Origin of the sequence: Actinomyces sp. zg328 (genome assembly GCF_009829635.1) — a bacterium.
In the GTDB taxonomy this organism is placed as follows: Bacteria; Actinomycetota; Actinomycetes; order Actinomycetales; family Actinomycetaceae; genus Actinomyces; species Actinomyces marmotae.
Map to the genome: position 1 here is coordinate 1 of NZ_VWPE01000003.1, position 114,412 is coordinate 114,412.

At 72.0% G+C, this 114,412-nt stretch carries 98 protein-coding genes and 7 tRNA genes; 30 read left to right on the top strand and 75 right to left on the bottom strand.

Annotated features, from left to right (window positions below):
- Positions 1-167 precede the first annotated feature (167 nt).
- On the top strand, positions 168-1,181 hold the full coding sequence (locus GVV75_RS02435) for a hypothetical protein (RefSeq protein ID WP_159813330.1): 1,014 nt from the start codon (positions 168-170) through the stop codon (positions 1,179-1,181).
- A 95-nt stretch (positions 1,182-1,276) separates the two neighbouring features.
- On the opposite strand, the gene GVV75_RS02440 is transcribed toward GVV75_RS02435, so the two are convergent.
- From GVV75_RS02440 to GVV75_RS02455, 4 genes are all read right to left on the bottom strand, one after another.
- Positions 1,277-2,356 carry a sensor histidine kinase gene (locus GVV75_RS02440; protein ID WP_159524570.1) on the bottom strand — a complete coding sequence of 360 codons (1,080 nt, stop codon included), beginning with the start codon at positions 2,354-2,356 and terminating at the stop codon, positions 1,277-1,279.
- A gap of 24 nt (positions 2,357-2,380) precedes the next feature.
- Positions 2,381-3,046 carry a response regulator transcription factor gene (locus GVV75_RS02445; RefSeq protein ID WP_159524571.1) on the bottom strand — a complete coding sequence of 222 codons (666 nt, stop codon included), beginning with the start codon at positions 3,044-3,046 and terminating at the stop codon, positions 2,381-2,383.
- Between the two features lie 208 nt (positions 3,047-3,254).
- Positions 3,255-4,466, bottom strand: a complete 1,212-nt coding sequence (locus tag GVV75_RS02450) for an adenylate/guanylate cyclase domain-containing protein (protein ID WP_413227766.1) — start codon at positions 4,464-4,466, stop codon at positions 3,255-3,257.
- A gap of 110 nt (positions 4,467-4,576) precedes the next feature.
- Entirely contained in the window at positions 4,577-5,494 is a 918-nt protein-coding gene (locus tag GVV75_RS02455; protein WP_159813332.1) for a biotin--[acetyl-CoA-carboxylase] ligase, read from the bottom strand.
- A gap of 75 nt (positions 5,495-5,569) precedes the next feature.
- On the opposite strand from GVV75_RS02455, the gene GVV75_RS02460 reads away from it, so the two are divergent.
- Entirely contained in the window at positions 5,570-6,247 is a 678-nt protein-coding gene (locus GVV75_RS02460; protein ID WP_159813334.1) for a Maf family protein, read from the top strand.
- A gap of 29 nt (positions 6,248-6,276) precedes the next feature.
- On the opposite strand, the gene GVV75_RS02465 is transcribed toward GVV75_RS02460, so the two are convergent.
- The 6 genes from GVV75_RS02465 to GVV75_RS02490 form a co-directional block, all read right to left on the bottom strand.
- A complete protein-coding gene (locus GVV75_RS02465) occupies positions 6,277-6,858 on the bottom strand; it encodes a MarR family winged helix-turn-helix transcriptional regulator (RefSeq protein ID WP_236263362.1) in 582 nt (193 codons plus the stop codon).
- Between the two features lie 151 nt (positions 6,859-7,009).
- The gene (locus GVV75_RS02470) at positions 7,010-7,864 is read right to left on the bottom strand and encodes a MaoC/PaaZ C-terminal domain-containing protein (protein WP_159813336.1); all 855 of its coding nucleotides are present in this window, start codon (positions 7,862-7,864) and stop codon (positions 7,010-7,012) included.
- A gap of 27 nt (positions 7,865-7,891) precedes the next feature.
- Positions 7,892-8,062, bottom strand: a complete 171-nt coding sequence (gene rpmG, locus GVV75_RS02475) for a 50S ribosomal protein L33 (protein WP_159524576.1) — start codon at positions 8,060-8,062, stop codon at positions 7,892-7,894.
- A gap of 60 nt (positions 8,063-8,122) precedes the next feature.
- Positions 8,123-8,196: transfer RNA gene (locus tag GVV75_RS02480), tRNA-Met, on the bottom strand.
- 39 nt (positions 8,197-8,235) lie between these two features.
- A tRNA-Thr gene (locus GVV75_RS02485) sits at positions 8,236-8,307 on the bottom strand.
- A gap of 120 nt (positions 8,308-8,427) precedes the next feature.
- A tRNA-Tyr gene (locus GVV75_RS02490) sits at positions 8,428-8,511 on the bottom strand.
- 248 nt (positions 8,512-8,759) lie between these two features.
- On the opposite strand from GVV75_RS02490, the gene GVV75_RS02495 reads away from it, so the two are divergent.
- The gene (locus GVV75_RS02495) at positions 8,760-9,257 is read left to right on the top strand and encodes a YajQ family cyclic di-GMP-binding protein (protein ID WP_159524577.1); all 498 of its coding nucleotides are present in this window, start codon (positions 8,760-8,762) and stop codon (positions 9,255-9,257) included.
- A gap of 471 nt (positions 9,258-9,728) precedes the next feature.
- Here the strand turns inward: GVV75_RS02495 and htpX are convergent, their stop codons facing one another.
- Positions 9,729-10,604 (bottom strand): zinc metalloprotease HtpX, encoded by an 876-nt coding sequence (gene htpX / locus GVV75_RS02500; protein WP_159524578.1) that lies wholly within the window; start codon positions 10,602-10,604, stop codon positions 9,729-9,731.
- 1,427 nt (positions 10,605-12,031) lie between these two features.
- Complete coding sequence (locus GVV75_RS02505; RefSeq protein ID WP_159524579.1) at positions 12,032-13,513, bottom strand: FAD-dependent oxidoreductase; 1,482 nt, start codon at positions 13,511-13,513, stop codon at positions 12,032-12,034.
- Between the two features lie 229 nt (positions 13,514-13,742).
- On the opposite strand from GVV75_RS02505, the gene GVV75_RS02510 reads away from it, so the two are divergent.
- Positions 13,743-15,119 (top strand): hypothetical protein, encoded by a 1,377-nt coding sequence (locus GVV75_RS02510; protein WP_159813338.1) that lies wholly within the window; start codon positions 13,743-13,745, stop codon positions 15,117-15,119.
- A gap of 43 nt (positions 15,120-15,162) precedes the next feature.
- Here GVV75_RS02510 and GVV75_RS02515 read toward each other — a convergent pair whose 3' ends face one another.
- Positions 15,163-15,927: a metal ABC transporter ATP-binding protein gene (locus GVV75_RS02515; RefSeq protein WP_159813340.1), complete on the bottom strand. Its 765-nt coding sequence runs from the start codon at positions 15,925-15,927 to the stop codon at positions 15,163-15,165.
- 50 nt (positions 15,928-15,977) lie between these two features.
- On the opposite strand from GVV75_RS02515, the gene aztB reads away from it, so the two are divergent.
- From aztB to GVV75_RS02535, 4 genes are read left to right on the top strand one after another with little or no spacing between them, the layout of a single operon-like run.
- Entirely contained in the window at positions 15,978-16,844 is an 867-nt protein-coding gene (gene aztB / locus GVV75_RS02520) for a zinc ABC transporter permease AztB (RefSeq protein WP_159625600.1), read from the top strand.
- Positions 16,841-18,115: a hypothetical protein gene (locus GVV75_RS02525; protein WP_159813342.1), complete on the top strand. Its 1,275-nt coding sequence runs from the start codon at positions 16,841-16,843 to the stop codon at positions 18,113-18,115. The genes aztB and GVV75_RS02525 overlap by 4 nt, the downstream gene beginning before the upstream one ends.
- Positions 18,112-19,026 (top strand): metal ABC transporter substrate-binding protein, encoded by a 915-nt coding sequence (locus GVV75_RS02530; RefSeq protein WP_159523626.1) that lies wholly within the window; start codon positions 18,112-18,114, stop codon positions 19,024-19,026. The genes GVV75_RS02525 and GVV75_RS02530 overlap by 4 nt, the downstream gene beginning before the upstream one ends.
- Before the next feature lie 46 nt (positions 19,027-19,072).
- The gene (locus GVV75_RS02535) at positions 19,073-20,458 is read left to right on the top strand and encodes a hypothetical protein (RefSeq protein ID WP_175993999.1); all 1,386 of its coding nucleotides are present in this window, start codon (positions 19,073-19,075) and stop codon (positions 20,456-20,458) included.
- A gap of 102 nt (positions 20,459-20,560) precedes the next feature.
- Here the strand turns inward: GVV75_RS02535 and GVV75_RS02540 are convergent, their stop codons facing one another.
- From GVV75_RS02540 to GVV75_RS02615, 16 genes are read right to left on the bottom strand one after another with little or no spacing between them, the layout of a single operon-like run.
- Entirely contained in the window at positions 20,561-21,622 is a 1,062-nt protein-coding gene (locus tag GVV75_RS02540; protein ID WP_159813502.1) for a polyprenyl synthetase family protein, read from the bottom strand.
- 41 nt (positions 21,623-21,663) lie between these two features.
- A complete protein-coding gene (gene nuoN, locus GVV75_RS02545; protein ID WP_159523628.1) occupies positions 21,664-23,256 on the bottom strand; it encodes an NADH-quinone oxidoreductase subunit NuoN in 1,593 nt (530 codons plus the stop codon).
- Entirely contained in the window at positions 23,253-24,803 is a 1,551-nt protein-coding gene (locus GVV75_RS02550; protein ID WP_159523630.1) for a complex I subunit 4 family protein, read from the bottom strand. Before GVV75_RS02550 ends, nuoN begins: the two co-directional genes overlap by 4 nt.
- A 14-nt stretch (positions 24,804-24,817) precedes the next feature.
- Positions 24,818-26,827, bottom strand: a complete 2,010-nt coding sequence (gene nuoL / locus GVV75_RS02555) for an NADH-quinone oxidoreductase subunit L (RefSeq protein WP_159717050.1) — start codon at positions 26,825-26,827, stop codon at positions 24,818-24,820.
- 19 nt (positions 26,828-26,846) lie between these two features.
- Entirely contained in the window at positions 26,847-27,146 is a 300-nt protein-coding gene (nuoK, locus tag GVV75_RS02560) for an NADH-quinone oxidoreductase subunit NuoK (RefSeq protein ID WP_159523634.1), read from the bottom strand.
- A complete protein-coding gene (locus tag GVV75_RS02565) occupies positions 27,143-28,114 on the bottom strand; it encodes an NADH-quinone oxidoreductase subunit J (RefSeq protein WP_159717052.1) in 972 nt (323 codons plus the stop codon). Before GVV75_RS02565 ends, nuoK begins: the two co-directional genes overlap by 4 nt.
- Positions 28,111-28,797 carry an NADH-quinone oxidoreductase subunit NuoI gene (nuoI, locus tag GVV75_RS02570; RefSeq protein ID WP_159523638.1) on the bottom strand — a complete coding sequence of 229 codons (687 nt, stop codon included), beginning with the start codon at positions 28,795-28,797 and terminating at the stop codon, positions 28,111-28,113. Before nuoI ends, GVV75_RS02565 begins: the two co-directional genes overlap by 4 nt.
- Positions 28,790-30,208, bottom strand: a complete 1,419-nt coding sequence (nuoH, locus tag GVV75_RS02575; RefSeq protein WP_159523640.1) for an NADH-quinone oxidoreductase subunit NuoH — start codon at positions 30,206-30,208, stop codon at positions 28,790-28,792. The genes nuoI and nuoH overlap by 8 nt, the downstream gene beginning before the upstream one ends.
- Positions 30,205-32,958 (bottom strand): NADH-quinone oxidoreductase subunit G, encoded by a 2,754-nt coding sequence (locus GVV75_RS02580; protein WP_159717054.1) that lies wholly within the window; start codon positions 32,956-32,958, stop codon positions 30,205-30,207. Before GVV75_RS02580 ends, nuoH begins: the two co-directional genes overlap by 4 nt.
- A 3-nt stretch (positions 32,959-32,961) precedes the next feature.
- Positions 32,962-34,320, bottom strand: a complete 1,359-nt coding sequence (nuoF, locus tag GVV75_RS02585; RefSeq protein WP_159523644.1) for an NADH-quinone oxidoreductase subunit NuoF — start codon at positions 34,318-34,320, stop codon at positions 32,962-32,964.
- Positions 34,317-35,063 (bottom strand): NADH-quinone oxidoreductase subunit NuoE, encoded by a 747-nt coding sequence (gene nuoE, locus GVV75_RS02590; RefSeq protein WP_235905277.1) that lies wholly within the window; start codon positions 35,061-35,063, stop codon positions 34,317-34,319. The genes nuoF and nuoE overlap by 4 nt, the downstream gene beginning before the upstream one ends.
- Entirely contained in the window at positions 35,063-36,451 is a 1,389-nt protein-coding gene (locus GVV75_RS02595) for an NADH-quinone oxidoreductase subunit D (protein ID WP_159717056.1), read from the bottom strand. Before GVV75_RS02595 ends, nuoE begins: the two co-directional genes overlap by 1 nt.
- Positions 36,451-37,227, bottom strand: coding sequence for an NADH-quinone oxidoreductase subunit C (locus GVV75_RS02600; RefSeq protein ID WP_159717058.1), 777 nt, complete (start codon positions 37,225-37,227; stop codon positions 36,451-36,453). Before GVV75_RS02600 ends, GVV75_RS02595 begins: the two co-directional genes overlap by 1 nt.
- Positions 37,224-37,844 carry an NADH-quinone oxidoreductase subunit B gene (locus GVV75_RS02605; RefSeq protein WP_159523650.1) on the bottom strand — a complete coding sequence of 207 codons (621 nt, stop codon included), beginning with the start codon at positions 37,842-37,844 and terminating at the stop codon, positions 37,224-37,226. Before GVV75_RS02605 ends, GVV75_RS02600 begins: the two co-directional genes overlap by 4 nt.
- Before the next feature lie 30 nt (positions 37,845-37,874).
- The gene (gene ndhC / locus GVV75_RS02610; protein ID WP_159523652.1) at positions 37,875-38,234 is read right to left on the bottom strand and encodes an NADH-quinone oxidoreductase subunit A; all 360 of its coding nucleotides are present in this window, start codon (positions 38,232-38,234) and stop codon (positions 37,875-37,877) included.
- Positions 38,231-39,562 (bottom strand): geranylgeranyl reductase family protein, encoded by a 1,332-nt coding sequence (locus GVV75_RS02615; protein ID WP_268891828.1) that lies wholly within the window; start codon positions 39,560-39,562, stop codon positions 38,231-38,233. The genes ndhC and GVV75_RS02615 overlap by 4 nt, the downstream gene beginning before the upstream one ends.
- 349 nt (positions 39,563-39,911) lie before the next feature.
- On the opposite strand from GVV75_RS02615, the gene GVV75_RS02620 reads away from it, so the two are divergent.
- Both GVV75_RS02620 and GVV75_RS02625 read left to right on the top strand, forming a co-directional pair.
- Positions 39,912-40,610, top strand: a complete 699-nt coding sequence (locus GVV75_RS02620) for a demethylmenaquinone methyltransferase (RefSeq protein WP_159523654.1) — start codon at positions 39,912-39,914, stop codon at positions 40,608-40,610.
- Positions 40,607-42,028, top strand: coding sequence for an isochorismate synthase (locus tag GVV75_RS02625; RefSeq protein ID WP_159813344.1), 1,422 nt, complete (start codon positions 40,607-40,609; stop codon positions 42,026-42,028). Before GVV75_RS02620 ends, GVV75_RS02625 begins: the two co-directional genes overlap by 4 nt.
- Positions 42,029-42,055: 27 nt before the next feature.
- Here the strand turns inward: GVV75_RS02625 and GVV75_RS02630 are convergent, their stop codons facing one another.
- From GVV75_RS02630 to GVV75_RS02640, 3 genes are all read right to left on the bottom strand, one after another.
- Complete coding sequence (locus GVV75_RS02630; protein ID WP_159625623.1) at positions 42,056-43,597, bottom strand: S1C family serine protease; 1,542 nt, start codon at positions 43,595-43,597, stop codon at positions 42,056-42,058.
- A gap of 200 nt (positions 43,598-43,797) precedes the next feature.
- Complete coding sequence (gene menD, locus GVV75_RS02635; protein ID WP_159813346.1) at positions 43,798-45,591, bottom strand: 2-succinyl-5-enolpyruvyl-6-hydroxy-3-cyclohexene-1-carboxylic-acid synthase; 1,794 nt, start codon at positions 45,589-45,591, stop codon at positions 43,798-43,800.
- 37 nt (positions 45,592-45,628) lie between these two features.
- The gene (locus GVV75_RS02640; protein ID WP_159523662.1) at positions 45,629-46,744 is read right to left on the bottom strand and encodes an o-succinylbenzoate synthase; all 1,116 of its coding nucleotides are present in this window, start codon (positions 46,742-46,744) and stop codon (positions 45,629-45,631) included.
- Positions 46,745-46,902: 158 nt separating this feature from the next.
- Between GVV75_RS02640 and GVV75_RS02645 the strand changes: the two genes are divergently transcribed.
- Complete coding sequence (locus tag GVV75_RS02645) at positions 46,903-48,264, top strand: hypothetical protein (protein ID WP_159813348.1); 1,362 nt, start codon at positions 46,903-46,905, stop codon at positions 48,262-48,264.
- A gap of 81 nt (positions 48,265-48,345) precedes the next feature.
- Here GVV75_RS02645 and GVV75_RS02650 read toward each other — a convergent pair whose 3' ends face one another.
- Positions 48,346-49,710 (bottom strand): arginine deiminase, encoded by a 1,365-nt coding sequence (locus tag GVV75_RS02650; RefSeq protein ID WP_442858380.1) that lies wholly within the window; start codon positions 49,708-49,710, stop codon positions 48,346-48,348.
- Positions 49,711-49,798: 88 nt separating this feature from the next.
- On the opposite strand from GVV75_RS02650, the gene GVV75_RS02655 reads away from it, so the two are divergent.
- A complete protein-coding gene (locus GVV75_RS02655; protein ID WP_159813350.1) occupies positions 49,799-50,932 on the top strand; it encodes a 1,4-dihydroxy-2-naphthoyl-CoA synthase in 1,134 nt (377 codons plus the stop codon).
- Positions 50,933-50,969: 37 nt separating this feature from the next.
- Entirely contained in the window at positions 50,970-51,545 is a 576-nt protein-coding gene (locus GVV75_RS02660; protein ID WP_159625629.1) for a YagU family protein, read from the top strand.
- A 76-nt stretch (positions 51,546-51,621) separates the two neighbouring features.
- Here the strand turns inward: GVV75_RS02660 and GVV75_RS02665 are convergent, their stop codons facing one another.
- The 3 genes from GVV75_RS02665 to GVV75_RS02675 all read right to left on the bottom strand — a co-directional run bounded on the left by GVV75_RS02665 (position 51,622) and on the right by GVV75_RS02675 (position 54,822).
- Positions 51,622-52,482, bottom strand: a complete 861-nt coding sequence (locus GVV75_RS02665) for an anti-sigma factor (protein ID WP_159625631.1) — start codon at positions 52,480-52,482, stop codon at positions 51,622-51,624.
- Complete coding sequence (locus GVV75_RS02670) at positions 52,479-53,054, bottom strand: sigma-70 family RNA polymerase sigma factor (RefSeq protein WP_159523672.1); 576 nt, start codon at positions 53,052-53,054, stop codon at positions 52,479-52,481. The genes GVV75_RS02665 and GVV75_RS02670 overlap by 4 nt, the downstream gene beginning before the upstream one ends.
- Positions 53,055-53,127: 73 nt before the next feature.
- Positions 53,128-54,822, bottom strand: a complete 1,695-nt coding sequence (locus GVV75_RS02675; protein ID WP_159523674.1) for a cytochrome c biogenesis protein CcdA — start codon at positions 54,820-54,822, stop codon at positions 53,128-53,130.
- A 202-nt stretch (positions 54,823-55,024) separates the two neighbouring features.
- Between GVV75_RS02675 and GVV75_RS02680 the strand changes: the two genes are divergently transcribed.
- Both GVV75_RS02680 and GVV75_RS02685 read left to right on the top strand, forming a co-directional pair.
- On the top strand, positions 55,025-55,312 hold the full coding sequence (locus GVV75_RS02680) for a hypothetical protein (RefSeq protein ID WP_159813352.1): 288 nt from the start codon (positions 55,025-55,027) through the stop codon (positions 55,310-55,312).
- A gap of 435 nt (positions 55,313-55,747) precedes the next feature.
- Positions 55,748-56,113 carry a hypothetical protein gene (locus GVV75_RS02685; protein ID WP_159813354.1) on the top strand — a complete coding sequence of 122 codons (366 nt, stop codon included), beginning with the start codon at positions 55,748-55,750 and terminating at the stop codon, positions 56,111-56,113.
- An 85-nt stretch (positions 56,114-56,198) separates the two neighbouring features.
- Here GVV75_RS02685 and GVV75_RS02690 read toward each other — a convergent pair whose 3' ends face one another.
- Both GVV75_RS02690 and GVV75_RS02695 read right to left on the bottom strand, forming a co-directional pair.
- Positions 56,199-57,146 carry a 1,4-dihydroxy-2-naphthoate polyprenyltransferase gene (locus GVV75_RS02690; protein ID WP_159813356.1) on the bottom strand — a complete coding sequence of 316 codons (948 nt, stop codon included), beginning with the start codon at positions 57,144-57,146 and terminating at the stop codon, positions 56,199-56,201.
- A gap of 149 nt (positions 57,147-57,295) precedes the next feature.
- Entirely contained in the window at positions 57,296-58,615 is a 1,320-nt protein-coding gene (locus GVV75_RS02695) for an AMP-binding enzyme (RefSeq protein ID WP_159813358.1), read from the bottom strand.
- 82 nt (positions 58,616-58,697) lie between these two features.
- On the opposite strand from GVV75_RS02695, the gene GVV75_RS02700 reads away from it, so the two are divergent.
- Positions 58,698-59,084 (top strand): PLD nuclease N-terminal domain-containing protein, encoded by a 387-nt coding sequence (locus GVV75_RS02700; protein ID WP_159625639.1) that lies wholly within the window; start codon positions 58,698-58,700, stop codon positions 59,082-59,084.
- 124 nt (positions 59,085-59,208) lie between these two features.
- Here the strand turns inward: GVV75_RS02700 and GVV75_RS10435 are convergent, their stop codons facing one another.
- From GVV75_RS10435 to GVV75_RS02775, 15 genes are all read right to left on the bottom strand, one after another.
- Positions 59,209-59,802: a zinc transporter gene (locus GVV75_RS10435; RefSeq protein ID WP_268891830.1), complete on the bottom strand. Its 594-nt coding sequence runs from the start codon at positions 59,800-59,802 to the stop codon at positions 59,209-59,211.
- 254 nt (positions 59,803-60,056) lie between these two features.
- Complete coding sequence (locus GVV75_RS10440; RefSeq protein WP_159523686.1) at positions 60,057-60,707, bottom strand: DUF6318 family protein; 651 nt, start codon at positions 60,705-60,707, stop codon at positions 60,057-60,059.
- A 539-nt stretch (positions 60,708-61,246) separates the two neighbouring features.
- Positions 61,247-63,961 (bottom strand): pyruvate, phosphate dikinase, encoded by a 2,715-nt coding sequence (ppdK, locus tag GVV75_RS02715; RefSeq protein ID WP_159717084.1) that lies wholly within the window; start codon positions 63,959-63,961, stop codon positions 61,247-61,249.
- Positions 63,962-64,097: 136 nt separating this feature from the next.
- Positions 64,098-65,174 carry a putative glycoside hydrolase gene (locus tag GVV75_RS02720; RefSeq protein ID WP_159813360.1) on the bottom strand — a complete coding sequence of 359 codons (1,077 nt, stop codon included), beginning with the start codon at positions 65,172-65,174 and terminating at the stop codon, positions 64,098-64,100.
- On the bottom strand, positions 65,171-66,895 hold the full coding sequence (gene pelF / locus GVV75_RS02725; RefSeq protein WP_159523692.1) for a GT4 family glycosyltransferase PelF: 1,725 nt from the start codon (positions 66,893-66,895) through the stop codon (positions 65,171-65,173). Before pelF ends, GVV75_RS02720 begins: the two co-directional genes overlap by 4 nt.
- A complete protein-coding gene (locus tag GVV75_RS02730; RefSeq protein WP_159813362.1) occupies positions 66,889-68,337 on the bottom strand; it encodes a hypothetical protein in 1,449 nt (482 codons plus the stop codon). The genes pelF and GVV75_RS02730 overlap by 7 nt, the downstream gene beginning before the upstream one ends.
- A 330-nt stretch (positions 68,338-68,667) precedes the next feature.
- Positions 68,668-70,470, bottom strand: a complete 1,803-nt coding sequence (locus GVV75_RS02735; RefSeq protein ID WP_235905290.1) for an MFS transporter — start codon at positions 70,468-70,470, stop codon at positions 68,668-68,670.
- 273 nt (positions 70,471-70,743) lie between these two features.
- Positions 70,744-73,320, bottom strand: coding sequence for an ATP-dependent Clp protease ATP-binding subunit (locus tag GVV75_RS02740; RefSeq protein ID WP_159523696.1), 2,577 nt, complete (start codon positions 73,318-73,320; stop codon positions 70,744-70,746).
- Between the two features lie 170 nt (positions 73,321-73,490).
- On the bottom strand, positions 73,491-74,129 hold the full coding sequence (locus tag GVV75_RS02745; protein WP_236266038.1) for a hypothetical protein: 639 nt from the start codon (positions 74,127-74,129) through the stop codon (positions 73,491-73,493).
- A gap of 81 nt (positions 74,130-74,210) precedes the next feature.
- Positions 74,211-74,885 carry a 4'-phosphopantetheinyl transferase family protein gene (locus tag GVV75_RS02750; RefSeq protein ID WP_159813364.1) on the bottom strand — a complete coding sequence of 225 codons (675 nt, stop codon included), beginning with the start codon at positions 74,883-74,885 and terminating at the stop codon, positions 74,211-74,213.
- Positions 74,886-75,311: a D-aminoacyl-tRNA deacylase gene (gene dtd / locus GVV75_RS02755; RefSeq protein ID WP_159523700.1), complete on the bottom strand. Its 426-nt coding sequence runs from the start codon at positions 75,309-75,311 to the stop codon at positions 74,886-74,888.
- The gene (locus GVV75_RS02760) at positions 75,311-75,742 is read right to left on the bottom strand and encodes a DUF2516 family protein (RefSeq protein ID WP_159523752.1); all 432 of its coding nucleotides are present in this window, start codon (positions 75,740-75,742) and stop codon (positions 75,311-75,313) included. Before GVV75_RS02760 ends, dtd begins: the two co-directional genes overlap by 1 nt.
- An 85-nt stretch (positions 75,743-75,827) precedes the next feature.
- Positions 75,828-77,141, bottom strand: coding sequence for a CAF17-like 4Fe-4S cluster assembly/insertion protein YgfZ (gene ygfZ, locus GVV75_RS02765; protein ID WP_159523702.1), 1,314 nt, complete (start codon positions 77,139-77,141; stop codon positions 75,828-75,830).
- Positions 77,141-77,845 (bottom strand): FABP family protein, encoded by a 705-nt coding sequence (locus GVV75_RS02770; protein WP_159813366.1) that lies wholly within the window; start codon positions 77,843-77,845, stop codon positions 77,141-77,143. The genes ygfZ and GVV75_RS02770 overlap by 1 nt, the downstream gene beginning before the upstream one ends.
- A 111-nt stretch (positions 77,846-77,956) precedes the next feature.
- On the bottom strand, positions 77,957-78,763 hold the full coding sequence (locus tag GVV75_RS02775) for a tellurium resistance protein TerC (RefSeq protein WP_159523706.1): 807 nt from the start codon (positions 78,761-78,763) through the stop codon (positions 77,957-77,959).
- A 240-nt stretch (positions 78,764-79,003) separates the two neighbouring features.
- Between GVV75_RS02775 and GVV75_RS02780 the strand changes: the two genes are divergently transcribed.
- The 3 genes from GVV75_RS02780 to GVV75_RS02790 all read left to right on the top strand — a co-directional run bounded on the left by GVV75_RS02780 (position 79,004) and on the right by GVV75_RS02790 (position 81,765).
- Positions 79,004-79,675 carry a response regulator transcription factor gene (locus GVV75_RS02780; protein ID WP_159523708.1) on the top strand — a complete coding sequence of 224 codons (672 nt, stop codon included), beginning with the start codon at positions 79,004-79,006 and terminating at the stop codon, positions 79,673-79,675.
- Positions 79,676-80,115: 440 nt separating this feature from the next.
- Positions 80,116-80,736, top strand: a complete 621-nt coding sequence (locus GVV75_RS02785; protein WP_159523710.1) for a DUF47 domain-containing protein — start codon at positions 80,116-80,118, stop codon at positions 80,734-80,736.
- A gap of 15 nt (positions 80,737-80,751) precedes the next feature.
- Positions 80,752-81,765, top strand: a complete 1,014-nt coding sequence (locus tag GVV75_RS02790; RefSeq protein ID WP_159523712.1) for an inorganic phosphate transporter — start codon at positions 80,752-80,754, stop codon at positions 81,763-81,765.
- 156 nt (positions 81,766-81,921) lie between these two features.
- On the opposite strand, the gene GVV75_RS02795 is transcribed toward GVV75_RS02790, so the two are convergent.
- Positions 81,922-82,584, bottom strand: coding sequence for a hypothetical protein (locus GVV75_RS02795; protein WP_159523714.1), 663 nt, complete (start codon positions 82,582-82,584; stop codon positions 81,922-81,924).
- Between the two features lie 109 nt (positions 82,585-82,693).
- Between GVV75_RS02795 and GVV75_RS02800 the strand changes: the two genes are divergently transcribed.
- Positions 82,694-82,767: transfer RNA gene (locus tag GVV75_RS02800), tRNA-Lys, on the top strand.
- A gap of 773 nt (positions 82,768-83,540) precedes the next feature.
- On the opposite strand, the gene GVV75_RS02805 is transcribed toward GVV75_RS02800, so the two are convergent.
- From GVV75_RS02805 to GVV75_RS02815, 3 genes are read right to left on the bottom strand one after another with little or no spacing between them, the layout of a single operon-like run.
- A complete protein-coding gene (locus tag GVV75_RS02805) occupies positions 83,541-83,720 on the bottom strand; it encodes a helix-turn-helix domain-containing protein (protein ID WP_201288695.1) in 180 nt (59 codons plus the stop codon).
- A complete protein-coding gene (locus GVV75_RS10085; protein ID WP_201288690.1) occupies positions 83,717-84,043 on the bottom strand; it encodes a gamma-glutamyltransferase in 327 nt (108 codons plus the stop codon). The genes GVV75_RS02805 and GVV75_RS10085 overlap by 4 nt, the downstream gene beginning before the upstream one ends.
- Entirely contained in the window at positions 84,043-84,438 is a 396-nt protein-coding gene (locus tag GVV75_RS02815) for a hypothetical protein (protein WP_159813370.1), read from the bottom strand. The genes GVV75_RS10085 and GVV75_RS02815 overlap by 1 nt, the downstream gene beginning before the upstream one ends.
- Before the next feature lie 244 nt (positions 84,439-84,682).
- Between GVV75_RS02815 and GVV75_RS02820 the strand changes: the two genes are divergently transcribed.
- On the top strand, positions 84,683-85,669 hold the full coding sequence (locus tag GVV75_RS02820) for a CAP domain-containing protein (protein WP_159813372.1): 987 nt from the start codon (positions 84,683-84,685) through the stop codon (positions 85,667-85,669).
- Positions 85,670-85,706: 37 nt separating this feature from the next.
- On the opposite strand, the gene GVV75_RS02825 is transcribed toward GVV75_RS02820, so the two are convergent.
- The 9 genes from GVV75_RS02825 to GVV75_RS02865 all read right to left on the bottom strand — a co-directional run bounded on the left by GVV75_RS02825 (position 85,707) and on the right by GVV75_RS02865 (position 93,663).
- Positions 85,707-87,269, bottom strand: coding sequence for a DEAD/DEAH box helicase (locus GVV75_RS02825; protein WP_159813374.1), 1,563 nt, complete (start codon positions 87,267-87,269; stop codon positions 85,707-85,709).
- Positions 87,270-88,216: 947 nt separating this feature from the next.
- Entirely contained in the window at positions 88,217-89,128 is a 912-nt protein-coding gene (locus tag GVV75_RS02830) for an EamA family transporter (RefSeq protein ID WP_159523722.1), read from the bottom strand.
- A gap of 134 nt (positions 89,129-89,262) precedes the next feature.
- Positions 89,263-90,219, bottom strand: a complete 957-nt coding sequence (locus GVV75_RS02835; protein WP_159813376.1) for an AEC family transporter — start codon at positions 90,217-90,219, stop codon at positions 89,263-89,265.
- Between the two features lie 29 nt (positions 90,220-90,248).
- Positions 90,249-91,217 (bottom strand): endonuclease/exonuclease/phosphatase family protein, encoded by a 969-nt coding sequence (locus GVV75_RS02840; protein ID WP_159717106.1) that lies wholly within the window; start codon positions 91,215-91,217, stop codon positions 90,249-90,251.
- Between the two features lie 11 nt (positions 91,218-91,228).
- A complete protein-coding gene (gene msrB, locus GVV75_RS02845) occupies positions 91,229-91,747 on the bottom strand; it encodes a peptide-methionine (R)-S-oxide reductase MsrB (RefSeq protein WP_236266046.1) in 519 nt (172 codons plus the stop codon).
- 148 nt (positions 91,748-91,895) lie between these two features.
- Positions 91,896-93,167 (bottom strand): mechanosensitive ion channel domain-containing protein, encoded by a 1,272-nt coding sequence (locus GVV75_RS02850; RefSeq protein ID WP_159813378.1) that lies wholly within the window; start codon positions 93,165-93,167, stop codon positions 91,896-91,898.
- A gap of 176 nt (positions 93,168-93,343) precedes the next feature.
- Positions 93,344-93,416, bottom strand: a tRNA-Phe gene (locus tag GVV75_RS02855).
- Between the two features lie 48 nt (positions 93,417-93,464).
- Positions 93,465-93,538 (bottom strand) — tRNA-Asp (locus GVV75_RS02860).
- A 52-nt stretch (positions 93,539-93,590) separates the two neighbouring features.
- Positions 93,591-93,663 (bottom strand) — tRNA-Glu (locus GVV75_RS02865).
- 129 nt (positions 93,664-93,792) lie between these two features.
- Here GVV75_RS02865 and GVV75_RS02870 point away from each other — a divergent pair.
- A complete protein-coding gene (locus GVV75_RS02870; protein WP_159523730.1) occupies positions 93,793-94,182 on the top strand; it encodes a metallopeptidase family protein in 390 nt (129 codons plus the stop codon).
- 70 nt (positions 94,183-94,252) lie between these two features.
- Positions 94,253-95,548 (top strand): glycoside hydrolase family 3 N-terminal domain-containing protein, encoded by a 1,296-nt coding sequence (locus GVV75_RS02875; RefSeq protein WP_159813380.1) that lies wholly within the window; start codon positions 94,253-94,255, stop codon positions 95,546-95,548.
- A 97-nt stretch (positions 95,549-95,645) separates the two neighbouring features.
- On the opposite strand, the gene GVV75_RS02880 is transcribed toward GVV75_RS02875, so the two are convergent.
- Entirely contained in the window at positions 95,646-96,989 is a 1,344-nt protein-coding gene (locus tag GVV75_RS02880) for a hypothetical protein (protein WP_159813382.1), read from the bottom strand.
- A 276-nt stretch (positions 96,990-97,265) separates the two neighbouring features.
- On the opposite strand from GVV75_RS02880, the gene GVV75_RS02885 reads away from it, so the two are divergent.
- The 7 genes from GVV75_RS02885 (at position 97,266) to GVV75_RS02915 (ending at position 103,754) form a co-directional block, all read left to right on the top strand.
- Entirely contained in the window at positions 97,266-99,215 is a 1,950-nt protein-coding gene (locus GVV75_RS02885; protein ID WP_159813384.1) for an ABC transporter transmembrane domain-containing protein, read from the top strand.
- Complete coding sequence (locus tag GVV75_RS02890; protein ID WP_159813386.1) at positions 99,215-100,951, top strand: ABC transporter ATP-binding protein; 1,737 nt, start codon at positions 99,215-99,217, stop codon at positions 100,949-100,951. Before GVV75_RS02885 ends, GVV75_RS02890 begins: the two co-directional genes overlap by 1 nt.
- 163 nt (positions 100,952-101,114) lie before the next feature.
- Entirely contained in the window at positions 101,115-101,606 is a 492-nt protein-coding gene (locus tag GVV75_RS02895) for a phage holin family protein (RefSeq protein ID WP_159813388.1), read from the top strand.
- Positions 101,603-102,208, top strand: coding sequence for a hypothetical protein (locus tag GVV75_RS02900; RefSeq protein ID WP_159813390.1), 606 nt, complete (start codon positions 101,603-101,605; stop codon positions 102,206-102,208). The genes GVV75_RS02895 and GVV75_RS02900 overlap by 4 nt, the downstream gene beginning before the upstream one ends.
- An 11-nt stretch (positions 102,209-102,219) precedes the next feature.
- Positions 102,220-102,561, top strand: coding sequence for a DUF3618 domain-containing protein (locus GVV75_RS02905; RefSeq protein ID WP_159624641.1), 342 nt, complete (start codon positions 102,220-102,222; stop codon positions 102,559-102,561).
- Positions 102,562-102,749: 188 nt separating this feature from the next.
- Positions 102,750-102,986: a DUF3073 domain-containing protein gene (locus GVV75_RS02910; RefSeq protein WP_159522918.1), complete on the top strand. Its 237-nt coding sequence runs from the start codon at positions 102,750-102,752 to the stop codon at positions 102,984-102,986.
- 300 nt (positions 102,987-103,286) lie between these two features.
- Positions 103,287-103,754, top strand: coding sequence for a DUF3806 domain-containing protein (locus tag GVV75_RS02915; RefSeq protein ID WP_159813392.1), 468 nt, complete (start codon positions 103,287-103,289; stop codon positions 103,752-103,754).
- Positions 103,755-103,993: 239 nt separating this feature from the next.
- Here the strand turns inward: GVV75_RS02915 and purM are convergent, their stop codons facing one another.
- The 8 genes from purM to GVV75_RS02955 all read right to left on the bottom strand — a co-directional run bounded on the left by purM (position 103,994) and on the right by GVV75_RS02955 (position 114,187).
- Positions 103,994-105,142 carry a phosphoribosylformylglycinamidine cyclo-ligase gene (gene purM, locus GVV75_RS02920; RefSeq protein ID WP_159522874.1) on the bottom strand — a complete coding sequence of 383 codons (1,149 nt, stop codon included), beginning with the start codon at positions 105,140-105,142 and terminating at the stop codon, positions 103,994-103,996.
- Positions 105,139-107,058 (bottom strand): amidophosphoribosyltransferase, encoded by a 1,920-nt coding sequence (gene purF / locus GVV75_RS02925; RefSeq protein ID WP_442858379.1) that lies wholly within the window; start codon positions 107,056-107,058, stop codon positions 105,139-105,141. The genes purM and purF overlap by 4 nt, the downstream gene beginning before the upstream one ends.
- A gap of 201 nt (positions 107,059-107,259) precedes the next feature.
- Positions 107,260-108,684 (bottom strand): four-carbon acid sugar kinase family protein, encoded by a 1,425-nt coding sequence (locus GVV75_RS02930; RefSeq protein WP_159813395.1) that lies wholly within the window; start codon positions 108,682-108,684, stop codon positions 107,260-107,262.
- Positions 108,685-108,780: 96 nt separating this feature from the next.
- Complete coding sequence (locus GVV75_RS02935) at positions 108,781-109,521, bottom strand: FadR/GntR family transcriptional regulator (RefSeq protein WP_159813397.1); 741 nt, start codon at positions 109,519-109,521, stop codon at positions 108,781-108,783.
- Between the two features lie 135 nt (positions 109,522-109,656).
- Positions 109,657-110,058 carry a sterol carrier family protein gene (locus tag GVV75_RS02940; protein ID WP_159813399.1) on the bottom strand — a complete coding sequence of 134 codons (402 nt, stop codon included), beginning with the start codon at positions 110,056-110,058 and terminating at the stop codon, positions 109,657-109,659.
- Between the two features lie 147 nt (positions 110,059-110,205).
- Positions 110,206-112,326, bottom strand: coding sequence for a PTS fructose transporter subunit IIABC (locus tag GVV75_RS02945; RefSeq protein ID WP_159624631.1), 2,121 nt, complete (start codon positions 112,324-112,326; stop codon positions 110,206-110,208).
- 95 nt (positions 112,327-112,421) lie between these two features.
- On the bottom strand, positions 112,422-113,420 hold the full coding sequence (locus GVV75_RS02950; RefSeq protein WP_159522864.1) for a 1-phosphofructokinase family hexose kinase: 999 nt from the start codon (positions 113,418-113,420) through the stop codon (positions 112,422-112,424).
- The gene (locus GVV75_RS02955; protein WP_159522860.1) at positions 113,417-114,187 is read right to left on the bottom strand and encodes a DeoR/GlpR family DNA-binding transcription regulator; all 771 of its coding nucleotides are present in this window, start codon (positions 114,185-114,187) and stop codon (positions 113,417-113,419) included. Before GVV75_RS02955 ends, GVV75_RS02950 begins: the two co-directional genes overlap by 4 nt.
- Positions 114,188-114,412: the final 225 nt, after the last annotated feature.

Consider the following 114,412-nt stretch of genomic DNA (forward strand, 5'->3'; position numbering starts at 1 on the left):
GGCGGGCCAGGCCGCCCCGGCGGGCCAGGCCGCCCCGGCGGGCCAGGCCGCCCCGAGCCCCGGCCCGGGGCATTGATCGGGGGCGGGCCCGCTCCGGCGATCAGGCCCGCCCCACCGCACCGACCCCGCAGCGCCGCTGCCCGGTCACAACCATCCACGAGGTACTCATGAACCTGCTCCGACCGATCTCCGCGCTCGGCTCCGCGACTCTTCTCGCGGGACTCGCGCTGACCGCGCCGGCGGCTCTCGCCTCGCCGGTCGACGCCGCGCCCGCCGTGGCGCCCGCAGCCCAGGCCGCCGTCGCCCCTGCCGACGGCTCCGCCAACGGGGGTGACACCGCCGGGAGCATCGGCTGGGTGATGTCCCGGGCCGGGTCCTGGTCCTACATCAACCCCGCCGACGGCCAGGCCATCACGGGATGGCTGCACACGGGCGGCTCCTGGTTCTACCTCGATGACGACGGCGCGCTCGTGACCGGATGGGCCGTTGTCGGCGGAGCCTGGTACTACTTCAACGCCGAGGGCCGCATGGCCACCGACTGGAGTTGGATCGACGGCGCCTGGTACTTCCTGGGCGACAAGGGCGCCATGGCGGTGGGCTGGAATCTCATCGGCGGCTCCTGGTACTACCTGGCCGACAACGGCCAGGCCGCGATGGGGTGGCTCCACAAGGGAGGCTCCTGGTACTTCCTGGGGAGCAGCGGGCGCATGGCGGTCGGCTGGGCGAGCCACCTGGGTTCCTGGTACTACTTCAATGGCTCGGGGCAGATGCTCACCGGCTGGATCGTGGACGGCTCCACCTGGTATCACCTCGACCCGTCGTCGGGGCGGATGACCGCCAGCGAGCCGGTGGCGGGCGCTGCCGGTTCCTCGGGCACCTCCGCAGCCGAGGCGAAGACCTACGCGAGCGGCCAGATGAGCGCCTGGGGCTGGGACTCCAATGAGTACTCCTGCCTGGTGAGCCTGTGGGATCGCGAGTCCGGCTGGAACTACCAGGCCCGGAGCGCCTCGGGCGCCTATGGGATCCCGCAGGCCCTGCCCGGGGGCAAGATGGCCTCAGCGGGCTCGGACTGGGCGACCAACCCTGCCACCCAGATCACCTGGGGCCTGGGCTACATCCAGGGCCGCTACGGCAGCCCCTGCGCCGCCTGGTCCCACTTCGAGAGCACCGGCTGGTACTGACCCGCCTCCCCTCGCCGAGACCGGTCGAAAATAGGAGCGAGACCGGTTCGCGAACCGGTCTCGCTCCTATTTTCGACCGGTCTCGCTCATGGGGGTCAGAAGCGGCGGCGGCGGCCGACGTTGACGATCGCCCCTTGCGGGAGGACGGTGTTCGGATCGAGGGAGCGCGGCACGGCGGCCAGGAGCACGGAGAAGACCGGTGGACGGCGCGCGGTGAGCTCGATGCGGCCCCCGTCGGCCTCCACGAGGTCCTTGGCCAGCGCCAGCCCCACGCCGGTGGAGCCGTGCCCGGACACGGAGCGCTCGAAGATGTGCGGCGCGAGCTCGTCGTCGACGCCCTCGCCCTCGTCGGCGATGTCGATGAAGACGCCGTGCCCGCCGTTGGCGCTGCGCACGGACACTGTCGTCGTCCCCGCCCCATAGCGCAGGGAATTCTCGATGACGGTGGCCAGGACCTGGGCGAGCGAGCCGGGGCTGGCGAGCACCGGCTGATCGACGTCGTCGGTCAGGACCAGCTCGCGCCCGGCCTCGGCGAAGGCCGGCCCCCATTCCTCGCGCTGCTGCTCGAAGAGCTCCCCGAGCAGGAGGGCCTCCGTGGTCCCACCACCGCTGCGGCGCGAGACCCTCAGGAGGTCGTCGACGACGCCCGTCAGCCTCTCCACCTGCTCCAGGCAAGCGTGGGCGTCGGCGCGCACCTCCTCGTCGTCGGCGATGAGCTCGATCTCCTCCAAGCGCAGGCTGAGGGAAGTCAATGGCGTGCGCAGCTGATGGGAGGCGTCGGAGGCGAACTGCCGCTCGGCGGCGAGCCTGCCGGCCACGCGCTCGGCGGAGCGCACGAGCTCGGCCTGGACGAGGTCGATCTCCTCGATCCCGGAGACCCGGATGCGGGGGCGCACCTGCCCGCTGCCCAACTGCTCGGCCTCGGCCGCCAGGTATATGAGCGGGGCGGAGATGCGCCGCGAGGCCTTCGAGGCGACCACGGACGCGGCGGCCAGGGCCACGATCGCCAGGGCGGTGCTCACCGTCACCACGGACAGGACTGTGCGCCAGCGCTCATGATCGTTATGCGCGGAGCGCGCGGCGTAGAAGATCGTCGCCGCGCCCAGGGGGACCCCCAGGAGGATGACGGCGACAAGCACCGCCGCCATGGTCATCTGGAGGGTGCGGCGTCGCATCGGATCCCCTGGGCGGAAGCGGCCTCAGGCCAGGCGGTAGCCCGCGCCCTCGGCGAGGAGGATGGCGGGGGCGTCGACGTCGTCGCCGAGCTTGCGGCGCAGCCAGGTGGCGTGCATGCCGAGCGTCGACTCCGAGCCGGTGGGGTCCTCACCCCAGACCTCCCGCAGGATGTCGTCGCTGTCGACGACGGCGCCCGCGCCGCGCACGAGGACTCGCAGGAGCTCGAACTCGCGGACGGTCAGCTGCAACTCCCGACTGCCCACGAAGGCGCGGTGGGCGGCGACGTCCACGCGGATGTCCCCGTGGGAGAGCTGGTCGACGGCGGCCTCGCCGGAGGCGCGGCGGACCTGGGCGCGCACGCGGGCGAGGAGCTCGGCGAGCCGGAAGGGCTTGGTGACGTAGTCGTCCGCGCCGGCGTCAAGGCCGACGACGTGGTCGGTGTCCTCGCTGCGGGCGGTGAGCATGAGGATGGGGATGGTCAGGCCCTGCGCGCGCACGGTCCGCGCGACGTCAAGACCATCCATGTCCGGCAGGCCGAGGTCGAGCACGAGGATGTCGGCCTCGCTGATCTCCTCCAGGGCGCCCTTGCCGGTGCCGTGGGCGCGGACCTCGTAGCCCTCGCGACCGAAGGCGCGGGCGAGGGGCTCGGAGATGGCGGGGTCGTCCTCGACGAGAAGCACTGTTGTCACGATTCAGATACTAGCCGAGTTGCCCAAGGGCGGTAATGGCGCCATCGCCATGGAGAGCGGCGCGGGCGCGCATTGACCCATTTTTCCGCGGCATCGCGGGGAAACACCCGTCTAAGGGCGGCCTGATCACCGGCGCCCCGGCCCAGCCCCGGACGGGGCCGGGGCGGAGCCGACCCAGCCCCGGACGGGGCCGGGCGGAGCCGGGCCCTCAGGCGCGCACGAGCGACCAGGGGGTGACGTTGCCCATGCCCTTGGCGACGACGTCGTGGCACTGGCGCACCCGGTAGCGCAGGGCGACGGGGCTGGCCATGAGGGCGCGGGCGGTGGCCTGGTCCATGCGGATGCCCCCGGGCTCGGCGGTGTCGACGAGGCGGGACGCGAGGTTGACGGGCGGGCCGAAGACGTCGCCGGAGCGGGACACGACGCGGCCCTCGACGAGGCTGGCGCGCACGAGGATCTCGTCGAGGCCCGACTGCAGTTCCTCGACGAGGGAGGTGACGACGTCGGCGGCGATGCTCAGGTCATCGGAGATGTACATGACGGCGTCCCCGATGGTCTTGACGACCCTCGCCCCTCGCGACGTGATGACGTCACGGGCCGTCGTCTCAAAGTCGTCGAGCATGGTGGACAGCTCCATGCGGCTCATCGTCTGGGCGCGCTGGGTGAAGGAGACGATGTCGACGAAGCCCAGGGAGCGCACGAGCGGGTAGTAGTCGGGGCCCACGCGCTCGACACCCCGCCGTGAGATCTCGGCTCCGGTGCGGTCCAGGAGCGAGGCCAGGTGGCGGCGCCACACGTAGGTGAGCTGGTCGGTCAGGGGGGCGGTGATCTCGCTGATGTGGTCCAGGACGACGAGCCGGGCGGAGGTGTCGTCCAGGCCGAGGCGTTGGCCGACGTCTGCCACGAGGGTCTCGAGTTGCCACAGGACGAGTCGGTCCATCGTGTACGACTGGGCCCTGAGCAGTTCGAGGATCGCCGAGGTCGATAGGCCGCCGGGTCCGTCCGGACCGGGGCGGCGGTCCTCCTCGGAGTCAATGAGGTCGGCGATGGCCCGCAGGGCGTCGGCGTCCTGGCGGGTGAAGCGGGCCTCGTCGTCATCCACATCCGCGAAGCCCATGGCCCGCCAGAAACTGCGCGCGAAAAGCGGGGAGACCTCGGCCGCGCCGGCGAGTTGAGGCAGCGTCAGGTCGGGCCCGTCGCCGAGCAGCAGGCGGGAATGGGTGGCGGCCGTCGCGCGGTCGGCGGAAGAGCCGGCCGCGTCATCGGGGGGCCCCGCGCTCCACTCGCCCCCGTCCCCGGGTATGAGGGCGGGCCCCTTCGTCTGATCGGGTGAGGACTCACCACCTGCTCGGGGGCCGGGAACGCGGCCCCCCGGCCGGAGCCCTTCCCCATGCGCCGACGGCGCCTCTGGCTGATTCACCCAGACAGGGTAGCGCAGGTCACAGGATTTCGTCAGGCCGACGTCAGATGTCTTGCCATCCTGAGGCCTTCATGCAACAAAGGCGCGAGATGGCGCGGCCCGCGCTCACATCATGCGCGCCCGGGAGGATCCACGGCTCGAACGCTCGCGTCCCCGGCCATGACGAGCCTCTCCGGGCCACCGTCATCCGGCCGCAGTCGGAGCCCGGGCTCAAGGCCGACGGCCGTCCCGGAGAACTCGCCGTCCGGGGCGCTCACGCGGACACGGGCCCCGAGGGTCGCGCAGGCCTCGCGTAAGTCTTGGCCGAGCGTGCCGGTGGCGGTCAGGGCCCCCTCAGGGTCCCCGCCAGCCGCCTCCCACTCCCCCAGGACCCGGAGCAGGCGCGGGGCGACGGCCCCCAGCACGGCCCCGGGGTCCGACCAGGGCCCGCCCGCGCCCAGGCTCCGCAGCGAGGCGGCCCAGGGCACGGGGAGCGCGCCCGGCGGTTGGCCGGCATTGACTCCGATGCCCAGGATGATGGCGGGCGCCTCCTCACGACGGGCGGGGGTCCCGGCCCCATCCCCAACCCCGGGCGCGGGGATGAACTCAGCGAGGATGCCCGCGATCTTGCGGGCGTGCCCCCAGCCGGGCACCTCGCCGTCAGCGCCGACCGCCCCCTCGCCAGCGGGCTCGACGACGACGTCGTTGGGCCATTTCGTGCGGACGCACCAGGGCAGGCCCTCCAGCGCGGGGACGAGGGCGTCGCGCACGGCCAGGCCCGCCAGCAGTGGGAGCCAGCCGAGGCGAGAAGCGGGCACGAGCGGCCGAAGGACGAAGGAGACGGTCAGGGCGCCACCCGGCGGGGTCACCCAGTCGCGCCCGCCCCTGCCCCGCCCGGCGGTCTGGGCGAGCGCCCGCAGCGCGGACCCGTGGGGCCAGCGGTCAGCGGCGGCGACATCAAGGCGCCCGGCGGGGGCGAGCTCCTGGCGCAGGTCGTCATTGGTCGAGCCTGTGGAGTCGACGGTCACCAGCCGGGTCGTGGCGCTCATAGGGCGAAGGCTACCCGCGGGCGTCGCCGCCCGGGCTCACCGTTCCCACCGCTGGCCCCTGGGTAGTCTGGGGCGGTGATCATTCTCGCCTCGAAGTCCACGGGCCGTCTGGCTACCCTCCGCGCAGCGGGCATCGAGCCCCGGGTGGAGGTCTCCTCGGTCAACGAGGGCTCGGTCCTGGCCGCTCTCGCCCAGCAGCGCGCCGCCGCTGGCGAGGACGCCCCCTCCCCCTCTGAGCAGGTGCTCGCCTTGGCCCGGGCCAAGGCGCTCGACGTCGCCGCCGCGCTGAGCGGCGATCCTGCCGGTGACGCGGGACCGGGGCCGGTGGAGCCCGGTGGGCGGACCGGGGCGCCCATCGTCGTGGGATGCGACTCGATGCTGGAGATCGACGGGGCCGTCGTCGGCAAGCCCCGCACGCCCGAGACAGCCCGCGAGCGCTGGCTGGCGATGCGGGGGCGCACGGGCGTGCTGCGCACCGGGCACGCCCTGGTGCGCCTAGCCGATGGGGCGGGAGCGGAGGGCGTCTCGTCGGCGATCGTCCATTTCGGCGAGCCCAGTGAGGCGGAGATCGACGCCTACATCGCCACCGGGGAGCCCCTGTGGTGCGCCGGGGCCTTCACGATCGACGGGCTGGGCGGCGCCTTCATCGAGGGCATTGAGGGCGACCCGCATGGCGTCGTCGGCATCTCGCTGCCGCTGCTGCGCGGGCTCCTGGCCGAGTTGGGAGTGACCTGGACGGACTTGTGGGGCTGAACCAGTCGGGGGCCGGGAGACGGCCGGCCTCAGTCGGCGGGGTTGAGCCGGGACATGATCTCGGCGAGCGCCTCTAGGTCCCCCCGACCGAGGCGGTCGATGACGTGCCTGCGGACGCCGTCGAGGTGCAGGGGCGCCGCTGAGCGCAGGAAGGCGAGGCCGGAGTCGGTGAGCGCGCAATTGACGCCGCGCTTGTCGGAGGGGCAGGAGCGCCGCTCGACGTACCCCTCCTTCTCCAGGCGGGTGACCGTGTGGGTGAGGCGGGAGCGGGAGTGCCCGATCATCTCGGCCAAGCCCGACATCCGCAGTTCCTTGCCCGCGGCCTCGTCGAGGCGCACGAGGATCTCGTACTCGTGCAGGGACAAGCCGACGCCGGTCTCAAGTTCGTGGTTGAGCGCGCCGGTGACGGCGGTGGCGGTGTGGAGGAAGGCGCGCCAGGCGCGCATCTCAAGGGCATCGAGTCGGGGCGATCCCGCGGCGCCGCAGCCACTGGCCGCCCGTATGGGAGCCCCGTCCGCCGGGCCCTGCCCGCAGGAGGGCGTGGAAGCGGGGGCCCGGCCGCAGGCGGGCCCATCCAGCTCCGCGAGCGCCCCTCCGTCCTTCCTGGGCATGTCTCTCCTCTCCGCGCTGGTCTGAGACGTCGGTCAGCGCCGATGGCGGTGTGCCTCGCGATAATCGATCGACCCCTGATATGTCGTTAAGTATTGAACAATCAGGACGGGATTACCAGCGATGATCACCGGGGCCGCCTGCTCATCGGCGTCAGCCGGGGCCCGCGCTCCGGCGCCGCAGCACTCTCCTGGCCCCCACGGCCGACCAGCCCGAGCCGTCATCGTCCACGATGAGGCCCGCCCCCGCGGGCCCGACGGCGAGCGCGGCCGGGAAGAGCAGGTCGAGCCCCGCGGACCCGGCAGGGGCGGCGGGTCCGACGGGGGCGGCGAGTCCGGCAGGTCCGGCGGGGGGTCCGACGGGGGCGGCGGGGGCGGGCGGAGCCACCCCGAGGCTCAGCGCGGCCAGCAGCAGGCCGTGGGCGATGACGTCGGCCCCGGTCGTCCCCAGGCCCGCCCGCCGAGCGGCGCCCGGGTGGAGGTGGATGGGGTTGTCATCGCCGGTCGCGCCCGCCCAGGCGGCCACGTCCTCTCCGCCGAGGTGGAGCCGGCGGCCAGTGGCGGCGCCCTCACCGGCGGCTCCCTCGGCGCTCCGAGGGGCGCCGGCACGGGCCGGTGAGAGGCGCCGGGCGAGGTCGTGACGGACCTGGAGAAGCGAGGGCCCGGCGAGCGGCGAGAGGCGCGCGGCGTCGTCGACGATCACCTCGGCGGTGACCTCGATGAACTCCCAGCCCCCTCGGATGGTCCTCCTCATGCGAGGCGGGGGTGGCTGGGCCGCGCCTCCGGGTGCCGGGGTGATGCGGCAGCGCCGGTGGATGAGGCCCTCCCAGGGCTCGATCATCTCGCGGGCCAGAGTCAGGGCGGCCAGCGCTGGGGCGATGGCTCCGGCGCCTTGTTGGGAGGCCGCCTCGGCGTCATCGACACCGGAGCGGGTCAGGATCCGCTCGATCACGTCCTGGGCATAGCGAAGCCCCACCAGCTCGGGGCCAGTGGGACTCGGCGCGCTCATGCCCGGATCGTATCCGGGACGCGGGGCTCAGCGGGTCTCGCGGTGATCCGTGTGCTTGCCGCAGCGCGCGCAGAACTTGGAGATCGCGAGGCGATCGGGGGTGTTCCGGCGGTTCTTCTTGGTGATGTAGTTGCGCTCCTTGCACTCCGAGCAAGCCAGAGTGATCTTGGGACGCACGTCAGCGGTCTTGGAGGCCACGTGTCTCTCCTCTGATTGATCCTCGAGCAGCCCGGGGCGGCGATGTGCTCGAACCTTGCGTAGCGGGGGAGGGACTCGAACCCTCGACCTCACGATTATGAGTCGTGCGCTCTAACCAGCTGAGCTACCTCGCCATATCATGCGCGAGGGGCCGAACAGGCCCCCCGCATCAGAGCCTCGAACGAGGATTGAACTCGTGACCTCTTCCTTACCAAGGAAGTGCTCTACCACTGAGCTATCGAGGCAACGAACGAAATCCTAAGCAGAACCGTCATGCCTGGGCAATCTGGCCCCGCGTGGGCTCGCTCACTGCGGGCCGCCCCGCCAGGGGGCGCTGATCAAAGGACCTAAGGGCCCTCTGATCATGGTGGCGGGTGAGGGATTCGAACCCCCGTAGCTTGCGCGGCTGATTTACAGTCAGCTCCCATTGGCCGCTCGGGCAACCCGCCATGCTCCACATCGCCGAGTCCAGCAGACCCGCCGCGCGGTGCCGTGGAAGAATAACAAGCCGACGGCGGAGCGCGCCAATCCCGCCCCTAGGACCCTGCTCACACGGCCCTCGCGCCCCGAGCAGCGCCGGGCAGGGGGCGGCGCGGGGCCGTCGGGCCCCGGCAGCGGGGGCACCCGACGCCCGCGAGCGCCCCGCCCGGATGACCGCGCGCACCCATCAGTGGGCCATCAGTGGAAAGGGAAGGCAATGGCCTCAGACTCCTCCTTCGACGTCGTCTCCAAGCTCGACCGCCAGGAGGTCGACAACGCCGTCAATCAGACCGCCAAGGAAATCGCCCAGCGTTATGACTTCCGCGGCGTCGGCGCCTCCGTCACCCTGGCCGGCGATGTCATCACCATGGAGGCCAACTCCGCCGAGCGCGTGCTCGCGATCCTCGACGTGCTGCAGTCCAAGCTGTTCCGGCGGGGCGTGTCCCTCAAGGCCCTCGACCTTGGCGACCGCGAGCCCAAGCCCTCGGGGAAGATCTACCGCTTGGCCTGCCCGCTCAAGGAGGGCATCAGTCAGGAGATCGCCAAGCGGATCACCAAGGCGATCCGGGATGAGGGGCCCAAGGGCGTCAAGGCCACGATCCAGGGCGATGAGGTCCGGGTGTCCTCCAAGTCCCGCGACGACCTCCAGGCCGTCATCGCCCTGCTCAAGGGCCTCGACGTCGACGCCGCCCTGCAGTTCGTCAACTACCGCTGAGACCGACGGGGCCGAGGCGCCGCCGCCCCACCCGCGCATGGCATGGGCGGGCCCGGTACGCCGTGATCCGGCTGCCGGGTACAGAGCCCCACCCGCGCATGGCATGAGCGGGCCGCTTCCGTCGCCGGGGCAGGCGCCCCGGCGCTCGGCCAAGAAGAGGGGGGTCACCGACCTCATCGCGGACCTCGCCGTCCTCTGCGTCCCTCACCACCGGCGGGATCCTCATCCTCGCCCGCGGCGGCTCCGACGAGCCCGGCGACTGCGTCGTCGCGGATGACACCGACTCCTCGAACCCTGCCGTGCGCAAGGGGGCCTGCTCCACGGGCGGTGCGCTGCGCGTTGAGGGGAGGACGAAAGAAGTCTCCGGCGTGCCGACGATCGGCTCGATGAGGAGCGGGAGGGGATTGCCCCCTCCCGCCCCTCGTCCTCCTGATCCAGTGGCCCAACGGGTTCCCGCGCTGGGCGGGCCGGTCAGTACCCGGCCATCTGCTCCAGGCGGCGAATGCGGTCGGCCATCGGGGGGTGGGTGGCGAAGAGGTTCTTCACGCGGCCGAAGGGGTTGGCGATCATCATCGAGCTCACCGGCTCCATGCGCGGGTCTCGGGCCATCGGGGCAGCCGCGATGCCGCCGTCGAGTTTGCGCAGGGCGCTGGCCAGGGCAAGCGGATCGTTGGTGAGGACCGCTCCGTCATGGTCGGCGTCGTACTCACGGGTGCGCGAGATGGCGAACTGGGTGACGGTAGCGGCCAGTGGGGCGAGGAGCGCGAGCAGGAGGACGGCCAGGCCATTGCCCTCGCGGCGGTCGCGGCCGGCGCCGAACCACAGGGCCATGGTGCCCAGCGAGGAGATGACCCCGGCGATGCCCGCGGCGATGGAGCCGGTGAGGATATCGCGGTTGTAGACGTGGGAGAGCTCGTGGCCCAGCACGCCGCGCAGCTCGCGCTCGTCGAGGAGCTGGAGGATGCCGCGGGTGCAGCACACGGCGGCATTGGCGGGGTCGCGTCCGGTGGCGAAGGCGTTGGGGCTCATCGTCGGCGCCACGTAGAGGCGCGGCATGGGCTGGCCCGAGGCCGCCGACAACTCGGCGACCACCTTGTGCATGACGGGCTCCTGGGCGGCGGTGACCTCGATGGCGCCCATGGAGCGCACGGCGAGCTTGTCCGAGTTCCAGTAGGTGTACGCGGTCTGGGCCACCCCGATAAGCGGCATGATGAGCAGGAAGATCGAGGAGCCGGTTCCCCGGGTGAGCAGGTATCCGATAAGAATGAGCAGGCCCCACATCGCGCCCAGCAAGGCGGTGGTCTTCAGGCCGTTGTGGTGGTTGGTGCCTCGGTAGATCGCCGACATGCCGCCAGGGTAGCCAAGGAGCCTGTGCGGCTCCTGTGCGCCGTCGGCACCTGCGGCGGCCCCTCGCCCCCTCCTTCCCCCCCCCTCCCCCCGCCCACCCGCGAGACCGGTCGAAAATAGGAGCGAGACCGGTCGAAATCAGCGACGATACCGGTTCATGGGGGCAGCCTCCTCGCGCCAGTCCCATCGAGGCCCCTCACGCTCCTCGACTCATAGGCCGGCCAGTGCGTCGACGTCGCCGATCGGATCGCCCGCGCTAACCCGTGGCCCCACCCACGGGCCCCGGTCGGGAGACGGCGCGCATGGGGCCGACGCGGTCATGCCTCCTGATGTGGCGCGGCGGTTCTTTCGTAGCGGGTGAGTTGACGATGTCGGTGCGGGGAGGATCGTGATGGTCTGGACGGCGGGGAGTGGCCGGGGCCGGTCAGGCCAGGTGAAGGTGTGGCCGTCACGCCGACGGCGGCGCCTGCCCGCCGCCCGTCGAGAGAAGCGCTGGGCCGACCAGGGTAGCGCCGGGCCGACCAAAACAACTCTGAGCCATCCAGAGCAACGCTGGACCATCCAGAGCAGCGCTCCCTGCGACACTCTCAAGGGCCCACCGATGCCATAGACAGCCAAGCGCTGCTTTCAACGACCAAGCGGCGCCCAGGACGCACCCGCTACGCCCGACCAAAACAACGCTGAGCCGACCAAGGCAGCGCTGGACCACCCAAGGCAGCGCTGGACCGACCAAAGCAACGCTGGACCACCCAGGGCAGCGCTCCCCGCGACGCTCACAAGGGCCCACCGATGCCATAGACAGCCAAGCACTGCTTTCGACAGCCAAGCAGCACCCAGGACGCACCCAATACGCCCGACCAAAACAACACTGGACCACCCAGAGCAACGCTGAGCCATCCAGGGCAGCGCTGAGCCGACCAAAACAACTCCGAACCATCCAGAGCAGCGCTCCCCGCAACGCTCACAAGGGCCCACCGATACCGCAGACAGCCAAGCGCTGCTTTCGACAGCCAAGCAGCACCCAGGACGCTCCCGCTACACCCGACCAAGGCAACGCTGGACCGACCAGGGCAACGCTGGACCACCCAGGGCAGCGTTGGGCCGACCAAGGCAGCGTTGGGCCGACCAAGGCAGCGCTGGACCGACCAAGGCAGCGCTCCCCGCGACGCTCACAAGGGCCCACCGATGCCGTAGACAGCCAAGCACTGCTTTCAACGACCCAGCGGTGCCCAGGACGCGCCCGACCCCCAGAAACCGTCCCACCCCTCAGAAACCGTCCCGGCCCGCGGTTGCGCCCTCAAACTGCGAGAATGAGGGCGCAACCGCGGGCCGAGACGGTAAATCAGGGCGCGCCGGCAGAACGAGGGGGCTGCGAGGCGGCCCGAGCGGTCTCCAAGACCTCTCGTCCTACCTCTCCCCCACGCGGCTCAGAGCCGGTGGGCGACGCGCTCCGGGACACGGGAGGGGTCCGGGGCGCCGATCAGGTCGGCGGGGATCTCGGTGCCGCGCGACACCGCGGTCATGGCCTCGCGGGAGACCACCTTGACGCGTTCACGGGGCTTGGACTCCCCACCGCTGACCGTCACCTCGCCGTAGGCCTCGCCCAGACCGCGCTCGTAGGCGTCGAGGAGCTCCCAGCCGTCCCAGGTGGTGAAGGGAATGCCGCGCTTGTTGAGCAGGAGCATGACGGCGTCGTGCCCGACCTGATCCTCATCGGCGGTGGTGGCGTGGAGCAGTCCCGCCTGGGCGTCGGCCACGAGGTTGGAGATGGTCTCCTGGGCGTCAGACTTGGTCGAGCCGATGAGCCCCACGGGACCGCGGCGGATCCAGCCGGTGGCGTAGATACCGGTCAGCGGCTCACCGCCCTCACCCAGGACCCGGCCGCCGGCATTGGGCAGGACGTGGCGCTCTGCGTCGAAGGGCAGGCCCTCGATGGGGCTGCCGGCGTATCCGATCGCCCGGTAAACGGCCTGGACCTCGAAGTCCCGGAACTCCCCCGTGCCCTCCACGCTCCCGTCGCCGGTCAGGCGCGTCCGCTCGACGCGCAGGCCGCGCACATGGCCCTCCTCATCGGTGAGGACCTCGCTGGGGGCGGAGAACAGGTGGATGTGGATGCGGTGGGAGGCGGTGAGGTCCTCCGGCTCGGCCATGGCGTAGCCCTCAAGGGCCTTGACCACCTGGCGCTGCTGGTTGGAGGCGGCCAGCGCCGCCTGCGAGCCCTCGTCGTACTCGAAGTCCTCCTCATCGACGAGGACGTCGACGTCGGGCTGCTTGCCGAGCTCGCGCAGCTCCAGCGGGGTGAACTTGACCTGGGCGGGGCCGCGGCGCCCGAAGACGTGCACGTCGGTGACCGGGGAGCGGCGCAACTCGGCGGCGACGTTCTCGGGGACCTCGGTGACCATGAGGTCCTCGGCGTGCTTGGCCAGGACGCGGGCGATGTCGAGGCCCACGTTGCCCACGCCGATGACGGCGACCTCCTTGGCGCTCAGGTCCCAGGTGCGCGGGTGGTCGGGGTGCCCGTCGTACCAGGAGACGAAGTCGGCGCCGCCGTGGCACTCTGGGGCGTCGACCCCGGGGATGCGCAGGGGGGCGTCGGTGTCGGCGCCGGTGGAGAAGATGAGGGCGTCGTAGTGCTCGCGCAGCTCATCGACCGTGATGTCGCGACCGACCTCGACGTTCCCGATGAGACGGATGTCCCCGCGCTGGAGGATCTTGTACAGCGCGACGATGATCTGCTTGATGCGGGGGTGATCGGGGGCGACGCCGTAGCGCACCAGGCCGTAGGGGGCGGGGAGTCGCTCGAAGAGGTCGATATTCACCTCAAGGCCGGACTTGGACAGGATGTCCGAGGCGTAGATGCCCGCGGGGCCTGCCCCGATGACGGCGACGGAGAGAGGGCGGGTGCTCACTGGGTCTGGCTCCTGGTGTGAGGGGTCTGGGGCGATCCTGGCTCGGCGCGCCGAGGAAGGCTGGGACGACGACGGGCACAGTCTAGATACTTCGGACCCCCTTACCGACAATGGCCCAGGTAATGGACGTCTCTGAGGCGGCCAAGGCGCCTTCCGGCCGCCCTGGAACGCTGCTAGGGTGGGCGGGACCGCGAACGCATTGGCCGACCCTGCCCTGAGAGGCCCCGCGATGAAGCGCCGCTCCTTCATGCTCTCCGTCCTGGGGGCCCCAGCGATCCTGCCGGGCCTCGCATCGGCCGGCTGCGCCCGGCACCCCGAGGGCGAGGTACCGCCCGGTGGGGCGACCGCCTCCTCAGCCGCGCCCTTCTCAGGGCCGTTCCCCGCGCCGTCGTCGGGCTCGTCCGACCGCGCCGCCCCAACCGCCTTCTCCCCCACCGCAGGGCTCCCGGGCCTGGACATCGACATGCTCGCCGACTCCGGGCTGGGGTGGTCGATCGAAGACCGCTTCGTGTTCCGCAGCGACCACCCCAGCTGGTGGTACGCGGACCTGTCCACGGGCACGCTCAGGGTCCTCACCGCCGACGGCGGGGCGCTGGGCTTCACGGAGGCGACCGTCTCCGACCTCGGGCGCGGGGGCGATCCCCAAGGGGCCACCCAGGCACTCTCGGACGCCGCGGCCGTCGTCGACCCGCGCGGCGCCTGCGCCTACAGCCTGACCACGGCGGTGGAGATGGGGCCGCCCCAGGCCGGGCGATGGTCGGCCACGGTCCTCAAGACTGAGCTGGTCTCGGGGAGGGTCCTGGCCTCCCGGGAGCTGGTGCTGCCCGCGAGCGCCCCGACGGCGAAGGGATCGGCGCGCCTGGCCGTGTCCTCGGACGCGCTGCGCCTCACCGTGGCGCTGGCGCCCCCGCCGGGCGGCCCGGCCGGCCCCTGCTGGATCGAGGTGCTCTCCACCGCTGATCTCACCACTGTCCTCACCAGCCCTCAGGGCCAGGCGCCCACCGTGCTCGCGGGCATGAGTGGCGACGCCGTGATGGTCGGCGCGACGCCGCCCGCTGCTTCCTCACCGGCTTCGCCGCCGTACCGCGTCCTGTCCACCACCAATGGCTCCCTCCTCCTGGAGGTTCCCACCAGTCAGGCCCACCTGCTGGATGGGTGGCTCTACTGGGCCGGGCCCGACCAGGCCTCCTGGCGGGCCATGGACCTGGGCACCCGCGCCACCGCGGATCTGGGCGCGGGCCCACCCGGGGCGGCGAGCCACCCGGAGGCCTGGAGCGCCGGCGCCTACTCCGTCATCCGGACCCCGGCGGCCGCCGACCTGCGCGAGCTCGGCTCCCCCACCCCGACCTTCACGTGGCCCAACGCCGACGGCGCGGTCCCCACCGGCCTGGCGGTCTACGACGACGTGCTCTACACGGTCTTCGACTCGCGGCCCGGGGAGGTAGTGCTCACCGATCTGCGCACGGGCGAGGAACTGACCACCGCGCTCATCCCCGGCGATCTCACCTCGAACGCCGCCGGGGCGCTGGAGGTGACCCATGAGGGGATCGGGGTGATGGACCCCCGCGGGCGGGCGTCCTTCTACGCCGCGACGGCGTGGCGCTGAGCCCGCCAGGGGCGCGGCGCCTCAGCGCGCGGGCCCCCGCTCCTCAGCGCGCGGGCTCCCGCTCGTCGTCGACGACGCGGCCGGCCTCGAGGGTGAGGCAGCGGTCGGCGATCCGACGGGCCTGCTCGTCATGGCTGACGAGGAGCACGAGGGCGCCCTCCCGGGCGGCCTGGGCCGCGGCGTCGTGGATGATGCCGGTGGAGCGGGCATCGGCGGCCGCGGTCGGCTCGTCCATGAGCAGGATGTCGGGCCGGCTGACGAGGGCCTGGGCGACCAGGACCCGCTGACGCTGCCCGCCGGAGACCTCGGAGAGCTGGCGGTCGGCGAGGTCGGCGATGCCCAGGACTCCCATCACCTCGCCCACGCGCCGCTTGTGGGCGCGGTTCAGGGGGCGCAGGAACCCGGCGTCCCCCCAGCAGCCCATGGCGACGGCGGCGCGGACCGTCAGCGGCATGCGCTCGGGGATCGGCGGGGCCTGGGGTACGAGGGAGAGCCTCGCGTTGGCGGGGCGGCGCTCGATGCGACCGCCCGCCAGGGGCAGGATCCCCGCGACGGCGGCCAGGAGGGTGGACTTGCCCGAGCCGTTGGGGCCGAAGAGGCAGGTGACCTCACCCGGGGCCAGGTCCAGGCTCACGCCGTCGAGGGCGAGCACCTCGCCCCTGCGCACGACGGCGCCGCGCAGGGCGAGGCCGCCCGGAGCCTCCGCGCTGGCCGCGGGGCGCGCCGCCGCGGGGCCCGGCCCGGAGGACGGGAGGTCGGGGGCCGCGGGCGCGCTCGCTGAGTCCCGCTGAGGGGTGGGAAGACGCATGCCGTGAGCATAGCGTGACAACCGCGAACGATTATCGTTACGCTTCGCGGGTGCACTACCTCCTCGACCCGCTCTCCCTCGGGTTCTTCTCCAATGCCCTGACCGGAGGGGTCCTCGCGGCGCTGGTCTGCTCGGTGGCGGGCACCTGGGTGGTCATCCGGGGCATGGGATTCCTCGGGGAGGCCATCGGCCACGGCATGCTGCCGGGGGTGGCGATCAGCGCCCTCATCGGGCTGCCCACACTGGCCGGCGCCGCGCTCAGCGCCACCGCCATGGGCGTGCTCGTCGCCCTCCTGTCCCGGCGGGCCCGCCTCTCCCAGGACACCGCCATCGGCATCACCTTCGTCCTCATGCTGTCCCTGGGCGTGATCATCGTCTCCCGGTCCCGCTCCTTCGCCACGGATATCACCGCGATCCTCTTCGGCGACATCCTGGGGATCAGGAGTGATGAGATCACCGTGCTCATCGGCACGCTTATCGTCGTCCTCATCGTGGGCGCCATCATGATCCGCCCCTTGACGGCGCTGTCCCTCGATCCGGGCATCGCGCTGACCCTGGGGATGCGCCCGGCGCTGGCCCAGGCCGGCCTGACCCTCCTGATCATCGCGGCCGTCGTCGCCTCCTACCGGGCCGTGGGCACCCTGCTGGTGGTGGCGCTCCTCGTCGCCCCGCCGGCCACGGCCGCGCTGTGGTCGAAGTCGATCCTCGCGATGACCGCCTGGGCGGCCGTCATCTCCAGCGCCTGCGTCGTCGTGGGCCTCTACATCTCCCTGTACGCGGACACGGCCGGCGGCGCCACCATCACCGCCACGGCCGCGGGCGTCTTCCTCCTGGCCTCCGGGGCCGCCGCGCTGACCGGCCGGCGCCGCTCGGGCAGGCCCCTCCTGTCCCCCACAACCCCGAAGGAGCACGCGTGAGACTCCCCCAGCCCTCCCAGCACATCCGCGGAGCCGTCCGCGGCGGCCGTGCCGGAACCGCCGCCGTCGCGTGGCTGGCCGCCGCCCTCGCCCTCAGCGCCTGCTCCGGGGGCTCGCCCTCCGACGGCGCCGCGAGCGCCTCCCCGTCAGGCACCTCGGAGGCCAGCGCGGCCGCCCAGGGTGATGGGCACGGCCACATCGACGGCGCCACGGAACTCTCCGAGGCGCCCCTGTCCCTGGTGACCGCCTCCTCCGACGGCCAGGTGAGCCTCCTCGACCTCGCCGCCGACGGCGCCCCGGCCCCCATCACCTCACTGCCCGGCCTGACCGCCACCGCGTCGGACTCCCGATTCGTGGCCCTCACCGGGCCGGACGGCGCGCTCAGCCTGGTGGACTCCGGGGCGTGGACCTGGGACCACGGCGACCACCAGCACTTCTACCGCGCCGCCTCCCGGGACCTGGGCGCCCTGGGGATGAGCGGGAAGGCCAGCGTGGCCTCCACCAACGCCCGCACCGTCATCGCCTCGGGCACCACCGCCACGGTCCTGGACCGCCAGGCCTTGGGGCAGGGGCGTCAGAGCGCCCTGACCACGGCCACCATCGACGCCGGGTCCTTCGCCGCTCCACTGGGAGAGCGGACCGTCCTGGTCTCCGGGGGCCAGGCGAGCATCATCGACGACGCCGGCAGTGCCGTCGGCCAGGGCGTCGCCTGCGCGGCGGCGTCGGGCGGGGCGCTGACCCGCGCCGGCATCGTCCTGGGCTGCCAGGGCGGCGCCGTCGTCGCGCCGGAGCCCTCCTCGACCGCGACCGCCGAGCCGCCCTCCCTGACGTGGGTCCCCCTGCCGGAGGAGGCCGCCGGGACGAAGATCGTCTCCCTGTCCAACCGGGCCCGCCGCTCCCAGGTGGTGGCCCTGGATGAGAACGGTGGCGCCTGGCTCCTCAGCGTGCGGGCCAGGAGCTGGACGAGGGTGGCCTTCGGGGCGCCCGTCGTCGCCGTGTCCGCGATGGACGACACGCACAAGCGGGTCGTGGGCGTGGACGCCGAGGGGCGCGTGCGCGTGTGGGCCGACGGCGCCGAGGCCACGGTCACCGAGCCCATCGCCAACCCCGGCCTCGCCGCGGCCGCCGGCCTTCGGGTCACTCCCAAGCGCGTCTACGCCCCCGGCGCCGATGGCGCCTCCGTCCTGGAGATCGACGCGGCTGACTCCGCCCGCGTGGCCCGGACGATCCCCGCTGCCGGCCTCGTCTCCTTCGAGGTGGTGGGGGCATGAGGCGCCGGGACCTGCTCACGCTCCTCGCGCTGTCACCCCTGGGCGCCGTCGCCGCCTGCGACGGCCCCAAGGAGAAGACCGGAAAGCCGTCGATCGTGGTCACCACGAACATCCTGGGAGATGTCGTCACCCAGGTGGTGGGTGACCAGGCGAGCGTCACCACCCTCATGGCGCCCAACGCGGACCCGCACTCCTTCGGTATCTCCGCCAAGCAGACCCTGGCCATGCGCGACGCTGCTCTCCTGGTGACCAATGGCCTGGGCCTGGAAGAGGGGCTGGCCAGCAATATCGAGAGCGCCAAGGGGGACGGCGTCACGCTGTTCACCGCCGGGGAGCAGTTCACTCCCATCGAGTACTCCTCCGATGATGCCTCCGGCCCCGACCCGCACTTCTGGACCGACCCCACCAGGATGATCGACGTCGTCAACGGGCTGGAGGGCGCGCTCGGGAAGGTGTCCGGGATCGATGCCTCCGCCCTGTCCGCCTCCGCCGCGGCCTACCGCGACAGGCTCACCGCGGCCGACAAGGACATGGCCACCCGCTTCGGCGCGATCCCCCAGGACAAGCGCGCCCTGGTCACCAACCACCACGTGTTCGGATATATGGCGGCCCGCTACGGCTTCCGCCTCATCGGCGCCGTCATCCCCGGCGGCTCCACGCTCGCCGCCCCCAGCGCCTCGGACCTGGAGGAGCTCTCGACGGCGGTGCGCGACGCCGGCGTGAGCGCGATCTTCGCCGACACCTCGCACTCCGACAAGCTCATCACCGCCCTCAAGGAGTCCGCCGGGCAGGACATCCAGGTGGTCTCCCTGTTCACCGAATCCCTGTCCGCCCCCGACGGCGAGGCGCCCACCTACCTGGACATGCTCGCCGTCAACACAGACCGCATCACCACGGCCCTCACCGCGTGAGGACCGATCACCGCCGATGACACGCCCCAGCCAGAAAGGACATCTCATGTCATCCTCTATCTCGTCACGCCCGCGCCTGGTCGGCGCCACGCGGCGCGCCGCCGTCATCGCCGCCCTGAGCGCCACGGCCCTGGCCCTGGGCGCCTGCGGCTCAGGCTCGAAGGGTGCCTCGGCCACCACGGCTGCCTCCGCGACCGCCGCCATGAGCGCCTCCGCCGAGGCCCACGAGCACCACCACGGCTCGGACCGCTTCGTCTTCGCCTACGACGGCGGCGTCAAGGTCGTCAACGCCTCCACCTTGGAGGAGGTCGCCGACTTCCCCATGAGCGGCTTCCTGCGCCTCAACCCCTTCGGCGACAACGAGCACGTCCTGATCACCACCGAGTCCGGCTTCCGGGTCCTGTCCACCGGGGCCGGCGGCGGCGAGGCGAAGCTCACCGACCTCGTCTTCCCGGCAAACAAGGGCGGGCACGTGACGCCCCACGGCGGCTGGACCGGCCTGTTCGCCGACGGCAGCGGGGAGATCACCTTCGTCAAGACCGACGCCCTGGGCCACGACGCCGATGAGACCGTCACCAGCCTGCCGAGCACCGAGAAGATCGCCTCCGAGGAGGCCCACCACGGCGTGGCCGTCAAGCTCTCCGACGGCACGGTCATCCGCACCCTGGGGAACTCTGAGTCCCGCAAGGGGGCACTGGCCCAGGACGCCTCGGGCACCGAGCTCACCCGCAACGAGGAGTGCCCCGGGGTCCATGGCGAGGGCGTCATGAAGGATGAGGCCGCCATGCTCGGCTGCGAGAACGGCGTCCTGCTGTACAAGGGCGGCTCCTTCACCAAGATCGCCAGCCCTGACGCCGACTACGGGCGCGTGGGCAACTCCTACACCACCACCTCCTCCCCCATCGCGGTCACCGACTACAAGGACGACCGCGACGCCGAGGGCGTCAACCTGCACCGCGTCGGCCTGCTCGACTCGGCCGCCGGCACCTTCTCCGTCGTCAACATGCCCGCGGGCGCGGAGTACACGTGGCGCGGCATCAAGCGCGACGGCGAAGACAACGCCTGGGTGCTCGGCACCGACGGGGCCCTGCACAAGCTCGACCCCGCCTCGGGGTCCTTCGTCGACTCGATCCCCGTGATCGCCGCCTGGCAGCCGCCGGCCAAGTGGCAGGACGCCCACCCGGCCCTCCAGATCTCCGGCACGACCGCCTGGGTGACCGAGCCGGCCACGAACAGCGTCCACAAGGTGGACCTCACCAACGGGGAGAAGACCACCAAGGCCTACTCGGTGACCCCCAACGAGGTCGCCTTCGCCAAGCACACGCACGCCGATGGCTCCGAGCACCACGACGAGGAGCACGAGGAGCACCACGACGGGCAGCACCACGACGAGGAGCACGAGCACGAGCACACGGCTGAGGCCACGCACTGAGCTCATGAAGGAGGCGGGCCCCACGGCGCAGAGCCGTGGGGCCCGCCTCGCGCTCTGCGGAGGGGTGGAGGGCCGCACGGCCCTCCGTGTCAAGGACCGGCCTCAGGCGGCCCGGTCGACGAGTTGGTGGGCGAAGTCCTCGAGCAGGCCCCGCACCACCCGGGCGCGCTCGCGGGCGTCGGCCAGGGCGGTCCTCAGATCGTCCTCGGCGACGCCGCCTGAGGCCAGGCGCTCGCGGGTCGCGGCGAGGACGGCTTCCTCCAGGCCCTCCAGGCCGGCGATGGCCTCGTCAGCCCAGGACACCGCCATCTGCCGAGTGCGCTGGAGAACGGGGTGGGCGCGCAGGCGCGCGACGACCCCGGCGAGGACGGCGGGATCGCGCAGGTCCGCGGAGGACAAGTCGGAGAGGATCGACTGGCCCGCGGCGTCGAGCTCGCCCGCGGCCAGGGCGGTGCGCAGCAGGAGGACGGGCATCGTGTCCACGCCCTCGATGAGGTCCGTTCCGGGGGTCTTGCCGGTGGTCTCGGAGTCGGAGGCCAGGTCGATGACGTCGTCGGCGAGTTGGAAGGCGATGCCGATCCGCTCGCCGAACTCCTCGACGATGGCCTCGACCACGGGGCCCGCGCCGGTGAGCATGGCGCCGTAGCGGGCGGAGACGGCGATGAGGGAGCCGGTCTTGTCCGCGAGCACCTGGATGTAGTGGTCCACCGGGTCGGTTCCCGCCGGACGGCCGAGGGTCTCGTGGAGTTGGCCGGTGCACAAGCGCTCGAAGGTGCGCGCGTGGGCGAGGGTCGCCTCCGGGCCGAGGGCGGCGATGAGCTGGGAGGAGCGGGCCACGAGGATGTCGCCCGCGAGAATGGCCGCCGAGTTCCCCCAGACGGTCTGGGCGCTGGGGGCGCCGCGGCGCAGGGGGGCATCGTCCATGACGTCGTCGTGGTAGAGCGTGGCGATGTGGGTCAGCTCCACGGCCACGCCCGCGTCCCTCACCGCCTCACCGGTGGCGAGCTCGGGGTCGCCGAGCTGGGCGGTCAGGAGGACGAGGGCGGGGCGCAGGCGCTTGCCCCCGGCCCGGGCCAGGTGGGAGGTGGGAGGGTTGATGGTCTCGTCGGCGTTGCTGACGATCGCCATGAGCCGCTCCTCCACGGCGTCGAGGGCAGGGGCCATGCGGCCCTCGAGTTCCGGGGCGCTCAACGACAACGGTGTGGTCACGGGATGAGCATAGCCGCATCGCCGAGCACCGTGAGCGCAGCCTGGGGCAGCACGCCCAGGGCGATCGTGGCCAGGACGGCCATGGTGATCGCGGCCGCGGCCATACCCTGGGAGTCGACGACGGTGACGCCCTCGCCCTCGGGGGTGCGGAAGTACATGAGCACGACGAGCCTGAGGTAGAAGAAGGCCGTGGCCGCCGAGCTCGCGACCGCGATGACGACGAGCCAGGTCGCCCCACCGCCGATACCGGCTGCGAAGAGCTGGAACTTCCCGATGAAACCACCGGTGAGCGGGATGCCCGCGAAGGACAGCAGGAAGACCGTCATGGCACCGGCGAGCCAGGGGCTGCGACGGGCCAGGCCCCGGTAGTCGTCCAGGCCGGTGGCTTCGGCCCCCGCTCCCCCACCGTGGGACTCGCGCACCAGGGAGATGACGCCGAAGGCGCCGACCGTGGCGATGCCGTAGGCCAGGCAGTAGAAGAGGATCGCCAGGATCGCGCGCTGGTTGTAGGCGATGATGCCGATGAGCATGTATCCGGCGTGGGCGATCGCGGAATAGGCGAGCATGCGTTTGACGTCGCGCTGGACGATGCCGACGACGGTGCCCACCACCATGGTGAGGATGGCGATGGCCCATAGGGCGGGGGCCAGATCCCAACTCAGCCCCCCGCCGACCATGTAGAAGAACCTCACGAGGGTGAGGAAGGCGGTGGCCTTGACCCCGGCGGCCATGAAGCCGGTCACCGGGGTGGGGGCGCCCTGGTAGACGTCCGGGCTCCAAGCGTGGAAGGGCGCGGCGGCGATCTTGAAGAGGAGGCCCACGAGCACGAGGGTGACCCCGGCGAGCACGAGCCAGTCGACGCCCGCGATGGCGCCGTCCACGGCCGAGGCGAGCCCCGGCTGTACCCGGACCCCGTTCTGGAGGTCGTTGTAGAACACGGAGCCGGAGGCGCCGTAGAGGAGGGCGGAGCCCATGAGGAGGAAGGCCGAGGCGAAGGCGCCCAGGACGAAGTACTTCATGGCGGCCTCCTGGCTGAGCAGGCGGCGGTGGCGGGCCATGGCGGCCATGACGTACAGCGGCAGCGAGACGAGTTCGAGCATGACGAACAGGGAGATGAGGTCGCTGACCACCGGAAAGAGCATCATGCCGGCCAGTGAGAACAGCGCGAGGGGGAAGACCTCTGTGGCCAGCCACCCGGCGTGGATGGACTCGCTCTCCTCGGCGCTGCCGGGCCGGTCGGCGGCCTGCGCGGCGAACGCGGAGTCTCCGATCTCGGTGCGGTCTGAGATCACGAGGATGGACAGCAGGCCGATGATGAGCACGATGCCCTGGGCTGCGATGCCGAAGTTGTCCTCGTTGAAGCCGATGACGGGGTAGCCGGGGGCCCTGCCGTCGACGACGACGCCCCAGCGCCACACGATGGCGACCATCGCGCCGAGGATGGCCAGGACGGCCAGCGCCGTCTGGGCGAGGTGCCGGGCGCGGCGCGGCATGAGGGCCTCGATGAGCACGCCGAGGATGGCGGCTCCCAGGATGATGAGGACCGGGACGAGGCCGGCCCACTGGATGGACGGGGCGGTGAAGCTCACTTGCTGCTCCCTTCCGTGACGGGGGCCGTGGCGGCGGGCTGAGAACCCGCCCCGGTCATGGTGGCGGCGGTCTGGGCCCCGACGCCGTCGAGGATGCCGGTCAGGCTGGCGGGCGCCAGGCCCAGGACCAGCATGGCGACGAGGATGGGGGCGACGACGACGCGCTCACGGCCGTCGAGGTCCTGACTGCCGACGCGCTCCGGGGCCGGCGCCCCGGTGAAGACCCTCTGGTAGGGCAGGAGCATGTAGACAGCGGCGATGATGACGCCCAGCAGCGCGAGGAGCCCGTAGACGGGCTTGGCCGAGAAGCTGCCGGTGAGGACCATCCACTCGGGGACGAAGCCGGACAGGCCCGGCAGGGCGATGGACGCCAGGCCGGAGAAGAGGAAGGTCCCGGCGATAAGCGGCATCACGCGGGCGATGCCGCCGAGTTCGCTGATGCGCACGGTCCCGGTGCGCCGGGCCATGAAGCCGGTGATGAGGTAGAGGCCGGCGATCGACAGCCCGTGGGCGACCATGTAGACCATGGCGCCGACGGCGGCGATCTGGTTGCCGATGAAGATCCCCAGCACCATGAAGCCGAAGTGGCTGATGGACGTGTAGGAGATGAGCCGGTAGAGGTGGTCCTGACCAATGGCGGCGAGCCCGCCGTAGATGATGCCGACGATCGCCAGGGGCAGGATGACCGGCGCCGCCCAGCGGGAGGCCTCGGGGAAGAGCGGCAGGACGATCGCGATCATCCCGTAGGTGCCGATCTTGTCCAGGACGCCGATGAGCAGCACTGAGGTGCCCGGAGTGGCCTGCTCGGCGGTGTCGGGCAGCCAGGTGTGCACGGGCACCATCGGGGCCTTGACAGCGAAGGCGATGAGGAAGGTGACGAAGATGCCCCGGGTGACGCCCGTGGAGGAGGTGAGCCCCTGGGACAGGTTCTCGATGAGGTAGTTCCCCTCGCCGCCGGGGCCGTACACGGCCAGGGCAACGACGCCGATGAGCATGACGAGGCCGCCGGCCAGGGAGTAGAGGAGGAACTTGATGGCGGCGCGGCGCCGGTCGGGCCCCCCGTAGCGGCCGATAAGGAAGTAGACGGGCAGGAGCATCGCCTCGAAGACGAGATAGAAGAGGAGGACGTCACGCGCGGTGAAGATGACGATGATGAAGGCCTCAAGGGACAGGATGAGCCCGGCGAAGCCGGCCTGGTTGTCCGCGGGGATCTCGCCCCAGGAGGCCAGGAGCACGATGGGCACGAGGAAGACGGCCAGCAGGAGCATCGCCAGGCCGAGGCCGGTGACGCCCAACGCCCAGGAGGCGCCCATGGCCGGGATCCACTGGTGGGTCTCGGCGAGCTGGTAGACGGTCCCCGCGTGGGGGTCGAAGAGGATGGCAGCCCAGATGCCCAGGCCGAGCTCGACGAGCGCGATGACCAGGCCGAGCCCGCGCGCCTGGCCCCGCAGGGCGGGAACGGCCAGGAGCAGGGCCCCGATGAGGGGGACCAGCACCATGAGGGAGAGCACCGGGTAGGGGCCTGTGGCGACGGTGAGTGTCTGCATGTGGCGGTGTCCTCTCAGAACCTGGTGGCCAGGACGGCGATGAGGGCCAGGACGGTGCCGGCGGCCATGTAGCCGGCATAGGAGCGCACGTACCCGGACTCGGTGCGGCCCACGAGCCGGCCGAGTGCCGCGGTGCCGCTAGCCAGGCCCTCGACGGCGCCGTCGACGACGTAGCGGTCCGAGGCGTTGGCGGCTAGGACGAGGCCCTGACCGGGCCGCATGGCGATGGCCTCGTTGATCGCGTCCTGGTGCATGTCCTTGCGCGCCGCCTCGACGAGCGCGTTGGAGGGCTGGACGACGGTGGCCACGGGCCGGGCGGCGTACATGAGCCATGCGACGAGCGCGCCCAGGATGACCAGGGCCAGCGTGGCACCCATGATGATGGTCTCGGGCAGCACCGGCTCGCCGTGCTCGGCGTGGCCGGTGACCGGCTCTAGCCAGGTGACGAAGGTGTCCCCGGCGGCTAGGGCGCCGCCCAGACCCAAGGAGAACACCGACAGGATGAGCAGCGGGAGGGTCATCATCCATCCCGACTCATGCGGGTGGACGGGGCCCTCGATGTCCTTCTCGGTGGTCCAGCGGGCCTTGCCGTGGAAGATCATGAAGAAGAGGCGGGACATGTAGAAGGCCGTGATGCCAGCGCCCACGAGGGCGATGGAGCCCAGGATCCAGGGCTTGGCGCCCTCGCCGATGAAGGCGGCCTCGATGATCTTGTCCTTGGACCAGAAGCCGCTGAAGGGCGGGATGCCGAGGATCGCGAGCCAGCCGATGCCCATGGTGGCCCAGGTGATCGTCATGGCGGCGCGCAGCGCCCCGAAGCGGCGCATGTCGACCTGGTCGCTCATGGCGTGCATGACGGAGCCCGCCCCCAGGAACAGTTGGGCCTTGAAGAAGCCGTGGGTGAGGAGGTGGAAGATCGCGAAGGCGTAGCCGATGGGGCCCAGGCCCGCGCCGAGCATCATGTAGCCGATCTGGCTCATGGTGGAGGCGGCGAGCACCTTCTTCATATCGTCCTTGGCGCAGCCGATGATCGCGCCCAGGAGCAGGGTGATGGCGCCGACGATCGCGACCGCCAACTGGGCGCTGGGGGCGCCGCCGTAGATGGCGCCCGAGCGCACCATGAGGTAGACGCCGGCGGTGACCATCGTGGCGGCGTGGATGAGGGCGGACACCGGCGTCGGGCCGGCCATGGCGTCGCCCAGCCAGGCCTGCAGCGGGAACTGAGCGGACTTGCCGCAGGCGGCCACGAGGAGGAAGAAGCCCATGGCCGTCAGCCAGCCGGTGGTGACGCTGCCGCTGGCGGCGGCCGGCAGGACGGCGTCGAAGGCCACGGAGTGGACCTGGGAGACCATCGCCATCATGGCCGCGAGGAGGCCCATGTCCCCCACGCGGTTCATGATGAAGGCCTTCTTGGCCGCGGTGGCGTTCTCCATGCTCTTGTCGCGCGCGGCGCGCGGGTCGTCCGCGTCAGCGGTATTCCAGAAGCCGATGAGGAGGTAGGAGGCCAGGCCCACGCCCTCCCAGCCGACGAACAGGGCGATGTAGGAGTCGCCGAGCACGAGGGTGAGCATCGCGGCGATGAAGAGGTTGAGGTAGGCGAAGAAGCGGCGGCGGTCGCGGTCGTGGCTCATGTAGGCCACCGAGTACAGGTGGATGAGGGAGCCGACGAAGGTGACCAGGCCGACGAAGGTGAGGGACAGCGGGTCGATGCGCAGGCCGACGTCGATGCGCAGGCTCCCGGCGCTGAACCAGTGCCAGAGCTTGGCGCTCATGATTCGCTGGCCCTCGGCCATGCCCGCGACCTGGGCGATGATCGTCAGTCCCAGGACGGCGGTGAAAACGGCGGCAGCCAGGCCCAGCCAGTGGCCCCAGGAGTTGGAGCGGCGCCCGGCGATCAGCAGGATCGCCGCGCTGGCGGCGGGCACCGCGATGAGGAGCCAGGCCAGCGCGGCGGCGCCGGTGGCGGCGTGGGTGGCATGCCCGGCGGAGGCGGCTGGCGCCAGCGCGAGGGGAAGTGCGCCCATCATGCTCACATCAGCCCCTTCAGTTCTTGAGCAGGTTGATGTCGTCGACCGACACTCCCCTGCGGGTTCGGAAGATGGACACGACGATGCTCAGCCCCACGACGACCTCGGCGGCGGCCACGACGATGACAAAGAAGGCGAAGATCTGCCCTGTCAGGTTGCCGTGGAGGCGCGAGAAGGTGACGAGCACGAGGTTGACGGCGTTGAGCATGAGCTCGACGCCCATGAGCTCAATGATCGCGTTGCGGCGCAGCAGCACGGTGAGCGCGCCGAGAGAGAACAGGATGATCGCCAGGATGATGTAGAACCCGATGCTCACTTGTCCTCCTCCTTCGCCTCGGTCTGGCTGGGTTCCGCGCCCGCGGTCTCGGGAGGGGCCGGGGCGGCTATGGGCTGGCTGACCACCGGGGCGGCGGCGCCGGGCATGGAGGCCATGCCGGATTGGGCGACGCGCGCCCCGGAGCGGGCGCGGATCTGGCCGGCCCGCGCGGCGGCCGCGGTCTCGGGGGAGACCTCGGCCAACTCGTAGCCGAGCTCCCGGGCGCGCAGGACGCGGGGGATGGACTCCTCGACGGCGGTGCCATCGGCGTCCAGGGCGGGGGCGGCGGCGGAGTTGGTGGCGGCGTAGACGCCGGGCATGGGCCGCTGACCGGGGTGGGTGCCCTTGATGGCGTAGTCGCGCAACTTCTCCTGGGCGATCGTCGCCTGGGAGCGCCTGGGGCGGATGCGCTGGCGATGCGTGAGGGTCAGCGCTCCCAGAGCCGCCACGATGAGGAGCATCGCGGTGAGCTCCATGGTGACCACGTGACGGCTGAACAGGGCGGCGGCGAGCTCGGCCGGATCGGAGGCGGAGCCGAGGCCGGCGGGGCGGGGCAGGGGGGTCCGCCAGACCGTCACGCCGAGGGCGCCCGCCAGAGCGACCCCGACGAGGGCGATGAGCGGGACCTGGGACCTGGAGGAGGTGGCGCCCACGGGCTCCTCGCCGCCGACTCCGACGAGCATGATGACGAACAGGACGAGGGTCATGATGGCGCCGGTGTAGACCACCACCTGGGTGACGCCCAGGAAGGGGGCCTCGTTGGCGATGTAGAGGATCGCCAGCCCGATCATGATGACGATCATGTTGACCGCGGCCGCAACGGCGCGCTTGGCGGTCAGCAGGCCGATGCCGCAGGCGATGGTGACCAGGGCGACGACGCCGAAGAGGATCGTCTCCCCGAGGGTCACCGCCCCGGAGCCACCGGGGGCCGCGGGCGCCAGCGGGAGGAGGAGGGTGGGTGAACTCATCGCACGGCCTCCTTCGGCCTGGCGGGGGCCTCCACGACCTTGACGGTGGCCAGGGTCGGGTCCTCGGGTCGGTGGGCGCGCACCCAGTCGGCCTGCGCCCGCGTCGGCCCGGTGACGGCGCCGCGGTAGTAGTCGCCGTCCTCAGTACCCTCGACCATGGGGTGCGGGGCGTCCAGGGCGCCGTCGGGGACGGGGGCCAGGAGGTCGTCCTTCTCGTAGATGAGGCCGGTGCGGGTGGGGCCGACCAGCTCCTCGATCTCGAGGGTCATGGTCAGGGCCCGGGTGGGGCAGGCCTCGATGCACATGCCGCAGAAGATGCAGCGCAGGTAGTTGATCTGGTAGACGCGGCCGTAGCGCTCGCCGGGCGAGTACTGCGCGCCGGGGGCGTTGTCCGCGGCCTCGACGTAGATGGCGTCGGCGGGGCAGGCCCAGGCGCACAGTTCGCAGCCGATGCACTTCTCCAGGCCGTCGTCGTAGCGGTTGAGCTGGTGGCGGCCGTGGTAGCGCGGCATGAGGTTGGCCGGCTCGAAGGGGTACTGCTCGGTGACCGTGGGCCGGAACATCGAGGAGATCGTGACCCCGTACCCGGCCACGGGCGCGAAGGCCCGGGCCAGGGGGCCGGGAGCGTCGCGCAGCCACCGGTCGTGCTCGGAGGCGCGCGGGGTGGGGTTCAGGTCAGTCATCGGTCCCCTCCTGGGAGGTCGCGGCGGACTGGGCGCCGGCGGGTCCGACTGCGGCGCCCGCTGGTGCGAGGGAGGTGGCCGCCGCGGCGCGGCGGGCCCTGGGCGTGACCGGCAGGCTCTGACCGGGCAGCGGCGGAACGGGGTAGCCGCCCGCGTAGGCGTCGAACTCCTCGCCGGGGGCCACGAGGTCACCAGCGCCCTGGCCCGCGCGGGCACCGTCGGCCGCGCCGTCGTCGCGGGCGGGCAGGAGGAACAGGATGAGCATGGCCACGAGGAAGACGACGGCCAGAACCATGAGCAGGCCGCGGGTAGAGCCGCCGGAGAAGGCGCGGTAGCCCTGGACGACAGCCACCAGGACGAACCATCCCAGGGAGACCGGGATGAGGAACTTCCAGCCGAGCTTCATGAAGTGGTCGTAGCGAATGCGCACGAGGGTGCCCCGGGTCCAGATCATGAAGAACATGACGGTCCAGACCTTGGCGATGAACCAGAGCATCGGCCACCAGCCCTCGTTCGACCCGGGCCACAGCCATCCGAAGCCGGAGTGCCAGCCGCCCAGGAACAGGGTGACGCACACGGCCGAGACGTTGAACATGTTGATGTACTCGCCCAGGAAGTACCAGGCGAACTTCATCGAGGAGTACTCGACCATGTGGCCGGCGACGAGCTCGCCCTCGGCCTCGGGCAGGTCGAAGGGCAGGCGGTTGACCTCTCCGACCATGGAGACGACGTAGATGAGGAAGCTGGGGATCATGGCGATGCCCCACCACAGTCTGTCTTGCGCGGCGACGATCCCGGATGTGGACATCGTGGCCGAGGCGAGGAAGACCGTGAGGATCGACAGGCTCATGCTCAACTCGTAGGAGATGACCTGCGCCGCGCTGCGCACGGCGCCCAGCAGCGGGTAGACGGAGTGAGTGGACCAGCCGCCCAGGATGATGCCGTAGACGCCGAAGGAGGTCACGGCCAGCACGTAGAGGATCGCCACCGGGAAGTCGGCCATCTGCAGGGGCGTGTGGTGGCCAAAGATGGAGACCTCGGGCCCGAAGGGGATGATCGCGTAGACCATGAAAGCCGTGAAGGCCGTGAGGATCGGCGCCACCAGGTAGAGGAGTTTCTCGGCGCCGCCGAGCCAGAAGTCCTCCTTGAGGATCAACTTGGTGGCATCGGCGAGGGCCTGGAAGAGCCCGAAGGGGCCGTTGACGTTGGGGCCGGGGCGCGTCTGCATGCGGGCCAGGCCACGGCGCTCGACCCATAGGACCATGATGACGGACAGGATGAGGAAGGCCAGGAGGAAGAGGGCCTTGATCAGCGTGAGCCACCAGGTCTCCCCGCTGAAGTCGGCCTTGACTCCCCCGCTCGCGGCGACGGGCAGCGCCGCCGGGGCGAGGATGAGTGACGCGGTGCTCATCGGACCACCTCCGCAGTGGGCGTGTTGGGCTGGGCGGCGCTGCCGGGGGTCCCGGCCGCGCCGCTGATGGGGAGCGACACGCGCACGGGCGAGCCGTGGTGCGCGCCGAGGCTCTGGCGCACGGTCGAGCCGGCGGAGCACTCGGGGAGCCAGACGACGCCGTCGGCGACTCCCCCGATGACCGCGGGCAGCGCGATGGCACCGGTGCTGGTGGTCACCTCGACGACCTGCCCGCCGGTGACGCCCAGCCGGGAGGCGAGGTCGGCGCCGAGGCGGACCACGGGGCGCAAGGCGGTGGCGGCCAGGAAGGTCTCGCCGTCCTGGAGGCGTCCAGCATCGAGCATCGGCTTATGCGTGGCCAGCACCGCGGGCAGGCCGGAGGGGGCCGACGACGCCGCCTCGGACTCGTCCCCCGCCTCCTGGGCGGGGGCCTCGCTGAAGGCGACGGCGGGGCGGGCCCCGGCCCACAGGCCCAGGCCGGCGAGCTCAGCGTGGAGGGTCTCAAGGCTGTCCACGCCCAGGTCCGCGCCCATCTCCGCGGCGAGCATGCCCAGGACCTGGCGGTCGGTGCGGGTGCGCGAGACGTGGGCCTGCCCGAAGGGGCGCACGCGCCCCTCCCAGTTGACGAAGGTGCCGTTCTTCTCCACGGGCGGGGCCACGGGGAGGACGACGTCGGCGTGCTCGGTGACCTCGGAGCGGCGCACCTCCAGCTGCACGGTGAAGGCAGAGGCGGCCAGGGCCGCGCGGGCCAGGCCCGGGTCGGGGAAGTCGCGCAGGTCGACGCCGCCGATGACGAGCCCGCCCAGCGCGCCGTCGGTCAGGGCCGTGAGGATGGCGGTGGTGTCGCGGCCGGGGGCCTCGGGGAGGAGCCGGGCGCTCTCACCGGTGGTGGGGATCCCCCAGGCGGTGGCGACCTGCTCGCGGGCGGTGGCGTCGGCGACGGGCCGCCCGCCGGGAAGGAGGAAGGGCAGGGCGCCGGCCTCGATACCCCCACGCTCACCGGCGCGGCGCGGCACCCAGGCCAGGCGCGCGCCGGTGGCGGTGGCCAGGGTGTCGATGGTGGTGAGCAGGCCGGGGACGGCGGCGGCGCGCTCGCCGACGAGGATCGTGGCGCCGTCGGCCTTGAGGGCCTCGACGAGCGCCGGATGCGTCTGGGCCAGGAGGGCAACGGCGCGGGCCTCCTCGCCGGGAGCGACGAGGATGGACTCGGCGCTCATCTTGGCCTGGCCGGGGGTGAGCACGCTGGTGAGGGAGGCGACCCGAACCCCGCCGGCGCGCACGCCCTTGCGCAGGCGCAGGAAGAGCGAGCCGCACTCGTCCTCGGGCTCCAGGCCGACCAGGAGGACCTGGCCGGCGGTCTCGAGGCTGGTGTATGTGACGGCGCCCAGGCCCGTGCCGGCCACGCGGGCGGCGAGGAAGGTGTCCTCCTCGGCGCTGTGGTCGCGCACGCGCTGATCGATGTCGTTGGTGCCCAGCACCGCCCGGGCGAAGCGGGACCAGGCCCAGGCGTCCTCCAGCGTCAGGCGCGCGCCGGGCAGGAGCCCGACCCCGCCGTCGGCGGCGGCGCGCGCCAGTCCCCGGGCGGCCACGTCGAGGGCGTCGGACCAGGAGGTGGGCACCAGCTCGCCGGCCTCGTCGCGCACGAGCGGCGTGGTCAGGCGGTCGGGGGCGGTGGCCCAGGGGAAGGCGAAGCGGTCCTTGTCGGTGATCCACTCCTCGTTGACCTCGGGGTCATCGCCGGCCAGGCGGCGCAGGACGGTGCCGCGGCGCATGTCGACGCGGATCGCGGAGCCGGAGGCGTCATGCTCGGTGACCGAGGGGGTGGACACGAGGTCCACGGGGCGGGCGCGGAAGCGGTAGCGCGCGGAGGTGAGGGCGCCCACCGGGCAGATCTGGATGATGTTGCCCGAGAAGTAGGAGGCGAAGGGGCGCCCGGAGACATCGAGGTCGCCGCGGCCCGGGTCGATCGGCCCGGGGGCCAGGCCGTCGGCGGCGCCGGGGTCGCCCGAGGGGCCGGCGAGGCCCTCGGCGGGCATGAGGCCGTGTGCGCCGCGGATCGACTGGGCGCCGGGGGCGCCGGGCGCGTCCGGGTCGAGGAAGTCGAGGACGGTGGAGTCGAAGCGGCCGATCTGCTCGGAGTAGAGGCCCCCGCTGTGCCCATCGGTGGCGGGGTGGCCGCCGCCGCGCCCCTGGAGGGCGATGAAGCGGTCCCCGGCGATCTCGTCGGCGAAGCGCACGCAGCGCTGGCACAGGATGCAACGGTCGCGGTCGAGCAGGACGTTGCTGGTCAGGCGCAGGGGCTTGGGGAAGGTGCGCTTGACGTCGGTGAATCGAGTGACGGACTGCGCGCCGGTGCTCATGAGCTCCAGGGCCTGGTTCTGCAGGGGGCACTCACCGGCCTTGTCGCAGATAGGGCAGTCCAGGGGGTGGTTGATGAGAAGGAACTCCATGGTGCCGGCCTGGGCCTTGGCCGCCACCGCGCTGGTGGCCTGGGTGGAGATCTCCATGCCCTCGGTGGCGGTCATGGCGCAGGAGGGCTGGGGCTTGGGCATGGGCCGCACATTGCCCTCACGGTCCGGCATGGCGACCTCGACGAGGCACTGGCGGCAGTTAGCCGAGGGCCCGAGCAGGGGGTGGTCGCAGAAGCGCGGGATGCGCACGCCGATCCGCTCCGCGGCGCGGATGAGCAGCGTTCCCTTGGCGACCTCGACGGGGACGCCGTCGATCGTGATGTTGACCATCTCAGTCATGACTCACCTGGCGCTTTCGAGGATGGAGGAGGCGCGGTAGGGGAAGAGCTCGCGGGCGGGCGTGGTGTAGCCGGCCTCGAACTCATCGCGGAACCGCTTGATGCCGGACAGCACCGGGGTGGCCGAGGCGTCACCGAGGGCGCAGAAGGAGCGCCCGGCGATGTTGCTGGCGATGTCCTCGAGCTTCTCGACATCGCCGGGGATGCCCTTGCCGGCCTCAAGGCGCAGCATGATCTGGCGCATCCAGTAGGTGCCCTCGCGGCAGGGGGTGCACTTGCCGCAGGACTCGTGCTGGTAGAACTCCGTCCACCGGGCGACGACGCGCACCACGGAGACGGTGTCGTCGAAAACCTGGAGGGCGCGGGTCCCCAGCATTGAGCCGGCGCCGGCCACCGATTCGTAGTCGAGGGGGACGTCGAGCTCGTCGGGGGTGAAGATCGGGGTGGAGGAGCCTCCGGGCACCCAGAACTTGAGGCTGTGGCCGGGCCGGATGCCGCCGGCGAACTCGATGAGCTGGCGCATGGTGATGCCGAAGGGGGCCTCGAACTGGCCGGGGCTCACCACGTGCCCGGACACGGAGAAGATGCCGTGGCCCTTGGAGCGCTCGGTGCCCATGGCGTTGTACCAGTCGGCGCCCTTGGCCAGGATCCCGGGCACGGAGGCGATGGTCTCCACGTTGTTGATAACCGTGGGCCGCCCGTAAAGGCCGGCGACGGCGGGGAAGGGCGGCTTGAGGCGCGGGTGGCCGCGGCGGCCCTCGAGGGAGTCGAGCAGCGCCGTCTCCTCACCGCAGATGTAGGCGCCGGCGCCGGCGTGGGCGACGATCCGCAGCGGCTGCTCGCCGTCGAGCCCGAACCCGGTGGAAAGCAGACCGGAGTCGGCAGCCTCGCGCACGGCGGCCAGCAGGCGCCGGTAGACGTGGGTGACCTCACCGCGCAGGTAGACGAAGGCGAGATCCCCACCGATGGCGCGCGAGGTGATAGCAATGCCTTCGATGAGGGCCTGGGGGTTGGCCAAGATGGTGGGGATGTCCTTGCAGGTGCCGGGCTCGGACTCATCGGCGTTGACGACGAGGTAGCGGGGCGCCCCATCCATGGGGGGCAGGAAGGACCACTTCAGGCCCGTGGGGAACCCGGCGCCGCCGCGGCCGCGCAGGTTGGAGCCCTTGACCAGGCCGATGAGCTCCTCGGGGCTCATGGTCTTGGCGCGAGCCAGGCCCTCGTAGCCGCCCACGGAGAGGTAGTGCTCCAGGGTCCAGGATCGGTCCTCGCCCCAGTGCTCGGTGAGCACGGGGGTGAGTGTGCCCGGCGCGGTGAAGGAGGGGCCGGCGGGTTGGGAGGCGTCGACGGCGTTGGTGCTCACTTGGTGTCCTCCTTCGGGCTGGTCCAGCCGTTGGCCGCGGCGATGCGCCGGCCGAGGAGGCTGGGCTCGCCTGCCGAGGGGCCCTCGTCGGCATGGCCGTCCTCGAATCCGGCCAGGACGCGCTCATTGGCGCGGAAGGTCGGCAGGGCGTCCGGCCCGCGCGTGGGGCGCGCGCCCTCGCCGCCCTCCAGCGCGTCGATGAGGGCGACGGCGGAGGCGGGCGTCTGGTTGTCGAAGAACTCCCAGTTGACCATGACGATGGGGGCGTAGTCGCAGGCGGCGTTGCACTCGATGCGCTCCAGGCTGATGCGGCCGTCCTCGGAGGTCTCGTCGGAGCCGAGCCCGGTGCGCGCCGACACCGCCTCCCAGATCTCATCCCCGCCCATGACGGCGCACAGGGCGTTGGTGCACACGCCCACGTGGTACTCACCGGCGGGGTGTCGGCGGAACTGGCTGTAGAAGGTGGCCACGGCGCTCACCTCGGAGCGGGTGAGGCCCAACTCCTCGGCGCACAGGGCGATGCCCGCGGGCGAGACGTAGCCGTCGACGCTCTGGATGAGGTGGAGCATGGGGATGAGCGCGCTGCGCTGGTGCTCGGCGGGGTAACGGCTCTTGATGGCCTCGATGTCGGCGAGCAGCTGGGCGGCGACGCCCTCATCCCAGGCGGCGGTGAGGGCCGCGGGGATGGCGGGAATGGCGGCCTGATCGGCCGCGGGTGCCGCGGTGGTCGGGTTCGTGCTCATCAGCGGTCCACGCCTCCCAGGACGGGGTCGATCGAGGCCAGGGTCGGCACGAGGTCGGCGATCATGCCGCCCTCGGCCATGAGGGCCAGGGACTGCAGGTTGGAGTAGGAGGGGTCGCGGAAGTGGACCCTGTAGGGGCGGGTGCCGCCGTCGGAGACCGCGTGGACGCCCAGGATTCCCTTGGCGTGCTCCACCTTTTGGAAGACCTGGCCCGCGGGGACGCGGAAGCCCTGGGTGACCAGTTTGAAATGGTGGATGAGGGACTCCATGGAGCTGCCCATGATCTCGCGGACGTGCTCGAAGGACTGGCCCTGGCCGTCGGTGGCGATGGCCATGCGGGCGGGCCAGGCGATGGTGGGGTCGGCCACCATGGTGGTGTTCGAGGGGTGGTTGCCGCGCGCGGCGATGGCGTCGAGGCGCTCCAGGCACTGCGAGACGATCTTGAGCGACTGGTAGCACTCGTCGACGCGCATGCGCAGGCGGGTGTAGCAGTCGGAGCGGTCGTAGGTGGGGACCTCGAAGTCGTAGGTCTCGTAGCCGCAGTAGGGGTTGGTCTTGCGCAGGTCGAGGGGGTAGCCGGCGGCCCGCAGGCAGGGGCCGGTCAGCCCCATGGCCATGGCGCCGGCCAGGGAGATCTCGCCGACTCCGATGAACCGGGACTTCAGGATCGGGTTCTCCATGAGGAGGAGTTCGAGCTCGTGGAGGTCCTTCTTCATATCCGGCATGACCGAGCGCACGAAGTCGGTCAGGCCCTCGGGAAGGTCCTGGGCGAGCCCGCCGGGGCGCACGTAGGCGTGGTTCATGCGCAGGCCGGAGACCATCTCGAAGACGCGGAGGATGTTCTCGCGGCAGCGGAAGGCGATGGTCATGAGCGTGGTGCCGCCCATCTCATTGCCGCCGGTGCCCACGGCCACGACATGCGAGGCGATGCGGTTGAGCTCCATGAGCAGGACCCTGGTGACGGTGGCCTTCTCGGGGATGTCGTCCGTGATGCCCAGGAGCTTCTCGACGGCGAGGGCGTAGCCGACCTCCTGGAAGAAGGGGGCGACGTAGTCCATGCGGGTCACGAAGGTCTCGCCCTGCACCCAGGTGCGGTACTCCATGTTCTTCTCAATGCCCGTGTGGAGGTAGCCGGTGCCCACGCGGACCTCGGTGACGGTCTCGCCGTCGATCTCCAGGACGAGGCGGAGCACGCCGTGGGTGGAGGGGTGGACGGGCCCCATGTTGACCACGATCCGGTCGTGCTTGAGGCGGTCGGCCTCATCGCGGGCGGCGATCTGGGCGACGACGTCATCCCAGTCACCCCCGGACAGGGTGTACTGCGGGGCGCCGTCGGCGAGGTCGTCGGTGGCGGGGCCGGCGGCGGTGAAGGCTGCGGTGGTGCTCATCAGCGGTACGACCTCCGGGTGTCTGCGGGCGGGGTGGTGGCGCCCTTGTACTCGACGGGGATGCCGCCGAGCGGGTAGTCCTTGCGCTGGGGGTGGCCGACCCAGTCGTCGGGCATGGCCGAGCGGGTCAGGTGCGGGTGGCCGTCGAAGACGATGCCCATGAGGTCCCAGGTCTCGCGCTCGTGCCAGTCGTCACCGGGGTAGAGGGAGACGATCGAGGGCACGTGGGGGTCGGACTCGGGGCAGGTGACCTCCAGGCGGATCATGCGCGCGCCGTGGGTCAGGCTCATGAACTGGAAGCAGGCGTGCAGCTCGCGCCCGGCCAGCTGGGGGTAGTGGACGCCGCTCACGCCCAGGCACAGCTCGAAGCGCAGGTCCTGGTCGTCCCGCAGGGGGGCGACGACGTCGAGCAGGTGCTCGCGGGCGATGAACAGGGTGAGCTCGTCGTGCTCGATGACGACCTTCTCGATGGCGGCGGCCGGGTCGACGCCGGAGGCGCGCAGGTCCTCGATGAGGGCGTCCACGGCGTCGTCGAACCAGCCGCCGTAGGGGCGGGAGGCGGCCGGCGCCAGGGTGACGGCGGACTGAGTGAGGCCGTAGCCGGTGGTGTCGCCGGAGTCGGCGGCGCCGAAGTGCCCGCTGTGGCGCGAAACGACCTCGACGCGCAGCTCGGGGCGCACCGGGGCGCCCGCGATCTCGGGCACCGCGAGCCCGGCGGGGGCGGAGGCGAGCTCCTCCGAGGGGGCGCCGTCCTTCGGCGCGGTGGTGTCACTCATGCGAGCTGGCCCTTCATCTCGGTCACGGGAGTGGCGGCGAGGGCGGCGGCCTCGACGGCGCGCGCGATCTCCTCGCGGTGCTTGAGCATGGGCTTGGCCTCGACCTGACGGGTGAGCTCGAGCATGGCGTTGATGAGCATCTCGGGGCGGGGCGGGCAGCCGGGCAGGTAGATGTCCACCGGGACCACGTGGTCACAGCCCTGGACGATGGCGTAGTTGTTGAAGATGCCACCGGAGGAGGCGCAGGCGCCCATGGAGATGACCCACTTGGGCTCGGGCATCGAGTCGTAGACGTTGCGGATGATGGGGGCCATCTTGTGGGAGAGGCGGCCCGAGACGATCATGACGTCGGCGTGGCGGGGCGAGGCGCGGAAGACCTCCCAGCCGAAACGGGCCATGTCGAAGCGGGGGGTGCCGGTGGCCATCATCTCGATGGCGCAGCAGGCCAGTCCCATGGTGACGGGCCACAGGGAGCGGGCCTGCCCCAGGCCGGCCAGGCGCTCAACGCTGGTGAGCAGGAAGCCGGGCCCCTCGACCGACTCGATGGCCTGGGCCGTCAGGTCATCCCGCTTGGACGGGATGGACTTCATCTTGGCGCGGTAGGCGTCCATGTTCATCGCTACTGCCTCTCTTCCGTCGCGTCCCGCTCAGTCCCAGTCCAGACCGCCGCGGCGCCATTCCAGGATGTAGGGCACCGTGATGAGGGCGATGAAGATGAGCGCGGCGGACAACCCGAAGAACCCGAGCCGGGCGAAGGCGGTGGCCCAGGGGTAGAGGAAGACGACCTCGACGTCGAAGATGATGAACGTCATACCTACCAGGTAGAAGGAGACGGGGAAGCGCCCGGTCTCGGTGTTGACGGGGGTGGGGTCGATCCCGCACTCGTAGTTGGCGACCTTGACCCGGTTGGTCCGGTTCGGGCTGATGATCGCCGACAGCGCCAGTCCACCCAGCGCGACGACGAGCGCCACCCCGGCCATGACGAGCAGTGAGACGTATGGATTCATGCTGCTGGCACCATCCTTGTCAGAAGCTGGATGAAATGGTCGACCGCGTCGCCGCCGCGGCGCTCCCACCCGTCGGACAGGAGCTTGGTGACGAGTTTCATGAGGCGCTTGCGGGGAAGCCCGTAGCGGGTGCAGATCCGCATGACCTCGGGGTGCTCGATGAGGGCGACGAAGAGGCGCCCAAGCGTGTAGTAGCCGCCCATCTCCGCGCGCAGGGCGGCCGGGTACTGGGCGAGCGCCTGCTCGCGGCCGGCCTGGGTGGAGCGCACGGCGGCCTGCGCGGCCGCCTGGGCGGCGAGACGCCCGGACATGAGCGCCTGGGCGATGCCCTCGCCGTTGAAGGGGGAGACCATGCCGCCGGCGTCGCCCAGGAGCATGAGCCCGTCGGCGTAGTGGGGTTTGCGGTTGAAGGCCATGGGCAGGGCGGCGGAGGCGAGGCGCCCGATCTGGTTGTCCTGCGTGAAGCCCCACTCGGCCGGGCAGTTCGCGATCCAGCGGGCGAAGGCGCCGCGGTAGTCGATGCGGGTGGTGGCGGCCCGGGAGGAGACTGAGCCGAGCCCGACGTTGACGACGCCGTCGCCCACGGGCCAGATCCAGCCGTAGCCGGGCAGGAGGTCGGACTCGCCGGGCTTGCCGTCCCACAGTTCGAGCTGAGACTCCATCCACTCGTCGCTGGCGCGCGGGGAGCGGAAGTAGGCGCGCACGGCCACACCCAGGGGCCTGCGCTCGTTCTTGGCGCGGCCCACGGCCGTGGCCAGGCGTGCGGAGACACCGCCGGCGTCGATGACGAGCGGGGCGGACAGGCGCGCGGGGGCCTCGATGCCGGGGGCCTCGACGCGGGCGCTGGGCTTGGCCTCGACTCCGATGACGCGCCCCGAGGGGGTCATGACCGGGCCGGTGACGGTGACGCCGGTCAGCAGCCGGGCGCCGGCGCGCTGGGCATGGGCGGCCAGGTCCGCGTCGAGCCGAGCGCGGGGGCGGGCCATCCCGTAGGAGGGGAAGGAGGCCTGCTCGGGCCAGGGGAAGGTGAGGCGGTGTCCGCCGCCGATGACGCGCAGGCCGACGTTCCGCTGCCAGCCGGTGGTGTCCACGGCCATGGAGGCGAGCTCGCGCACGGCGGAGGGGGTGAGGCCGTCACCGCAGACCTTGTCCCGGCCGAACTCGCCCTTCTCCACCAGGAGCACGTCCAGGCCGAGGGTGGCCAGGTGGTAGGCGGCCGATGAGCCGGCGGGTCCGGCGCCCATGACGACGACGTCCGCGGCCAGGTCACTCCCGCGCGCAGGCCGCTGCGCCGTCGGGGCGCTGTGGCTCGTGGGGGTGATCGTCATCGGTCAGTCTCCTTCGAGGATCTCATGCCATGGCCCTGAAATAGGGCGTCCGCGGCGCTCTCGGCGCGGGCAATGGGCCATGTGACCCATCCGGCACGGCGGGCCTGGGAAAATCCTAGCGAGATGACACCGTGGTCTCGGTCCTCGATCACTCCGACCAGCCCATCAGCGGAATCACAACGATTCAGGCGCCCCTCTGTGACCGGAGACAAGTCATCGGACAAGTGAATTACGTCCGTTTCTCGTATCCAAATACCACATTTTCCTAGGACCAGGGTCCCCCATGACGCCACCGCCCGAGCCAGCCGGCGCGGCGGGGATGGCGGCGACTTCCTGGAATGATGGGGCCATGAGCCGAGCCTCCCTCTCCAAGGACCCCCGCGAGGTCGCGGGCATGTTCGACGCGGTCGCGCACCGCTACGACCTCACCAACGACGTCATGAGCCTGTGGCAGGTGCGCATGTGGCGGCGAGTCACCCGCGCCGCCGTCGCGGCCCGCCCCGGGATGCGGGTCCTCGACCTCGCCGCCGGCACCGGCACCTCGGCCGTGGAGTACGCGGCCGACGGGGCCGACGTCGTCGCCTGCGACTTCTCCCCCGGGATGGTCGCCGAGGGGAGGCGCCGCCACCCGGGGATCGAGTTCGTCGAGGGCGACGCGATGGACCTGCCCTTCGCCGACGAATCCTTCGACGTCGTCACGATCTCCTACGGGCTGCGCAACGTGCAGGACACCTCCAAGGCCCTGCGCGAGATGGCGCGCGTGACCCGGCCGGGCGGGCGCATCGTCATCGCCGAGTTCTCCTCCCCCACCTGGCGGGCCTTCCGCACCGCCTACCGCTTCTACCTCGGCACGGCCCTGCCGGCCCTGGCCCGCCTCGTCTCGTCGAACACCGAGGCCTACGACTACCTGGGGGAGTCGATCCTCGCCTGGCCCGACCAGCGCGCCCTGGCGGCGCTCATGCAGGAGGCCGGGTGGCGCGGCGTGGGCTACAAGAACCTGTCGGGCGGGATCGTCGCCGTCCACCGCGCCGCCAAGCCGCGACCGTGAGCGGCGCCGCGCCCTTCCGGCGCCCCGGGACGCCGCGGCCACTGGCCCTCGCCGCCGCCGAGGCGGCCGCGCGTCCCCCGCGCCTGTCGTTCCTGACCACCGCGCTGCCGCCCGGCGCCCTCGATGGCGCGGAACTGCTCGACCTGCTCACCGGGCGCGACGACGTCGTCTCCTGGGTTCACGAGGGGCGGGGCCTGGTGGGGCTCGGCCGGGCGCTGGTCCTGGGCGCGCGGGGGTCGGGGCGCATCGAGGAGCTGCGCCGCGCCTGGCGGGCGACGGTCTACGCCTCCTGGTGGCGCGATCCGTTGGTCCGGCCGGGCACGGGGCCGGTGGCGGTGGGGACGATCGCGTTCTCGGACCGCTCGGCGGCCGAGTCCGTGCTGCTCGTGCCGGAGGTCATCGTGGGCGCCGATGAGAGCGGGGCCTGGATGACGACGGCGGTCCGGGCCCCAGTCGGGGGCGCCCCCGGGGTTGGCGGGGCGCCCGCGGAGCACCCCGACCATGGCGCGCTCCTCGCCGAGATACTGGAGACGGCGTCGGCGGCGCCCGAGGCCGGCGCCGACCGCGGGCGGGCCCTCGTGGAGCTCGGCGCCCTGGATGAGGCGGACTGGCGCGCGGCCGTGGACGTCACCCGCGAGCGCATGCGCGCCGGCGAGGCCCGCAAGGTCGTCCTGGCCAGGGATGTGCTGGTCACTCCGGGCCAGGCCCTTCCCGCGGGGACGATCCTGGGCAGGCTGGGACGGGCGTACCCGTCCTGCTGGACCTTCGCGGTCGATGGGATGCTCGGCGCCTCACCGGAGATGCTGCTGCGCCTGGCCGGCCGCAGGCTGACGAGCCGCGTGCTGGCTGGGACGGCCCGCCGCCACCCGGGCGACACCCCCAGTCGCACCGCCGAACTGGCCGCCTGGCTGGAGGGCTCGGAGAAGAACAACCGGGAGCACGCCCTGGCGCGGGCCTCGGCGATCGAGGCACTCATGCCGCTGTGCTCGGTGGTGGAGGCGCCCGAGCGATTCCTCCTGGAGCTGCCCAACGTCCTGCACCTGGCCAGCGATATCACCGGCGTGGTGGCAGGGGACACGGGCGCCCTGTCCCTCGTGGGGGCCCTGCACCCCACCGCGGCGGTGTGCGGCACCCCGCGCGGCGCGGCGGGCCGGATCATCGAAGAGGTCGAGGGCATGGACCGCGGGCGCTACGCGGGGCCGGTGGGCTGGGTGGACTGGCATGGCGAGGGCGAGTGGTGCATCGCGCTGCGCAGTGGTTCCATCGCCGCGCCCGGCGGGCCGGTGAGGGTCTTCGGGGGCGGCGGGATCATGCCGGACTCCGATCCCGACGATGAGCTCGCCGAGACCCGCGCGAAGATGCGCCCCATGCTCGGCGCCCTCGGCGCCCTCCCCATCGCCGAGACCGGTCGAAAATAGGAGCGAGACCGGTCCCGGCGACGTGGTTCAGGAGGTCTTCTCGGCGAGAGTGACCTTGATCTCCTGAGACTTGCCGCCCCTGATGACGGTGAGCGTCACCTCGTCCCCAGCGGAGTACTGGCGGACGAAGCCGGTGAGCGCTGCGGCCTGGTTGGTCTTCTTGCCATTGATCGCCGTGATCACGTCGCCCTGCTTGACGCCGGCGTTGGCCGCGGGAGAGCCCTGCTCCACACTGCCGACCTCGGCGCCGGCGCGCAGGACGCCGTCAGCCTCAGCGCCGCCGTCACCGATGCTCACCCCCAGGTAGGCGTGCGACGCGCTGCCAGTGGCGATGAGCTGGTCGGCGACCTTCTGGGCGAGCTTGACGGGGATCGCAAAACCGATGCCGATCGACCCCGCCTTCTCGCCCGAGGAGCCGGAGCGCCCGGTCGAGGCGATCGAGCTCGTGATGCCGATGACCTTGCCACTGCCGTCGAAGAGCGGCCCGCCGGAGTTGCCGGGGTTGATGGCGGCATCGATCTGGATGGCGTTGGTGTAGACCTGCGAGGTGGGATTCTTCCCCCTGTCGAACAGGTTGTTGAGCAGCCCGCCGAGGTCCCCCGACTGCGGTCCCTGCTGGGACGGATCGGAGCCCTTGGAGGGATCCCCGGTGTCCTCCCGGGTGGTCACCACGGGGCGGTCGAGCGCGGAGATGATGCCGGTGGTCACCGTGGAGGACAGGCCCAGCGGGTTGCCAATCGCCATGACGCCCTGGCCGGTCGCGAGGGAGTCCGAGTCCCCGATCTGCGCCACGGTGAGGTCGCTCGGGGCGTCCTTGAGCTTGATGACGGCCAGGTCCGTGCTGGCGTCCGTGCCGGTGACCTCGGCGCCGTAAATGCGCCCGTCGGCGAGGGTGACCATGATCTTCGAGGCCCCCGCGACCACGTGCTGGTTCGTGAGGATGTGCCCCTTGGAGTCGTAGATGACGCCGGAGCCGACGGCGCCGCTGTTCCCCACGGACACCGTGATGGACACGACTGAGTTCGACACGGCGGCGGTGACGGCCTGCCAGTCCGGGGTCGTCCCCTGGGAGGTGACGGTCTGCGTGGTGGAGCCGGTCGCGACGGCGGTGGGCGAGGAGCCGGCGCTCTTCGGGGTGGAGGCGCCATCGGTGTCGTGGCGGAAGGCGGCGAAGGTACCCCCGGAGGCGAGCAGGGCGGCGGCCACGGTCATGGCGATCATGGAGCCCCAGCCGGGCCCCCGCCGCTCCTTCGTGGGGGCCGCGGGGACGGGGGCCCCGCCGTCGACGGCGCTCATGGCCGGCGGCACCGCGAAGGCGTCGGTGGTGGGCGCCGCGAAGGCGTCGGTGGTGGGGTAGTGGCCCGGCTGAGAGCCCGGACCGAAGTCGTAGCCGGCGGGGGCGGTGGGGGCGGAGGTGTAGGTCTCGGTGGGCGCGGCGGGATCGGTCATGCGCGCCGCCGCGGGGACAGAGCTGTCTGCGGGGGCGGGGTCGGAGGGAGCCAAGCTGTGCGGATTGGTGGCGCTGGCGCCACCAGTCGGCTGCCCGTTCGACTCGTCGTAGTTGCTCATGGTCTCCTCTGAACCTCCTGGATGGGGCGCGCGCCTGATCGACCCGCGTCATCAACTGCTGTCTGCCGCATGGTAGACCGGGGAGACTGTGTCTTCTCTTCTCGCCACCTGTGGCCGGGCTGTGCGCGTTCTCCCCTCATCAGTGATCTCCCTGGCAGCAAGGCCCGTTACAACTTGGTATACCGGCGCCCAGGACGGGCTCAGGCCAGGGCGACCCGTATCACGCTCAGCCCGCGCACCGGCTCCGCCAGGGCGCGCTCGAGGGCGCGCGCGTCGCCCGCCTCATGAACAGCCACGCCCAGGGCCCGGGCCAGGGCGGTGATGCTGCCGCACTGAGGGGTGGCGAAGAGGCGGGCGAATCGCTCATCCCCCGGCACTCCCGCGTACTCCAGGCCCTTGAAGATGGCGCCGCCGGCGTCGTCGAGGACGATGACCTGGAGGTCGGGCTCACGCTCATGCTCGCCGCGGCCGAGCGACATGGCGTCGTGGAGGAAGGCCAGGTCCCCCATGACCGCGCGAACCGGCCCTCCCGAGGCGAGCGCCAGGCCACTGGCGGTGGCGATCGTCCCATCGATGCCGGCCAGGCCCCGGTTGGCGACGGCGGTGGGCGCGGGCGCGCCCACGGGCGCGAGCCGGTCGAGACGACGAATCGTCATGGATGAGCCGACGACGAGCAGGGGGGCCTCGGCGCCCGCGCGATCGGGGGCGCAGGAGGCCCAGACGGCGAGGGCGGCGTCGTCCGCGGTGAGTGCGCCCAAGTGGGGGGCATCGGCCTGCGCGGGGGAGCCGGCCCCGGCGCCGAGCGGCGCCGAGAGAGGGTCGAGGGCGCAGACGGCGCTCGTCCAGTCGGCCGCCCAGGCACGCCCCCCGCCCCCGAGGAGGCGCGCGATCCGCTCCGCCTGGCCCGCCCGGCCGCCGGGGGTGCCGGCGGGCTCGACGGCGATGACGCGCCCCGCGGTTCCGGCGACGTCGGTGATCCTGGCCCGATCGGCCAGGACGCTGATCCGGGCGTCGTGGCGGGCCAGGAGCGCGCTGATGGGCCGGCTGAGGCTGGGGTGGCCGACGACGAGGATGCGGCGCACCCTCGATGCCAGGTCGCGCCCGGCGGTGGTGGCGAGCAACTCGGCGTATCGGGGCTGCGCGGTGGAGCCATGGCGCGCGCCCGAGGTCGGCTCGGCCAGGAGCGGCCATCCGAGACGCTCGGCCGCTCTCGCGGCGAGGTCGCCGAGGGCGGGGTCGGGGCAGTCGCCAGCGACGACGAGCCCGGGGGCGCTACCCCCCTCTCCCGTGGCGGGGGCGGCGGCCTCCCAGACGGCGTGCGGCGCGGGGGCGGGGGCCTCCCAGACAGCCGGGCCCGCGAGGGCGGCGCGCGAGGGCGGCTCCCCCAGGATGGGCCCTCCGCCCGGCGTGAGCGGCGGGCGGAATCGGGCGTTGATGTGGGCGGGGCCCGGATCGCGGGTCAGCGTCCCGGCGGCGGCGAGAACGGCCCTGCGGACCTGCCCGGTGATGGCCGCCCGCCCGGGCTCCTCACCCAGTCCGGCCGGGCCGGGGGCCGTGAGATCGGCGGGGATGTCGACGGTCGCGCGCGGAGCGAGCGCGAAGATGCCCGCCTGCGCGGTGGTCTGGTTGGCGCCAGTGCCCACGAGCTCGTGCGGGCGGTCGGTGGAGATGACGACCAGCGGGATGCCGGCGGCATCGGCCTCAGCGAGCGCCGGGTGGAGGTTGGCCACGGCGGTGCCGGAGGTGGTCACGACCACGGCGGGGGCGCGCCGGCCCTCCAGGAGGGCCGCGCGGCTCATGCCCAGGGCGGTGAAGCCGGCGCTGCGCTCATCCAGGACGACCCGCAGGCCCAGGAGCCCGGCGGCCTCCGCCTCGGCCAGGGCGTAGGCCATGGGGGCGGATCGCGATCCGGGGCTGAGGACCGCCCAGCGGACGCCCGTGGCCACCAGGGCCTCCACGATAGCGGCGGCAGCGGTGAGTGAGGGGGGTTGCATCGGTCCTCGGCTTCGTCGTGAGCGCCGTCGGCGCCGGTCAGATCGGAAGGCCACCGACGGCGGTCGAGGCGTCGCGCGCCTCCCGCTCCCGTCGGGCGGTCAGGGCCCCGAGCATATGGGCGAAACGGGACTGCCACTGGGAGACGGTCTCCTCGCCGGCGAGCACGGCGCCGAGGATCGCGTTGGACAGGTGGGGCGCGCGCACCGGGAGCGAGCCGCCCGCGGGAATGGCGGAGGGAACGGCGACGTCGCGCGAGAGCAGGCGGATCGTGCCCAGCCCGCAGGCGCGCCCGAGCACGGGCAGCGCCGCTGCCAGCCGGGTGCCCTCGGAGATGCCGATGGTCGTGTCCAGGGAGGAGGAGACGACGGCGGGCAGCCCGAGCCGCTCGGCCATCGCGAGGGCGCGGGTGACCCCTCCCAGGGGGGCGACCTTGAGGATCGCCAGGTCGGCAGCCCGCAGGCGGGTGACGGCGAGGGGGTCCGCTGACAGGCGGATGGACTCGTCGGCGGCGATCGGCACGCTGAGGCGCTTGCGCAGCGCGGCGAGGTCGTGGACGTCGGAGCAGGGCTGCTCCACGTACTCCAGGCCCGCCGCGGCGCGGTCGAGGATGGGGATGTGGCGGGCGGCGGCGTCGAGGTCCCAGCAGCCGTTGGCGTCGATGCGGATACGGCCCTCGGGGCCGAGGGCGTCCCGGACGGCCTCGAGCCTCTTGATGTCCTTGCGCATCGAGTCGCGCCGCCCGGCGACCTTGACCTTGGCGGTGCGGCAGCCCGAGGCGACCACCATCTCACGGGCCCGCTGCTCCCCCACCTCGGGGATGGTCACGTTGACGGGGATGTGGGTGCGCACGACGGGGTGCTGGGGGGCAGGGGCGCCTCCGGGTCCGATGCCGGTGGCGGCCTCAAGGGCCGCGGCGAGCCACGGCGCGGAGGCGTCGGCGTTGTAGTCCCAGAAGGGGGCGGCCTCGCCCCAGCCCGCGGGGCCGTGGATCAGGACACCGTCACGACGCGTCAGACCGCGGAAGCGGGTGGTCAGGGCGATATCCCAGACGACGATCCTGTCGATGTCAGCCAGGAGGCCGGTGCGGTCATTCTCCCGGAGAGCCCCCAGGTCGAGCTCTCCGCGGATCCGCGCATGGGAAGTGGGAGTCACGCCCCCAGGATAGCCAGAGGTCCGCGGTTCCAGGGCTCGCCGTCTCCAGGCCATGGGGAGCCCCGGGTCGGAGTCCCAGGTCATGGAGCGCCCGGCTGTGTTGCGCGCCCGGGGGCAACCCGGTGCGAGCCGCGGGGATCCGTGGCATCCTCGATCCCATGGTCGCTGATCTGCCACCCTCATCGAGTCCCCCACCCGCCCCGGGAGGCCGGGCTCGCGCCGTGGTCTCGGTCGTCCTAGCGCTCAGCGTGCTCCTGGGAAGCGGCGCCGCCGCCTACGCGGTCTTGAGGTCCTCGGCGCCGAAAGCCCTCAATGAGCTCATCTCCCCCTCCAGGAACACGTGGTCGACGGATTGGCTCAATGGGACCGAGGAGGCATGGAGCTATGGCGGCCTCGAGTCCCCGAGCACCCATGAGGAGGACCGGGTCAAGGTCATAAAGGCCGGCTCCAAACTCGTGCGCTTCATCATCCGGGGCGAGTCCACCCTCGTCACGGTCCTGCAGGAGTCCGAGAGGGGGGTCGAGCTCCTCTGGGAGCAGGACCTCGGCCATGCCCTGCCGGAACCCGGGGTGTGGAAGAACTGGGTGGTCGACGGCGGCGACCTGATCGATCTCGACACCCAGGAGCGCGTTCGCGCCCCGTGGCCGGCCGATGCGACGGTCTCCGCCGCTCACGGCATCGCGATCGCCTGCGAGGGCCTGACCTGCACGCTGTGGACCTCCCGCTACGACGATCGCTGGACAAGGACGATCGAGTCCTCCAACAGCACTATCGCGGTGGGGCTCAGCGCGCTCAACAACAACCGGTACGCCCTGGCGTTGGGAGACCTGAACCTCCAGAAGAGCGATAAGGTCACCACGGAGTTGCTCGCCCTGGACCTCGAGAATGGATCGACCCGATCCATGGGTCAGATCACGGGCGCCGCCCTCGTAGCGCCCCTGTCCGATGGCTGGCTCGTCGGCATCTCGGACAAATTCGAGGATGAGGAGCGCGTCTCCCTGTACTCCCCCGACGGCACCCCCCTCGGAGACGCTCGCCGGGACGGCTCAAAGGACTACGGCACATTCCCCTACTCCCCCACGCCGATCAGCGCGGAGCAGGCCCGCGCCTGGATCGAGAACGCGGACACCTCCTGGGCCCCATCGACGATGAAAGTCTCCGCGGAGGCGAAGGACGGCACCTGCTCCGCCACACTCGTTCACGGTGGCGCGACCCTGTCCATGCCGGGCATCAACTCGCTGACCCGACGCAGCCGCACTGGCACCGGTAACGGCGCCGAATGCCGGCTGCTGCCGGTCACCTACACGACGATGATGGGAACCGGGCCGTTGGCCGAAGTGCGCGAGGTTCGGGATCATGACCTGTACCTGCACCTGGTCGATCCCGGTTCGGGCGCCGAGTCGGGGGCGATGAGGATCGGGAACCTCTCCTCATGGAACGTCACCCCCGACGGCGGCGAGCTCATCGCCTACGACGACTCGGGGCGCCTGACGGCCTACCGCCCTAAGCCCGCTGCCTGACGCCCCGCGGCGCGCGCCCGCCTCATTGGCCCGCTGACGGGCCGCCAGCACCGAGTGGCGCCGCGGCCGCGCGCAGCGCGCTCACACGGCGTCGCGGGTGATGGGGCAGGTCATGCAATGGCCGCCACCACGGCCCCGGACAAGCTCGACGCCGGGGGTCTCGATCACCTCGACGCCCGCGGCGCGCAGCGCCTCATTGGCGCGCCGGTTGTGGGCGTAACCGATGACGAGGTTCGGGGCGAGGGCGACGACGTTGCAGGAATCGCGTGCCAGCTCCCGCAGGGCCTCGGCCTCATCGGTCATGTCGGGGCTGATGATTCGGAAGGAATCGATGCCTGCCGCCCGGGCCAGGACCTGGTCCATTTCGGCGCCGTCGTGGATCGTGACCTTCAGGCCCGGCGTCGCCGAGCCGTGGGTGGGGCCGGGCTCGATCTCCACGGTGGTGACGTCGTCGAAGCCCGCGAAGCGCAGGTAGGTGTCCGGGGCGACCATCGACATGAGGGTGTCCAGGTGCATGACGGCATCGAGCTCGGTGTAGAAGGCGCGATCGGGCATGTGGACACCGATGACGCGGTCCGCGGCGCCGTCGGCGAAGAGCCGGGAGGCCAGGCGCTCGACGCCCGCGGCGGTGGAGCGGTGCGAGAGCCCCACGACGAGGGTCCGGTTGCCCATCACCTGGATGTCGCCTCCCTCAACGGTGGCGCCCGTGGCGTGGCGCGGGGTGGCCCAGAGCACGGCCCGGTCGGCGAACGCGGGGTGGTAGCGGTACACCGCCTCGTAGTTGGCGGTCTCACGGCGACGGGGGGCAAGGGCCATCGGGTTGAGGTGGCAGGCGCCGTACATCCACGAGGAGGCGTCGCGCGTGAACAGGTGGTTGGGCAGCGGGGAGATGACGAACTGGCCCTCGAGGGTCGACAGGAAGGTCGTGGCGAACAAGATCCTGGAATCGGAGGCGTCAAGGCGGTCGCGCAGCTCAGCGCGGGTGAGGCCCGCCAGGAGGATCTCGGCGAGCTCGGCGTCGGGCAGGCCCCCGAGGTAGGCGGTGAGCACCTCGGAGGTGGACAGTCCTACCTCCTCGGGGCCCACGGCCTGCTCCAGGACGAGGGCGCGAGCCTCGGGCACGGCCAGGGACTCGGCGAGCAGGTCGCGGAAGTCGTGGACGATGACGCCGTGCCCGCGCAGGATCGCGGTGAGGGCGTCGTGCTCGGCCTGGGCGAGCTCGACGTCGAGGGCGTCGTCGAACAGGAGGCTGTTCGCGTTGATGGGCGTCAGGCGGGAGACCTCCGCGCCGGGCCGGTGGACGATGACCTCGCGCAGCCGGCCGACCTCAGAGTCAACCCGCCCCCCGCCCTGGGTCGCGGGGATGGCCTGGCGATGGTGGGCGCCGCCCGCCGCCACGGGCTCTGCGGTGGCGCGGACGGCGTTGGCGGACGCGACGCCTGGCATCGTGCGAGGCGCGGCACTGGGCTGGGACTCGTTCATGGCCCCAGCGTAACGGCGCTCCCCCCAGCGCCTCTCGCCTACCCTGATGCCCATGACCTCCGCATCTTCCTCGTCAGCCCCATCCACCCCTCCAAGGCCGTCCGCGCCCGCCCCCGGGCACGCCAGCACCGCGAGGGGCTCCGAGCACCCCCTGCCCCGCCGCATCTCGGAGATCTTCGACCCCCTGCGCTGGAGGGAGATCGAGGGCTTCAGCGCGGGCGAGCTCACCGACGTCACCTACCACCGCGGCTGCGAGCGGGACGCCGAGGGTACCTGGCTGCGGGACCTTCCCGTGGTACGGGTGGCGATCAACCGCCCCGAGGTGCGCAACGCCTTCCGGCCCCGCACCGTCGACGAACTCGCCGCGGCGCTCGACCACGCGCGCATGAGCGGCGACGTCGGCGCCGTCATCCTCACCGGCAACGGCCCCTCCCCGCGCGACGGCGGCTGGGCCTTCTCCTCGGGCGGGGATCAGCGCATCCGGGGCCGCGACGGCTACCTCTATGAGACCGATGACGGCGCTGCCCGCGCCAGCGGCACCGCCGCGGCCCCGCAGTGCCCGGCGCCGTCGGGGGCCTACTCCCATGAGGACGATGTGGCGGCGGCACGGGCCCGCGCGGACACCGCCCGGGCGGGGCGCCTGCACATCCTCGAGGTCCAGAGGCTCATCCGCATGATGCCCAAGGTCGTCATCGCCGCGGTGAGCGGCTGGGCCGCCGGCGGCGGGCACTCGCTCAACGTCGTGTGCGACCTGTCGCTGGCCTCTATCGAGCACGCGCGCTTCAAGCAGACCGACGCGAACGTGGGCTCCTTCGACGCCGGCTACGGCTCGGCGCTGCTGGCCCGCCAGTGCGGGGACAAGCGCGCCCGGGAGATCTTCTTCCTCGCCCGCCCCTACAACGCCCACGACGCCGAGCGCTGGGGCGTGGTCAATGAGGCGGTGCCCCATGCCGAGCTGGAGGAGCGGGCGCTGGAGTACGCCGCCATCGTGGCCTCCAAGTCGCCCCAGGCGATCCGCATGCTCAAGTACGCCTTCAACCTGGCTGACGACGGCCTGGCCGGCCAGCAGGTCTTCGCGGGGGAGGCCACGCGCCTGGCCTACATGACCGATGAGGCCGTCGAGGGCCGGGATGCCTTCCTAGCGCGCCGCGAGCCGGACTGGTCCCCCTTCCCCTACTACTTCTAGTTATATTCCACGGCACATCGACCAAGGAGATCTCCCCATGTCATCACTGCTTACCAGGACGGATCCGGCCCGCCGCCGCATCGGCGCGGCGATCATCGTCGGCCTCATCGGAGGCTTCTTCTCCGCCATCGTGAAATTCGGCTGGGAGGTCCCCTTCCCGCCCCGCACCCCGGGCATTCGCTCGGAGACCAACCCCCCGCAGTCGATGCTGGAGTGGTTCGGCATGTCCCATGACGCCTCGCACGCCACGGTGACCTTCAACAACAATCCGGCGCCGATCATGTCCTTCATCGTGCACTTCGGCTTCGCGATCGTGTTCGCGCTCATCTACTGCGTCCTCGCCGAGTACTACCCCGGCATCAAGCTCTGGCAAGGCGCCGCCTTCGGCATCCTCGTGTACGTGGGCGCGCACGTCGTCGTCATGCCGCTGCTGGGATGGGCACCGAACCCCTTCCCCTGGGTCGCTGGCGCGCAGACCTGGTCCGAGCACTTCTCGGAGTTCTTCGGGCACATCGTCTGGCTGTGGAGCATCGAGGTGGTGCGCCGCGATATCCGCAACCGGATCACGGGCGAGCCCGACGCCGAGGCGCCCCTGGCCGAGGGCGCCCGCTGACGCTCTCCTCCTCGCGCGCGAGCGGCCCCGGTACCGAGTTCGGTACCGGGGCCGCTCACTGCTCGGGCCAGGCGTCTCAGGCGTGGCTGGCGGCGGACGACGACGGCGTGGAGGCCGGGCCGCTCGGCCCCGCACCCTGGCCGCTCCCCCCATCGCCGCCCTGCCCACCGACGGCGAGGACCACGAGCGGCCGCGTCGTCGGCTGGGCGGAGCCCCCGGCAGGCTCTGCCGTGATGAGGACGCGCTGCCCGGGCTTCGGCATCATGGGGAGGAAGGTGAAGGTAGTGCCCTTATCGGGGGCGTAGGTGCCCAGCGAGGTGATGCCCGAGGTTGGATCCTCCAGCCACATCTGCAAAGCGGTCCCACCGGTCGAGGCGGACATCGCCGCCGGGAGCGACAGGGCCGTCATGGACATGCCCTCGCTCCAGGTCAGCGTGGCCACATGCCCGTCGGACATGGTGTCAGTGACGCGCCGGACGTCCTGGGCCTGATTGAGGTGGGTGTAGTCGATCATCGGGGTCACGTGCTCCATGGCGGTGTCATGACCGCCGTCATAGCCCGATCCGTAGCCGCTGCCGTACCCGGCGCCGAAGCCCGCGGCGATGAGCGCGACGGCGGCCGCCGCCTGGGCCGTGTAGCGCCAGGCGCGGCGGCGGCGCAGCGGGATGACGGGGGCGAGCTCCTCGGCGTCGTCGGAGCCGCGAGGGGCGTCCGCGCGTCCCGTCTCCGAGTGGTCACCGGGGGCCGGGGCCGCCCCGTCCTGCTCGACGCCCTTGATCCGCTCCAGGAGCGCCGCGCGCATCCCGGCGGACGGCTCGACGGGGGTCAGTGATGCGCCGAGGAGGGCGCCGGTCTCGCCGTCGAGGAGCTTGCGGAGCTCCTCATCATCAACGCCGATGCGCGTTGCCGCGGTCATGTCCTGTCCCTCCCTGCTCATCGTTGCTCTCCTAAGTGCGCTCTCATCTTGGCCATCCCGTCCCGGATGCGGCTCTTAACGGTGCCCAGCGGCACGCCCATCCGCTCGGCGATCTCGGTGTGGGTGAGGCCGGTGAAGTAGGCCAGGGCGATCGTCGTGCGGTGGGGCTCCCCGACGGCGTCGAGGGCATCGCGGACCCTGCCGGCCTCCATGCGGTCCTCCACCTCTGCCGCGGTGACGTCGCTATCGGGCAGGTATCCCTGCCAGGCGTCCTCACGGTCCCTCGCGGCCTGGGAGGAACGGACCCTGTCGATGGCCCGGTGGCGCGCCATGGTGACGAGCCAGGCCCGGCCCGTCCCCCGGGAGGGGTCGAAGGAGGGAGCTCGGCGCCAGGCCTCGAGCATGACCTCTTGGAGGACTTCCTCGCTCTGGGACCGGTCGATGACGATGCGGATGATGAGGGCGAGGAGGCGCCCCGCCCAGGCGTCGTACAACTCGGCGAAGGCATTCTCGTCCCCCTGGGCAACACGTCCCAGGAGAGCGTCGGCCTCGTCTCCGTGCTCAGTGCGCCGCTGCTTTTCCACACTGCGCATAGTACGGGCCCGGTGGGGCGCCTCCTCATCGTTCTCCTCCTCTCTTCCCATTCGCAGCCGGGGACTGCACGCCTCACCCGAAGGTGAAGGAGTACAGGGAGACCCCCGGGTCAACCGTGAGCTCCAACTCCCCCGACGAGGGCTTGTCCATGCTCACGAGCTCATTGGTGTTCGGCGTTCCGGAGATGTGGGTCGTCTTCTCCTCGCCGTCGGCGTTCTTCCAGGTGATGTTGCCCTCTCCGGAGGCCACGAGGTAGACGTTCTTGCCCTTCCAGGACAGGCGCAGCTTGCCGGGAGCGCCATCGGGGCGGATCTGCTGGCCCTCGACGAACCAGGCTCCTTCGAGGGCGAAGCTGCTCGTCCTCTGCTTGGCGGGGAAGGTGAAGTTCCCGGGGCCGGGCTTGAGGACGCCACCGGCGAAGTACTGGGCGCGGTCAGAGCCGAGGTAGGTCTCAGGGCTGCGCTCCGCAGAGACGTCGGGGGCGTTGTCCGCTTCACTGAAGATGGGCTCGGGGAGCTGGGCGGAGGGGTTAGCCTGCCTGAGCAGCTCGCGGACGAGCTTCTCGGTGGTCGCCTCGCCGCCCTCGCCGAACTTCACCTGGCGCAACTCCCCGGTGGCGTCCACGAGGTAGTGGGCGGGCCAGTAGTGGTTGTCGAAGGCGGTCCAGGTGGCCAGGCTGGAGTCGACGGCGACCGGGTAGGTGATCCCGAGCTTCTGGGCACCGGCGCGGACGTTGTCAACCTCCTTCTCGAAGGCGTACTCCGGGGAGTGGATGCCGATGACCTGCAGACCGGAGTCCTTGTAGGTCTTGTAGAGCCTCTCAAGACCCGGAATGGAGCGCTGGCAGTTGATGCAGGAGTAGGCCCAGAAGTCCAAGAGCTGGACCTTGCCCTCGCGGTCGGCCGCGGTCAGCGCCTGATCGCCGGGGGTGTTGAACCATGCGTTGATCCCGGTCAGCTCCGGGACGGTGCCGCAGTTCTCCAGGTGGTCGGCGCCGTCGACGCAGGCCCCCCGGCCCTCGGAGTTCTGACGGGTGGAGCTCAGCGCCTGATCCGTCTTGGCCTGGAGGGAGGCGGTGTAGTCCGGCAGGGAGCGCTGAACGGCGGCGGGCAGGTCGGTCACCAGGGCGACGGCCAGGAAGATCATCATGGCGCCGGCGGCGATGCGCACGCCCTTCTGGCGCGTGCGGAAGGCCTTGAGGCGCTCGGTGATGCCGCGGCCGGCCAGGGCGAAGAACAGCAGGGGGACGGCGGTTCCCAGGCCGAAGGAGACGGCGAGGGCGACCGTGTCGGCGCCGATCTTGCCGGTGGAGCCCGCCACGGAGACGGCGGCGAGCACGGGCCCGGCGCAGGGCACGTAGGCGGTTCCCAGGACGAGCCCGAGAAGGAATCCGTTCGTGGGGCGCTTGCCGCCTCCCAGGCTCTGGAAGCGCGCGAAGGGGCGCTCGATGATCTCCATGACCTTCGGGATGATCATGGCCACGCCGATGAGGGCGAGGAGCACCACGCCGGCCCAGCGGAGCGTGTCCTGCGGGAGGCCCAGCAGGTTGAGCAGTGTGGAGCCGATGAGGGTGAAGGTGGTGAAGCTCAGGACGAGGCCGCCGACGACGAGGTAGGGGTGCAGGCGCGAGGGGGTCTTCCCGCCCTCGCCCTTGGCGCCCTGGGCGCCGCCGGATAGGAGGATGACGGGCAGGACCGGCAGGATGCACGGTGATATGCCCGTGATAAGGCCTCCGAAGAAGCCAATGAGGACAAGACTGATGAGCATCTGGGCTCCTAAGCGTGTCTGTGTGATTGATTCACCCCTTGTTCGACGCCGGACGGTCAGTGGATGGGTGGAACGACGATGGACGATGCATGGCGAGCGTCACATTGATTGATCCGATCCGGCTGAGCCCCGGCCCCGAACGAGGGGTGATGGCTCGCCACGAGGCAGGCCTGACCTAGAACCTTCGTAGAGGAGAACTCCCATGCGTATTCGCACCGCTCGCACCGCTCTTGCTGCTGGCCTCATCGCCGTTTCCGCGGTGGGCCTGGCCGCCTGCGGCTCGTCCAGCGACTCGAAGGACACCAAGCCCGCCGCGACCTCCACCGCCGGCAAGATGTCCGACGGCAAGGGCGACAAGATGTCCGACGGCAAGGGCGACAAGATGTCCGACGGCAAGGGCGACAAGATGTCCGACGGCAAGGACAACAAGATGTCCGACGGCAAGGGCGACAAGATGAGCGACGGCAAGGCGACTGACGCCGCGAAGTGACCCCCGCGACGAACGCGGAGTAAAAGCTCCCTCGGCGCGGCCTCTGAGTTGGGGAGAGGGCCGCGCCGAGGGCTCGTCGTACCCGCTGGCGGTCGACCGCATCACGATGCGGTCGGCCGCTTTTCTACGCCTGAGGGGGGAGGGGCGCCGACGGGCCGATCAAGTCCGTGAGGACCGGCGCGGATGGGACCCGTGGGCACTCCTTGAGACGGACCCCGGGAGATTCCCGCCGGCACGAGCGGGAGGAAGCGCGACGGATTGGCCCGCGATTCCGGGCCGCGCAGCAATCAGGGGAGGCCAGAGGAGTCCCGCGACCACCAGCGCATATGGGGAGTATCACAGAATCCACAGTGATCTATTCGTTATGGTGTCGCGACCAGACCGAGACGCCGCGCTTCTCGCGCGCTCGCATCACCCCAACACCAGGAGAAGCACATGCGCATTCGCACCACCATGGCCGCCGCCCTCGTCGCCATCGCCGCCCTCGGCGTGGCCGCCTGCGGGTCCTCGAACTCCGGCGGCTCCGTGAGCACGACCCCCGCGGCCACCACGGCTCCGGCCACCACGGCCCCGGCTGCCACGGACGCCGGGGCCTCCGCCGAGCCCGCTGGCTCGATGATGGATGACTCCACCACGGACGGCGACAAGATGGGCGACGGCGGCGCCATGGGCGACAGCGCCTCCGAGGCCCCCGCCGACTCGATGAGCGACGACTCGATGAGCGATGACTCCATGAGCGACGACTCGATGAGCGATGACTCCATGAGCGACGACTCGATGAGCCCGGACAGCGGCAACTGAGACCCGCGAGCGGCGGCGCCCCGGCGCCCCGTCCAGTACTGCCCAGTACTCGGCGGGCGCCGGGGCGCCGTCGTGCCCGAGGGCCTCAAGTCCCCACGATGAGGAAGGCCAGGCCGATGACGACGCCGTAGACGAGCTCGTACTGGCCCGCGTTGCGAAGGGAGCCGATGAGCTCGTGGCCGGTGGCCCCGGCGCGCACGGCGGTCGTGGCGCGCCAGGCGAAGGGGAACACGATGACGAGGGGGCAGACGACGTCGACGATGGCCACGACGTCCCAGGCGCCGCCGACGGCGGTATGCGCCCAGACGAGCGATCCGGCGGCGATGAGCACCGGCATGAGCACCATGACCGTGTAAGCCCTGCGGGCGCGGGACTCGCCGAGGCGCACGGCCAGCGTCCTCTTCCCGTGGACGGGATCGGTGTTGATGTCGCGCAGATTGTTGACCATGAGCAGGGAGCAGGCGATGAGGCCGATCCCGCAGGCGGCGAGCCAGAGCCATCCGGGCACGGCCCCTCCCTGGACGTAGGCGGTGCCACAGGTGGCCACGAGCCCGAAGAAAACGAAGACGAACACCTCGCCCAAGCCGGCGTAGCCATAGGGACGAGGACCACCGGTGTAGAACCAGGCGGCGGCCACGGCGGCCACGCCGACGCCGATGAGCCACCACTGACCCGTCAGAGCCACCAGGGCGAGTCCGAGAGCCGCGGCGATCCCAAAGCAGACGAAGGCGGCGAGCTTGACGGCGCGGGGCGCCACCTGCCCCGAGGCGGTCAGCCTCGGCGGCCCGGTGCGCTGATCGTCCGTGCCGCGCACGCCGTCGGAGTAGTCATTGGCGAGGTTGCAGCCGATCTGGAGGGCCAGGGCGACGCCCGCCGCGAGCAGCGTGCGAAGCAGGGACCCGACACCCAATGAGGTGGCGGCGCCAGCTCCCAGGAGGACGGGCGCGACGGCGGCGGGCAGAGTGCGCAGGCGCACGACCTCCGCCCAATTAGTAGCGCGGACGGGCGATTCCTGGTGGACTGGTCTGCTCATGGGGTCCTCTCGGAGGGGATGCGCCTGAGAGCCTATCGCGGGCGACCGTCCGCGCCCACGACGGGCTGGCCGCGCGGGAGAGCCCGGGGATGGGCCGCGCGCGGAGAACGGCGCCCGGGGGCGCGTCAGAGGCCGCCCGCGGATCGGGATCATGGGCCCGGCCGGGAGGCCCCCGGCCGGCTCGGCTCGGCCAGGAGGGTGGCGACGGCGCGCCGGTCGGGCTTGCCAGGGCCTCGCTGGGGCAGTCCGGGCAGGACGACGACGCGCTTGGGGGCCCTGGCGCCCGGCAGGGCGGCGCGCGCGGCGGAGCGCAGGGCCTCGGCATCCAGCCCTCCGCCCCCGGTGGCCTCGGGCACGACGGCGGCCGCCACGGCGCTGCCCCACCGGGCATCGGGAATCCCGACGACGCAGGCCTCCCCGACCCCTGGCAGGCGCAGGAGAGCGGCCTCGACCTCATGGGGGTCCACCTTGATGCCACCACTGATGATGACGTCGTCGAGGCGCCCGAGGACCGTGAGGCGACCGCGCCCGTCAAGGCGCCCGCGATCAGAGGTGAGCAGGAGGGGCCGCCCGTCGCGGGCGGTGAAGCGCGAGGAGGGCTCCTCGGCCCCGGGCCCGCCGGGAGGCTCGCGGTGGGCATATCCGAGGGCGAGGACGGGGCCCGCCAGGGCGATGCGGCCCGCGCCGGTGGTGTCGGGGTCCTCGATGGTGACGGTGACGCCGTCGAGGGGGGCGCCGTCGTAGACGCAGCCGCCGCCGGTCTCGCTCATCCCATAAGTGGTGACGATGGGGATGCCGGCGCCGCGGGCCCGGGCGAGCAGGGCGGCGTCGGCGGCGGCCCCGCCGAGGAGGACGGCGCTGGCGCGGGCCAGGGCGCGGGCGCAGTCAGGATCCGCCAGGGCGCGCAGGAGCTGGGTGGGCACGAGGGAGAGGTAGACCGGGCCGCCGCTGGTGGCGAGGGCGCGGGTGAGTCCGTCGGTGAGCGCGCCGGTCGTGAACCCGCCGGTGGCGTCGACGACGATGGGCTCGGTCCCGGCCACGAGCGAGCGCACAAGGACCTGGAGCCCGGCGACGTGGTGCGCGGGGAGGGCGAGGACCCAGGTGCCGGGCCCGACCAGGCGCGCGTGGGTGGCGCGGGCGGAGGCGGCAAGAGCGGTGGCGCTCATGGCGATGAGGGAGCCGGTGCCCGTGGTGGAGCCGGAGGTGCGCAGGAGGACGTCGGCGCGGGCGGCGGGGCCGAAGGGGTCGAGACGTCGCGCGAGGTCGGCGCGGACGTGGGCCTCATCCTCATGCGGGGCGATGGGGACGAGTAATGGGCGGGAGGCGGCGCCGGGCGCTGGGGAAGCCGTGGAGGGGTCGGGACGGGAGGCTTCCAGGGCGAGCAGGGGGATCAGGGCGGCCCGGAGCCCGGCGACGGCGTCGGGATCGGTGCCGCCGCGCAGGAGGAGGGGGGCCGGGCGCGCGCTCACAGGGGCATCCTCGCATCGCTCGCGCCATCGCGCCGCCCGGACTCGGCCCGCCCGCGGTCGACGACTCGGATATGGTGGGGGCGTGCGCGCCGTTCTCATCGTCCTCCTGTTCGCCCTGGCGATCTACTCGGTGCTGGACTGCGCCCGCACCCCGGGCGAGGACATGCCCGCGCGACTCCCGAAGCCCATGTGGCTCCTCATCATCCTGGCCCTGACCGGTGTGGGGCCGATCGCGTGGATCATCACCTCGCGGGTGAAGGCCGCTGAGGAGCGCGGGGGCGTCGTCGAGCCCAAGTTCTGGTCCTCGCGCGAGGCAGTGGAGTTCCGCCGCCCCGAGAGGCCGCGGCCCCTGGGCCCAGACGACGACCCGGAGTTCCTGCGAAGCCTGGAGCGGGACATCCGCCGCCGCCGCCGCGACGAGGCCGAGGGTGACGACGGGGCCTCCCCCTCCTCCCCCAGCGCCCCATAGCCCCTCCCCTCCCCGCTGTCATCGAGACCGGTCGAAATCACGAGCGAGACCGGTCGTTATTACGGGCGAGACCGGTCGTTATGAAGACCGAGACCGGTTCGGGGGTGGGCTTAGTGGGGGTGGGTTAGTGGTTGTGGTGCTCTTCGGCGTCGTCGGTGAGGTAGGGGACCAGGCGGCGGATGTTGAAGGGCGGGGCGGTTTGGGTGGTGGTGATGTAGCCGTCGACGGGTTTCCAGGTGGTGGTGCCGGTGGGGCGGTAGCGGGCGGTCCAGGTGGTGGTCAGGGTGACGGTGACGTTGTTGGCGGTGGTGGCGTACAGGTGGGTCACGGTCTGGTGGGGGTAGGGATGCCCGGGGTCGGTGGTGGTTGTGCTGGTGCCATCCCCCCAGTTCCAGGTGTAGGTGGTGGGGGTGGCCTCGATCTCGACGGTGGTGGTGCCTACGGTGGTGGATAGTGTTCGGGTGGTGGGGTTGGTGTGGGCGATCAGGGGCATGTGCAGCAAGATGGTGTCCCCGGGTGGTTGGAGGGTGATGCCCGAGCCCTCGACGATGAGGGTGGCCACGTCGCGGGAGGTCAGGATGATCGGCGCCGGGGCGGCCGGGGCCGGGGCCGGGGCGTCCGGTGCTGGGGCGGGGCGCGTGGGGGCGGGTTGGAAGCGGCACACGCCCATGTCATCGCCCTGGGCGTCCTGCCCGTCGCAGATGTGATCGCCCTCCACCGGCCCTGCCTGGGGCTGTCCGGCAGAGACCACCACTGCTGGCCCGCCCCCATCGTTCCCGCTGGTTGACGACGGCGGGGGGCCGCCCCCAACCCGAACCTCCTTGTACGACGATGACATCACGGTGACTTTATTGTCGAACGCTCTACCATCGATGTATCGCTGGCCCCTGCCTTCTGGGTCATGGCCCCCGGATGGCCCCGTGAGAGGGAAGGGGAAGATCATTAAGGCGGCCGCCAGAGTCGCGCGCAGCATCAATTCAACGACACCCCTCCGACATGCCACATGCCATCCTGGTACCGCAGGATCATGAAGAGCCTCGACTCCTCGGCTTCATCTTTGACCTCCTCACCGTAACGATTCACTGATGTTGATTCATCTGATATCACCGTGAATCTGATCCCGCAGTACTCCTTCCCCTCCCCTGGGGGGTTGTACTCGATGTTCGTGATCCTTAGGGTCCACAAATTGGCCCATCCTCCGCTTTTGTGGAGCGCGGTGGCGTCGTCGATGGCGGACTTGCAGAAGACGCAGCGATCCTCGCTCATGGCGGCCAGGTCGGTGGTGTCGCCGGTCATGAAGGCGTAGCGGTAGAGCTCGAAGAAGCGCACGGCGGCGCGCACGGCGCCTTGCTGGGTGTTCTCAGTGGCCTCCGCGGGCATGGGGGGCTTGGGCATGGCCAGGGCGGTAGCTTTTTGAGCGGCCAGCTCGGGGCTGAGCGAGACCGCCGCGCTGGCACTGGGGGCGACCTCCGCGCTGGTGGGCGAGGCCAGCTCGCTGGAGGTGGGGGTGACCGCGAGTTGCGTGGGCAGGGTCCCATTGGCCTCAGGCGGGGCGGGGTCCTTGGCGCAGGCCGTCAGCAGTCCCGGCGCCAGGGCGCAGCAGGACACCAGCGCCAGCGCCACCGGGCGAGCCCACCGGCCCATCCGCGCCTCGAGGCGCCCACGGCGCCGGCCGGGTGGGTGAGGGGTGGCGCCGCGTTGTTGGGGCGCAGCGGGGTCGCCGGCGTGGGTTGGCGAGGGGCGGGGCGCGGGGGTCATGGGTTCTGGGGCCTTCCAAGCGAGGAGTCGATGCGGACGTGGACCAGGGCAAGCGCGAGGCCCCAGGTCGGCCCCAGACGACGGCGGCATCGCCGTCGGGCCCCAACCCTAGGGCCCCACCCACCCCCGGCGCTAGACCCCACCGCCAATCTGTGGAAAACCCCCACTAACCCCGCCCCACCAGCACCGCCCTGTGGACAACCAACCGGTCTCGCTCCTAACAACGACCGGTCTCGCCCGTGTTTTCGACCGGTCTCGGCGGGGGGGGGGGGAAAAAAAAAAAGAGGCGGGCACGGGGCGCGGGGCACGCCGGGACGCGCGACGGCGCCCACCACCCCACGAGGAGGCAGTGGGCGCCATCACCGGTGACCCACACGAGGCCGCGGATGAGCGCGGCGCGAGGCCTACTGCCGGTCCGGCTCCGGGGTGAGGACGGCGGCGCGGCCGGCCTCGAGGCGCGCCACGGGGACGCGGAACGGGGAGCAGGACACGTAGTCGACGCCCGCGGAGTGGAAGAAGGCGATGGACTCGGGGTCTCCGCCGTGCTCGCCGCACACGCCCATCTTCATCCCGGGCTTGGTCGAGCGGCCGCCCTCGACACCCAGGCGCACCATGGCGCCCACGCCGTCGACGTCGATGGACTCGAACGGGGAGGTGCCGAAGATCGCCTCATCGATGTAGCGGCCCACGAAGGAGGTCTCGACGTCATCGCGGGAGAAGCCCCAGGTGGTCTGGGTCAGGTCGTTAGTGCCGAAGGAGAAGAAGTCGGCCTCCTCCGCCACGTGGGAGCTGGTGACGGCGGCGCGAGGCAGCTCGATCATGCAGCCGATCGGGAAGGAGAGGTCGTAGCCGGACTCGGCGCCGACCTCGGCCAGGACGGCCTCGGCGCGCTCGCGGGCGATCTGGAGCTCCCGGACGGAGCCGATGAGCGGGATCATGATCTCGGGGCGCGGGTCTCCCCCGGCGCGCAGGCGCTCGACGGCGGCCTCGGCAATGGCGCGCACCTGGAGCTCGATGAGCCCGGGCATGGTCAGCAGGAGGCGGGCGCCGCGCAGGCCGAGCATGGGGTTGGCCTCGTGGCTCTTGCGCACCACGGCCAGGAGGGCCTCATCCGCGGGGTCGAGGACCCCCTTCTCCCGGTCGACGGCCACCTTGACGCTGAGCTCGGTGAGGTCGGGGAGGAACTCGTGCAGGGGCGGATCGATAAGGCGAACGGTCATGGGCTTGCCGTTCATCGTCTCGAACATCTGGACGAAGTCACCCTTCTGCAGGGGCAGGAGGGCGGCGAGGGCCGCCTCGCGCTCGGCATCGGTGGAGGCCAGGATGAGGTTCTGGACGAACTTCTTGCGCTCGCCGAGGAACATGTGCTCGGTGCGGCACAGGCCCACGCCCTCGGCGCCGCGGTGGATGGCGTGACGGGCATCGTCGGGGTTGTCGGCGTTGGCGCGCACCGCCAGGCGCCGGACCTTATCCGCGTGGCGCATGAGGCGGTCGACGCTGGTGATGAGCTCGCGGTTGTCGACGTCGCCGGCGCTGTCCAGGGCGATCTCCAGGCCGCGGCGCAGGTAGGTCATGACGGGTGAGTCGGCCACCTCCACCGAGCCGAGGAAGACCTCGCCGGTGGTGCCGTCGATGGCGATGATGTCCTCGCTGGTGAGGAGCTCGTCGCGCCCGGCGACCCGCACGGTCCTGGCCGCGGCGTCGACCTCGAGGGCCTCGGCGCCGCACACGCAGGTCTTGCCCATGCCGCGGGCGACGACGGCGGCGTGGGAGGTCTTGCCGCCGCGCGCGGTGAGCACGCCGGAGGCGGCCACCATGCCGGGCAGGTCGTCGGGGTTAGTCTCGCGACGCACGAGGATGACGGATTCGCCGGCCTCGGCGCGGGCGACGGCCTCGGCGTTGTCGAAGGCGATGAAGCCGACGGCGGCGCCGGGCGAGGCGGGCATGGCCTTGGTGAGCAGGTCCCGCTCCCCCGTGGTGGAGAACTGCGGGAACATGAGCTGGTTGAGCTGTTCCCCGGTAACGCGGGTGAGGGCCTCGTCGGTGGTGATGAGCCTCTCGTCGACGAGCTGCGTGGCCACGCGGAAGGCCGCGGCGGCGGTGCGCTTGCCCACGCGGGTCTGGAGGAGCCACAGCTTGCCGCGCTCGATGGTGAACTCGATGTCGCACAGGTCGCGGTAGTGGGTCTCGAGCTTGCGCATGGCCGCGCGCAGGTCCTTGTAGGACTCCGGGTCGAGGGACTCCAGGTCCGCCAGGGACAGGGTGTTGCGGATACCGGCGACGACGTCCTCGCCCTGGGCGTTAACGAGGTAGTCCCCGTAGACGCCGGAGCGGCCGGTGGAGGGGTCGCGGGTGAAGCAGACGCCGGTGCCGGAGGTCTGCCCCATGTTGCCGAAGACCATCGTGCACACGTTGACGGCCGTGCCCAGGTCGTGGGGGATCTTCTCGCGGCGCCGGTAGATGTGGGCGCGCTCGGTGTTCCAGGAGCGGAAGACGGCCTCGGTGGCCATGTCGAGCTGGCCGCGGGGGTCCTGGGGGAAGTCGATGCCGGCCTGCTCGCGGACGATGGCCTTGTACTCCTCGACGAGCTCGCGCAGGGCGTCGACGTCGAGCTCATAGTCGAGAACGACGCCGCGCGAGGCCTTCTTGGCGTCGAGGGCGCTGGAGAAGTACTCGCCATCGATGTCCAGGACGGTCTTGCCGAACATCTGGATGAGGCGGCGGTAGGAGTCCCAGGCGAAGCGCGCGTCCCCGCTGGCCTCGGCGAGCCCATCGACGGAGGAGTCGTTGAGGCCGATGTTCAGGACGGTCTCCATCATGCCGGGCATGGAGAACTTGGCGCCGCTGCGCACGGAGACGAGCAGGGGGTCCTCGGGGGCGCCGAGCTCGCGACCGAGCTCCTCCTCGACCTGCCGCAGGGCGGTGGTCACCTGGACGGCGAGCTCGTCGGGGACGGCGCCGTCGGCGAGGTAGGCCCGGCAGGCGTCGGTGGTGATCGTGAAGCCGGGGGGAACGGGCAGGCCGAGGCGGGTCATCTCGGCGAGGTTCGCACCCTTGCCGCCCAGGAGGTCCTTCTGGTCCTTGTCTCCCTCACTGAAGCGGTACACGTACTTGGGCATCCTTGCCCCTTTCAGTCGTCAGTCGCGCGGCATCGCGCTGGTCAGGCCTCCCCACTCTAATGTGACTTCAGTCCTAGGTTCAAGCCGCGATGATTCAACGGAGGCGACCCGAGGGCCCCGCGGCGCTCGGAGGGCCTCAGGGCCGCAGGGCGATGAGCCCGGACCTCGGGCCCAGGAGCGGGCGCCGGGGCAGGGGCGCGCCGTCGGCCCCACCCCGGGGGCCGGGCGCCACGAGCCCGGCGGGAAGCCGGGGGCGGGCGCCGCGGGCGCCGTCGAGATTGACGATGGCGACCCCTCGCTCGAAGTCGCGCCGCCACAGGAGGCCTCGGTGCCGGGGAGGCCCCAGGGGCGCCCCGAGGTCGGCGTCGAGGGCGGGCATCCAGGCCAGGCGCGAGTAGTCGTCGTGGCCGGTGGAGGCGAAGGCGCCACGCCCGCCGCCCAGCACCCAGAAGGCGGCCAACCCGTAGAGGGCCCGGGGCGCTCCGGCGCCCCCGCTGGGGGCGCGCACGATCGTCAGGCCGGGGGCGGTGAGCTGATGGGCCTGGGCGAGCGCGGCGGTGGCGTCGAGGAAGGAGTCGTCGCCCCAGCCGAGCCAGCACTCGTCGAAGCCCCCGCCCCAGGCGCTGTGGCGCTCCCAGCGGCCGGGCTCGCGGCGGGCCTCGGCGATGTTGGGGACGAGAATCCGGCCGATGCCCGCCAGGGCGGCGCCGGCCTCGTCCACCAGCATCCCGAGGGAGTCGCGCAGCGCGGCGGGATCGTCAGCGCCCTCGATGGGCAGGCCGAGGCCGTAGTAGTCGTCGAAGACGTCGTTGTCGGCCATGACGCCGTCGAAGGCGGTGGGGGCGATCCTCTCGCGCACGCGCTCGACCCAGGCGCGCCGGTAGTCGGGGTCCCAGACGGCGGCCTGGAAATGCCCCGGATAGCCATCCCATTCGATGAGGGAGCCGTCGCGGCGCCGGGCGTGCCAGCCGTGGCGGGCGGCCTCGGCGTGGGCGATCCCGGAGGCGAGGCGCTCGGGCGGCTCGAAGTCCCGCGTGGAGGACAGGCACTGGTAGGCCAGGACCGTCATATGGGGAGCGAGCTCCTTGAGGCGCGCGGCGGCGGCTGTCTCCCAGGGCTGGAGGATGGCGGCCCGGTAGTGCCGGGCCGCCTCCTCCACGTCCTGAGCCTGGAGGGGGCCGCCGTAGCGGATCCAGGCGCCGACGCCGGTCATGCGCCCCCTGCCAGCGGCTCGGCGGCCCCGAGGGCCCTCGCGGGGGCGGCGCGGCGCTGACTCGCGAGGTCGTTGTAGATCCGGTTGTAGGTGGCATTGACCAGGCCCAGGTTGAAGGCGGTCTCGACGCGGCGCCGGGCCGCGTGGCACATGTCCTCGTACAGGCCGGGGTTGGAGATGACCTGGTTGATGCGGTCGGCGAGCAGGGCAGGATCACCGGGGGTGAGCATGAGCCCGCACGGGCCGATGAACCCGCCGTCGTCGGCCTTGATCGGGTCCTCCACCACCGAGCGCAGGGCGCCGACGTCGGAGGAGACGGTCGGGATCCCGGCTCCCATCGTCTCCAGGGAAACCACGGGCAAGCCCTCGTTGTAGCTCGGCAGGACGAACAGGTCGAACTCGTCGAGCAGGTCGCGCACGCGCACGGTGCCTCGGATGGTGATGAGGTCCTGGAGCCCCAACTCGGCGATGCGGGCCGCGCAGCGATCGAAGTACTCGGGCACGTGCTCGGTGGGCCCGCAGACGTCGAGGTGGATGCGCATGCCGCGCTCGCGCATGATCTCGACGGCCTCGATGAGGTCGAGCAGCCCCTTGATGGGCACAACCCTCGCGATGTAGACGAGCCTCCACAGGTGGCGGTCGCCCTCGGCGTGGATGCGCTCGATCGCCTCACGGCGGGCGGTCCACAGGGCGTCGAACTCCTCGACGTCGAGCCCGTTGGGCAGGACGACCGACCTGTCCGGGATGCCGCCGAGGTCCTGGGCCTCCTCGATGGCGCGGGGGTAGAGGTAGGTCATGAGGTCGGCGTGTGGGTAGCACAGGCGGCCCATCTCGATCCACCAGGCCATCCACATGCGCTCGCGCGCGGTGACGTCGAAGTCCCGGTAGTCGCTCAGGCGCACCGGCAGGTCCATGCGCCGCTCCAGGAGCGTGTTGACGGTGTCGCGCACGTAGAGGTTGTGCTCGGTGAGCAGGAAGGAGGCCCCGTGCTGGCGGGCGGCGGCCGCCGCCAGCAGGGAAGCGTAGCCGGTGGTGTGGGCGTGGTAGACGGCGGCGCGGGGCACGGGATCGGCCAGGACGGCGTGCGCCAGGGAGAAGAAGTCGCGCAGGCACCAGAAGAGCTCGGACAGGGGCATGCCCAGGTCCGGCATCATCTCGCGGAAGGCCTCCATGAACTCCTGGGTGCCCAGCAGCGCCCACAGGGGGTAGCGGCGGGTGGCGGGGCTCATGCCCTCGTCGATGAGCCGCCAGACCTCCTCGCCGTCGCCGGTGGTGGCCAGCTCGATGAGCGCGCCGAGGAGCCGGCGCGACAGGGCGCGCCGCTGGGCGCGGCTCATGCGCAGATCCCGGGGGCGGGCGGCCAGGAAGTCGTCGCGGTGCTCGGCCATCGACAGGTAGAGCACCCTGACCCAGGCCACATTGGACGGCATGCCGTACAGGTCGGTGTGCGGGGCCTCGGAGTCCCAGGCGATGTGGATGATCCCGAAGGTCTTGTCCGGGTTTCCGGTGATGATGTCATGGACGACCGCCGAGACCCCGCCCTTGAGGTAGGGGTAGGTGGACTCCATGACGATAGCGACGTCGACGTCCTCGTAGTGGCCGTCGGCCGGGACGCCGTCGGGCCGGGAGGGGGCGGGCTCCTCCGGCACGAACGGCGCGGGGGCCTGCGGGGCGCGCTCGTCGAGCGCCTCCGGAGCGGTATCGAGCGTGAGACTCACCATGACAGTGCCTTTCCCCAGAAGAATGCGTATTCGGGCGCGCTCCAGCGCCGGTGGTGGATGAGACCGCCGATGACGCTCAGGCCCATCGCGGCCAGGGCGATGGGGCCGTAGGCGCTCACGGAGTCGAAGGCCGCGAAGGAGGCGGCGATGAGGACGACGGCGATCCCCGACAGGACCAGGGCCGCCCGGGAGTCGCCGGCATGGTCGATCTCATAGGCGAGGAGGGTGAGGATCGCCAGGAGGAGGCTGGCGGCGCTGACGGCCGTCACCGTGGCGATGTCGCCGGGGGCGAGGATGGCGGTCAGGGCGACGACGACGAGCGTCGCGGCGCTGCCCACCGAGGCCATGCGCGCCAGGGACCAGGTGACCATGCGCCGCAGCGCGGCCCCCCGGCGGCGCAGGGCGCTCATGGGCTCGTTCTCCAGCGCGTCGTGGAAGCCGGTGAAGGCCTGGTTGATGCGCGGCGAGGCGATGGTGAAGTAATAGGAGTAGGCCAGGACGGCGGGCTGGAGGCACAGGTAGACCAGCGAGACGTCGAACTGCCGGCCCACGGTGACGAACAGGAGAAGCTTGTCGGCCCACAGCACGCCGCCCAGGATGAGGCCGCGCCACATGTCGGCGATCACCGGGGCGACGGCGAAGCGCCGGGGGCGGGCCAGGGCGCGCAGGTCGCCGCCGATGGCGAGGATCTGACTCAGCGCCCCGGCCAGCGGGGGCGCGAGCCACCAGCCGGGCACGATGAGCAGCGTGATCGCGTAGGCGAGCCAGCCCAGCGCCCACAGGTGGCGGCGCGAGCCGAGGTCGGCCACGACGAGGGACTGCACGAAAATGACGTGCGCCATGATGAGAGCGAAGTGGGCCACCAATGCGCCGATGCCCCATCCGGTGACGATCCCGACGCAGGCGGTCACGGCCGTCGCCGGCACGATGGACAGGGCGAGCAGCCCGGGCCAGAGCTCGCAGTAGTGGCGCCTGACGGCGCCGGGCCCCTGGGAGATGGTGGAGCCGAGGAGGCGGTACACGGGGGTCCCCACCACCTGGCTGAGCCAGGGGACGGCCACCGAGGCGGACAGGATGAGGGTCTCGAGGTGAACGCCGGCCACGGCGTGCGAGGCGAGGCGGTCAGCGACGAGGGGGAAGGCGCTGCCCAGGAGGATCGCCGGGGACATGACCAGGACCATGAGCCACAGCGATGATCCACGGTCGCGGGGCCCGGTGGGACGACCGCCCCTGGCCGCGGCGGGCGGCGATGTCAGCAGTCCGGCGGCCAGGAGGACCAGCGCCGCGATAAGGGCGATGGTGCTGGCGGTGGGCCAGCCGAGCAGCCAGAGGATGGAGGCGCCAAGCGCAAGCGGTATCACCAGTGCGGTGAGGTCGACACGAGGGAGAGGTGTGCGGCCCCCGCGCTGCGGCAGGTGGCGCTGTTCGTGTATGCGGCTCATTCTGTTGTGTTCTCACAAGAGGTCGTAAAGGCGTTTCGGGTTCGCCTCTGTGCTGATCAGGGACCAGGACCCTTCCACGATAACCGCGCCATACGCTCCACTTGATATTGCCTACGACACTCAAAGTGACACACAATAACTTTCAGGAAACGATCAGCGTTTTCCCAGGTTTGCGGAAGCGCTGGAATCAGAGCGCGATCCTCTCCTCCCGGGCCATTCGCGCCAGGGGGAAAACCCGGCGACATGCGACGCCTAAGCGCCCGCGATGTGCGCAAGACCATTTCCCCGAATTCCATGATTCGGGACGAGGCCGGACTATCGCGGCGCGGGTCAGCCCCGCGCGCCCGAGGAGTCAGGAGATGCGCTCTCGCGCTTGCGGGCCTCATCAACCGCCCTGAGGGCCTCGGTGGTGGCGCGCGTGGCACGGTCGAGCCTGGCCCGAGCCTTGTCTTCCCAGGCCTGGGCCACCTCGACCTCGGCCAGGGCCTCCTCGACGGTCGGCTCGGTGTCAACGAGGTGGGCCGGGGCGATCGCGAAGATCTCGGAGACGTCGAGGTCGGGGTTCTCCTCCTGGGTCTCGACCAGCTCGGCGACCTCCTCCTGGCTGGCCACGGCCGGCATGGATCCGGGCAGGGGGCGGCGGGCGGTCTCCTTGAGCCCGAAGACCGCCCCGAGGGCCGCGGCGGAGGTCCCCATCAGCCAGAAGGCAGGCGCCAGGGGGCTGCCGGTGTACGCCACGAGGGCCTCCAGGATGAAAGCCGCCGTGCCACCGAAGAGGGCGACGGCGGTGTTGTAGGCGATGCCCATGCCCCCGTAGCGGCAGCGGGTGGGGAAGATCGCGGGCAGGGAGGCGGCCAGGTTCCCGACGTAAGCCGCCGTCGGGTAGGCCAGCAGGGCCAAGCCGAGCAGGACCGACCAGACCTCCTTGCGCTCCAGCAGCAGGAAGACGGGCACGGACAGCACGATCGTGCTCAGCGCCGCGGACAGGAGGACGGGGCGGCGGCCCACGTGGTCCGACAGCCGGCCACAGGCCGGCACGAGGAAGGCCACGAGGACGAGGATGGGCAGGGTGAGGAGGGGGCCGCGCTCGGCGTCGAGGCCGAGGGTGGTGGTCAGGTAGGTCGGCATGTAGGAGGTGAGGGCGTAGCCCACGGTGTTGGCGCCGGCCACGAGGATGATCGCGATGCCCAGCTCCCGCCAGTAGGTCCGCACCATCTCCTTAAAGCCCAGGGGCCCCTCCTCCGGCTTCATGATCTCGGTTTCCACGGCCGCCAGGTCCGCGGGCTCCTCGTCCTCGGTCTCCGCCTGGGCGCCGCGGAAGGCGGGGGTGTCCTCGATGCGGGCCCTCAAGTAGAGGGCGATGGCGCCCATCGGCAGGGCGATGAGGAAGGGGATGCGCCACCCCCAGGTGGCCATGAAGTCCCTGGGCAGGGTGAGCATGAGGACGGTGACGAAGCCCGCGCCCAGCGCGTTGCCGATGTAGGAGCCCCAGTCGAGCATGGCGGCGTAGAAGCCGCGGCGCTTGTCGGGGGCATACTCGGTGACGAAGGTCGTGGCGCCGGCGTACTCGCCGCCGGTGGAGAAGCCCTGGACGAGCTTGAGGCAGATGAGCAGGATCGGCGCCCACACGCCCAGGACACTGGCCGGGGGCAGGATCCCGATGCCGAAGGTCGCCAGCGCCATCATCATGAGGGTGAAGGCCAGGACCTCCTTGCGGCCCAGGCGGTCGCCGAGCTGGCCGAGGATGACCCCGCCCAGCGGCCGGGCCACAAAGGTGACGGCGAAGACCCCCAGCGAGAAGAGGTTCTGTGCCACGGGGGAGGCGCTGGGCAGGAAGGCCTGCCCCACGAGCACGGCGACGTAGGCGAAGACGCCGACGTCGTACCACTCCATGATGTTGCCCACGACGGAGCCGAGGATCGCCCTGCGCAGCGCCGATTCCTCGACGACGGTGACGTCGTCGGCGCGCAGACGGCGCCTGCGGCGCAGGTAGGCGAGCCGGCGCTGCTCACGGCGCAACCGCTCGGCGCGCCTCCGGTCGCCCTTCGCGCTGGCGCGGGATGCTCGTTCCTGAAGGCTCTTCTCGGTGGCAGGGATCCTGTTATCCATCGACTTCCGATCGTCGTCGGGCATGGTCGGCAGGCGCGTCGGGCCGGCAGCCCGACCTCTGGGCCGGGCGGAAGGAGCGGTAGAGCCGGGCCGCGCCTGCCCGCATCGCGGCGAGCAGGGTCGCCGGAACGTTCCAAGACCATACCACCAGGTCACGACGTATCGTCAGGGTGACGGTCACAGCCGATGGGCTCCCCCGGACGGCGCCGACGCGGGCCCGAGGATGAGGAGGAGCCCGTCAGGCCGCCATTTCCCTGGCGCCGACGGGCTCCTCCCGGGAGCATGCCGATGGGGAGGTCAACCCACCTGGGGAGCCTCGGTGGCCTCCGGCGAGTCCTGGCCCCACGCGTCCTCGACCGTGGCGGCCTCCTCGACGACCCTCTCGGCGTCGGCGACGGCGGCCTCCTGCTCGGGGGTGGCGGGGATAGCCTCGCCGCGGAAGGTGAACTCCCCGAGGATCCCCTCGCCGTGGGCATCGACGATGATCTTCTGGCCGCGCTCGATCTCACCGAAGAGGATCTTCTCGCTCAGGGCGTCCTCGATGTCGCGCTGGATGGCGCGGCGCAGCGGGCGGGCGCCGAGAACCGGGTCGAAGCCCCGCTCGGCGAGCAACTCCTTGGCGGCGTCGGTCAGCTCGATCGTCATCTCCTGCTCGCTCATGCGCTTGTCGAGGCGGGCGATCATGAGGTCGACGATCTCGCGCACCTCCGGCTTGGTCAGCTGCGGGAAGACGATGAGGTCGTCCACGCGGTTGAGGAACTCGGGCCGGAACTGCTGCTTGAGCTCGCGGTTGACGTGGGCCTTCATCTCCTCGTAGTCCATGGCGCCGGACTCGGTGGACTGGAAGCCAGTGGCCACGGACTTGCCGATGTCCTTCGAACCGAGGTTGGTCGTCATGATGATGACGGTGTTCTTGAAGTCGACCTCCCGGCCCTGGGCGTCGGAGAGGTGCCCGTCCTCCAGGATCTGCAGGAGCGAGTTGAAGATGTCCGGATGGGCCTTCTCCACCTCGTCGAAGAGCACCACGGAGAAGGGCCGACGACGCACCTTCTCGGTGAGCTGGCCACCCTCGTCGTAGCCCACGTAGCCCGGAGGCGCGCCGAAGAGGCGCGAGACCGTGTGCTTCTCGGCGAATTCGGACATGTCGAGCTGGATGAGGGCGTCCTCGTCGTCGAAGAGGAACTCCGCCAAGGCCTTGGCGAGTTCGGTCTTGCCCACGCCGGTGGGGCCGGCGAAGATGAACGAGCCGCCTGGGCGCTTGGGGTCCTTCAGGCCGGCCCGGGTGCGGCGGATGGACTTGGAGATCGCCTCGATGGCCTTGTTCTGGCCGACGATGCGCTTGTGGAGCTCGGCCTCCATGTTGAGCAGCTTGGAGGACTCCGCCTCGGTCAGCTTGACCACGGGGATGCCGGTGGACATGGCCAGGACCTCGGCGATGAGGTTCTCATCGACCTCTGCGACCTGATCCAGGTCCCCGTCCTTCCAGGCCTTCTCCTTGGCGGTGCGCTCCTCGGCCAGGCGGCGCTCGTCGTCGCGCAGGGCGGCGGCGCGCTCGAAGTCCTGGTCGTCGATCGCGGACTCCTTCTCGCGCTTGACCTCGGCGATCCTCTCATCGATGTCGCGCAGCTCCTGAGGAGCGGTCATGCGCCGGATGCGCAGGCGGGCGCCGGCCTCGTCGACCAGGTCGATGGCCTTGTCCGGCAGGAATCGGTCGTTGATGTAGCGGTCGGCGAGCTTGGCGGCGGCCTCAATGGCCTCGTCGGTGATGACGACGCGGTGGAAGGCCTCGTAGCGGTCCCGCAGCCCGGTGAGGATGCCGATGGTCTCCTCGATGCTGGGCTGGTCCACGGTCACCGGCTGGAAGCGGCGCTCCAGGGCGGCGTCCTTCTCGATCTTGCGGTACTCCTCCAGCGTGGTGGCGCCGATGGTCTGGAGCTCGCCCCGAGCGAGCATGGGCTTGAGGATGGAGGCGGCGTCGACGGCGCCCTCGGCGGCGCCGGCGCCCACGAGCGTGTGGATCTCGTCGATGAACAGGACGATGTCCCCCCGCGTGCGCACCTCCTTGAGGACCTTCTTGAGGCGCTCCTCGAAATCACCGCGGTAGCGCGAGCCCGCCACGAGGCTGCCCATGTCCAGGGAGTAGAGCTGCTTGTCACGCAGGGTCTCCGGGACGTCGCCGTGGACGATGGCCTGGCTAAGGCCCTCGACGACAGCGGTCTTGCCCACGCCGGGCTCCCCGATGAGGACGGGGTTGTTCTTGGTGCGCCGGGAGAGGATCTGCATGACCCTCTCCATCTCCTTGTGACGGCCGATGACCGGGTCGAGCTTGCCCTCGCGCGCGGCCGCGGTGAGGTTGCGCCCGAACTGGTCGAGGATGGCGCTGCCCGACGGCGTGCCCTCCTTGGAGGGGCCGCCGGCGGTGACAGCCTCCTTGCCCTCATAGCCCGAGAGCATCTGCATGACGGTCTGGCGCACGGAGGACAGGTCCGCGCCGAGTTTGATGAGCACCTGGGCGGCCGTGCCCTCGCCCTCGCGCAGCAGGCCGAGCAGGATGTGCTCGGTGCCGATGTAGTTGTGCCCGAGCTGCAGGGCCTCGCGCAGCGAGAGCTCGAGGACCTTCTTGGCGCGGGGGGTGAAGGGGATGTGGCCGCTGGGCGCCGCCTGTCCCTCGCCGATGACCTCGACGACCTGGGCACGCACGGCGTCCAGGGAGATCTGCATCGACTCCAGGGCCTTGGCGGCCACGCCCTCGCCCTCGTGGATGAGGCCGAGAAGGAGGTGCTCCGTGCCGATGTAGTTGTGGTTGAGCGCCCGAGCCTCGTCCTGGGCAAGGACGACGACGCGGCGGGCGCGGTCGGTGAAGCGTTCGAACATCGCGGGTTATCTCCTCGGCACGCGCGGTCGGTTGGGGCGCCGGACAACCGCGAGCACTCGATGAGCGCGAGCGGGCCCAGCGCGGGCACGTGCTGCCAAGGCTAACGGCGGGGCATGGGGCCCCACCCCCCTGTTCGCGGTGGGCGTGAGCAGAGTTGAGCGGGAACGACTCAAGCCTGGGCGCGGTGGCGCAGGCCGTGGAGCATGCCGTGCGTCATGAGCCGGGCCACCGGTCGGGCGGAGCGCACCATCCTGGCGGCGGCGGGCGTGTGCGGCGCGTACCGCTCGCGCACGATCAGGCGGCACGCCCCAGACGCCGTCGGGGCGAGGACGAAGGCCCAGGTGAAGTCGAAGTCCATTCCCGAGCCGGCCGGGGCGCTGCCGCCCTGACTGGACAGGACGAGGCAGCGCTCGGGCTCCAGGAGGGCGACGGCGAGGCTCAGATCCTCGGCGAGGCGCACGCGGTCGCCCTCGGCGAGGTCCTGCCAGGCCGAGTCGATGACGTCGGCGTTGACGATGCCCAGGCCGGCGAGCCTCTGGAGGACGTCGAAGGTGTAGAAGCCGCCGCGCCCATAGCCCATCTGGACGAGCCAGGGCCACACGGCGGCGGCCGACGCCGTGAGCACCGTCTCGTGGGTCTCGACGAGAGTGGCGCCAGGAAGGAGGCCGTCGCCGGGCAGGGGTTCGGCGTCGTTCCCGCGCGGGCGCAGGCGCCCGGCCACGTAGCCGACGGCAACCGCGCCTGCGGCGCCTGCGGCGGCTACGGCCGCGAGGAGGCGAGCCAGGTGCGGGCGCGTGCGACGGGTCACACGCACAGTGTCCTCAGCGCCGCCGCGTCACGCAACCCGCGAGAACTGGGGTCATACCCCTGGAGAACTGGCGCGCGCCGGTCACGCCCACCGGCCCGCAGGCACGACGACAGCCGTGGCGATGGTGCCCTCGGCGAGGATCCACCTGCCGTGAAGGCGCCTCGTCCGCCCACCGGGCCGGGGATCGGTCAGATCCGCGGTGAACTCGCCATCGGCGAGGCGCACCAGGGCATCGCCGAAGCCCAGCCATCGCGCCTCCCGCGGGTACCAGGCCTTGTACAGGCTCTCCTTGACGCTGAACAGGAGCCTGTCGACGGCGACATCGGGCCGCTCCGCGGCGAGGCGGCCAAGGCCGCCGATCTCCTCCGGCGTCGTCGCCACCCGCGCCAGCACGCCCGCCGGGAGCGGCGCGTTGGGCTCCGCATCGATGCCCAGGCAGTCCACGTCCTCCTGGCGCGCCACCGCGGCGGCGCGGTAACGCTCGCAGTGGGTCATGGAGCCGACGACGCCCGCGGGCCAGGCCGGCTCGCCCGCGCCACCGGGCACCATGGGCGGACGCCGGTGGCCCAGGCCGCGCAGGGCGCGGCGGGCGCAGCCCCGGACGGTGGTGAACTCCCGGCACCGCCGGTCGGACATGCGCTCGGCGAGGGCGGCCTCCTCGCCGTGGAGGGCCTCATCGAGCTCCTCGCGGGTCTCGGCGACGCTGACCGAGCCGGGCACTAACTCTGTGAGGAGCCGCGCCGGGCCACCGCTCACTCAGGCCTCCACCAGGATCGTCACCGGGCCGTCAGCCTCCATGTCGATGCGCATATCAGCGCCGAATCGGCCCGTGGCCACCTCCAGGCCGCGCTCGCGCAGATCCGCCACGACGGCGTCGATCAGCGGCTCGGCCACGGGGCCGGGAGCGGCCGCGTTCCAGGTGGGGCGCCGCCCCTTGCGCGCGTCCCCGTAGAGGGTGAACTGGGAGACGACGAGCACGGGCGCGCCGGCCTCGGTGACGGAGTGCTCGCCGGCCAGGAGGCGCAGGTCCGCGATCTTGCGGGCGATCGTGGCCACCTGCGCAGGGCCGTCGTCATGAGTGGCGCCCACGAGCGCCATGAGTCCTGGGCGCGTGATCTCGCCAACGACGTCGCCGTCGACCCGCACGGCCGCGCGCGTGACGCGCTGGAGGACGGCGCGCATCAGCGCCACCGGCCCTTCAGGCCCCCACCGCCCGGGCGGCGGATCCGCGAGCGCACCCGGATCGGGCGGTACACCTGGAGGGCGGGGCGCGCATCGGCGAGGTAGACCGCGTTGGCCACCATCCCCAGCAGGCCCAGCAGGCCCAGGGACTGGGGCCGAAGACCGGCGATGCCACGCACGCCCGAGGTGACCACCGCCCCCAGTAGCTCGAGCGCCGACAGGCCCCCCGTGAGCAGGACGACGATGATGCCCACGGCGTTGAGGCCGACCCAGAAGCCCTTGCTGCGCTTGCCCGCGGCGACGTAATGATCGGGCCGGTGGGTGAGCGAGTCCACCACGGCCCACGCGCCCAGCGCCAAGGCGACCAGGATGAAGGCCAGTTGCAGGTAGGCGACGGCCCCGGCGAGGGCATTCGCGGTAGCGGTCAACATGCTCACGCCCCTACCTTAGCGGGGCAATGAGGCGGGCCAGGAGGCCGCCGCGCCCAGGGGCGAGGGCTCAGGCGGTTCAAGCGGTTCAGGCCGTGCGGGGCCCGCTAGCCAGGCCGCCGCTCGATCCGCCGTTGCCGAGCCCGATGCTGCGGCCCGCGGCCCGCAGCCCCGCGCCCGGCCGTTCGGCGGGGCTGGCCTGCGCCCGCCCCTCGGGGCTGACCAGGGGCTCCTGAGCGGCATCCACCGCGCCAAGGACCACCGGGGGCGCCGCGCCGTCGTCCTCCCCCGCGCCCCCGGCCTCGTCGGCCTCCACGACATCGACGAGGAGAGCCGCGTCCGGGGGCACACCCCGGCGCAGGAGCGCCAGGGCGATCGGCCCGAGCTCGTGATGGCGGGCCGCGCTCGTCACGGCGCCCACCACGCGCTCCCCCAGGCGCACGGGGGCGCCGGGGAGGGGCGCCTGACCCGTCAGGCCGTCAAGCTGCAGGAGGGCGAGGCGCCGTGGGGGGCGCCCGAGGTTGAGGGTGCGGGCCACTGTCTCCTGGCCCGGGTAGCAGCCCTTGTCCAGGTGGACGGCGGTGCGCAGCCAGTCGAGTTCGTGCGGGATCGCACGTTCATCGGCCTCGCGGGCCCAGCGGGGGCGCCCCGCCTCGACGCGCAGCGCCTCCCAGGCCTGTGCCCCAGCCAGCCTCCGCCCCGGGCCCCCATTCAGGAAGGACCGGGCGATATCCGCGACCCACCCGGCGGGGGCGAGCACCATGGCCGCGCGATAGCCCTCCCCCGGATGCCGGGAGGATTCGAGGCCGACGTCGTAGCTCGTCCCGCCGTCGACGACGCCGGGCCAGGGGTCACGCCAGGTCGCCGCCGTGGGGAGGGACGGCGCGGGAGCCTCCGGCTCCGCGGGCGGCTCATCGCCCCCGGGGCGGGTGGAGCGGACCGCCTCCTCAAGGGCGGCGGCGCCGCTGCCCAGCGCGCCCAGGGCGGCGACGTCGTCGCGCAGGGACGCCTCGACGCGCAGCATGAAGCGCATCCTTTCCAGGTGCTCAACGAGCGCCGGCCCTTCGCCCGCGTCGACGACGATCCAGGCGGTGGCGCCGTCGTCGAGGACGGCCAGCGCATGGCGGATCCGCCCCTGGGCGTCCAGGATGAGGGCCTCGGCCCCGCCGTCGCCCGGGGCCAGGGGGGTCAGGTCCTGGCTGGTCAGCGTGGTGAGCCAGGACAGGCGGTCCGGGCCGCTCACCGCCACGACGTCTCTGGCCAGCGCGGTGATGGCCTGCCCGTCGACCAGGGCTGCCTGCTCGCGCAGGGGATTGCCGTAATGCGCGGGAACGGCGGCGTCGGGACCAGTGGCGTCCTCGGCGATGGCGTCCGGCCAGTCCAGCAGAGGTGAGGGGCGCATCACTGGGCCGCCCCGGCGTCGTCGGCCCCCTGCGCGGGGGCACCGGCCGGCTCGGGGAGCCCAGGGGCGTCGGATAGGAGCGCGCCCGGCTGGGCGGCGGGGTCCTCGGGATCCTCGACCCGCCCGAGGCGGCCGGAGGCGTAGCTCTGCAGGTCCTGGCCGAAGGCGGCCATGTCCTGCGCCCACATGAGATCGCCGCCCACGAGCCCGAGGACGCGGGTCATCTCGGTCAGGGGGGCGCTGGTGCGGGTGCGGCCCACGGCCTGGGTGCCGATCTGGGCGCGGGGGCCCTGGATCCAGCCCTCCCAGACGCCGACCTGCCCGGCCGGATCGGCGGAGACCACCTCGAGGCGGGTGATCGGGGTGCGGGTGTCGGCGTCGTCGGCGTCGGGGGCCTCCTGGCCGACGGGGCGCCAATAGGCGGTCTCCGTGGACCAGATCTGAGCCGGGGCGATGCGCGTGGCGCCCTCGAGCCCGGGAACCTCGAAGTCGAGGTCCTCCGATCGCGTGGTGTCCAGGGTCCACACGGTGGTGATCTGGCGCAGGTAGGGACCGCCGTCGTGCTCGAAGACGATCTCCTGGTAAACCGCCTGCTCGGGAATGGTCTCGCCGTAGGTGAGCACGCCGTAGCCGCGCCAGGTACCGACCAGCCAGGCGAGCGGGTAGAGCTCGGGGGCCAGGTCCTCGGGGAGGGAGAAAGTCATGCCCCCACCCTAAGCCGCCCCGCCCCTCTCGCCGAGACCGGTCGAAAATAGGAGCGAGACCGGTCCGCGGACCGGTCTCGCTCCTATTTTCGACCGGTCTCGGCGCGATGGCTAGCCGGCGACGAAGCTGCCCATGAGGCGGGCGATGGCGTACGACGGCGCTCCGACAGCGAGGATCGGCACGATGGCGCTGGCGATCGCGGCCCGCCCGCCGGGAACCCACTGGTGCGTCCACAGCACGCGGTTCGCGGCTGCCATGAGGACGCCAGCCGTGAAGCCCACGATGAGGCAGGCCGCCCCGGACTGAGCGGCCTCGCCGAGCCCCGTGTGCGCCGGTCCGAAGAACCCGATGAGGGCGAGCAGCCCGCCAACCGCGCCCGAGATCACCGCGGGCAGCGTCATGGTGAGGGTCTCCAGGACGCTGGCTCGCGCCTCCAGCGTGGTCAGCAGCGCGCCGATGAACAGCGCCAGGCTGCATGGGACGATGACGGCGGGGTCGGCCACACCGGGCTCCAGCGCGCACCAGGCGGCGCCGGAGATCGCCACGAGGGCGCCGGAGACCGTCGAGGACAAGCTCTCAAGCAATCCCCTCCGATCCCCCTTGCGGAGCATCTGAGCGACGAATGCGATGAGGACGGACAGCGCCATGACGACACCGGCGGCGCCGTAGTCCTGCCGCCAGGCCACGGCCAACGCGCCCACGACCCCCGTCAGGGCGATCACCGACGTCGACCCCGAATCGTGGCGGGCCCGGACGAGGGCCGGCCACCCCTGCGCCATGGCCAGGATGAGGACGACGACGAGGACCATCCGCGCCCACACCGCCATGGGGGCCGAGGCGGCGAGGAGGACGGGGATGAGACCGGCCACCGCCAAGCGGGTCCAGGCGGGGTCCACGATGCCGGGCTCCTTCGGCACGCCGCTCCCGCGCCGGGTGCCGTATCCGGGGCGCGAGGAGGCGGGTGCGGGCGCCGGGCGCCCGAGACCGCTCTGGGGATTGGCAGGGGTGTCCACGACTCGTATCGTCGCACACCCCAGCGCGATCGCATGACGTGTGCTTCACTTGGGGAGGCCCCCGAGGGCGCCCGGGCACCAGCCCCGCGCCACCCGGGACGGCCTATCCGGCAATGCCCAGGAGGGTCCGAGGAGAGGGATCGCATGCGCGTCGTCATGTTCACCCACGCCGCCGACCCCGCGGACGCGCTTCCCGCCGCATCGTTCCTCGATGTGACCATCACCTGCCTGCCCCCGCTCCCGGCGAACTACGGCGCGGTCGACGACGCCGACGCGATCCTCATCGACGCCAGGGCGGACCTGACCCGGGCGCGAGCCCTGTGCCAGCTCCTGAGCGGGCCGATGGAGTGCGGGCCTATCCTGCTCGTCGTCGACGACGGCGGGGCCGCGGCGCTCCAGGACGACTGGGGAGCCTCCGACTTCGTCATGGCCGGGTCCTCCCCCGCCGAGCTCGCCGCGAGACTGCGGATGCTGCGCCGCGCCGCGCCCCCCTCCCAGGCCCCTAGGGAGGACCGCCTGGAGGTCGGCGACCTCGTCATCGATGTCACCGCCTACACCGCCAGGATCCACGGGGAGATCCTCGATCTCACCTACAAGGAGTTCGAGTTGCTCAAGTTCATGGCGATCAACCGGGGCCGGGTCCTGACCCGGGAGACGCTCCTGGACGAGGTCTGGGGCCAGGACTACATCGGCGGGGCGCGGACGGTGGATGTCCATGTGCGCCGCCTGCGCGCGAAGCTCGGCACGGAGTACGACCAGTTCATCGGGACGGTCCGCAATGTGGGCTACCGTCTCGATGCCCCGGGGATCATCTAGGGGCGCCCAGGGCGCGCGACCATGCCAGGCGATACCAGTCCGCGAGCGCCCCCGCCAGGACCACCGCGACCGGCCCCAGTGCTTTCGGCTCCGGCGTCTTTGGCGCACGCGCGACGCTGCTGCTACCTTGAAGCCGACGCCGGGTCGCGACGGGCCCCGGGCTCCACCTCACGCCGCCGCGAGCGGCATTCGCGCCGACTGGCGCTCCTGCGGCCCGGCGTCCTCAACACACGATTCCTTCTCGAGAACGACACCACGGCAGAGAACCCGCACCACACTTGAGGTCCCGATCACCCGTGCTCACCTGAATCGACCATCTCCCGAGGCGGCCGCCATCAGCAAGCCGACCGTCTCCGGGCCCCCGCCCCGGAAGAATCCGGGGCCGCGCATTCATGACAGGAGCGGCGATCCGAGCCGCCCAGACCAGCAAGGAGCCATCCGTGCGCATCCACCCCCGCAACAATGACGAGGCCCTCTTCGACCTGCTGTCGAGATCCGCTCGCCACCTCGTCATCGCCTGCGATGTCCTCGAGCAGATCGTCGCCGCCGACCGCGAGGAGCGCACCAGCCTCCGCGAGACCCTCCACGCGGAGGAGCACGCGGCGGACGACTCGCACCACGAGTTCCAGCGCCTCATCAACGCCACCTTCGTCACCCCGCTGGACCGTGAGGACCTCCACCTGCTCGGCTCCACCATGGACGACTGCATGGACCTGGTCGACGAGGCCGGCGACTGCATCGTCCTCTACCACGTCGGCATCCTGCCCCAGGCCTGCCACGACCTGGTCGACATCCTCAAGCAGTGCGCCGAGCTCACCGCGCAGGCCATGCCCCGCCTGAAGTCCCTCAAGGACTTGGAGAGCTACTGGGTAAAGATCAACGAACTGGAGAACCACGGCGACCAGATCTACCGCGCCGGCATCGGCAGGCTCTTCGAGGAGGAGATGGACCCCGTCAGCCTCATCAAGCGCAAGGAGATCATCGAGCGCATGGAGGCCGCGATCGACGCCTTCGAGTCCCTGGCGAACACAGTCGAGTCGATCGCCGTGCGCGACTCCTGACGAATCGATGCCGCCATGATGACAGCACTGGTCATCGCGATCCTCGTCGTCGCGCTCATCTTCAACTTCACCAACGGCTTCCACGACGCCGCGAACGCCATCGCCACGTCGGTCTCCACGCGCGCGCTGTCCATGCGCACGGCCCTGGTCATGGCCGCCGTCATGAACATCATCGGGGCCCTGCTGGGCACCTCGGTGGCCCACACGATCGGCTCGGACATCGTGTCGATCAACTACGAGACGGCCGAGGGGAACACGATCGCCCTCATCGTCGTCTTCGCCGCGCTGTTCGCCGCGATCGCCTGGAACCTCATCACCTGGTGGTTCGGGCTTCCCTCCTCATCCTCCCACGCGCTGATCGGGGGCCTGGCCGGCGGAGGCATCGCCTGCGGCTTGTTGGTCCACTGGTCGTCGATCGTGGACAAGGTCATCGTCCCGATGGTCGTCTCGCCCCTGGGCGGGTTCATCGTGGCTTACGTCGCCATGATCATCGTGCTTCGGCTGTGCGCGGCCCTGCCCTACCACCGCACGATGAGGCGCTTCCGCTGGGCCCAGACGGCCTCGGCCGCGGCCATGGCCCTGGGCCACGGCCTCCAGGACGCCCAGAAGACGATGGGCGTCATGCTTATCGCCCTGACAGCCGGCGGATTCCATTCCTTCGACCACGGTGTCCCCACCTGGGTGAAGATCACAGCGGCGCTGACGATCTCCATCGGCACCTACTTCGGCGGCACCCGCATCATGGCGACCCTCGGGTCCAAGGTCATCGACCTCGATCCCGCTCACGGCTTCGTCGCGGAGAGCGTCGCCGCGGGCTTCCTCTACGTGGCCGCCATGGGGTTCGGCGCGCCGGTCTCGACGACGCACACAATCACCACCTCCATCATGGGCGTGGGCGCCACGAAGCGCCTGAGCGCCGTGCGCTGGGGCGTGGCGGGGGACATCGTCGTGGCCTGGGTGATGACCCTACCCGCGGCGGCGGCCATCGCGGCCGCCGTCGCCCTCCTTCTCCGGGCGGTCCTCCTCTGAGAGCGGCGCCGCCCCGTGGCCTTCACGGGGCAGCGCCACCGGCATGGCGTCGGGCCCGGCCCGCGGTTCTCCCGCGGGCCGGGCCCGCATCGCTTTCCCCGCTCCGCTGCCCCGCTCTGCTGCGCCGGCGCCGCGTGCCCCTGGCCTCGCGCCGAGTCAGTCCAGGAGGCCGGCCCGGGCCTTCACGGCGGCATCGGAGAGCTCGTCGGCGGTGGCCAGGAGCGCGGAGTCCCGGCGGGTGACGCGGTCGGCGAGGGGGTCGGCGTCGTCATCGATCCACTCGGGGACCGAGCCCCAGGCGAGCGCCGTGAGGAATCCGGAGGTGGTGGAGAGCAGTGGGGCGAGCGCGGGAACGGAGCCCTCCAGCGCGCCGGAGAGGGCGGCGTCGAGGCGCGCGCGCAGCGCCTCGGGTGAGATGACCGGACGTCCCTCGGCGAGGGCGGCGTCGAGGCGCGCCGCGAGTGCGCCGTCATCATCAGCGCCGGTGAGGTCGACGACGGTGGCGTAGCGGCGCTCGACGAGCGCGGCGTCGCGGCGGATCCACTCGCGCACGAGGAAGAGGCGCCACAGGGCCCCTGGCAGGGTGGTGGCCGGTGAGTCGGCCCAGAGCTCGGCGACGTCATCGACCCCCTGCCCGGCGACGACGGCGATGACCGCCTCCCGGGTGATGGGGTCGTCCGGGGCGGTGGGGAAGCCGCCGACGAGCGCCTGCGCGGCGCGATGGGCGAGCTCGGAGGTGACGGCGGTGTCCGCGCCGCCCTCGATGGATTCGGCGACCTCGGGGTCGAGCCGGGCGGGGCGGTGGAACTGGCGTGCCATGGCGTTCTCCTTCGATGCGGGACGCGCCCATTGTCTCCCACGCCCGCCATGGCGTGTCCCGCGCCCCAGGTCCGGTTATGCTGCGCGTGGTGCCTATTCCCGGCGCCGCGCCCCCTTAGCTCAGTTGGTCAGAGCTGCGGACTTTTAATCCGAAGGTCGTGGGTTCGAGCCCCACAGGGGGTACCGCCGCCGCGCCCCCGGCGCGCGCGCCCCGCCCGGCCACGACCGCGAGCCTCTGCCCCCCCTCCCCCACCGGGCCCCCGCGCATCGCCGACCGCCTGAGCCGGGCCCTCGGACGCGCCGTGGAGCACGCCAACCGCTCTGACCGGCCCCGAGGGGCGCGCGATCACCGTACGATCACCGCCCACGCGCGAGAAGAGGGGCTGACCAGCATGAAGGGTCGCCGCCCCCGCGCTGAGGCCGTCCGCCCCGCCCGTGGCCACGGGCCCGCCATCTCGTCGGCGCCGTCGCATACGATGGTCGGGCCTTCTCCGGCGCCTCCTCCCGGAACACCTCAGTGTCCTTGCCGGGGAAGGAGGGGAGCCAGGGAGGAGGTGAGGGCCGTGGCCAAGCCGCGAGGCAGGCACGTCAAACCCCGCAAGGACAAGGTAACGGCCCGGCAGGTGAGCGACACAGTTAACACAATCGCTCACCTGGTCCGGGCCGTCGGTGTCCTTGTGGATGCCCTCGGCCGTTGGTTCAACTGAGCCATTCGGCCTCGGGGACCCATCCGGTCGCACCCGGGTGGGTCCCCACCATTATGGGCCCCAGCGCGGCGCCGTGTCCATGACGCGATGCGGCTGCCGTCATCCTGAGGGAGACGGGCTGTCCCGGAGATAGTTAAACCCCGCCAGTCCCGGAGGACGACGGGGAGTTACGGCTTAACGTAAAGCGACCATGATCGTCACGCGCAACAGCGGCATGAGCGTCTTCGGGAGAGCCTCTGAGTTCATTGGTCAGCTCGCGGCGGCCATGTCGATGGTCAGGTCGAGGTTGAGCGCGTGGGCGATGCGCCACAGCGTCGAGACCGAGAGGACTTGGCCGCCGTTCTCGACGGCGGAGATGACGGACTGGGTGGAGCCCATGCGGTCGGCGTGCTCGGCCTGGGTCAGCCCGGCGCGCGTGCGGGTGGTCAGGCGCTGGCGAGGTAGGCCTCGAGGGCATCGCGGATGACGGCGCTGGGGGTGGTGTTGTGGGCGGCGGCATAGTCGTCGAGGGCGGTGTTGAGGGACTCGGGCAGGCGGACCTGGCGGCGGGCGGAGGCGCCAGCGCCGGTGGCGCGCGGGGAGCCGAGGTTGGGGCGCCCGCCCATGATCGCTCGGAGCTCGTCCTCGTCGGCGATGTCGCCTCCGCCGAGCGGCTGGCCGATGGGGCGCAGCGCGCCGGCGTTGGCCAGGGCGTCCAACTTGTCGTTGGTGGTGGCGTCGGGCAGAGGCCCGTTGCTGGTGGTGTGGGTCATTATTCCTCCCAATCGGTGCGGCCGGGCGTGTACAGCAGCCAGCGCCACTTGTCGGTGACCTCCATGGCGTGGGAAATCTCCAGGTGCCCGGACAGCCTGAGCGCGACCATGACTTCCAGGATGCTGCGTGAGAGTTCGTGGCGCTTGCCGACGAAGACGTAGGTGACGTCCCCTCGGCGTCCCTCGATCTGGTGCTTGTTGATCGGGTGGAAGATAGCGTGCTCGATGTCCGGGTGCGGGATGCGGTGCTTGTCGGCGCTCTTTTTGCAGTGGATGGCCGTAGCAATGTTGCTACCACATAACTTGGGGTGGTGGGCGATGCGGGGGGCCGTCGTCGGCCTTGTGGCCCCATTGGCGTGACTAGTGACGGTAGCGGCGCTGGTAGCGCTAGTCACGCCAGTGGTACTGGTGATGGCCGCGCCCGTTCCGGTGGGAGCGCGCGGCGCGCCGCAGGTGGGCGTGGGGGCCGAGGTGGCCCAGACCCGCTGACCCCGCCATCACGGGGCTGGGCATGGCCACCACCACCCGCGGGTTTGCGGAGAGCGGACACCGCGCGACCTCGCTCACGATCCCGTGAGGAAAACGAGCAGGCCAACTAGGGTGGCCGGCGCACCGCGATCCCGATGCAAGGAGAATCCTGTGACGACCACCTTCACGCTCTCTACCTCACGACGCGACGCTCTCAAGATCGGCGGCCTGGTTGTCGCCGGTGGCGCAGCGCTCATCGGCGGCACCGCCGTCATCGCCCCGAGCGCCGCCGCGTCCAGCCGACTGGACACCGGCGTGCACTTGGGCTCAGGCAGTGTGGGAACACGCACCGTGGTCCTGGACCAGCCGTCCGTCCGCGCCGAGGCCCTGGCGGCTGTGCGCCAGCTGCGCCTGGATATGTGGGCCAAGAATCCACCACTGCTGAGCGTGGATGGCTCGACCGGCGGTACCGTCCAGAGCTACGCCCAGGAGCAGGGCTACGCGAGCGCTGAGGCCTACGCGGACGCCCTGGTGTGGGACCAGGACATGGAGCGCGTCTCCGTGCAGCGCCTCGTGGAGTGCCTGGAGATGGGGAGGATCGAGCACAGCCGCCCCAACGGCGAGTCCTACAGCACGGCCCACATCGGGGACGTGACCAACGGGACCTTCGAGATCCTGGCGGCGACGACCGATCAATCGGCGACGATCTCAACCGGGATCGGTATTTGGGCGAGCGAGTACGACAAGCTGGTCGCTGCTGGCGGCGCCTGGAACCACGAGACCGGGCACCTGCACACCCTGCTCAACCCGACAATCACGAGCATCGGTTTCGCCGCCTCAGCCGGGTACTTCACCGGTGAGGGGCTGTGGGCCCATTCAGCGCCGGCCGAGTCGGTGGGCTGGTCCGGGATCTACGACGTCACCCTGGCCAACGGTGGCGGCTCGGCCTCCTCCGTCCCCGCGGGCTACCAGGCCTCGGCGCCCGCCGCTTCGGAGCTGGCCAGCGCGTCGGCGTCGGCCGCGCCGACCCCCGCCGATCCGACGACGGCGACGAACAGGCTCAGGCCAGCAGTCACCAAGCCGTGGGACCTCTCGTCCTCGGGGTCCTCCCCGGACTCGCTGCTCCGCGGACTGCGCGCCGTCTTCAGAGGCAAGTAGGAGTCGAGGGCGGCCAGGGTGGGGAGTCGCGGCGGGGTCAGCGCCCTGAGCGGCGGCCCCGGCGCGAGGAGCGCTTCTGCCCTTGCGGCGGCTTCTGCCCGGCCCCGGTGCGGCGCCCACCGTGACGCGCCCCGTGGCGGGACCCAGCGCGGGAGGCCTCCCCCGCCCTGCGGCCGTGCGCGCCTCGGGCCGGTGCCTGAGCCCCGGCGCCGGTGGGTCGGCCTCCCTTGATGGCGACGCCGTCGGGCATGTCCTCGGCGGCCACGAGCTCGGCCTGCTCGCCCACGAGCGCGGTGACGGCGCCGTCATCGGGGCGCACGCGCTCCATCTCGGCCTTGATGCGGGCCTTCTTGAGGAGCACCTGGACATCCTTGCGCTGCTCGGGCAGGACGAGGGTGACCACGGTGCCCGAGGCGCCCGCGCGGGCGGTGCGGCCAGAGCGGTGCAGGTAGGCCTTGTGCTCGGCGGGCGGATCGACGTGGACGACGAGCTCGACGCCGCTGACGTCGATGCCGCGGGCGGCGATGTCCGTGGCGACCATGACGCGCACGGCCCCCGAGGTGAAGGCCCCCATGGCCCGCTCGCGGGCGCCCTGGCTCATGTTCCCCTGCAACTCGACGGCGGGGATGCCGGCGGTCACGAGCTTGCGGGCCAGGCGGCGGGCGAGGTGCTTGGTGCGGGTGAAGAGGATCCGCTGGCCGGTGCCGGAGGCGAGGCGGATGACGACGCCGTCCTTGGCGGTCTTGTCCGCCAGGAGCCACACCCGGTGTTCCATGTCCGTGACCGGGGAGGAGGCGGGGTCGACGGCGTGCTGGAGGGGGTTGTGGAGGAACTCGCGGACGATGGCGTCAACGCCGTTGTCGAGGGTGGCGGAGAAGAGCATCCGCTGGCCGCCGGCGGGAGTGGCGCGCAGGATGCGGCGCACACTGGGCAGGAAGCCGAGATCGGCCATGTGGTCGGCCTCGTCGATGATGGTGATGCTGACCTCATCCAAGGAGCAGTGGCCCTGGGCTATGAGGTCGAGCAGCCGCCCGGGACAGGCCACGACGATGTCCACTCCTGCGCGAAGGGCCTTGACCTGCGGGTTCTGGTTGACGCCGCCGAAGATCGTGGTGACGGTCAAGTCGAGTGCCGCCGCCAGTGGCTTGATGGTCTCGGCGATCTGGAGGGCGAGCTCACGGGTGGGGGCCAGGACGAGGCCGATGGGATGGCCGGCGCGGGCGCAGTCCTCGTCGGCGAGGCGCTGCACGAGGGGCAGCGAGAAGGCGAGGGTCTTGCCGCTGCCGGTGCGGCCCCGGCCGAGGACGTCGCGCCCGGCGAGGGTGTCGGGGAGGGTCGCGGACTGGATGGGGAAGGGGGCGGTGAAGCCGCGCGCGGCGAGATCGGCGACGAGGTCGGGGTCGACGCCGAGCCCGGCGAAGGTGGGGGCGGGCGCCTGGGCGGCGGGGCCGGATGCGGTGGAGGATGTGGCGGGCGCGCTGGGGCGCTTGCGGGTGGCGGGCACGAGGGGTCCTGTCTGGATCGGGGCGGCGCCGCCGGTGGGCGGGCGCAGCGCTGCGGGGTGCCGGTATCGGGGCTCGACGGCGTCTCCCGCCCGCATGGGGCCTGGGTGAGCCGGAGCCGGGGCGCCAGCCTGACCGCGGCATGGCGCCGGGCCGACCGTCATCCTCTCAGGACCGCGCCTGCAGCGCCATGACCCGCGCCGCTCGGCGGCGGTGGAGGCGTGTGACGCCCATCGCCCGGGGCGCGGGAAGGGCGATGAAGGGCGGTGGCGCGCTCGCCCGTTACCTTGTTGGTGGTTGCTGGCCGAAGGAGCGCTGGTGGCTGGGCCAGCGGTGGTCGGCATGATGGCTCACCCCCCTGCCCATCGAGTGATCCCCAGGGCCAGAGCCACCCCTCGTCGCGCGACGCGCTGGTGACCGCCGATCAGGGAAGCGACCCATTTTTCAGGCCTGACGCGCCCCCGGGAACGGGACCGGTCACCGAAAGACTGATTCACCCTGCGAAGTCAGGAACCATCCACCATGGGGGGGTCACGACATCGGCCTGCTCATCGGCATCGGAGCGCTCATCAGCATCAAGGCCGGCAAGCCCGACCACTGGGACCCAAAGACCGCAACCCCAAGCCAGCCACCGCGGCACGCGCAGCCCCCGGCCCACGAGCGAGCACGGGCCAGCACGAGCGAGCACGAGCCGCCCCCGGGATACCGCCTCACCCCGCAGAAACCGCCTCAAACTGCGAGAACGAGGGCGCAACGCCGGGCCGAGACGGTATCCCCGGGCCCAGACGGTATCTGGAGACCAAGACCGCAACACCGGGCCGAGACGGTATCCCCGGGGGCAGACGGTATCCCCGGGCCCAGGCCGCGAACCCGGCACCCCGGGGGGGGCCAGCGGCGCCACATCTGGCCCACCGCCACATCATCACCCCGCGCGCATGATCCGAAACGGCTCCCTCCACGACCCACAACCAGCCACACCACTACCCACCGCCACTTGGCACACCACATAGGGGCACCCCATGGGCCGGACCCGCTGGCAACCGCCTCATGACCGGCCGGCGAGGGCGACGGCGAGGCTCACCAGGATGAGTCCGACGAGCTCGCCGGCATTGGGCGTCTGGCGCAGCATGACGATCCCCACCACCATGGAGGTCGCCGGCATGAGGGAGGTCAGGAGGCTGAAGGTGTCCGTGCTCAAGCGCCCGAGGTTGACCTGGTCGAGGGCGTAGGGGACGACCGTCGAGAGCACCGCGACCCCGAGCACGGCCGCCGCCGTCCCCGTCGAGCTGAGGGCCCCGGACGCCGTCGTCGCCGCCAACGGGGTGTAGAACAGCGCGCCCGCCGCCGTGCCCACCGCGAGCGCGTCAAGGCCCATTCCGCCGGTGGCGACCTCGCGCCCCAGGAGGATGTAGCCGGCCCAGGCGAGCCCTGCCGCCAGCGCCAGCAGCATGCCCGTCCGATGCGCGGGATTGGAGATGTCCAGGCCCACCCCGGAGATCGCGGCCACACCGGCCATCGCGAGCGCCGCGGCGATCCTCGTCCGCCATCCCCTGCCGGTGAGGACGGCGACCATCACCGGCCCCAGGAACTCCAGGGCGACGGCGGTGCCCATGGGCAGGTAGGAGATCGAGGCGTAGAAGAGGACGTTCATGGTGGCCGTGGCCACGCCGAAGGCCGCGGCGGCCCCCAGCGCCCGGCGGGTCCAGGCGCGCCCGCGCGCCCTCAGCCCGCCTCCCCACGGCCGTCGCCAGGCGAGCAGCACGAGGGCGCCGATGGTGATGCGCCACCAGGCGACCGTTGCTGGCGGCATGACGGAGAACAGGCTCACCGCGAAGCCGGCCCCCATGTAGGTCGACAAGGCCGTGGCGATGAAGATCCCCGGCGCGGGAACGACGGTCAGCGCGGCGCCGATCCTCCTGGGCCGGAGGCCGCGCTGGCGGATTGAGGAGGAGAGCATGGGGCTCATTGTCGCGCGCGTTCGCGCGCTGGGGCACCGGGGCCTGGCCTGGGCGACGCAGGCGCGGATACCGGGGACCTTGTCGCGCGCTGGGGCACCGGGGACTGGCCCATGCGGTCGGCGCTCCCGGGCCCTCAGCCCAGGGCGGCCGCCGCGAGGAGGATGACCGGCGCGAATCCGGCCGTGGTCAGGAGGACCGCGTCGCGGGCCAGCTCCGTGGAGCGCTCGTAGCGCGAGGCGTACAGGAAGACGTTCTGCGCGGTGGGCAGGCATGCGGTGGTCACCGGCACGAGCAGTGCCTGGCCCCGCAGCCCCATGAGGCCGCCGACGGCGAGAGCGAGGAGCGGCGCGACGATCAACTTCCAGCCCACCGCGCACCACAGCGCCGGGGCGGCGGGACCGGGCGCCCTCCCGAGAGGCCCCATCCGGCGCTCGCGCTGCGAGTCGGCCAGGCTCAGCCCCAGGGAGAGCATCATGAGGGGGACCGCCATGCGGCCCAGCATGCCCAGGACCTCGGCGAGGCTCCCTCCGGCGATCTCGGCCAGGTCCCAGCCGGCTAGGTTGAGGGCGGTCCCCGTCGCCACGCCGATGAGCAGCGGGTTGCGCAGTGGCGCGGTGGCGCGCCGCAGGGCGGTCTGCCCCGGCCTGCCGGTGATGACGTCGAGGATCGCGAAGGAGCCCGGGGTCAGGACGACGAGCTGGAGCAGCAGGATCGGGGCGATCGGTGTCACGTCACCGACGACGAGGAGCGCCACCGGTATCCCCAGGTTCGCTGCGTTGACGTAGCCCGAGGCCAGCGCCCCGATGAGGGCGTCGGCGGTGTCGCACCCCAGCAGCCACCGGTGCGCTGCCCAGGCGCTGGCGATCGTCGCCAGCTCGGCGATGATCGCTGCCAGCGCCCCGGGCGAGACGACGGCGCCCAGGTCGGCGCCCGCCAGCGTCGTCAGCATGAGGGCGGGGGTGGCGACGAAGAAGGCCAGGCGAGTGAGAACGCGATCGGATCGGGGTGGGAGCGCGCCGGCGCGCCCGAGGGCCCACCCGATCGTGATGACGACGGCGAAGACCGTCAGCCCGCTGATGATCCGCAGCATCGTCTCATCACGGTCTCAGCGAGGCGCGCTCACGGGACCGGCTCGAGGTCGGCCCAGGCGCCCACATGGTCGGAGACGACGAAGGCGCGGGTCCCCCAGGCGACCGCGCGCAGGAGCGGCGCGCCCGGGGCCTCCGAGGATGCCCGCGCGCCTAGGGCTGGCATCCCGTCGGCGCCCATGGGCCAAGGATCGGTGAGGAGGTGGTCGATGCGCTCGCGCGGAGCCCAGGCGGGGAAGGTCGGCCCGTCTCCCAGGGGGCGGGCCACCCCGGTGGCGGCGACGCCGCCCGGCCCCATGTTGAGGTCTCCGGCCAGCAGTCGCGGCCCGGGCAGGGTGGTCAGGGCCGCCCAGGCGGCGGCGAGCTGCCGGGCGGCCATGCCGGTACGCGTGGCCAGATGCGTGGAGGCCAGGGTGATCGAGTCGACCCCGCCATGCCCGGGGACATCGATCCGGGCGGCGAGCATGGTGCGGGCGGTGGAGGTCTCGAGGTGGTAGGAGCGGGGGCTCCAGGCCCGCTCACCCCGCCGGCTGAGGGTGGCTGGGCCCCTGCCGAGGCGGCGCACGTGCCAGGAGCGCACGGGCAGGCGGGACAGGATCGCGTTGCCGAATCCAGCGGGCCCGCGGCCCTTGATCAGATGGACGGGGGCGAGGACGTCGTCCCAGGCGCGCTCCAGGGGCGAGCGCAGGGGGCGGCGGCGCATGCCGACCACGGGCCCGGCCCAGGCCGCGGCGAAGCGGTGGTGCTCCCAGCCGAGCAGGTGGGCGAGCTCTCCGGCCTGGTCGAGACCGCCGGAGCGCTTCTGGCGCATGTCGACCTCTTGGAGGGCGACGACGTCGGGGGCGAGCGCGGCGATCTGGGCGGCGAGCGCCTCCAGCACGGTCCGCGCGGCGGCGGGGCTGGTGATATCGGCGCCCGCCAGGGAGGCGGTGCCGCTGTCGTGCTCGGCCCCGGCGCCAGGCAGGCAGTGCTGGAGGTTGAGGCTGAGCACCCGGATCACGGGGGCTGACTCTACGCCCGCCCGAGGCGCCGAAGCCAGTGGAGCCGTCCTGCGCCCCGGTCCGCGGCCTCAGAATCGCCGCCGTCCGCGGCCTCGGACTCGCCGCCGTCGGGGGCGGCATCGTCGGCCTCGAAGGTCAGGCTCACGGAGTTCATGCAGTAGCGCTGGCCGGTGGGCGTGTGGGGGGCGTCGTCGAAGACGTGGCCGAGATGGGAGTCGCAGGCGGCGCAGCGCACCTCGGTGCGAACCATGCCGTGGGAGGTGTCGCGCAGGAGGGTGACCGCCTGGGAGTCGGCGGGGTCGTAGAAGGAGGGCCAGCCGCATCCGGACTCGAACTTGGTGGTCGAGCGGAAGAGCTCCGCCCCGCAGCCGCGGCACCGGTAGATGCCGACGCGCTTCTCATCCAGGAGGGCGCCGGTGAAGGCCCGCTCGGTGCCGGCCTCGCGCAGCACGTGGTACTCCATGGGGTCCAGGAGGGCTCGCCACTGGGCGTCAGTGCGGGCGATGGCCGCCGGGTCCAGGCGGGGGATGTCGGTTTCGGTCTCCTCGGCGGGGGTGCGGTCCGGTGCTGGCGTGGTCGGGTTGCTCGTGGTGCTCACGGGCCAATGGTTGCCCGCCCGAGCCGATCGCGCGAGCCCGAAGGGGCTGTTTTCACGATCCGGGAACCGCGCCATCCGCTCAGGCCGTCGGCTCCGAAGGATCCGGCCCGCCGTCGTCCCGGGCCGGGGCCCCGGCGACGGACCCCTCCATCTGGGCGACGGCGGACACACCCTGGGCCGTCTCGATGCGGATCCGGGTGCGCGGCAGGGCCTCGGGGGCCTCGCGCTGCAACCAGACGAGGATCTCCTCGCGCACATGGGCGCGCAGGCTGGAGACATCGACGGGGTTGCGCCCGGAGACTGCGATGCGCAGCATGACCGTCGCGGTGGAGGTGTCGAGGACGGAAAGGGAGGCCAGGCGCCCGTCCCACAGCGGCGTCCCGGCGACGACATGCGCGAGCCGGGCCCGGATCGCCTCGATGGGCGCGCGCCAGTCGAGAGCGAGGTCCACCGTGCCGGTGTACTGCGCAGAGCGGCGCGACCAGTTCTCGAAGGGGTTCTGGGTGAAGTGCGTGGAGGGGAGGATGAGGCGGCGGTCGTCCCAGGTCCGCATGACCACGTAGGTCAGCGTGATCTCCTCGATGACGCCCTGCTGATCCTTCTGGACGACGACGGTGTCCCCCACCCTCATGGCGTCGGTGCTGGCCAGTTGGATGCCGGCGAAGACATTGCCCAGGGCCGACTGGGCGGCGAGGCCCATGACCACCGAGAGGATGCCCGCGGAGGCCAGGAGGGATCCCATGGCGACCCGGGCGGCGGGGAAGGTCATGATGACGCCGACCAGCCCGCAGATGATGATGATGGCCTTGGCGACGCGCCGCAGGATCTGGGCCTGGGTCGTCACCCGGTTGGCGCGCCCGGGCTCCCCGCGGGCGCGCACCCCCTCGACGACGAGCGCCTCGACGGCCTTGGTCAGGGAGACGACGAGGAGGGTCGACGCCGCGATGACGCCGATGAGCAGGAAGTGGAGGGCGGCGTTGGTCCACGCGGGCGCATCACCGTCCTCAGCGGCGAACTGGCAGCCGAAGTAGCCGCCCAGGGCGCTGCCCAGGATGACCAGCGGCGTGCGGCAGTGCTCGACGAAATGCGCGTAGTAGCCGCGGCGCCGCGCCACGACGCGCAGGCCGAAGACGATGGCGATGGCGATGATCGCGCCCACCAGCGCGAACAGCAGGACAGCCCCGGCGAGGGCCGCCACATCGAAGGTGGCCTCGACGGCGACCTCGACGCTCCCGGGCGTGGCGGTGGCGCTCGGGGTGGGCGTGGCCGAGAGGTCGGGCGTGGTCGAGGGGATCGGGGTGGCCGACGGACTGGGGATAGGGGTCAGGGAGGGAACCGGCGGCGTCGTCATAAGCACAGCGTACTGAGGAGGCTCGGGGGCCGCCCCATGCGAGGGTCGATGGAGGATGGCCGATGGGCCCTCTCTGGCTTCGCGCCGACCGCCGCCATCGCCCGTGACACGGGCTCGCGAAGGCATAGAAATGCGCGAAGCCCCTGGAACCTTGTGGGTTCCAGGGGCTGTCGCAGTGGCTCCGACCGGCGTCGATCCGGTGACCTTTCGATTTTCAGTCGAACGCTCTACCAACTGAGCTACAGAGCCAGGGGATGCGATCGGCCCGATCATCATCTGATCGGGCCGACCCTTCCGCGACCTCGACGGGACTTGAACCCGCGACCTCCGCCGTGACAGGGCGGCGCGCTAACCAACTGCGCCACGAGGCCTCGTATGGCACGAAGCCGGACTCTATTCGAGTTCTTCCACTCGCACAAGCCGTACCCCCAACGGGATTCGAACCCGTGCTACCGCCGTGAAAGGGCGGGGTCCTAGGCCGCTAGACGATGGGGGCCTAGATGCCCTTGGCGTCGTCGCGCCTCGAACCAGGAAGAACCTTAGGCGGCGCCGATGAGAGCGCGCAAATCTGCTGGGCGTGAGTCACCTCACCACGGCGAAATGCCGCCATGACACCATAGGCGCCATGGCACCAGCCCACCTGACCGCCGAGGAGTTCGAGGACGCCGTCGACGCCGGACTCGGCCTCATCCCCGACGCCCTCCTCGACCAGATCGACAACGCCGCCATCATCATCGAGGCCGAGCCCGACGCTGAGCTCCTCACGCACGAGGACTACGACGACGACGGCCTGCCCACGCTCCTGGGCTACTACGACGGCGTCCCCCTGACCGAGCGCGACGAGGGCTGGTCCGGGGCCCTGCCGGACCGGATCCTCATCTTCTCCGGGCCTCTGGAGCGCTGGTGCGACAGCCGCGAAGAACTGGTCGAGGAGATCGCCGTGACCGTCATCCACGAGATCGCCCACCATTTCGGCATCTCCGACGAGCGCCTCCACGAGCTCGGCTGGCAGTGAGCCCCACGGCGCTTTGCCGCTCGCCGCTGCCCACCGGTCCATCCCGGCGGCGTCCTCTATGGTGCTGGACATGACGCCCCTCGACCCGCGCCCCGCCCCCGCGGCCAGCGCCCACCCCACCGGTCGGAAGCGCGTGGGCCGGCGCCCCATGCTCCTGGCCGCCCTGATCGGGACAGCCGGCCTGGCCGCCTGCGGCAAGGGCCCCTCGGGCCCCACAACGGCAGCGCCCGAGCAGAGCCCGTCAGGCACCCCCTCCCCCGCCCAGACGACGTCAGAACCCACCCCGACCCCGACCGCCGCGCCGTCGGGGACGGCGGCCCCCGATGACCCGCTCGCGGGCTGGTCCCTGGAAGAGAAGGTCGGCCAGCTCCTCATGGTGGGCGTGGACGCCGCCTCCCCTTCACAGGCCGCCAAGGACGCGGTGACCACCCACCATGCGGGCAATATCTTCCTGTCCGGCCGCTCGTCCGCTTCAGCAACCGCGATCAGCCGGACCGTCTCAGCGCTCACCGGGCTCACCGAGTCCTCCACCCGCGGCACCCCCATGCTCGTGGCCACCGACCAGGAGGGCGGGAACGTTCAGGTCCTGTCCGGCCCCGGGTTCTCCTCCATCCCATCGGGCTCCGAGCAGGCAAGGCAGCCGCGCGAGCAACTGGTCGCCTCCGCCACGGCCTGGGGCCGGGAGCTCGCGAGTGCCGGGGTGACGATGAACCTGGCGCCGGTCGCCGACCTCGTCGATATCGCCAGCCCCGCCTCCAACGCCCCCATCGGCCAGTGGCACCGCGAGTACGGCCACGACGCCGCCACGGTAAGCTCCCAGGCCAGGGCCTTCGCCGAGGGGATGCGCGCCGCCGGCGTCATCCCCACCTTCAAGCACTTCCCCGGGCTGGGCCGGGTCAAGGAGAACACGGACACCGCCTCCGGTGTCACCGACTCGGTGACGACGCGCGGCGGGGACCCCGCCGTCGAGGTCTTCGGGGACGCGATCGCGGGCGGAGCCGAGGTCATCATGGTCTCCTCCGCCTACTACTCACGGATCGACGCCGGTGCGCCCGCCGTCTTCTCCTCCACGATCGTCACGGACATGCTGCGCACCGAGATGGGCTTCACCGGCGTCGTCATCACCGACGACGTCTCGGCCGCCGTCCAGGTGCGGGACTGGGGGGTGGGCGAGCGCGCGGTCAGAGCCGTGAGGGCGGGCTGTGACCTCGTCCTGGCCTCGGCCGATGCCTCGGTGGCGGGCGCCATGGCGACGGCGCTCGTCTCAGCGGCGCGGTCCGATCCGGCATTGGCGGCGCGGATCGATGAGTCGGCTCGGCGGATCCTGGCGCTCAAGGGCGTCAAAGGAGCCACCGCTGACAGGTGAGGCGATCCCCGCCCCCGCTCGCCGCCCCCTGAGCACATGGGCGCGCCCAGTCCTCAGAATCAGCGTTTCCGGCATTCCGCTCGCGTTGAGGCGGTCATCAGCGCAGTTTGGTGGTGCCGTCCGGAGTGCCGGTGGTGTCGATCTTCTTGGCGAAGCAGTGGTCCCGGTCCAGGCCCTGCGCGTCGCACCAGGCGTTGGCCTGCTCCGGGGTGTCGTAGGCGACGCCGGCCAGGGTCACCCACCAGCCGCCGCCGGCATCGAAGACCGGCCATTCGTCGCTGTTGATGAGAACGGCGGTGGGCACGCCGCGGCGCGTGGCCTGGAACTCCTCAAGAGTGGCGCGGCTGTCCCAGGTCTTGCCCTCGGCGACGAGCCCCGCCCGCTTGGAGGACAACTGGGGTGTCCACTTGCCCTTGAGGGTGGAGGTCACCGTCGTCTTGTCATGGGTCTTCTGCCACCGTAGGGCGCTGGAGGCGGCCGCGTCCTCAAGGGCGTTGTCGGCGGGATGGGTCTCGGGGAGCGCGAGCGCGGAGACGACGCCGCTCCCCACCCCCTGGGCGGGCAGGCTGCTGCCGGCGCTCCGATCGGGCTCGGCGCCGACGCTGATGGTCGAGGCGCTCAAATCCCCCGCTGAGCGGAAGTAATGGCCCGCCCCGAACCTCAGGGTGAGCGTCCTGCCGCTGGAGGGGATGAAGAAGGGATTGGCGGAGAAGTCGAAGCGGCCATTGGCCACCACGTCGTCGGCCCCTCCCTGGCCCGACGGCGCCTTGACGTAGAGGCGGTCGACGCTGCCGGCCAGGAAGTCGCCGTCGGCGCAGGACGAGGCCGCCCTGACCGACACCTGGAGCTCCCCGTTCGACTCGGTCACCGAGGTCGGGGTGAGACTCGGGGCGGTGCCGCAGGCCTCGATAGTGGAGCCCATCGTCACCGAGCCCTCGACGGAGGCAGGCTGGGAGCCCTGAGCCGGGGCCAGTGAGCCCTGGGGAGCGCCGTCGGCGGCCACGGCGCTCGCACCCGCGGCATCGTCCCCGTGGCGGGTGGTGCCGTACCACACGCCACCACCCGCGGCGATGACGAGCAGCAGGATGATGACGACGACGAGGAGCCCCCGCTGAGATGACCACTGCTCCTGAGGCAGGGGGGCGGGCTCGGCGGCGGGCTGGGGCTGGTAAGGGAGGACCTGCTGGTACGGCGTCGGGACCATGTGGGCCGACGGCGCGCTGTGGGCGGAGGGAGCGGGGAACCCCGGGTAGGCGGCCCGCGGCACGGGATCGGCGAAGCTCGTGGGCGCCTGGCTGGGAGTGTCGGCCCAGGCGGCCGCGTCATCCATCGGGGGCAGGGGGGCGACATCGCCCGTCCCGGCCTCCTCACCGCTGGCCGCGCTGGCCGGCAGATCCTCGTGCGGAGCGTCGGCCTCGGCGTCGAGCTGTCGGGGATCCACGGGAGCCTCCCAGGAGAACGCGGTCGGGGGGTGATCACCCGAGGGCCGGGGCGCACCACCGCCATGCCTCGGACTCGGGTCGGCCCCGATCCTAACCATGAGCGCGCTGGCCAGGCCAAGAGGCCGTGAGACCGCCCCGCCCGCCCCTCTCGCGAGACCGGTCGAAAATAGGAGCGAGACCGGTCCTGGAACCGGTCTCGCTCCTATTTTCGACCGGTCTCGCTCTTGGGGGAGGGAGGGTCATGGGGACGGGGTGACAGTTAGGCTCGGGGGATCATGCGATTCCTGCCCGTACCGGACGCGCCGCTGGCCACACCGCCCACGCGCTCCACCCGCGCCGTGCTGGCCTGGCTGCTGCGGCGCGCTGCCGCACCCTTCGCCGTCGCCTGCGCGGCCTCCATCGTCGCCAATGTCATCCAGGCGATCGTCCCGGCGTTCCTCGGCGCCGCCCTCGACTCGGGGATCGAGCACGGCCTGACACCGCGCATCTGGGCCCTCGCCCTGGGCCTGCTCGCCCTGTTCTGCGTCTACGCCGTCGGGGACACGGCACTGTCCTACTTCTCCACCCTCGTGCGCCTGCGCATCTCCTTCGACATCGACCGCCTCGTCGGCCGCCAGGCGACCATCACCGGCGCCGCCCTGAGCCACCAGACCTCCTCAGGCGAGGTCTCCTCGATCGTGGCCTCAGACTCGGACTCCATCGGCACCTTCTTCCAGCGCGCGGTCCCGGTCATCGGGGCCGCGGTGTCCTTCGCGGTCGTCGCCGTGCTCATGCTGCGCACCTCCCCACTGCTGGGCACGATCGTCATCATCGGGATGCCGTTGACGGCGTGGATCGTCACCCTCGTCATCAAGCCCCTCCAGTCGCGCCAGTCGCGCCAGCGCGAGGCGCAGTCGGAGGTCACCACGATCACCACCGACACTGTCGCCGGATTACGGATCCTGCGCGGCATCGGCGGGGAGGAGGTCTTCGCCGACCGCTACCGGCGGGCCTCTCAGGAACTGCGGCGCCGGGGCGTGCAGGTGGCCGGAACCCAGTCGATCCTCATGAGCCTGCAGGTCCTCCTCCCAGGGCTGTTCGTGGCGGCCGTCGTGTGGGCCGCGGCCAGGCTGGCCATCGAGGGGGAGATCACCGCCGGAGAGCTCGTCACCTTCTACGGCTACACCGCCTACCTGTCCTGGCCCCTCATGGTTTTCTCCTTCTCCGTCCAGGAGTACACGCGCGCCGTGGTGGGCGTGCGCCGCCTGCGCCGGCTCCTCGAGACCACCCCCGCCGCCGGGACCGCCGCCGAGCGCCAGCGCCTGGAGCGCGACATGCGCTCCGCCGAGCCCGTGACCGGCATGATCCACGACACCGCCTCCGGGGCCAGTTTCGCCCTCGGGCTTATGACGGCGATCGTCGCCCCCAACCCGGATGTCTCCGCCGCCCTGGCCACCCGTCTGGGGCGCTTCGACGACGGCGCCTCCCCCGTCACGCTGGACGGCGTCGACCTGCGGGAGATGGGACTGGCCCGGGCGCGGGCGAGCATCGTCGTGGCTGGGGCCGAGGCCCAGCTCTTCACCGGGACCCTGCGCCAGGCGCTTTCCGGGCGGGACGCCCCCGACCCCATCCCCGTGGGCCCGGCCGAGCTCGCCCGGGCGGAGGCCCGCAGGGCCGGGGTGGCCGACGTCGACCAGCAGGTCCGCCCGCAGCCGCGCCAGGCCGATGGCGACGACCGGCTCCTGGCCGCCCTGGAGGCCGCCGACGCGAACGACGTCCTCACCTCCCTGGACGGCGGCCTCGCCGGGATGATCACGGAGAAGGGGCTCTCCCTGTCCGGCGGGCAGCGCCAGAGGGTCGCCCTGGCCCGCGCCCTGCTCACCGAGGCGCCCGCCCTCGTGCTCATCTCCCCGACCTCCGCCCTCGACTCCCACACCGAGGCGCGGGTGGCCCAGCGGATCCGCGCGGCGCGCGCCGGGCGCACCACCGTGGTGGTCACCGAGTCACCGCTGGTCCTGGCGGTCTGCGATGAGGTCGTCCTCCTGGGTGAGGATGGCCGCGAGCGCGCTCGGGCCACCCACCGTGAGTTGCTCGCGCGCGCGGGGGCGGGGGATGAGCCCGCGCTGGCCTACCGGCGGATCGTCGCCCGCGCCACCGGCTCTGAGGACGGTCCCGACGGCGATGACTCAGGCGCGGGCTCGGCCGCCGCCCCGGCGGCCGAGCCCACCAGGGGGGTGGATCGCTGATGGCGCTGCCCCTGGCCCCCGGTCGCGTCGCCATGCGCAAGGCGCTGGGCATTATCTCCGCCTACCGCTGGCGCTTCGTCGGCGTCCTGGCCCTCCAGATCGCCGCGGTCCTGGCCACGCTGGTCTCCCCGCAGCTGCTGGGCCGGCTCGTCACCCGCGTCTCGCGGGGAACCGCGAGCGCCTCCTACGTGGATGGCGTCGTGGGGGCGATCGTCGTCGTCACACTGCTGGGGGCGCTCCTCAACCGCTACGCGCAGATGCACGCGCGCACCCTGGGCGAGTCGGTGTTCGCCGACCTTCGCGAGCGGATGATGTCGCGGGTGGTCCACCTGCCCCTGTCCGCCGTCGAGTCTGCGGGCACCGGGGACCTCGTGGGCCGCACCACCAACGACATCTCCCGCATCGAGTTCCTCGTGAGGGTGGGGATCCCCCAGATCATGGTGTGCGTGGTGACGATCGTCTTCACGGTCCTGGCCGCCTTCACCGCCGACTGGCTGCTCGCTCTGGCCCTGGGCGTCATCGCGCCGCCCGTGTGGCTGACGATGCGCTGGTACCTGCGCCGCGCGGTGCCGGTCTACCGGGCGGACCTGGCCGCCGTCGCGCGTCTGAATGGGACGGTTTCCGAGACCGTTGAGCACGCTGAGACCGTGGACGCGCTGGCCCTGGGGGCCCGCCGTGAGGCGGCCCTGCGGGCCGATATCGCCGAGGCCTGGAGCCTGGAGGAGCTGGCCGCGCGCCTGCGCCTGGTCATGTTCCTCATTCTCGACGTCGCCTGGCGGGCCCCGGTGGTCGTGGTTCTGCTGTGGGGAGGATTCCTGGCCTCGCGCGGCTGGGCAGGCCTGGGCGAGATCACCACGGTGGCGCTGTACGCGATGGAGATCCGCAAGCCCATCGGCCAGCTCATGTTCTGGATCGACCTGCTTCAGGTGACCCAGGCGGCGCTGTCGCGGATCATGGGGGTCGAGGAGGTCCCGCCGGACCGCGCCCCCACCGGCGAGGCCCCCCGGGGCGAGCGGATCGTGCTCGACGACGTCCGCTTCGCCTACCGCGAGGGCGTCGAGGTGCTCCACGGCATCTGCCTGGAGCTTGTGCCTGGGGAGCGGCTCGCCGTCGTCGGCCCGTCCGGATCGGGTAAGTCCACGCTGGGGCGGATGCTCGCGGGCATCAACCCGCCAACCTCGGGGAGGGTAACCGTCGGCGGGGTGAGCCTGACCGACCTGACCGAGGCCGAGTTGCGCGGGCACGTGGCCCTCGTGACGCAGGAGCACCACGTGTTCGTCGGCTCGATCGCGGACAACCTTCGCCTGGCGCGCCCGGACGCCGACGACGAAACCCTGCGCCGGGCGCTGGCCTCCATCGGGGCCGATGCCTGGGTGAGTGCCCTTCCCGATGGGATGGGCACGCGCATCGGCTCGGGCAACCTGGCGCTCACGCCGGCCCAGGCCCAGGAGGTGGCCCTGGCGAGGCTGGTCCTGCTCGACCCGCACACCCTCATCCTCGACGAGGCGACCTCCCTGCTGGACCCCGGCGCGGCCCGGCGCCTGGAGCGCGCGCTGTCCACAGCGCTGGCCGGGCGCACGGTCGTCGAGATCGCCCACCGCCTGTCGACCGCCCACGACGCCGACCGGATCGCCGTGGTCATGGGGGGCAGGATCACCGAGTTGGGCACGCATGACGAGCTCGTGGCGCTCGGCGGGGAGTACGCCTCCCTGTGGGAGACCTGGAGCCGCTCCTGAAGGACCGCTCCCGCGGGCCAAGGGCGGATGGACCCTTTCCCCTGGGCGCCGTGGCGCGGCGCCCATGCGTGCACGCGTCGCGCGCGGCGCCGCGCGGTATGACATCCTGTGTGGAGCATCCGCGCACCGCGCCCGACCGCGCACCCGACCAGGAGGGTCAACCATGAGCGAGACTCCCACCACGCCGCCGCCACTGCCAGGCACCCCCAGTTCCCACGGCCAGGGAGGCCAGGGCGGCGCGCGCGGCCCCCAACCGACGATCGGCGAGCTCATCGCCCGGATCTCGGAGAACATCTCCGGTCTCATCCAGGGCGAGATCGACCTGGCCAAGGCCAAGGGCAAGCGCATGGTCACGAACTTGGGGCTCGGCGCGGCGCTTCTCGGCGCGGCGGGCGTCCTCGCACTGTTCGCCTTCGGGATCCTCCTGGGGGGAATCGTGCGCCTGCTGGCACTCGCGCTGCCACTGTGGGCCAGCTACCTCATCGTGGCGCTCGTCCTGTTCATCATCGTCGCGATCCTGGCGCTCCTGGGCGTCAAGCGCCTCAAGAAGGGCCGCAGTGACGTCCCGGCGCCCCAGGAGGGCCTGCGCTCCAGCGCGGAGACCGTGAAGTCCGCCGTCGCCTCCGGCCTGAGGAAGGGAGGCGAGGCGCTATGAGCGCCCAGCCAGAGTACGGCATCATGCCCGGCGGTCGGCCGGCAGCGACGGGGGCGACCGCGCGGTCGGCGCCCCCCGCGCCGCCCGCGGCACGGGTCGCGGCGTCGCTGCCCGAGCAGCCCGCGCCCGCCGCCGCGCCAGCGCCCCCCGCGGCGCCCCCGATGCCGCCATCATCGGCGCCCAGCGCCCCCACCCGCCCCGGGGCGCCGTCGAGCCCCGAGGAGATCCAGGCGGCGCTCAACGCCCGCCGCGCCGCCCTGGCCGCCGACGCCGAGGCCCTGGGCGAGCGCCTGGCGCCCGCGACAGTCAAGGCCGTCGTGAGCCGGAGGGCATCGGCCGCCCTGGCCGCCACGCGCGGCCACGCCGAGGAGGCCGGCGCCCAGGCTCGCTCCTTCGTCGACGCCCACCGGCATGACTCCCCCGCCCAGATCGCGAGGAGCGCCGCCATGCGCGTCAAGCGCTTCCTCGATGACGCGGCCGACGGCGACCCCCTCGCCCTGGGGGTCGTCTCCCTGGCCGGCATCGCCCTGGCCGGCTGCGGCATCACCAGTCTTGTCAGGCTCGCCCGGGCGGACCGACGCCAGGCCTTCGCAACGGAGTGACAGGAGCAGCTTTGAACGAGCGGAGCGGGTCGGCGGCGCCGACCCCCGAGGAGATCGAGGCCCGACTGCGCGCGCAGCGCGAGGCCCTGGCTGGCAGCGTCGACGAGTTAGCGGCCCGCGTGGACCCCCGGGTCCAGGCGCGCGTCGCGGGCGAGGAGCTCAAGGAGCGGGCGCAGGAGACCGCCTTGGGCCTGCGCGAGCGGGCCGAGTCCCTGAGGGACCGCGCCTTAGAGACCCTGCATCGCGCCAGGGCCGGAGACGAGGAGGCGATCCGCTCCACCGCGACCGTCGCGGCGGTCACCGGCGGAGCCATCGCCGCGGCCGTATCCCTGGGGCGCCTGCTGCGGCATTGACCCCGCGTCCCCGGCGATCAGGCCCTCGCCGGAGGGCTCGGGAATCCCAGCGGCCGCGCCAGTCCCGTCCTCCGAGCGCCGAATGGTGCTCATGCTCGGTGACGATGTACGGTTGCCCCACGACACATTTGCCCATGCACGCGCGCGCCGTGAGCGCGCTCAGAGACACGTTGGAGGGGGTCGAGCCTATGGGGCGCGGCCGTCAGAAGGCCAAGGCGACGAAGGTCGCCCGCAAGCTCAAGTACTTCAGCCCGGAGACCGATTACGCGGCGCTCGAGCGCGAGCTCTCCACCGCATCGGGTCCTGAGGCCGACGACGAGATCGATTACGAAGCACTCGCCTCCAAATACGACATCCCGGACGAGGACGCCGACTGGGGTGCCCCCAGTCAGACGGCGCCCACTCACGGCGCTCGACGCCGCTGAGACCGCCTCGGGTCGCCACTGGCGCCTGCCTCCGCCGCATGCCCGCGGGCGCCCCGCTGATCGGCGCGCCCGCGGCGATGGCCGGGCGGTGGCGCTGGGGCGTTCTCCCTGTCAGTGCTCACGCGGCCCCCACCGCGCTCCCAGGTTCGTCACCCTACGGTTGTCCCGCTCTTGACCAGTTCAGGAGTCGCAGCCCGATCTCATGCGGACGCTCCGGGTTGACGCGCCGCGCACGCGCCTGAGGCGCGCGGACGGGCCGCGTCGGCTGAGAGCCCATCTCGACGAAGGGAGACACTGTCGATGGCACACAAGGACGAGGCGCAGCCCAGCGGCTGCGGCGCCTCCGCGCCCCAGATCAGCCCCCTCAACGAGGCTGAGACCGCGTGGATCGACATGCTCGTGTCCCAGGCCGACCAGGCCGGGCTCATGGCGTCACCAGCCGCGCTCCAGGACTTCCTCGTGGCCGAGCGGACCGCGTGGTCGTCAGTGGCCCCCGAGGAGCGGGAGGACCCGAACCCGACCGTCTCCATGATCGGCGCCGCCCTGGGCCAGATGCTCGTCAACCAGTGCGGCCTCTCCTGGGCGCTGGTGACCGACGAGTACGGGACGGATGCCGCGGTGGTTGGCGATACCGGCCAGATCACCCTGTTCCCCATCAACGCCGTCGCCAAGCGCTGGACGGGGCAGAGCCAGGGGGACCTGGCCGACTACGTGGAAGGGACCCACCGCGCCATTGAGCGCCTCCGGCGCGCTGCGGCAACCACCTAGCCAGGGACGCCCCGCCCCACGCACAGGACCACCGACGCCGTCGGCGTCACTCCCCTGACCCTGAGCAGCCGGCTCACCTCCTTGATGCGCGCGGCCCCTGATCGCGCGTAGAGCCGGGCCCCTGAGAACGGCGCCGGGCGCGTTGCTGCGCGCCCGGCGCCGTCATGCTCGCGGCCCGGCGGGCCAGTCCCCCCGGCGGGCCAGTCCCCCGGGCGGGCCCTGGCCGTCAGCGGCGCCCGTCAGGCCCGGTACTGGCCGTGGATGTCGACGGCGCCGCCGTCGACGCCCTTGGTGCCGGCCACGACGCGTCCACCGGGCGCGTACCCGGCGGCGTCATGGACGGTTCCGAGCGCCCAGGCCTCGATGCCCGCCTCCCGGCTGGCCGCCATGGTGGCCTCAGCGGCCTCCGGGGCCACCACCGCCACCATGCCGACGCCCAGGTTGAGGGTGGACTCGAGGTCGTCCCAGGGCACCTGTCCCAGGGCGCGGACGAGGTCGAAGACGGGGGGGACCGTCCAGGAGGAGCGGTCGACGTCGCCGATGAGGCCGGCGGGAAGGACGCGGGAGAGATTGGCGGCCAGTCCCCCGCCGGTGATGTGGGACAGCGCGTGAACGCTCATCTCGCCGGAGCCGTCATCGGGGCTGACGCGCTCGAGGATGCTCAGGCAGGCGGCGGTGTAGAGGCGGGTGGGCTCGAGGAGCTCAGCGCCCAGCGCGCGCCCGAGCTCGGGGACCTCTCGGTCCAGGGACCAGCCGGCGTGCTCGATGACGCGCCGCACAAGGGAGTACCCGTTGGAGTGCAGGCCGGAGGAGGCCATGGCGATGAGCGCGTCCCCCGCGCGCACGCGCTCGGCGCCGAGGACGCGGTCGGCCTCGACGACCCCGGTGGCGGCGCCGGCGACGTCGTACTCATCGGGGGCCATGAGGCCGGGGTGCTCGGCGGTCTCCCCGCCCAGCAGGGGCGCGCCGACGGCGGCGCAGGCCTTCGCCACGCCGCGGACGATGTCGGCAACGCGCTCGGGGACCACACGGCCGCAGGCGATGTAGTCGGTCATGAGCAGGGGGCGGGCGCCGACGACGACGATGTCGTCGACGACCATGCCCACCAGATCCTGGCCAATGGTGTCGTGGATGCCGAGGGCCTGGGCGATGGCGACCTTCGTGCCGACCCCGTCGGTGGAGGTGGCCAGGAGGGGGCGCCGGTAGTCGCGCAGCCCGCTCACGTCGACCATGCCGGCGAATCCCCCGACGCCGCCGACGACCGCGGGCGTCATGGTGGCGGCCACGGAGGCCTTCATGAGTTCGACGGCGCGGTCCCCCGCCTCGGTGTCCACGCCGGCGGAGGCGTAGGTGATGCCGGTGGATCCTGTGGTGCCTGTGGTCCTCACTGGGGGTGTCCTTCCTCGGGGGCGGGCGCTGGGTCGGCGGGGCCGGCGCCCGCCCCGGGGCGGGCGCCGTCGGGGACGCGGATGGTCTGCGGCTGCGGGGCCGTGCGGCGCTTGGGGGCGGTGGCCCGGGTGGATCCGGTGGCGAGGTCCGGCATGGTGATGAGGTCCGGGCTGATGTAGCGCGGCGCGCTGGGCCGGGGCTCGGCGCCCTCCCGGCCCCGGCTGGCCGGGGCGAGGGAGGCGATGACGCCCTCCCGGGGCGGGGTGATGGGGTAGGAACCGGTGAAGCAGGCCAGGCAGAGTTCGTTGCCCGGCTGCCCGCTGGCCTCGATCATGCCGTCCACGGACAGGTAGCCGAGCGAGTCCGCGCCGATGGAGTCGCGGATCGCCTCCACGCTCATCGAGGTGGCGATGAGCTCGTCCCGGGTGGCGAAGTCGATGCCGTAGAAGCAGGGCCAGAGCACGGGCGGGGAGGAGATGCGGATGTGGACCTCGGCGGCGCCGGCCTCGCGGAGCATGCGCACGAGGGCCCGCTGGGTGTTGCCGCGCACGATGGAGTCGTCGACGACGACGAGGCGCTTGCCCTCGATGACCTCTCGCACGGGGTTGAGCTTGAGGCGGATGCCGAGCTGGCGCAGGGTCTGGGTGGGCTGGATGAAGGTGCGGCCCACATAGGCGTTCTTCACCAGCCCCTGGGCGTAGGGGATGCCGGAGGCCTGGGCGTAGCCGATGGCGGCGGGGGTGCCGGACTCGGGGGTGGCGATCACGAGGTCGGCGTCGACGGCGTGCTCGCGGGCGAGGATGGCGCCCATGGCGTTGCGGGCGGCGATGATGGAGCGGCCCGCGATGCGCGTGTCGGGGCGGGCGAGGTAGACGTACTCGAAGACGCATCCGGCGCGACGGGCGGCGGCGAAGCGGGTGGAGCGCACGCCGCCGCCGTCGATCTCGATGAGCTCTCCGGGCTCGACCTCGCGCACGAAACGGGCGCCGACGATGTCCAGGGCGGCGGTCTCGGAGGCGACCACCCATCCGGCGTCGAGCCGGCCCAGGACGAGGGGGCGCACGCCGTGGGGGTCACGGGCGGCGTAGAGGGTGTGCTCGTCCATGAAGACCAGCGAGTAGGCGCCGCGCAGCATGGGCAGGACCCGGCGGGCGGCGGAGGCCACGTCGGGGGCTGGGCCGTCGTCCTCGCCGCCCGCCGGGGCGCCATCGGGGGCCGGGGGCAGGCCCGGCCAGGCCTCGGCGCTATCGGCCGCGTGGTCCCAACCCGCGGGGGCGCCCGTGGCGGAGACGAGGTTCATGAGCGCGGTGATGACCGCGGTGTCGGTGGATGAGCCCCGGCCGAGCTCCCCGGTGAGGTCCTCGCCACTGGACGCGTGGACGGCCTCCATGAGCTCGCGCGTGTTGGTGAGGTTGCCGTTATGGGTCAGGGCGAGGGTGGAGCCGGCCACGGGGCCGAGCATCGGCTGGGCGTTCTCCCACGTGGTGGCGCCGGTGGTGGCGTAGCGGACATGGGCGACGGCCATATGGCCGGCGAGGTTGGTCAGGACGGTGTCGTCGAAGACCTGGGAAACCAGGCCGAGGTCCTTGTAGACGCGGATGGAGGCGCCATCGGTGGTGGCGATGCCGGCCGACTCCTGGCCGCGGTGCTGAAGGGCGTAGAGCCCGAAATAGCACAGACGGGAGACCTCCTCCCCGGGGGCCCACACGCCGAAGACGCCGCACTCCTCGTGTATCGCGGGCTCGTCCTCGGCCCGCGGATCGACGGCGCTGGGGGCCGGCGCCACCGCGCCGGGCCCGAGGGCCGGGAGGCGCCCAGTGCCCTCCGAGCGCCCGGGCGCGCGGTCGCCCCGGCGGGGGGCGAGCGGACTGGTGGAGCGGAAGGACGCTGGCGTGGGGATCTCACCGTGACGCACGGCGGCATCCTGCCACACCCCGTCCTTATCCTCAGGCGACGGACCACATCGCGGCGGTCAGGAGGAATCCGATCAACCCGGCAATGGTAGACAGCAGCGTCCACGTCCGCAGCCCGTCGAGCTGGCCTGGTCGCGCACGGCGACGAGCACGACGTCGGCCCCGGAGGCGGCCTCGGCGGCGCCGGCCGACGGCGCGGCTTCTCAGAGAGTCGTATTGAGGGTCTTGACGACGACGGCGAGGGAGTCGTCGTCACCGACGTTGCCGGCGAACACGATGTAGGGGACCCCGGCGGCGGGGCCGTCCTGGGGCTCCCACAGCGAGATGATCCCCGGGAGCATGGGGCCGCGGACGATCGCCCGGCTGATGCCCAGGCCCTTGGAGGCGACATCGGATGAGGTGATACCCCCCTTGGCGATGACGAAGCGGGGGCAGCGCGCCGCGACGACACGCTGGACGGCCTCGACGACGGCCGCTGAGACGCGCCGGGCGAAGTCGAGGGACTCCTCGGGGTCCCTCCCGGGCACGAAGGCCCCGCCGCGGCGCACGACGACGTTGCCCTCCGCCAGGGCGGCGGCGGCGCGGCGGGCGATGTCCAGGACGTGGGCGTCGCGTCGCCGCGGGTCGAGGATGGTGGGGACGTCGAGGACGAGCTCGGGGGTGGCGGTGGCCGCGCGCAGGGCGTCGACCTGCCGCCCCGTCAGGCCGACGTGGGAGCCGACGACGATGAGGCCGCCCCGGGCGTCGGTGGCCGGGGCCACGCTCGCGGGCTGGGCCTGGTCGGGGGTGAGCGGGAGGTGGGGCCTCTGGCCGATGCGGGCGCGCACGAAGGGCGGTCCGACGCGGTAGACGAAGGTGGATCCCGCCTCCTCTGCCTTCTGGAGGGCCAGGGAGAGCAGCAGGAGATCGTTCTCCTCGACGCAGTCCACGGCGATGGGGGCGCGGTCCCGCGCGCCGCGCAGGGCCGCGACGACGGCGTCGGGGTCGGTGCGCAGCGTGGCCAGGTCGATGACGATGACGTCGCCGGCCGGCGTGGCGCCCCCGGTCTTCTCCTCGACCCAGGCGGCGAGTTCGGAGGAGCGGAACCCGAAGGTCTTGTCCCGGGCGAACTCGGTCTGGCCAACGGGGAGGTACCCGGTGGTCGGGGAGCCGGCGTAATGGGTGCCGTGGACGGTGATTCTTCCCGCGTCGGGGAAGGCCGGCGACAGGATGATGCCGTCGACGCGGGCGCCGTCGGCCTCAAGGAGGTCGGCGATGGTGTCGGGCTCGAGGGGGTAGTGGCCGCGCAGGGTGGAGTCCGCGCGGGAGACGAAGGCGACGGCGCGCCCGGTCGCCCGGGAGGCCTCCAGGGCGTGGGTGACGACCTCGGCGTTGACTTCGGCCGCGTCCTGGGCGTCCAGGGACCGCGAGTTGGTCATGACGTAGACGGCGGGGGCGCCGGTGCTCAGCGCCCAGGTGAGGTCGGCGACGCTCCAGCCGGTGACCACGGGCAGGTCGGCGATGGACTGGGTGCCGGTGGGGTCGTCGTCGAGGACGATGAGGACGCGGTTGAGTCCTTCGGTGATGGCGGCGGGGTCGACGCGGGGGCCCTCCGGGATCCCCGCGGTGAGCTCGTCGAGGGTGATCATGCTCGCTCCTTTGCGACAAGTCCTCTGATGAATATCTGGTGAGTATGCGGGGCGCGTCCGTGAGGACCGGGGACGGGGCGCCTCGGGCGGCGCGACTCAGGGGTCGCGGGGAGTTGGAAGGGCCGGGACGGCCGGGGCGATCGGGGCGCGGGAGAGCAGGTCATTGCTCGTCTGCTCCATATGCGCCCGCATGGCCGCCTTGGCGGCATCGGGCGACCCTGCGCGCAGGGCGAACAGGATGCGCTCGTGCTGCTCGATGGCGTGACTCCTGACCTCCGGGTGGGCCGAGGTCACGAGCCTGGCGCGCATGAGCTCCTCGCGCAGCGGGGCGTAGGTGCCCACGACGAGCGGGTTTCCGGCCGCGTGGATGACCAGGCCATGGAAGTCGAGGTCGGCCCGGGCGGCGGCCTCGACGTCGTCGCGCTGGTGGGCGCGGCGCAGATCGCCGATGGCGCGGCCCATGGCTTCGAGCTGGTCCGGGGTGCGACGAGCGGCGGCGAGCCCCGCCGAACCGACCTCGAGCATGCGGCGCACCTCGAGCAGGGCCAAGCCGACCTCGCGCTCGTCACGGCGGGCGCGCTCAAGCATGAGCAGGCCCGCCAGGTCCGTCCAGCGGTCCGGGTCGACGACGTAGGTGCCCGAGCCCTGGCGGGAGCGCAGCACGCCGCGGGCGACGAGGACCTTGATGGCCTCGCGCACGGTCAGGCGCGAGACCTGGAGGTCCTCGGCCAGGGAGGACTCGGCGGGCAGCGCGCCGCCCGGCCGGTAGGTGCCGGCGACGACGCGGGCGAGGAGGGTGTCGACGATGACGGCGACGATGCTGACGCGGCCGCTCATGGCACCTCCCACCCCCTCAAGTCCTCAGATGACTTAATGTACGTTACGGCAGTCACACGTCACGCGCAAGGGGTCGCCCCGAACTCCGCGCCGGGGTCGGCGGCCGCGCGGCGCCGCGCGCTGGCGGAGGCGTAATCAGGCGGGCATGAGGGGCAGGTAGGGGCTGAGGTCGCAGCGCTCCCCCGAGGCCATCAGGGCCCCCGAGCCCGTGGCGTCCCCCCAGGCCAGGCGGCCGGTGGCCAGGGCGAGCCAGGTGCCGGCATCGGTTTCGACGACGCTGGGCGGGGTGCCGCGCCGGTGAGTGGTCCCGGCAACAGCCTGAGTGGCCCCGTAGGGCGGGACGCGGACCTCGACGCTGCGGCCCGGCGCGCGGGCGGAGAGCTCCTCGAGCGTGTAGCGCACGGCGGTGGCGAGCACCCGGCGGTCGACGGCGGCCGACGGCTCCCGGGCTCCCTGCCTCGCTCTGGCGCCGGTGGTGGCCCAGGCGCGGACGGCGGAGGCGCCGTCGGAGGGGTCGATGCGTCGTCGTGCCGGCATGGACTGAAGATACCCGGAGTGCCCCGGACGCGCGGAGCGCTCAAGACGGCCAGCAGGAGCGCCGCGATGGCGCCCCGCCGACGCGAGACGTCCCGGGCCCCGCTCGCGACGGCGAGCGGGGCCCGGGATGACGGCGGGGCGCAGGGCTCAGGCGGCGACCGCCGCCGCCTTGCGGTGCCCGAGGCCCTTGAGGACCACCACGAGCGCGGAGGTCACCACCACGCCGGCGAGGATCGCCAGGAGGAAGCCCACCACGTTGGTGATGGCGAAGGCCACGAAGAGGCCACCGTGGGGGGCTCGGGAGCCCACGTGCAGGGCCATGGTCAGCGCGCCGGTGACGGCGCCACCGGCCATGGTGGCCGGGATGACGCGCAGCGGGTCGGCGGCGGCGAAGGGGATGGCGCCCTCGGAGATGAAGGACAGCCCGAGCAGCCAGGCGCTGCGGCCGTTCTCGACCTCGGCCTTGGTGAACAGGCGCGGCCGCAGGAAGCTCGCCACGGAGACGGCCAGCGGCGGCACCATGCCGGAGGCCATGACGGCCGCCATGATCTCGAATGATGCGGTGGTGTTGGCGGCCAGGCCCGCTGTCCCGAACAGGTAGGCGGCCTTGTTGACGGGCCCGCCCAGGTCGAAGCACATCATCAGGCCCAGGATGACGCCCAGGAGGATGGAGGCGCCCCCCTCGGACATGGAGGTGAGCCCGTTCTGCATCCCGGTCATGATGCTCGCGAGCGGTCGGCCGAGCACGAGGTACATGAGCCCGCCCACGACCAGCGTGGTCCCCAGCGGGATGACGACGACGGGCATGAGCCCGCGCAGCCAGCGCGGCACGCCCAGGCCGGCCAGCCAGGCGGCGAAGTAGCCGGCGAGGATGCCGCCGATGAGGCCGCCGATGAAGCCGGCGCCCACGGCCTCGGCCACCACGCCCATGGCGAATCCGGGGGCGATGCCCGGGCGCCCGGCCAGTCCGAAGGCGATGTAGCCGGCGAGCGCCGGGACGAGGAAGCCCATCGCCGCCTTGCCGAGCAGGAAGAAGGCCCAGCCGAGGTAGAGGGGCAGGCCGGAGCGGTCCAGCGTGATCGTCTCGGTGCCGAGGACGTCGCCGGCCGAGTTCGTGATCGTGTGGACGAACTCGTGTCCGGGCAGGTTGGTCAGCGAGTAGTCGGTGATCGAGAACTTGCCGTAGAGGTTGGCGACGTCGTAGCCGGCGAGCAGGAACCCGAGGGCGATGAGCAGGCCGCCCGCCGCGACGAAGGGGATCATGTAGGACACGCCGGTCATGACGGCGCGCTGGAGGCGCCGGGCCCAGTGGACGGAGCCCTCGTCCTCCTCCGCGGCGCCCTGGCCGCCCGCGGCTCCGGCGGGGACGCGCTGGGCGGCGGGATCGTCGATGGCGGCGAGGGCCTGGTCAATGAGGCTCCCGGCGTCGTTGACGGCGGCCTTGACGCCGACGTCGATGACCGGCTTGCCGGCGAAGCGCTCGCGCCCCTTGATGGGCAGGTCGTGGGCGAAGACGACGGCGTCTGCGCGCTTGATGAGCTCGGGGTCCAGGGCGTCGATCTTGCCCGAGCCCTGGCCCTCGATGCGCACGGTGATGCCGCGCTCGGCGCCCGCCTGCTCAAGGGCCTCGGCGGCCATGAAGGTGTGGGCGATGCCGGTGGGGCAAGAGGTGGCGCCGACGATGACGCGCTCGCCGCCCGCGGGGGCCACAGCGGGGGCCGCGGCGGGGGCGGGGGCCGCAGCAGGAGCGCTCGCCTCCTCGGCGCTCGCGCCGTCCTTGAGCAGTTCGGGCTGGACCTGCTCGGTGACCATGCGGACGACCTCCTCGGCGCTTCCCGCGCTGCGCAGGGCGTCGGTGAAGTCGGCGCGCATGAGACCGCGGGCGAGCTTGGCGAGGAGCTTGAGGTGCATGTCGTCGGCACCCGCGGGGGCGGCAATCATGAAGATGAGGTCGGCGGCCTGGCCGTCGGCGGCGCCGAAGTCCACCGGCTCGGCGAGGCGGGCGAATCCCAGGCTGGCGGTGAGCACGTGCTCGGAGCGGCAGTGCGGGATGGCGATGCCGCCGGGGATGCCGGTGGGGGCGGTGGCCTCTCGGGCCAGGGCGTCGGATGCCAGGCCCTCGGGGGCGTCGGCCCGCCCGGCGCCCGCGACGACTCCGGCCAGGTGGGTGATGACGTCGCTCTTGTCGGAGCCGGGGGCGGCGTCGAGCGCGACGAGCTCAGGGGTGATGAGCGGCGCGGTGCCGCCGGTGTCGATGGTCTCGGTCATGGTGCTTCCTTGGATCGGTGGGTGCCGGGGGCCGGCGGATCGGGTCATCGGGTCGTGGGGCGTTGGTCGCCGGGGTCGGCCTCGCAGCCGGGCGCTCAGGCGAGCCGGGAGACGGCGGGCACGGCTCCCGGCAGGTCGGCGGGGGTGGGCAGGGTGGTTCCGGGCAGGGAGGCGGCCGCGGATCCGTAGAGCATGGCGGTGGCCAGGCGCTCGGCGGGGCCGTCCCCGCGGGTGTCGGCCAGGACGTAGCCGGCGACGGAGGAGTCGCCCGCGCCGACGGTGGAGACGACGTCGATGGCAGGGGCCGGGGAGTGCCAGGCTCCCTCGGTGGTCACGAGGACCCCCCCGGCAGGCCCGAGGGTGGCCATGACGGCGGTGACACCGCGGTCGACGAGGACGCGGGCGGCGTCGACGACGGGACCGAGATCCCCGGCCAGGGCGCCATCCTCCAGGGCCATGGCGCGCTCGGCGGGCAGTCCGGCGAGCTGGCCGAGCTCCTCGCCGTTGGGCTTGATGAGGTCGGGGGCGGCCCCCGGCAGGGCGGCGGCCAGGGCTGCGAGCGGGGCGTCCGAGGTGTCAACGGCGATGCTCACCCCCGTGGGGCGAAGCAGCGTGACGAGGCGGGCGTACCAGTCGATGGGGGCGCCGGGCGGCAAGGAGCCCGACAGGATCGCCCATCCAGAGCCATCAGCCCCGTCCGGGCCGCCCCTGACGGCCGCGAGCAGGGCCTCCTCGATGGCGGCGCGCTCAGGCCGGCCGAGCTCAGCTCCGGGCTCATTGATCTTGGTGGTGGTGCCGTCGGGCTCGGTGACGGCGGTGTTGACGCGCGCGGCGCCCGGCACGGTGACAGCGTGGACGGTCAGGCCGGGCTGGGCGACGGCCTCAAGGACGGCGCGCAGGGGGTCGTGCTCGGCGGCGGGCAAGACCGTGGTGGCCTCCAGGCCGGAGGAGACCAGGACGCGGGCGACGTTGACGCCCTTGCCACCGGGGTCGGTGACGACGCTGGTGAGGCGGTTGACGCCGCCGCGCACGAGGGGCCCTGGCAGGGCGACGGTGCGGTCGAGCGAGGGGTTGGGTGTGAGCGTGACGATCATGCGATGCGGACCTCGGTTCCCGTGATGGACAGCTGGCTGGCGAGAGGGTCGGGCAGGGGGGCGTTGGTGATGAGGAGGTCGACGTCGGCGGTGTCGGCGAAGGAGACGAGGTGCTCCTGCCCGATCTTGGAGGCGTCCGCCAGGGCGAGGACGCGACGCCCGGCCCTGGCCATGGCGCGCTTGACGGCCGCTTCATCCGGGTCGGGCGTGGACAGACCGTGCTCCGCGCTGATCCCGTTGGCGCCCAGGACGGTGACGTCGACCCGCAGGTGGGCGAGGGCGTCGAGGGCCTCCGGACCGACGGCGGCCTGCGTCATTCCGCGGACCTGCCCCCCTAGGACGCGCACGCTGATGCCCTCGCGGGGGGCGAGGAGCGTGGCGATGAGCAGGGAGTCGGTGATGACGCGCAGGTCGAGGCCCGTGGGCAGGAGGCGGGCGAGCGCGGCGGTGGTGGTCCCGGCGTCGAGGAGGATGCTCATCCCCTTGGCCGGCTCCAGGGCCGCGAGGGCGGCGGCGGCGATAGCGGCCTTGGCGGGGGCGGCGGCGAGTTCGCGCTCGGCGACGCCCGTCTCAGGGGAGGCGCTGACGGGGACCGGGACGGCGCCGCCGTGGACCTTGCGAAGGGCGCCGGCGCGATCGAGCGCGCCGAGGTCCCGGCGGATGGTTTCGACGGTCACGCCGTAGCGGGTGGCGAGCTCGGCGACGTGGACTCGGCCCTCGCGGGCGACGGCGGCGACGATGCCCGTCTGACGCTTCTCGGCGTTCATGTCGCCCTCCTCGACGACGCTGTCACGGATGCTCCGAGACCCAGCCAACGCCCGTTCGGGCATTGAATTCAGGTCTAGAAGACCTATCAGGCATAACCGTACGCCCGTTCGGGCATTGAGTCATATGATCCATGTCACATTCCAGGCGGTGTGCGACGGCGCCCGCCACCCTGGGCGGGTGGCGGGCGCCGTCGAGAGCCGGAGCGGGCAGCGCGGGGCCGCCGA

Bases quoted from the DNA above. Each gene is read 5' to 3' on its own strand.
- GVV75_RS02435 (WP_159813330.1), top strand. From the start codon at position 168: ATGAACCTGCTCCGACCGATCTCCGCGCTCGGCTCCGCGACTCTTCTC.
- GVV75_RS02440 (WP_159524570.1), bottom strand. From the start codon at position 2,356: ATGCGACGCCGCACCCTCCAGATGACCATGGCGGCGGTGCTTGTCGCC.
- GVV75_RS02455 (WP_159813332.1), bottom strand. From the start codon at position 5,494: ATGAGCGCCACGACCCGGCTGGTGACCGTCGACTCCACAGGCTCGACC.
- GVV75_RS02465 (WP_236263362.1), bottom strand. From the start codon at position 6,858: ATGCCCAGGAAGGACGGAGGGGCGCTCGCGGAGCTGGATGGGCCCGCC.
- GVV75_RS02470 (WP_159813336.1), bottom strand. From the start codon at position 7,864: ATGAGCGCGCCGAGTCCCACTGGCCCCGAGCTGGTGGGGCTTCGCTAT.
- GVV75_RS02495 (WP_159524577.1), top strand. From the start codon at position 8,760: ATGGCCTCAGACTCCTCCTTCGACGTCGTCTCCAAGCTCGACCGCCAG.
- htpX (WP_159524578.1), bottom strand. From the start codon at position 10,604: ATGTCGGCGATCTACCGAGGCACCAACCACCACAACGGCCTGAAGACC.
- GVV75_RS02510 (WP_159813338.1), top strand. From the start codon at position 13,743: ATGAAGCGCCGCTCCTTCATGCTCTCCGTCCTGGGGGCCCCAGCGATC.
- GVV75_RS02515 (WP_159813340.1), bottom strand. From the start codon at position 15,927: ATGCGTCTTCCCACCCCTCAGCGGGACTCAGCGAGCGCGCCCGCGGCC.
- GVV75_RS02530 (WP_159523626.1), top strand. From the start codon at position 18,112: ATGAGGCGCCGGGACCTGCTCACGCTCCTCGCGCTGTCACCCCTGGGC.
- GVV75_RS02535 (WP_175993999.1), top strand. From the start codon at position 19,073: ATGTCATCCTCTATCTCGTCACGCCCGCGCCTGGTCGGCGCCACGCGG.
- GVV75_RS02540 (WP_159813502.1), bottom strand. From the start codon at position 21,622: ATGGCCCCTGCCCTCGACGCCGTGGAGGAGCGGCTCATGGCGATCGTC.
- GVV75_RS02550 (WP_159523630.1), bottom strand. From the start codon at position 24,803: ATGCAGACACTCACCGTCGCCACAGGCCCCTACCCGGTGCTCTCCCTC.
- nuoL (WP_159717050.1), bottom strand. From the start codon at position 26,827: ATGGGCGCACTTCCCCTCGCGCTGGCGCCAGCCGCCTCCGCCGGGCAT.
- GVV75_RS02565 (WP_159717052.1), bottom strand. From the start codon at position 28,114: ATGAGTTCACCCACCCTCCTCCTCCCGCTGGCGCCCGCGGCCCCCGGT.
- nuoI (WP_159523638.1), bottom strand. From the start codon at position 28,797: ATGACTGACCTGAACCCCACCCCGCGCGCCTCCGAGCACGACCGGTGG.
- nuoH (WP_159523640.1), bottom strand. From the start codon at position 30,208: ATGAGCACCGCGTCACTCATCCTCGCCCCGGCGGCGCTGCCCGTCGCC.
- GVV75_RS02580 (WP_159717054.1), bottom strand. From the start codon at position 32,958: ATGACTGAGATGGTCAACATCACGATCGACGGCGTCCCCGTCGAGGTC.
- nuoE (WP_235905277.1), bottom strand. From the start codon at position 35,063: ATGAGCACGAACCCGACCACCGCGGCACCCGCGGCCGATCAGGCCGCC.
- GVV75_RS02595 (WP_159717056.1), bottom strand. From the start codon at position 36,451: ATGAGCACCACCGCAGCCTTCACCGCCGCCGGCCCCGCCACCGACGAC.
- GVV75_RS02600 (WP_159717058.1), bottom strand. From the start codon at position 37,227: ATGAGTGACACCACCGCGCCGAAGGACGGCGCCCCCTCGGAGGAGCTC.
- GVV75_RS02605 (WP_159523650.1), bottom strand. From the start codon at position 37,844: ATGAACATGGACGCCTACCGCGCCAAGATGAAGTCCATCCCGTCCAAG.
- ndhC (WP_159523652.1), bottom strand. From the start codon at position 38,234: ATGAATCCATACGTCTCACTGCTCGTCATGGCCGGGGTGGCGCTCGTC.
- GVV75_RS02615 (WP_268891828.1), bottom strand. From the start codon at position 39,562: ATGACGATCACCCCCACGAGCCACAGCGCCCCGACGGCGCAGCGGCCT.
- GVV75_RS02620 (WP_159523654.1), top strand. From the start codon at position 39,912: ATGAGCCGAGCCTCCCTCTCCAAGGACCCCCGCGAGGTCGCGGGCATG.
- GVV75_RS02630 (WP_159625623.1), bottom strand. From the start codon at position 43,597: ATGAGCAACTACGACGAGTCGAACGGGCAGCCGACTGGTGGCGCCAGC.
- menD (WP_159813346.1), bottom strand. From the start codon at position 45,591: ATGCAACCCCCCTCACTCACCGCTGCCGCCGCTATCGTGGAGGCCCTG.
- GVV75_RS02645 (WP_159813348.1), top strand. From the start codon at position 46,903: ATGGTCGCTGATCTGCCACCCTCATCGAGTCCCCCACCCGCCCCGGGA.
- GVV75_RS02650 (WP_442858380.1), bottom strand. From the start codon at position 49,710: ATGCCAGGCGTCGCGTCCGCCAACGCCGTCCGCGCCACCGCAGAGCCC.
- GVV75_RS02655 (WP_159813350.1), top strand. From the start codon at position 49,799: ATGACCTCCGCATCTTCCTCGTCAGCCCCATCCACCCCTCCAAGGCCG.
- GVV75_RS02660 (WP_159625629.1), top strand. From the start codon at position 50,970: ATGTCATCACTGCTTACCAGGACGGATCCGGCCCGCCGCCGCATCGGC.
- GVV75_RS02665 (WP_159625631.1), bottom strand. From the start codon at position 52,482: ATGAGCAGGGAGGGACAGGACATGACCGCGGCAACGCGCATCGGCGTT.
- GVV75_RS02670 (WP_159523672.1), bottom strand. From the start codon at position 53,054: ATGCGCAGTGTGGAAAAGCAGCGGCGCACTGAGCACGGAGACGAGGCC.
- GVV75_RS02675 (WP_159523674.1), bottom strand. From the start codon at position 54,822: ATGCTCATCAGTCTTGTCCTCATTGGCTTCTTCGGAGGCCTTATCACG.
- GVV75_RS02680 (WP_159813352.1), top strand. From the start codon at position 55,025: ATGCGTATTCGCACCGCTCGCACCGCTCTTGCTGCTGGCCTCATCGCC.
- GVV75_RS02685 (WP_159813354.1), top strand. From the start codon at position 55,748: ATGCGCATTCGCACCACCATGGCCGCCGCCCTCGTCGCCATCGCCGCC.
- GVV75_RS02690 (WP_159813356.1), bottom strand. From the start codon at position 57,146: ATGAGCAGACCAGTCCACCAGGAATCGCCCGTCCGCGCTACTAATTGG.
- ppdK (WP_159717084.1), bottom strand. From the start codon at position 63,961: ATGCCCAAGTACGTGTACCGCTTCAGTGAGGGAGACAAGGACCAGAAG.
- GVV75_RS02720 (WP_159813360.1), bottom strand. From the start codon at position 65,174: ATGACCGGCGTCGGCGCCTGGATCCGCTACGGCGGCCCCCTCCAGGCT.
- pelF (WP_159523692.1), bottom strand. From the start codon at position 66,895: ATGGTGAGTCTCACGCTCGATACCGCTCCGGAGGCGCTCGACGAGCGC.
- GVV75_RS02730 (WP_159813362.1), bottom strand. From the start codon at position 68,337: ATGAGCCGCATACACGAACAGCGCCACCTGCCGCAGCGCGGGGGCCGC.
- GVV75_RS02735 (WP_235905290.1), bottom strand. From the start codon at position 70,470: ATGCCCGACGACGATCGGAAGTCGATGGATAACAGGATCCCTGCCACC.
- GVV75_RS02740 (WP_159523696.1), bottom strand. From the start codon at position 73,320: ATGTTCGAACGCTTCACCGACCGCGCCCGCCGCGTCGTCGTCCTTGCC.
- dtd (WP_159523700.1), bottom strand. From the start codon at position 75,311: ATGCGCGCCGTCCTCCAGCGCGTCACGCGCGCGGCCGTGCGGGTCGAC.
- GVV75_RS02760 (WP_159523752.1), bottom strand. From the start codon at position 75,742: ATGTTGACCGCTACCGCGAATGCCCTCGCCGGGGCCGTCGCCTACCTG.
- ygfZ (WP_159523702.1), bottom strand. From the start codon at position 77,141: ATGCGCCCCTCACCTCTGCTGGACTGGCCGGACGCCATCGCCGAGGAC.
- GVV75_RS02770 (WP_159813366.1), bottom strand. From the start codon at position 77,845: ATGACTTTCTCCCTCCCCGAGGACCTGGCCCCCGAGCTCTACCCGCTC.
- GVV75_RS02780 (WP_159523708.1), top strand. From the start codon at position 79,004: ATGCGCGTCGTCATGTTCACCCACGCCGCCGACCCCGCGGACGCGCTT.
- GVV75_RS02790 (WP_159523712.1), top strand. From the start codon at position 80,752: ATGATGACAGCACTGGTCATCGCGATCCTCGTCGTCGCGCTCATCTTC.
- GVV75_RS02795 (WP_159523714.1), bottom strand. From the start codon at position 82,584: ATGGCACGCCAGTTCCACCGCCCCGCCCGGCTCGACCCCGAGGTCGCC.
- GVV75_RS10085 (WP_201288690.1), bottom strand. From the start codon at position 84,043: ATGACCCACACCACCAGCAACGGGCCTCTGCCCGACGCCACCACCAAC.
- GVV75_RS02825 (WP_159813374.1), bottom strand. From the start codon at position 87,269: ATGCGGGCGGGAGACGCCGTCGAGCCCCGATACCGGCACCCCGCAGCG.
- GVV75_RS02830 (WP_159523722.1), bottom strand. From the start codon at position 89,128: ATGCTCTCCTCCTCAATCCGCCAGCGCGGCCTCCGGCCCAGGAGGATC.
- GVV75_RS02835 (WP_159813376.1), bottom strand. From the start codon at position 90,219: ATGCTGCGGATCATCAGCGGGCTGACGGTCTTCGCCGTCGTCATCACG.
- GVV75_RS02850 (WP_159813378.1), bottom strand. From the start codon at position 93,167: ATGACGACGCCGCCGGTTCCCTCCCTGACCCCTATCCCCAGTCCGTCG.
- GVV75_RS02870 (WP_159523730.1), top strand. From the start codon at position 93,793: ATGGCACCAGCCCACCTGACCGCCGAGGAGTTCGAGGACGCCGTCGAC.
- GVV75_RS02875 (WP_159813380.1), top strand. From the start codon at position 94,253: ATGACGCCCCTCGACCCGCGCCCCGCCCCCGCGGCCAGCGCCCACCCC.
- GVV75_RS02885 (WP_159813384.1), top strand. From the start codon at position 97,266: ATGCGATTCCTGCCCGTACCGGACGCGCCGCTGGCCACACCGCCCACG.
- GVV75_RS02890 (WP_159813386.1), top strand. From the start codon at position 99,215: ATGGCGCTGCCCCTGGCCCCCGGTCGCGTCGCCATGCGCAAGGCGCTG.
- GVV75_RS02895 (WP_159813388.1), top strand. From the start codon at position 101,115: ATGAGCGAGACTCCCACCACGCCGCCGCCACTGCCAGGCACCCCCAGT.
- GVV75_RS02900 (WP_159813390.1), top strand. From the start codon at position 101,603: ATGAGCGCCCAGCCAGAGTACGGCATCATGCCCGGCGGTCGGCCGGCA.
- GVV75_RS02910 (WP_159522918.1), top strand. From the start codon at position 102,750: ATGGGGCGCGGCCGTCAGAAGGCCAAGGCGACGAAGGTCGCCCGCAAG.
- GVV75_RS02915 (WP_159813392.1), top strand. From the start codon at position 103,287: ATGGCACACAAGGACGAGGCGCAGCCCAGCGGCTGCGGCGCCTCCGCG.
- GVV75_RS02930 (WP_159813395.1), bottom strand. From the start codon at position 108,684: ATGATCACCCTCGACGAGCTCACCGCGGGGATCCCGGAGGGCCCCCGC.
- GVV75_RS02935 (WP_159813397.1), bottom strand. From the start codon at position 109,521: ATGAGCGGCCGCGTCAGCATCGTCGCCGTCATCGTCGACACCCTCCTC.
- GVV75_RS02940 (WP_159813399.1), bottom strand. From the start codon at position 110,058: ATGCCGGCACGACGACGCATCGACCCCTCCGACGGCGCCTCCGCCGTC.
- GVV75_RS02945 (WP_159624631.1), bottom strand. From the start codon at position 112,326: ATGACCGAGACCATCGACACCGGCGGCACCGCGCCGCTCATCACCCCT.
- GVV75_RS02950 (WP_159522864.1), bottom strand. From the start codon at position 113,420: ATGATCGTCACGCTCACACCCAACCCCTCGCTCGACCGCACCGTCGCC.
- GVV75_RS02955 (WP_159522860.1), bottom strand. From the start codon at position 114,187: ATGAACGCCGAGAAGCGTCAGACGGGCATCGTCGCCGCCGTCGCCCGC.